Here is a 115,343-nt window from a genome sequence, read left to right as displayed (position 1 = left end):
GGCGGGTAAGAAGAAGATGCGCCAGTTCGGTAAGGTAGAAATCCCTCAGGAAGCGTTCATCCAAGCGCTGAAGATGGATGACTGAGCACCGATTTGCGTAAGCAAAGCAAACGACTGAATGTCGTTTGCAAGGGCGAAGGCACGCGAGGGTAAGGTGCAAAGCACCATCGAGTGAGCCCTCTCTTACCAATCAAAGAATTCAAAGGCGGCCTCTGGTCGCCTTTTTCGTCAAGAATGAGATCTAAAGGCAAATAGCCATGTCACTTGAGAATGACCTGCGCAGCCGCGCAGATAACAAATGCGAGCTTTGCGGTGCGACAGAGGATCTTGCTGCTGTTGCGGTTGGCCCTGAAAGCAATGACAGCGCGGAGAAATCCATTCTGGTCTGCGGCACCTGCGCTGCTCAGATGGAGAACGCGGCTGAGCTGGACGTCAACCATTGGCGCTGCCTGAACGAAAGCGCCTGGAGCACAGAGCCTGCTGTTCAGGTGACTGCATGGCGTCTGTTGAATAAGCTTTCTGGTGAGGCGTGGGCCCGCGACCTGTTAGATACTTTGTATCTGGATGAAGAGACGCTGGAATGGGCACAATCCGGGCAGGAAGCAGCAGATGATGAAGACGCTGTCGTGCACAAGGACACACATGGTGCAGTGCTTTCAGCAGGTGATACAGTCACGCTCATCAAAGACCTTAAGGTGAAAGGGGCAGGCTTTACGGCCAAGCGCGGCACAGCCGTTCGCAACATCACCCTTGTTCCAGATAACGCTGCTCACATTGAAGGCCGCGTCAACGATCAGCGCATTGTTATTCTGACCGAGTTCGTGAAGAAGTCCTGAGGGCTTTGACCGTTACTCATTGCAGGTTTTAAAGGGAGCTTTGGTGCTCCCTTTTTTGTTCGCCAAGCTAAACTCAGAAATTGTAACGCAAGCCAACCTGAGCGATGTGGCTTTGGAAACTGGTTGTAATATCGGGGTTTCCAGCAGGTGCATTTTTTTGACGAAACTCAAAGTCAGCTGACTGCATGAAGTTGTATTCACCGACCACTGACAGATTATCCATTAACTTGTAAGCAGCCCCAGCATTCAGCTTTAAAAACGGAGTTACGCTATCCTGAACATCGAACTTCTCCGTCGGATAACCAAAATGCGCATCATCAAAGGTGACTTTGCCCAAATCAAATGACGCCAAGCCTGCCCCAATCCCAACAAACGGTGTAAAGCTTTCAGAGAGGCTGTAGTCAAAGTAAACTGATGCGGATACATGGACTGCAGAAAAGCTGCCCTTCTTAACTTTCTCACCGCCGATTTTATCAAGGCCAGAACGTAGATAACCGATATCAGCTTGAACTCTGACGTGCTCATGAACGCGTTTGCCTGCATTCAGGCTGGCGTTAAAACCAAGCTTTCTCTTAAAGGATGACTTTAGCCCAGGAGCACTCACGTCTTCCTTTGCATTTGGCACTAAACCACCGGTAAACCCAACATAAGTGCCTTGTAGAAAATCACCTGCTGAGGCTGGCAGTGCCAGCAGTGTCACAACAGAAAAACAGAGGATCGATTTGATTGTCATAATAACCACTCTCAAAAATTGAATAGTGGTTTTGCGTAGCATGCAGCTCAGGTTACTACATTTTTTGACGATAAAATTGCAGCATGAAATTGAGAATTACTAGTCAGTTTATCGTTAAACACTCCCCATTTGGGGTAAGTTGGGCTTCAATCAAGCATAGTTTGGAAGCCTGATATGCTGATTACATGATTATTGCCACTTTTCTTTTGGCGAGCGACCTGATTCTTTATCTTCCATTTCCTGATGCTTCTTTTCCATCTCACGAAGCCATTCTTTGTGCTCCAATACTTGCCGACGTTGATAGTTGCCGTGTCGACGGGAAAGTTCCTCACCATGAACATCTCCCAGATTGTTTGGCTCTTCGCGATGAGGAGAATGGTAGGACAACGGTTTACGAGTTCTTCGTCCACGGCGAACATCGTAAATCACGGCAGCGACGATACCGATTGGAATGAGCCAAAGCAGGTAGTGCAAGGGAGACCTTTCAATTGTGTAGGGTCACGATAACGGGGAGCTCTTACTTACTAAGGTTCTACTCGCCGCCGCCATCACCTCCACCACTGTCGCCACTATCTCCATCAAAGAAACCAGAACCGCCATCTGCACTGGAGCGGTCGCGTCTTCCTGAGTGTTTAAAGGCTTTGAAAGCTATGACGACAATGACCGCAACAATGGCGAAATAAAAAAGATCATTCAGCAAAATTTCGCACTCACATTTGGAACATCCGAAGGTGCTCGGGAGTTTTCTCTAATCAATATCACCAGATTACTGCCGAGCAGAGACTGCGAAAAGTTAGTTCTCTTCATCTTTGCGGTGCAAGCGGATTTGTGAGTGGAGGGTGATCTGCTCTGGTGTGAGGCGCAAGAGGATTTGGTTGTCTGCCCATTGATGCAGGGCTGCGCCGGTGTTTGAGGTTTCAATGCGGTAGTGGCGGCCTCCCTGACGGGCGTACCATTCTATGCGGTCCTTGTTGAACCACTTATTGGTTTTCAGCGGGTGCAACATCGTGAGGTTGCCGGGGTAATCTGCCAGCAGCAGGTCGATAGCGTTTGTGGCGTTAGTTTCCTCTATGATGCGATGCACTTCGCAGATCTGTGGTTTCTTGATGGTGGCGAAGCGTTTGCCGACGTGGGCGTACTCATTGAAGTGCGCCATGCGCTCATCCTGAGGCAGGTAATCGAACACATGGATGACGCCATCGCAGATGGAAGAGAAATAGAACGAGCGGTTGGTGTACTGGAGAGTGACCCGTTGCCGCTGGTTGCCGATTTTACGTTGAACGGTGTTGCCGCTGCCTGTCAGGTACTCGTCTCCCCTCTTCTTTTGAAGGGCAAGGCCGAGACCAATCAGGTAATCGTTGTCCAGAAAGCGAGCAGGAATAGACCCGTGCAGCTTCCGGTTGGAAGCGGCTGGTTGACCTGAAAATACATTCCTCCCGAAGCTGGTATCCATGTCTGCTCCCCGTCAACACAAGTGCTCTGTGTTTCAAACGTGGAACAATTCCTAGGTAAAAGCAGTCCTTCAATTGCCTCAGCTGGATAGTCTCAGGTTACATCTCATAGGGTGAATCTGAGGGGTATTTTAGCGGGTCCTAACCGGCCTCTTCGTCCCTCTGATTTACAAAGATGAGACCAAGGAATGCGATGATGCTGATGTTGTAGGAAGTCTCAATGGCCCCACGGCCTATTGGCGATTGCCAAGCCAGAAACCACTCTCCTGCACCAACAACAAAGACCACGAACCACAGCAGGATCGCGACGCAAAAGCCAAAGGAAACAACGGATTTGGAGCGATTGAATGCGGCGGCTGGCTTATGGATGTTGGCAAGCATGCGCAGGCTGCCGAGGATCAGAAGGAAGGCAACAAAGCCTTCGATTGCCAGAATGATGATCAGGAATGTGGGAGCCGTTTCCAACGGGAAGACGGCGCGGAACTTGGGGCTGGTTGGGAAGGTGTCCACCATGGAAATGACGGTTTCAATATATGCCAGATTTGCAGGGGCATCCTGATAGTTATTGAAACAGACCATGGCGGCAAATGCGCCGAAAGAAAGGGCAATCAAAACTTTGATCAGACGAAGAAGCATGGCGTTACCCGCTTTTTCGCCAGTAGAGCAGATAGGGGCTAAAGGCCGGTTAGGTGTGGCCTTCAGCTCTGGTGTTTTTCATTTGCTCTCTGTTAACGGGCGGAAAGGCCTCAGGAAACCTCCAGAATTTCCGGCCATAGCGCTTCGTTCTGTTTGGTGAAGGCTTTCAGGTGGCCAACTTCCTTCAGCTCAAAATCTGCCGGATTCAGGGTCTGGCGGATGATCTGCGCATCTTTGTAGAGCGGCTCCATGCGGTCGATGGAGGCTTTGGGTGCCGTTTCATCATCCGTGAAGCCGATGATTTTGATCGGGCCCTTGTAAGGGTTTGGGTTCATCTGAGGGAGAACGCCGCCGATATCGCTGGAATAGAATGTGGGCGATGTACACCACTTGCGCCATTGCCAGTAAACACCGGCGGGCACATCCGCCCCAAGGCCGAGAGCTTTGCCCGGCAAATAGCCTTTCAGGCGCGTTGCGATTGGGCCCAACAGGTACCAGAACAGAATGACCATGAAGAAGTACGGCAGGTGGTGATCGCGCCAGTAGACTTGCCCGCAGGCCACAGTGGTGACCTTGTCGACCTTATCCAGATTGGAATGGAAAGGCAGCATGAAACCGCCGAGGGAGTGGCCGATGACATGCTTTTGCGGTGTGTCCGCTAGCTTCAACAGAGCATCAAATGCAGCTTGTTGGTCGAGCAGGCCCCAGTCCGCCATGGTGGCGGAGGAGTTGCGCGGATGAGTTTGCTTGGATGCGCCGAAATCCCGGTAATCGTAAGTGAGGCACAGGTGGCCTTGCTCAGCAACCCACCGGGCGAACCGGGCATAAAACAGCTGCGGCACGCCGGTGGCGCCGTGGATGATGACAGAGGACTTGGGATCCCCTTTGGGCCAATAGGCTTTGCCAGTCAGTGTGGCACCTTCACTTGGAATTTTTACTGTTTCCACGCGCTGCTCACTTTCGGCCATCATGTCTTCCAGTTGCTTCATTGCCATAAACACTCATCGCTAAAACAGTTCATCTGTACGTTCAAACACTTGATCTGCTTTAGCTCTTGTTTTTGCGTATCTTTATCCGAATACCATCAGGCACTTTTCGGAGATACTCCGCAGATAGCCGCATAGGATCATATATTAACGTATAGGTAAAGCTGAAAGGTAAAATATATCCCGCGCTTTTAAGAGAAGGTTTCATGAGTTCATTCGCGGGAAACAGCAGGCTTCTTAGGGCTTTGCATAGGCCCGTGCTCTGAGATCAGCTGCCGGTTTTCGTACCGGCGACCCAGAACTCGTTGCGGCGGGCGGTGATGCGCTCAGCGACAAAGTCTACAAACAAACGGACGCGGGCGGTATTGCGCAGGTCGCGGTGGAGGAGAAGCCAAATGTTGCGGTATGGCATTGGCTTCTGGAATGGGGCGCGGATCAGTGTCGGATGCCTGTCACCCAGATTGCAGGCCAGATAGGCCATACCAAGACCAGCAGCGGCCAGTGAGATGAGCGGCACCAGTTCTGAGACTCTGTGCTTGAGCTTTGCTTTGGGGTAGCAGCCGTTCAGGATCCACGGTGCGGTGGTTTCCCCCTCTGCCTCATGCCAGCCGATGAAGTTCAGGCCTTCACCGCTGTTGTCCTTGATCCGCTCAGCGTACTCACGTGTGCAGTAGGCGGCCTGAGACATCTGCACCAGCTTGCGGCCCACCACATCCTGCGTGACTTCGTCAGCAATACGGAAGCCGACGTCAGCTTCACGCCGTGTCAGATCCGCCACGTTGTTGGTGAAGTTCAGGTTGAGGTCGATGTCCGGATACTTCTCGGCAAACAGCACCAGATCATCCATGATGGACGTCATAGCCAAACCGTGGGGCATGGTCACGTGGATGGTGCCTTGAGGCTTGGCATCGCGCCCGACGATGATGCGGGAGGCGGTGGCCATCTCGTCTTCCACACGCTCGGCGTAGGGCAGCAGGGCCTCGCCCAGTTCCGTCAGCACCAGTCCGGCCTTGGAGCGGTCGAACAGGCGACTGCCGACACGCTCTTCCAACACCTCCAGCCTGCGGGCCAATGTTGTGTGGTTGACGCGGATAAGCGTTGCTCCGCCGCGGATGGTGCCGCTGCGGGCCACGGCAAGAAAATACTTCAGATCATCCCAATTCAATGAATAGTTTTCCTGCATGGCTTCGAGTATTTCCGGCGGTTCAAATTTGGAACATAGCGTCCAGTTTTACCCATCTACACTTCAAAATTCAACCAGACTAGATTTTCTGCATGAACAAATGAACAGCAGGAAACGCAGTGATGTCTCCGATCAAATCCGTTTTAATTACCGGTGCGAATGCAGGGTTGGGCCGTGAGGCGGCTCGGCAGCTCGCAAAGGTCAGCACTATCGAAAAAATCTATCTCGCCTGCCGTAATGAGGCCAAAGCTCAGGCAGCCAAAGCAGCGCTTGAAGCAGAGGCAAAGCGCGAGATCTTTGAGATCATCCTCATGGATGTGATGGACCCCGCCTCCGTGCGTCACGCTATCAGCCAGATGACTGCACCAGTCGATGCGCTGGTTCTGAATGCTGGCGGTGTGGGAGGTCGGTCTCCCAATGGCATGACCGCTCATGGCGTGACCAACATTTATGCCGTGAACATGCTGGGGCATGTGGTGCTGGTGGATGAGATGCTGGAGCGTCAGCTGATCACGTCTACCGTGCTTTATGCAGGCTCAGAAGCTGCACGCGGCATTCCGAAGATGGGTGTTACCCGCCCAGCACTAAAGGAAGCGTCCGTGGACGAGTTCCGCGCCATGGCGGATGGGCGCACGTTTACTGAAAAGAGCGACCCGATGGATGCCTATGCGAGCGTCAAACTCATTGGTGCGCTCTGGATGTCGTCCATGGCACGACAGCACCCACATGTTCGCTTTGTAACCATGAGCCCGGGCGGCACCACGGGCACCAACGGGTTTGACGATATGCCTTTCCTGAAAAGGCTGTTCTTCAAGCATGTGGGCGGTTTTTTGATGCCACTGCTGGGCATGATGCATGGCGTTGAAGATGGCGCTAAGCGCTACGTGGACGGCATTCTGGACCCGAAATTCAAAAGCGGTGTTTTTTACGCCAGTGCTGGCGAAGGTGCTGTTGGCAAGCTCGTCGATCAAAGCACTCTTTTTGCTGATCTTGGCAATCACAGTTTTCAGGACAACGCCAATCAGGCTGTCCACCAACTGGTCTCATGACCTGAAGCAGCTTGCCTGCTTTCCTTCTTACTACGCGTATCTGCGAGACCCCGTTTCCATTCCCCGGAGATACGCCCAATCCTTTTAAATGGAGAGATACAATGGAAATCGCATATCAAATTATGGTTGGCGCCCCGACACTTATGCTGCTTGGCCTGGGCACCGTTTCAATGTTTGCCCCTTCCCGTATGACCAAGAATTTTGCGCTTGAGCCGATTGGCGTGGCAGGGCTGAGCACCATTCGCTCCGTCATTGGCGGGCTGTTTCTGGCAAGCGTGGCGCTGCTGATCACCGGTTTTGTGACGGCACAGCCTCAGGCTTACGTTGCTGTCGCGATTTTGCTGGGTGTTGTGGCGTTGGGCCGTGTGGTTGGCTTGATGGCTGATGGTTTTGTGAAAGAAGTCATCCCACCATTGATCGTGGAACTGGTCCTGATCGCTGCCCTGCTCGGCGCGTTCTTCCGCCCGTTCTGAGTGCGGACATGAAAAAGGCGGCAGAGCTAGAGTCCCCCTATACCCTAGCTCTAGCCGCCTGTCATTGCGGGTTGTTGCAGGCCTCCTTCCGTCCTTAGAAACCTACAACCCACACATCCGGCTGGATGTCACTGTCATTCCTTGCTGATGTCCGCATCCATTCCAGCGATTACGCTATCAGCTGGTTTGTTACGTGAAGCAAACTCAGAGACCACAACCATCCCAAGGATTGCTAAGAATACACAAATGAATAATGCCAAGCCGAAAGTCATAGTCCCTCCACCTCAATGACAATAAAAGCGTAGATAGCAAATTGACCTATGTCAATACGAATTTATAATTTGACTAATGTGAAATTTACTCATGGTCACAATGGATATTCTTTTTGCATTTCATTCTGCGATGCACAATTTAGTATAATTATTTCTTTTATTATTCTTATCTCTGGTTCTTCTGTTGTTTCAGTCACCTTTACTCGACACCATAGTACATATACGTAGATTACCTAAGTTAAATCGATTTAGATAGCCTTCGAAAATTGAAAGCTTTTGCAGCGCGAAAACGTGGGTTAAGCTCATGCATCAGTTGACCACCCATATTTTCGGAGGTCCTTTCATGCCCATGCCTCAGGAATATCAACTCGCATCACAGCAGTACGAAGCCTTCCTTCTGGACGCCATGGAATCGATGGATCTGGTGACGCGCAACCGTACCTACACCTGCGTGCAGGCCACCTTACTGGCGTTTCGGAACCGTTTGACCGCTGAGCAAGTGCTGACCTTTGCCGATACTCTGCCCGTCGTGCTGCGCGCGATCTTCACGTCTGGCTGGAGCCGTGACGACTTTAATCCTGAGTTTGGCACCATGGAAGATTGGGTAGCGGATGCCAAGGCGCTGCGCAGGCTTCACAACTTCTCAGATGACAAGACCCCGGCAGGCGTTGCCAAAGTCCTGCGCCGCCACGTCGACCTGCCTCACTTTGAGCAGGTGCTGCAGCAGATCGGCCCTGATGCCATGCAGTTTTGGGGATTTGAGAGCACTGCTGAAGCAGAGGCCTCCTAACGGGCAATGCTTTCCCGAGCTTTTGCCGCTGTCGTTCCAAAATGCACTTTGAAGTCCCTGCTAAACTGAGAGAGGCTTTCATACCCAACCTGCGTTGCAGCTTCGTTGGCGCGCTTGCCTTCATAAAGGATCAGGCTGCGGGCATGATTCAGGCGCAGTTTCTTGAGGTATTGGACCGGCGTTTCACCCGTTGTGCTGCGAAAGGCACGATAGAAGGCTGAGGAACTCATCCCGATCTCTTTGGCAAGCTGCTCCACGGAGTACTTGCCTGCCAGATTACCGCTCAGTTTTTGAAGAACACGGGCAATGCGCGCGCTTGGATTGCCCTGATTGCTCAGTATTCTCAGGACGCTGCCGTGACGATCATTGAGAGCACGATAATGCAGCTCACGCACCAACCCTGCCCCCAGCACAGAGGTATCAACCGGTGAAAGCAAACAGGCCGTCAGGCGTTCGACAACGTCCTGCATATGATCACTCATGGCCACTGGCTCTGCACCCAGTTTCGTGGTGGAGTTGGAGACAACAGGGTCATCAACCTTATTGATAAGCTCCAGAAGGAGTGAGGTATCCAGATCTACGACCAGACCTGTGAGGGGATTTTCCGGGCTTGCTTCTGTTGAGCATTCAAAGGCCAGCGGCAGACCAACGACTAGATAGTTGTTTTCATCATATTGGAAGCTCAGATCACCCAGATAGAGAGACTTCCTGCCTTGCCCGATGATGATGATACTGCTGCCGTAAACCAATGGCTCCCGTGGCAATGGCACCGTGCTGTGAAACACGCGCACTCCGGGCAAAGAGGTTTCAGCAATCGCGTTATCATCCCCCATATGAAAATGGTCTATGAGGTCATTCATAGGTTGGCGCAGGGTGGTCATTCGGCACGTCCAATTCTCGTAGTTGCCAGTATAGTGCAACAAACTTGCCGGTAGAGACAGCCATCCTCAGCGAGAAGGCAGAATCCAGCAATAAATTGGCTAGATACGGCATTCCCCAAAATCGTTGAAGCCACAATATTTGGCGCAACGCGGTCGCCAGTCATCCCAGGTACATCCGGCGTCTCGCACATGACACGACCTAGGAGATACCAATGAACATCCTCATCCTGAACTGCCACCAACACTACGCCTTTTCCGAGGGCAAGTTGAGCCAGACACTGGTTGAGCGCATGAAGGTGCAGCTTGAAGCTATGGGCCATGCCGTGCGCACTGTAGCGACCTCTGGTGAGTTTGCAGTTGAGACCGAAGTGGCGAACCATCAATGGGCTGATACGGTCATTTTACAAATCCCGGTGAACTGGATGGGTATTCCGTGGAGTGCCAAGCGCTACATGGATGAGGTTTACACTGCAGGTACAGCAGGCGCGTTTTGCAACAATGATGGCCGCACCAGTGAAGCGCCTAAAAAGAACTACGGCAACGGCGGCACGTTGACGGGTAAGACCTATATGCTCTCCCTTACGTTCAACGCTCCAAGTGAGGCATTTAACGACCCTTCAGAGTATCTGTTTCAGGGCAAGTCTGTAGACGATCTGTTTTTCCCTCAGCACATGAACTTCCGCTTCTTTGGCATGACAGGTTTGCCGACATTTGCTTGCTATGACGTTCTCAAAAATCCTGAGATTGAGCAGGATTTTGAGCGGCTGAGCGCTCATCTGAATGCAGTATTTGAGAAAAACTCTGTCACAGATAAAGAACTTGTTTAGTCCGCGAAGGAGGTAATCTCCCTCCCCTACGACGAGCTCACTCGTCGTTGTATGCCGTCGTCAGTCTCCGCGCTGATGGCGGCTTTTTTGACTACCGGGCCTGCGCGACACAGTAAGAACCTCATCGCGGCGGCGTTTCAGTGGAGACCTTGTTTATTTGGCTCATGCCTATAAAAACTTAAGCATGATCCCGTGGTCGATGTGTGCTGAACTTCAGCGCAGAGTTTGAGCTATCGGCTCTTTGTAGATCCGGGTGGAAGGACGGTTCCACCGGTTTTGCGCTTTCGACCACACACCTGCCACGGCTACAGAGGGTATTGACCGTGACCGACTTTCTTATTCTCGCCTTTGTCTTTCTGGTTGCGGGCGTCATCTCTGTGCCGATTGCTTCACGCTTCGGCCTTGGGTCTGTTTTAGGCTATCTGATTGCCGGCGTTGCCATAAGCCCGATCCTGTCGGGGCTGAATGTGGACGTGGTTGGGGTTCAGCACTTTGCCGAGTTCGGCGTGGTGATGATGCTGTTTCTGGTTGGGCTTGAGTTGGAACCAAAGATGCTCTGGTCCATGCGCCAGCGGTTGCTTGGGCTTGGCGGTTTGCAGGTTGGCCTAACCACTGTGCTGGTTATGGGCGCGGCTATGTTGCTGGGCCTTTCCTGGAATGTAGCGTTGGCGAGTGGTGTACTGCTTTCGCTGTCCTCAACCGCTATCGTACTACAAACACTGAGCGAGAAAGGCTTGTTGCGGTCAGACGGTGGGCAGGCCAGCTTTTCCGTGCTGCTGTTTCAGGACATTGCCGTCATTCCAATCCTTGCACTTCTGCCATTGCTCGCTCTGCCAGAGCTTGCTGGTGTTGCGGGAGACATCGCTAGTCATGGTGCGCATTCAGGCGCTGAAGAAGGTGGCAGTTTAAGTCTGGTGGAGGACTTGCAAGGCTGGCAGGCAGCGCTGGTTACGATTGCTGCGATTGCCGTTGTGATTGCGGGCGGTTTTTATCTCACCCGACCTATCTTTCGCTACGTTGCCATGGCGAACCTGCGGGAAGTTTTTGTAGCGACGGCTCTGCTGTTCGTCATTGGCATCGCCTTGCTGATGACGCTGGTTGGGCTGTCTCCGGCGCTGGGAACGTTTCTGGCGGGTGTCGTGCTTGCAAACAGTGAGTATCGGCATGAGCTGGAGAGCGATATCGATCCGTTCCGCGGTTTGTTGCTTGGGCTGTTTTTCATCACGGTTGGCGCTGCCATCAACTTTGAGCTACTGCTGGCTAATCTGGGTATCACCCTACTGCTCACGATCGGTCTCATCGCGATCAAACTCTTCGTGCTTTTGGTGCTGGCACATCTGTTTCGGCTTAAGGGCAGTGCCAAGTGGTTGTTTGGTCTCAGCATGGCGCAAGCAGGTGAGTTTGGCTTTGTGCTGATTTCCTTCACGGTGGCCAATCATGTTCTGCCACAGGCGATTGCTGATCAGTTGTTGCTGGTGGTTGCCATGTCGATGGTTCTGACGCCTGCGCTGTTCATTTTGTACTCGCAGGTGATCCAGCCGCGGCTGGCCTCCAAGGATGAACTACCTATCGATGAGATTGCTGAGAAGAGGCCGATCATCATCGCCGGGCATGGTCGGTTTGGCGGTGTCATCAATAACATGATGCGGACAGCTGGCTATAAGACAACGGTTCTGGATTACTCCTCCGCTCAGCTGGAGATGCTGCGAGCTTATGGCCTTCGTGTGTTCTTTGGGGATGCCACGCGACCAGACTTGCTGCGTGCCGCTGGGATCACTGAGGCTCGCTTGTTTATCGTTGCGATTGATCAGCGGGAGGCTGCCACGGAGTTGGTGCGCCACGTGCGCAAGCATCATCCGCAGGTGAGCATTGTGGCGCGTGCGGTCAATCGCCATCACGTCTACGAGCTTTACGCAGCAGGCGCCCACCACATCATCCGCGATACCTTTGACAGCGCCGTTCGGGCGGGCCGATCTGCTTGGGAGGAGCTGGGCATTCCCAAAGACAAGGCCGAGGAGATGGCGCAGAATTTCGTCAAAGAGGACAAGCAAGTTCTCAGAGAGTTGGCAGAGCATTATGACCCGACCGTGCCAGCCCACGAAAACACCGAGTACATCAACCGCGCCCGCGAGCTGATCTCAAAGCGGGATCAGTAAGTTGACGCCTCAGGAAGGCCTTGTGACGACACAGAGCAATATCGGAAAAGCTGTGCCTTCTATCGCAGGTTCGTTGACTGAGTGTGGTGGCTGAGGCAGGGAGGTGGGGCTTTGCCAGCTTTCCCAAAGGTTTAGGATCTATTGTGGCTGGGTGTTCTTTGATTGAGTGATGTGAGCTGGACGTTTTGAGTATGTTTTTAAAGCACTGCGGGTTGGTCGTTTGCTTGTTGTTGGCGGCCTGCAACGGGGAAGACCAGACGACTGCGGTTTCTGATGTGAGTGCGACCAGTATTGCTGAGAATGTTGTCAGTGCCTCTCAACCGCGTTCTGTTGTTATCGAGAGTATGCAGGTTGCCTGGCAAAAGGCATCGGCATTGGAAGAGCAGCTTGGGTCTGAGAGGAGCCTGATGTCAGTCACTTTCACTGAAGTTGATCCACAGAGCCATACGCCCATCGCCTCCCCGCGGCTTTCCGTGAAAGAAAGACTGTCACTGGCAGAAGCGGCGATCAGGCAAGCACCGGGGTGTTATTATCACGGCTATGACCCTGCTACCAACGCAGTTGAGGGTTTCATGTGGGAGGAGCTCGACAACATCATCATGGTGTTGGCTGAGTGTTAGCTGATTAGGATTTTCTCCGGTGCCTAATGCGCTTATAATGCCCTCCAAAATTACATTATCAGTTTTTAGGGGCGAAGATGGACGCTGTTCGCAAGCTTAACAATGCCAAGGGCCTTTATCTGGATGGCATTCGCGATGGTAAAGTGCGCAAAGCAATCCAAAACTACACGGGTGATCGATATACCCAGCACAGCACCGGAATTGCAGATGGTGCCGACGGCTTCATCGCCTTTTTTGAACCTTTCATTCAAAAGAACCCTGACCGGGATATTCAGGTTATCCGAGCGTTTTCTGATGGTCGCTTTGTCTTCCTGCATGTTTATCAGGATCTGAACAACGGCGCGGCCAAGTGGGTGACAGCCGATATCTTTGATACGGACGATAATGATCGCATCATCGAACATTGGGATGTCATTCAGGCTTTTGCAGAGCGCACGCCTTCAGGCGACAGCATGATTGGCGGCAGCACCGAAACCACTGATCATGACAAGACCGAGGACAACAAGGCTCTTATTCGGGCGTTTTTTGACAAGGTACTGATTGACGGAGACAGCGAGCATATTGCCGCTTACCTTTCAAAGGCCGATTTCACTGATCATACACCCCAGTTCAACGGCGAGCCGGGTGGCCTGCAGAGCTTTGCACAGGCCCCGACCAACCCAGCTGAAAGTTCCTGCTACCGGGAACTGCACCTCCTTATGGGAGAAGGTAATTTCGTCGCCACGCTCAGCTGCCTACAGCATTGTGAGGAAGACTGGGCTCGGATCGATCTCTTCCGCCTCCACCAAGGTGCAATTGTTGAGCACTGGGCTGTTCAGGAAAAGATCCTCCCCAAAGAGCAATGGGGCAACTCGGGTAAGTTTTAACTAGGATAAGTAACGCTTCAGGAATGAGAGCTCGTTTGCGGATGCTATTTCGCAATCGAGCTCTGTTTTGACTGGCAAGCTGCGTTTCTTGCCTTCAACTCCGGTGACTTATTTGAAGACGCAGCGGTTGATGGCTGGCTCTTTGCCATCCAGTTTTTTCGAGAGGATCTTGGCTACTCCCAGTGGCGCGCCAACCATAAGCTCTGTTCCCGTAGAACTGACGGATTTAACCGAGCAGAGCTTGTCGTGGAACGAGCTATCACAGCAGGTGCCGTCACTGTTGCTGTCGCCGGGGGCACATAACCATGGGCCAGCAATCTGAAAACCTGCCTTGGGGCTAGGCACTGCCGGGCAGGAGCAGATGATCTCGTCGTCCTTTACCGGTCCGATCCCCGGAAAATCCTTGCCTTGCGTGCTGTTGAAGCAGAAGCCGCCATCGCACTGCGCTGAATAGCCAGCGGGGGCATCCTCGCTGTTTGGGCAGGTGTACATTGCCATGGGTTCGCCGAGCTTTTCGCTTTTGGGATCATAGTCAGCTTCCATCTGGCGTGGGGTGGCGTAGGTGCTCACTGTGAAGCCGTTATCGATGCCAGCTTTCAGCAGATCGCAGACGTCCTTCTTCTCGCCATTCTCTTCATAATGAAACGGCAGAGAAATGCTCTGTTCATTCAGCGCATCGCACTTGCAATAAGCAACGGTATCGACCGTCCAACACTTGGCGGTGGCACACAGAGCGAAAGCGTTGGGCTCATCCTGCGATACCGGGCACTCCTTGAACAGACTTGGGTCCGTGCTGGCGTCCGCACTGGTATCTGTCTGGGCAATGCTGCTGCTGAGCATGGAGAACGTGATTACGAGCCCCAGCGCAGCTAAACGAGAAAGGGATTTCAGCGGCATGTGTACTCTCCTTTATGGATAGAACCACTGCCGCCTCACGGGCTCATACTCAGAGGTTCCCAGATGCAGGCGAAGGTGCAGTGCTGTCATGTCGCTGAGTGGCAGAATGCGTGCTTCGTCAGGTGTCAATCCGACGCCCCTCACCCACCTTCACGATGCCGCTTATTGCTCTTTGATCATTCTGGGCATCGATAGCTGGCACATCTGCATTCAGGACAGTCGTAGGGATCAGACACAGACGTGACACTGAAGGTCCGCTGAGAAGCGCGTGAGATAGTTGTATGATGGAAACATGAATCCCAACATAAAGACGACCCACGATTTCTGCTTGAAATATAGGGGGTTATATTTGGTGAAGTTATTTAACATTAAGCAAATCAATACAATCACATGCCTTAATAGGTTGCTTACTACAATATGTATATCCCTTGAATTTCATTCAAATTTTAATTAAAGTCATTCCACTCAAATAGATAGATTAATAAATTTAAGCATTTTACTCACCGCACAACAGCAACATTCAGAAAAATTCATCAACCAGGAGCAACGAATACAGTTTAAACACCACATATGCTTCTTACATGATATACAATTAAGTAGAATCAACGACAGAGTAACTTTGAGACATATGGCAGATAAATCTTACTTAAGGGGTACACACAGAGCAGTTCCGCCATCAGTTACGCTGGAACGTGTTTTACCTCATTTGGATAGATACGGGATTACGCGAGTTGCAGATATCACTGGCCTTGACCGCATAGGCATCCCTGTTTTCGCTGCTTATCGGCCTAATGCACGCTCTGTCTCAGTATCCCAAGGTAAGGGATTGAGCAAATCAGCGGCCAAGATCTCCGGAATAATGGAAGGCATTGAGATTTGGCATGCAGAGCATATCAAAAAGCCACTACGCCTCGCGAGCTTTAGTGAAATGTCCGAGGATGTAGCCGTAGTCAATGTTAAACAGCTACCCGCCAAGAGCACTAGTCGCTTTCATGACCACATGCCAACTCTTTGGATAGCTGGTACCGATTTTACAAGCGATGATGAAAAATGGGTGCCTTATGAATCCGTACACTCAAACTTCACATTACCATTGCCTAGTGGAAGCGGCAGTTTTCAAATAAGTACAAATGGCTTAGCGAGCGGTAATACTTGGTTTGAAGCGGTAAACCACGCAATTTCCGAAGTTATTGAGCGAGATTGCATGGCACTTTGGGCATTGCGAGGAGGTCCATCAAACCCCAATGATCGGGTTGATCTTACAACAGTTCAAGATCCAGACTGCCGTAGCGTTATAGATATGTTGGAAGCCGGAGGACAAGCTGTTGGAGTCTGGTCTGTCACAAGCGATATAGGCTTACCTGCATTTGCCTGTGTAATAGCGGATCGTACTCCCAATCACCTAGGAAGACACTATTACAGTGAAGGTAGCGGTTGTCACGTTAAACGCGAAATTGCGTTGCTTCGTGCCCTTACTGAAGCTGCCCAGACTCGTCTAACCTTTATTTCTGGAGCCCGCGATGATGCTCATCGTGACGTCTATCTTTCCATGCGTGAGCCTTCAAGAGTTAATAAGTACCTCACGTGGATTAATGAACCAACAGCAGCCCCATCTGTTCATTTTGGAGCTACGCCTACCTTTGAGACAGCTTCTTTTGAAGCGGATGTTGAAATTCAAATCAATCTATTGCGTGAGGTAGGCCTGAGAGAAGTCGTTACTGTTGATCTAGAGGGGAGAACTCCCGGAATCGAGGTGGCAAAGGTCATCATACCTGGCTTGGAAGGTATTCATGATGCACCTGGTTATGTTGCTGGTCGCAGAGCACAAGCACAGCAACAAACTCTCACTGGAGAAGCGGCATGAAACCAGTTGTCTTTCTCGGCCCAACTCTGCCTCTTTCCGAAGCAAAAAAAATGCTTGATGCGGATTACAGGGCTCCCGCTTCTCAGGGTGATGTATATAAAGCGGTCAAAGATGGTGCACGCCTGATTGGCATTATTGACGGATACTTCGAACGCATCCCAGCAGTCTGGCACAAAGAAATACTATATGCGCTTGATCAAGGTGTGCGAGTATTTGGTGCATCAAGCATGGGGGCGTTGCGTGCTGCAGAGTTGCACCAGTTCGGAATGGTGGGTGTCGGCTCTGTGTTTGAAGCCTATAGAGATAGGCAAGTCGAAGACGACGATGAAGTTGCCATTGTACATGGGCCACCAGAGCTCGGTTACCCCTCCCTTTCAAATGCCATGGTCGATATTCGCGCCACTTTGAGTAAAGCCAAGAATGAAAGGGTAATTAAGGATGACTTTACGCATACATTTCTAAAAGTCGCAAAGTCCCTGCATTTCTCGCAGAGGTCTTATGATCGTGTTTTTCAGGATGCTAAGTTACCCGCAGAAGAGTGCGTTTCTTTTCGTCGTTGGTTAGAAACAGGACGCGTCGAAGCAAAACGTACAGATGCGCTTCAGATGCTTCGAGATATCGCAAAATACACCGAACAAGACCTATTTGAGTATCAAGCACAGTTTGCATTTGCACATACTGACACTTGGGAGCGTATGATACGTCAGATAGAACCGGCAGTAGATGGATTGGCCTATGAGGAACTGCTAGAAGAGCTTAGATTAGATCCTGGTACGTACAAAACAGCTATCGAAATAGCACTAGCACAGGTTTTGGCGGAACGTGAAGCTTCTCGGGCGTGTATTATAGCGAAACCGGATGAGTTTGAGCGAAAGTTTGCCGAGTATCTTGTGAGCCGCAATATTGTTCTACCTCAGGACATTAAGAGTTGGATGTCAGAACAAGCCCTCAACGAAGATACCTTTCAAACATTTATAGAAAAACATCAACGAATTGATGTAGTTAAAGGACTATTGCACGCTGACATAGTTCGGGCACTACCCGATACACTGCGTGACTTAGGTATCTTTGGGAAGCTCAAAAAACGTGCCGAGGACAAGCGCGAATATCTGGCGAGAAAAGGCTTATCAGGGGTCGAAGCTGCAACATCTGAGCTAAGCTCTGACGATCTGCTAGAATGGTATTTCACAAAACATCTTGGCGCTAGTGTACCGTTACATCTAGACGCCTATATTCGTTCACTTGGCATTGACTATAAGCAAGCATTTATTGAAGCCATATTTAGAGAGTTTCAATATCATCAAAAAGAAGAAAGCAAGATCATAGAAAAAGGTTTTGTATTCGATGATTACGACCAAGATATGCTGATCGCTTTAGATGGTGAGTATTATCATATTTCTGAGGAAGATTGGAAATCGCTCCCATCAAGCCCAATCGCAGAAAATGAGAATATTGCGAACCTCGTCACAAATGGTGCAACAATAGCGAAAATTGACCATCCAACTAAAGCAAATGAGCAAGCTATATTACTGAACATCGACTTAGTTAAAGGAATTGAGTGAGCAAGAATTGCAATTTTTTAAGGAAAGGGAGAAAATTTTACATGAGCCGAGATCTTATTATCGCGCATCAAGGCCGTTGCTACGAGCTTTCTGGGAGTAAGATTACTTCCTTACATAAACGCAAGATCAACCACAACAATCGTGTTGCTGATCTTGTTTCAGCAGGTGTACCGCTTGCCAGCATTCCCAACCTACCAGGCGATGATGTGTGCAGCGCAAGAATGGCCACCTGCTTTTTGTTGAATATGGATGCTTTAGACGATTAAGGAAGATAAGGAGATTTCATGTGAGCCAAAATATTATTATAGCACACCGAGGTCATTGCTACGAACTATCTGCGGGTAAAATTAAGTCTCTCCATAAACGCAGCGTTAATCAGAACAGCCGAGTAGCAGATCTCATATCAGCAGGGGTTCCACTTGCCAGCATCCCCAACCTGCCAGGTGACGGCACCTCCAGTTCTTTGATGGGCACCTGCTTTTTATTGAACATGGATGCTTTGGGCGACTAAAAATTTTGGAGAATCTTGTATGAGCCGAGATATTATCATTGCACACCAAGGTCATTACTACGAACTTTCTGCGGGTAAAATTAAGTCTCTCCATAAACGCAGCGTTAATCAGAACAGCCGAGTAGCAGATCTCATTTCGGCAGGTGTACCCCTTGCTAGTATCCCTAACCTACCAGGTGATAGTGCGTGCAGCACAATGATGATGACCTGTTTTTTGGTAAACATGGACGCTCTGGACGACTAAGTAACAGTGAAGGCTTAAGTACCTGCCACTCCCCCGATGTCTGCAATAGCCTGCGATTTGTGACAAGTTTTACAACTACAACAGTTGGCAATATCTCCCTCACTTGGACAGGTTTGATTGCTAGCGTGGCCCTTAATCGACCTTAACCGTATCTTACTTGAAAACACCCCAAACCTGCCTCCCAGCGGGTTTGGGGTGTTTTGTTTGGGTCGGAACGGCAGAAAACTTGCCGCAGCCGGGAAGGGCTGCGGCAAGTCTGCAGCTGGCAGCAAAGGGCCAGCTGAATGATTGCGGGAGCTTTGGCAGAAACCCGCAATCAAAATTTGCCCCGACTAAAAGTCGTGTTTCTTGCGATCTTTTCAGAGCGCCTAAAGCAGTTCGGTTCCCATTAGATCGATTGAACTGCTTTAGTTTTTTTGCTTCTGCGTGTCTTTGTCTGAAAAGCGTTTCGGCTTCTCAGTCAGACGCTTAGCCGAAGATCGGCAGGTTACCGGTCAGCTCGAACGCGGTGATGATGAACACCAGAATACCGAAGCCGAAGACCATTGCCTGACGGGCGTTGCCACCTGGGACCTGGTACATGTTCGGATTCCGCTCACGGCAGATGCGCACCATGACGATTGGAGCCAGCAGTGAGAAGATCACCAGAACCACACCCGCATAACCGATTGCAGCGATGAACCCGTGAGGGAACAGAATTGCAAGGATGATGGTTGGAACGAAGGCGATGCCGACTGTCTTCGCTTTACCGGCAACGGTCGCTGTGTCGAACTTGAACAAGTCAGAGATGTAATCATACAGGCTGAGGGACACGCCTAAGAAGGATGTTGCAACAGCCATGTTGCCAAAGATCTGCAGGATGACAGAGATGTTGGCACTGATTCCAGATTTGCTCAGAGCGCCGATGATGTTACCGATGTTACCGCCTTCTGCGATGATTGCAGGGAAGTCATCACGGGAGATGTTTCCGAATACTGCGAACATCCAGAGGAAGTAGAAGAAACCTGCAAGGAAGATTGCGATCAGCAGCGCCTTGCTGGTGCGCTTCGCATCCAGCCCCAGATAGTTGGTTACGGTTGGTACGGTGATCTGAAGACCAAAACTCGCCACCAGGAAGGAGATGGTGTAGAACGCATAAGGCATGCGATCACCAAGAGAGATCTCCGGGAACAGGTTGGCTGTTGAGGAATTGCCGATCAGTGAGCTCAGGCTGATCATGAAGGTGATGATCATGCCGCCGATGAGAACGGTGTTCACACGGTCAACCGCTTTGGTTCCCATCATCACAATCGACAGAAGCACGACTGCGAAGATCAAACTCGCAACCCCGGATGACATGTTCACGTCACCGAAGATGGACAGCGAGTATGTGATGATTGAGCTGCCGCCTGAGATGTAGGCGTAGGTCAGAACATAGCACAGGAAGGCAACGGAAAGGCCGTTTACGATGCGGCCAAAGTTGCCAATGGTGCCCTTTGCAAGGCTGTCGTAGTTGGAGCCTTCAGGGAAGTGCAGCGTGACTTCCATGATGTACAACGATGCGGTGTGCATGATGTAACCAACGACGATCATCAGAACCAGACAGACGGTGAACCATACACCACTGTTGGCTACTGGCAGCGAGAACATGCCCGCGCCGACGGCGGTGCCAGCAGCGATCACACTGGCGCCCAGGATAGTGCCCTGACTTTTTTTGGTAGTTTGCGGTTCAACTGTCTCTGCAGTCGGAACCTGCTCAGAAGCGATGGTCATAGTGAGCCTCCCAACTCCGGCGTTTTGCCGTGACCAAGAGAGAAACCATCTGCCGAATTGAATATGCCCCGCGGCAGAGCTTTCCCGAAAAGCGCACATAGGCTTACGATGGGTAAATCTTGTGCTTTGATAACAACAGAGGAGAGCACTCAGGCTCTCCTCCAATGCAGTTTACTCTATGACTATTTCTAGTCACTTCAATAGCTTATCGCTTAAACTTCTGCGAAACGGCCGGTGAAGAAGCGCAGTACCTTAGGCTCGAATGTGAATTCCAGACCTTTGATGCTTTCACGGTTTTTGTAGAGCTCGATGATTGCGTCTGCGACGTAGTCCATGTGAGCGTAGGTGTATACGCGGCGTGGGATTGTCAGACGAACGGTTTCGAGTTTTGGACGGTGGTGATCACCGGTCTCGATGTTACGGCCTGCGGAAACGATACCGCGTTCCATGGTGCGTACGCCGGAGGTGCGGTAGATCGCAGCTGCCAGTGCCTGTGCAGGGAACTTGTCCTGTTCCAGATGCGGCAGGAATGCGCGTGCATCGAGGAAGATTGCGTGACCGCCGTAAGGCTTAACCATTGGCACGCCAGCTGCGTCCAGACGCTCACCCAGGTAGCGGATCTGGTTTACGCGGTGTGAGATGTAGTCGAACTCACAGGACTCTTTGATGCCGATTGCCATTGCTTCCATGTCGCGGCCTGCGAGACCACCGTAGGAAGGCATACCTTCGAACTGAACAACCATGCCTTTTGCTTCAGCGAACAGTTCGTCGTCGTTCACACACAGGAAGCCACCGTTATTTGTCAGGCAGTCTTTTTTGCCGGACATGGTGCAGCCGTCGCCGTAAGAGAACATTTCGAAGAGGATTTCCTTGATGGATTTGTCTTCGAAGCCAGCTTCACGCTCTTTGATGAAGTATGCGTTTTCTACACAACGGGTTGCATCGTACATCACTTTGATGCCGTGCTTGTGGCAGAGTTCGGATACTTCTTTGATGTTGCCCATGGAAACAGGCTGGCCACCAGCGAGGTTCACGGTTACTGCAAGACAGATGTAAGGGATCTTGTCGCCGCCGACTTCGTCGATCAGTTTCTGCAGTTTTTCGATGGAAACGTTACCTTTGAACGGTACGTCTGCTAGATCCGGATCGTGAGCTTCGTCGCAGATCACGTCTACGAACTTCGCACCGTTACGCTCCTGGTGGAAACGTGTGGTGGTGAAGTACATGTTGCCAGGTACGTAGTCGCCTTCTTTAATGGTCAGAGAAGACAGGATGTTTTCTGCACCGCGGCCCTGGTGAGTTGGGATCAGGTGTTTGAAGCCGAAGTATTCTTTTACAACTTTTTCGAGGTTGTAGAAGTTTTCGGAGCCAGCGTACGCTTCGTCGCCGACCATCAGGCCTGCCCACTGCTTGTCGGACATTGCGGAGGTGCCGGAGTCGGTCAGCAAGTCGATGTAGCAGTCTTTAGACTTGATGAGGAAGGTGTTGAAGCCAGCTTCCTGAATTGCATTTTCACGACGCTCATCGTCGATGAAGTACATTGGTTCAACAGATTTAATCTTGAACGGCTCTGGCATAAACTTAGTCATAAGAACGTCCTCTTACTTACTTCTTTACCAATTGGGCGGAAAGAACGGATCTTTCCGAATTCTCAGGAAGTGAAGAAAATAGTGATTTCCTGAAGTTTATTTACTTGCGAATGGAAATCTTTCTCTCTTCACCAATCTTCATCAACTATTAGATATCCAAATATTCGATCATCACAATAAGTAACAATATCCATATGTGAATAAATAATCGTTTTTATATACAGATCACAGCGACATATACCTTTATGCAATACACAAGGCGCTGATAGTTACATGCGCATTACTTGACCATACAGAGTATTAATCTGCATAATCTTGGTTGTGCTGTGATCTGTATATTGTCTCCGCAGCAAGTCTCAGGCATGCCGGTGCCGTTCTTCTGCTCCAATGCGCTCAACACTTGGAAGACAGGATTAAGACAAACGCCATTATTCTGAAGCAAACAGGGCACACCTGCAGCGCAAACCGGAGGTGCCGACTGTATTGCTTATATCAAGACACAGTTCTTCGGCCACTTAGGGGGTGTGGTTTCAGAGTGAGTGTCTGATATTTACTTGTTTTGGAGAGTGCTGCATGTTTGGCTGGCTTCTGCTCTCTGCATCTTTGGCGGACTATAGGAGGCAGAAGGCGAGCTGACATGCGGCCGTGCAGCAGGAGCGACTCCACTGCAGGCGAAAGGTCGTTAGACGAGGTGCAGGTTGTTGGCCATGGATACATCTTCGATGTGCCAAGGCAGCTTATCTCTTTTCAAGATATTCAAATACAGCTGATACCAGCGCATTTTCCCAGCCCCAATGTAAATTCATCATTGAACTTATTACACACTCAGGAGTTTGGGCGAATTGGCCTGAAAGTCAAAAAGAAAAACTACTTAGGTACAGGGGCTTGGTGGGGACAGGGCTACCGCGACGCGATGTACTTGCCTTTACAACCTCCCTGAAATACCAAGGGTTTTCTGGATTTTACCGGCGGGCAATGCGCAAGTTGCCGCATCTCAAAACATCATATTTATTCCACAATAAACTTATATATTAGCGATAGCTGCTAATATTTTTATATTGATTGGCATGAATCACTTTCACGTTCAGGCAGAGCACATGCGTGATTTGCACCGGGATTCGCCGCAGCTTTAAGCTTACAAGAGACTGGCCTGCGGGGTGAGCGCAGACCAGCAGGGTGCCCATAAGCTTCATCAGCCCCATGCGAGCTGTTGGAGGCCCTCAGCGGGGCGTGCTGTGATGCGGGGTGGGCGCAAAGCGCCGCGAGCACCGTTACAGCGATTGGGTCATGAAGCTGTTGCTGTGCTTATCGGCTGCGGAAAGGCGACCCGCTCCAATGTTCCGCAGGTCTTTTTCAGTGCTTCAAGGCGGTCACACAAAGCGTAGTGCAAAGTGAACAAAGCATCCCGTTCCGTGCTGTGTTTTAATCGCTCACTCAGCACTAACTGCTGCATGTAAGCGAGGTTCTCCAAATCGGAGACAGCAATGGTTACTTCGTCAATTTCATTCTGAAGAGTGTTTGTGGCGCTGCATGCGCATGCGGAGTCGTCCATATTCAAAGCCTCGTTGTTGGCTGTTGAAGGACCGCGCGACAGGAAGCTTTTGGAACCCACTGGCGAGCGGGAGGCCAAAAACCTGACAACGACAGGCGGGCTTATTCCCCTCCGAAGAGAGTATTGTATTCGCCGCCCTCCCGCTCATAGCAAAGGGTTTGCGCACTTTTGGAAAAAAGGCACAAAAAATCCGCTAGTTAACGGGAGCGGGTACCGCGTTGTGAGAGGTTTTGGGCCTCACCCAAGAGCATGCAACCAGATGCATGCGGTGTCAATGGGCAAGGACTGCGAGCAAGGGTTGTGTAGCTGTGGGGAGACGGTTTAGGTGGGGAGAGGTGAGAGCCCTCAAGCCGTCATCCCGCACTCGATGCGGGACCCAGCTGGGCGCTCACTGCATTCGGTGGAAAGTGATGCTGCACTCCAAAACACAACCTCATTGCTTCACCACCCTGGGTCCCGCATCGCACTACGCTTGTGCGGGATGACGGCGGAGGGGATGACGCCGTAGTTCTGCTCTTGGCGAGGTTGGTTGGGGGTACTTGTGGAGTGGCTGCACTAGAGCACGAGAGAGCAGCAACTCGGGAAGGTGCAAGGTGAGAGCCCCCCAGTCGTCATCCCGCACTTGATGCGGGACCCAGCTGAGCGCGCACTGCATTCAGTGGAAAGTGATGCTGCATTCTCAAACTCAACCTCATTGCCTCATCGCTCTGGGTCCCGCATTGCGCTAAGCTTGTGCGGAATGACGGCGGAGGGGGAAATTGGAGAGAAACAATCTCCCGGAGTGCCTTTTGGGAAAATGAGTAACAGGCGACCAATCTTGAAGTAGTTTTCTATACGCTGATCGGAGTTGAACTTACCTAAGATACCCTCGGGTTCCTAGTGGTTCCAGCGCACACTTTGATGGTCTAGAGGTCCAAACGCATTTCAACCAATGGCCATCAGTTGATCAAAATGCCGCAAGTTTCGAGCACTCACGAATGCAATCGTTTCCTGAGAATGCCTTGCATCATCGATTTAACGTCTGGAAGATGGAATGCATTTTGAACCTTATACTCACCCCAAAGATTCAAAATGAAACCTGTCCTAATCTGCTGGACAGTCCGATTATACCTTATCGCGTTCATCTCACCTCTAACAGGATCTTCGAAGCAATCTCCGTAGCTACGTTTAACACGCTTCAAGTAACTAAGCGCGCCTTGTTTATCTCCCTTAAGCGCCATTAAGAAGGCTCTTGATAATCCAAGTAGCATCCGATCTCTGTCGTCGTGGAAAGTTTGCTCGTGCATATCATGGTACCGTAGGCACTCTTTCAAACTCCCTTGCGTAAAAGGGTCATAGTTAAGCACGTCTTCCGGGATTGGTTTCATCAGCTTGTATATGGCCGAGGACATAGCCTGTCCTTGCCATTCAAAGTATTCAGAAAGGTAGCCCATTGTGACCTTGCACCAAGGCAATCTGTCAAAGTAAAAATCTTGCTGAATAAGCCTTGAAACGCCAGGTATCAGGTGAGGTAAAAACTGCTTATTTACATGTTGGTTCAGTTCAACGGATTTACACACATCAAGGAAGCAGATTTCAATAGGCCCGCCTTGCCATGTCTGTTCCAGTAGATCTCCAACATTCATTTGCACCATATGTTTAAAGGGGGCGATATTCTCTTTTAGAACATGAACAAAAGATGTTCCGAACTCGTAGTTCACGTCACCGAACTGTTTGTGTTTCACTTGCCCGTTGCTAGGTGCAGGCATAACACCCAACTCATACCCATAGATCAGCTTTCGCTGAGATTGTGTTGTTCCGGCACCTGAGCTTTCAACACTCTGGTTATCCATTATGCCTTGGGCCATACCAACACACGAAGCCCCCATAAAGCTGCCAGCGTCTACGACAACCCCGCGACCTGTATAAACGCTTTTGCCTAAGGAATAGAGCAGGCGCCGTTCTTTTCTGGACAACATGCCAGGAGTGTTCATGACATTATCAGGTGCTACAACGTCCTCAAACGGAATTTCATCGTTAACGCAACATGTCTGTTCAACTTGGAATGCCATGATCGCCCCCATACACACAACCTATGCGCGATATTAACTCAGCGTTAGCTATGGGCTCAACAATTAAATTCACAAAAGATAATTCGAAGTGCGCACTGGTTTGATTAACGCGAACCAGTAAGCCCTTGCGGGGATAAGATTGGTTTTGGGCGGCGGGAATGATGGGCTGCCCAAGGCTTTTTCTCAGAGCACTTATTCCCCTTTTTGCGGGGGAGGCGTCGGTTTGGATGGTACCGATCTACCAATTTCCATAGGAACGCAGAAAAACGCAAAATTGCACATAGCAACGCAAAATGCCGCATAGCGCGTTATGCCCGTTTTATGCTCGCGCGTTTGTGATGGGATCTTCCACATGCTGGGTGCAGGTTGTTTTGCCGACATTGGTGCAGCAGTAAAGCGCACCTCCCTCTAATGCGCTGAAATTATTAGATTAATTCACTCTCCAGAATACCCTTGATAGATATGACACGAGTCTTATCTCAGGTTTACAGCGCTCTTATATGAGGCCACGCTCAATTAAGAGAACGAAGGTCTATTCCCATCGGATAAGACCTCGCGGTGCGTTGGCCAACACATACCAACGCAAACCAACGCAAAGGGGCATAAGTTTGCGGATTGTGCATGTTATCCTCACTCTGGGGCTTGGCCTTAGCGTTTCCGGCTGCGCTTCTGTGGGCAATGAAAGTCTTCGCCATTTGACCCGTGAGGGATTGGATGGGCAGCTGGAGACTGGCAAGACCACCAAGGAAGATGTGCGCGTTGCTTTGGGCGATCCGAACACGACGGACTTCACCGATAGCGGCAATGAGATCTGGAAATACAGGCATGTACGGACGCAGGCGAAGGTTGAGAACTTCATTCCTGTGGTTGATCTGCTTGCCAGCGGACAGGATGTGACCACCAAGGAAGTGGCCCTGTTTTTTGACCGTGATGGATTGCTGAAGAACTACACCATGATTGAGGTGGAAGACGAGGTTCGCACCGGACTTATCACCGCGAACATGTAGCATAGATTTTTCATCGGATTTAGGCGTCTGGCGCGTAAGTGTCGGGCGCTTTTGGCGTTTATGCTCGTTGATGTGTGGAGTTATGCCCTTATCGCGGGGTGCAGTGCGGGGTTGATAATGAGCATATGTTCATTTCCTAACTTGTCAGTCTGGGTTTAGAGGCGCACTATAATGAACATATGCTCATAATAAGGAGTGTTTGTTATGCCACGACCAAGAAAACCACGCCGCATTCATGGAGCTTCGGGTGCTCAGTTTTTCAAGCCGCAGGGTGTGCCTTTGCGCCAGCTTCGCGCTGCTGTGCTGAGTGAAGACGGGATGGAGGCGTTGCGTCTGGCGGATGCCGAGGGGCTGGAACATGCTGCGGCGGCCGATCTTATGGGGATTTCACGGCCCACGTTTTCACGGCTGGTTTCTCACGCGCGCACGGTGGTTGCCACGGCGCTGAGCGAAGGGCTGGCGCTGAAGATTGAGGGTGCTGCTGGTGCAACTAAAGGCTCCTGCAAGCCGGAGAGCGAGCTGAGTGACGAGGACTGTCAACGCATGCAACGCCGCCGTCGCCGCGGCTTCTGCGGGCGTGCGAGCGTGATCTCTGAGGCGATTGTGCCGGATGAGGTGGCGGAAGGTTCTGAGGGCGCTGCGGAGGCTTAGGGCGGTTGTTGCTGAGGGTTCTGCGGGCGTGTGATGGCTGGGCTTTGGCGGTGAAGCGTTGTTCCCGTTGGCCCGCGCAGTTATGCCCTCACCTGCTGGCATCATTTTCCCGACTTCTCAATAAAAAACGCGGATTCCAGATTTTTCCGGAATCCGCGTTTTCAAGTTTTATCAGCGTTGTTCAGCGGAAGTTATCCGCGCAGGGTACCGCCGGTAGCCTTTTGAACGGACGCAACAATCTTGTTTGAGACCGCCTCGATATCCTCATCGGTGAGGGTCTTCTTGGTCGGCTGCAGGGTTACATCGATCGCGAGAGAGCGCTGGCCTTCCGGCACGCCCTGCCCTTCGTAGATATCGAAGAGATTCACGTTTGTGATCAATGCCTTATCCGCACCTTTAGCGGCTTTCAGCAGCTTCTCAACCGGGGTAGAGCTGTCTACCAGGAACGCAAAGTCCCGTTTTACCGGCATAAGATCCGCCGCATTCAGCGCACCCTTGGATTTGGTCGCTTTCTTCTTCGGCTGAGGCACAGCGTCGATGAAGACTTCGAACGCCACGAGCGGGCCTTCAATGTCCAATGCTTCCAAAGTCTTAGGGTGGATCTCACCGAAGTACGCCAGGGTGTTTTTCGGGCCCATTTTGAGGGCACCGGAGCGGCCTGGGTGGTAGTAGGATGGGGCGTCGGTGAAGACCATCAGGTTGCCTACCTGTGCACCGATGGACTGCAGTACCGCACCCGCATCTGCCTTCGCGTCGAAAACATCAATGTTTTCAGCGTTTCCAGACCAGTGGCGACCAGAGCCAGTTGGTTTGGCAGTACCGCGGCGGATGCCGGCGATGACCATCTTCTGGCCTTTTTCGCTATCGTTTTCAAAGACTTGGCCGACTTCGAACAGGGCAACATCTGCGTAGCCGCGGTCGGCGTTGCGCTGAGCTGCGGTGAGCAGGCCAGGCAGCAGGGACGGGCGCATGTCGGACATGTCGGATGAAATCGGATTTGCCAATGCTAACACAGGGTTACCACCGCCGAAGTGTTCTGCGTGGGCTTTTGGAATGAAGGACCACAGAACGGCTTCGTCCATACCGCGTGCAGCGAGGGCGCGGCGGGCATTGGAGCGGCGGATCTGGCTAACAGTCAGAACCTTCTGAGAGACAGGCTCCATGCGCGGCAGGGTAGCAGTTGGCACTTTATCGATGCCGACGATGCGCATAACCTCTTCTACCAAATCAGCTTTTCCGTGTACGTCCGGACGCCAGCTTGGAGGAGAAACCTTGACTACATCGCCGTTACCAGCGACCCAGAAGCCCAGCAGGGAGAGGATAGCTTTGATCTCGCCGTGGGATACTTCCAGACCGGAGAGGCGCTTTACTTCGCTGAGTGGGAAGTCGATGATGCGCTCTTCCTGAGGCACTTCTCCTACAACGTGGGTGTCGGATGCTTCGCCGCCGCCACACAGGTCCATGACCATTTTTGTAGCAACTTCAAGGCCTTCCACCATGTACGCCGGGTCTACACCGCGCTCGAAGCGGTAGCGTGCGTCGGTAGATACTCCCAGTTTACGACCGGAGCGGGCGATGTTGAGGGGATCCCACAGAGCGCTTTCGATCACCACATTGGTGGTGTTTTCGTCACAACCTGTTGATTCTCCACCCATAATTCCGCCGAGGGACTCCAGACCGTTGTCGTCAGAGATGACCACGACGGTTTCATCAACACCATAAGTTTTTCCGTCGAGGCCAACAAGTTCCTCGCCGGTTTTACCGTGACGGATGGTCAGGTTGCCGGAAACCTTATCTGCATCAAAGACATGCAGTGGGCGGCCCTGATCGAAGGTCATGTAGTTGGTGATGTCCACGAGGGCATTAATCGGGCGCAGACCGATAGCAACCAGACGCTTCTGCATCCACTTTGGAGACGGGCCGTTTTTGATGCCACGGACCACACGGTAGCCGAATGCAGGGCAGTGTTCCGGGCTATCTCCCAGATCCAAAACAACTTTTAGGTCGTTTGCGTTGCTATGTGCGTTGATTTGCGTTTTTTGCGGGGTTTTTAGCGTTCCTAAGCCGGAAGCAGCCAAATCACGCGCAATACCGAACACGCTTGCACAGTCGGAGCGGTTTGGAGTCAGGCCGATTTCGATGACCGGGTCATCCAGACCAGCATATTCAACATATGGAACGCCAACTGGTGCGTCTTCTGGCAGGTCGATGATGCCGTCGTGTTCGTCGGATAACTCCAGCTCGCGCTCGGAGGCCATCATGCCGTAGCTTTCTACGTCACGGATTTTGCCGACGGACAGGGTTACATCTAGACCAGGGACGTAGTCGCCCGGTTTTGCGAAGACGCCAACCAGGCCTTTGCGGGCGTTTGGTGCGCCGCAAACAACCTGCAGCGGGTCACCTTCGCCGGTGTCCACTTTCAGCACGCGCAGACGGTCTGCGTTTGGATGCTGTTCAGCTTCCAGAACGCGGGCAATCTTGAATGTGCCGAGGCGATCCGCTGGATTGGTGATTTCTTCCACTTCCAGCCCGATCAGCGTCAGGCGCTCAACAATTTCATCAAGGCTTGCATCGGTCTCAAGATGGTCCTTGAGCCAGGAAAGGGTGAATTTCATTTTTCTGCTCTTTACGTTTGGACCAAATTACTTGGAAAGACCGGCCATCAGGGATGGAATGTCCAGCGGGCGGAAGCCGTAGTGCTTAATCCAGCGGACGTCAGCATCGAAGAAGGCGCGCAGGTCGTTCATGCCGTATTTCAGCATGGCCAGGCGGTCGATACCGATGCCCCATGCGAAGCCCTGGTACACATCCGGGTCCAGACCACAGTTGCGCAGAACGTTTGGATGCACCATGCCGCAGCCGAGGATTTCCATCCAGTCGTTGCCGGTGCCGATTTTCACTTCAGCGCCGGAGCGGTCGCACTTCACGTCCACTTCCATGGATGGTTCGGTGAACGGGAAGAAGCTTGGGCGGAAGCGCAGCTCTACGTCGTCCACTTCGAAGAAGGACTTCAGGAACTCTTCCAATGTGCCTTTCAGGTGGCCGATATGCGTGGTCTTGTCGATCACGAGGCCTTCCATCTGGTGGAACATTGGAGTGTGGGTCTGGTCGCTGTCACAACGGTATGTGCGGCCCGGCATAATCACGCGGATTGGCGGCTGCTGGTTGCGCATGGTGCGGATCTGCACTGGTGATGTGTGCGTGCGCAGCAGCATGCGTTCGCCGTCTTCCTTCTCGTTGAAGAAGAAGGTGTCGTGCATTTCGCGGGCTGGGTGGCCTTCCGGAAAGTTCAGCGCGGTGAAGTTCAGCTCATCTGTCTCGATGTCCGGGCCTTCAGCAACGGAGAAGCCCATGTCAGCGAAGATGGCGATCAGCTCGTCTGTGACCTGAGAGATCGGGTGGATGCGGCCTTCTTCTGCCGGTGTGGTGCGCAGAGGCTGGCTCACATCAACGGTTTCAGATGCGAGGCGCGCGTTGAGTGCTTCTTCTTTCAGCACCTCTTTGCGGGCAGCGATTGCCTCACCAACGCGGTTTTTCAGGCCGTTGAGCGCTGGACCCATTTCCTTGCGCTCTTCCGGGCTCATCTTGCCAAGCGTTTTCATTTTTTCAGAAACGCTGCCCTTTTTGCCAAGGGCGGCAACGCGCACGTCTTCCAGTGCGGCTTCGGAGTCAGCACCGGCAATCGCGGTGTTAATCTCGGCTTCGAGTGTTTCGAGGTCGGACATAATCCCTCAAGGGTTTGCATGTGCCAGCAGCTGCACACAGTTCGAGTCACAGCCGGGCAGATAAAATTCGTGGAGGTCTTTTAACGAATGCGGGCAGCGCAATAAAGGGGCTGATTGATAATCAGGCTCTTAGATTTCCTCAATACTCCCGTTTTTCATCGGAAACTGAGGAATTTAGACCGTCTGCATCGTTGAGGCGGCACGTGGGATGCCACGCCCTGCCCCGCTGCCTAAACGCTCATGGCTCAAGTGAAGGCGCACAAACGGGCGAGCACAAGGGCTCTACGGTGCGGTTCACTCATGCATTGGGAGCTTTAAGCCAAGCGCATAAATCGCCCACACGCTGGACCGTCATGGACACGGGCGGTGATCTTTACAGCGATGTGCACGCGCAGCGGCATTGGGAATCCTTTGAGGATTGGTTGTGGTGTTGGTGTTGGTGTTGGTGTGCGGAGGGTAGCGGAAATGGTGGAGGATGGAAAGGGGAGAAGAGAGCCGTGACTATCAAAACTCTACCCTTGATTGATATCTTTCAATAATACAACAATAGCTAAATTTTATAAATTTAGGAATGCTGCTGATGATGCGCCGCGACTACCGTGAATTCTACCTGTACGATCTGCATGTAAGCACGACAAAACGGAATGCCCAACTACCCAACATGATGCAGATTGCTTCAGTTTTTCAAGAGCTTAAGGATGCAGGATGGTCAATGGATGCCCAGAATGGCGATAAATCACTGCTTATCGGAGACGTTTCAGTCGACGCTGATCGTTCAATTTTGACTCTGCTTGTCCGAGTTTCAGATAAAACAGCTCCAGATAGTGTTTACTCCAACCACGCTGAACAAGACTTTACTCTATTAGAGAAGAACGAAGGACAAGGAAACGACTATGGGGCACATGTTCTAATATCCTTAGAACCAAATGCTGATGTCTCCAATGTATATCTTTCGGCAATTGAAAAAGTAATTGGCGTACCAGCCACTTATGTCCAACGCTTGCTATCAAAAGCACTCCACCACCAATACTCTGATCAAAGTAAGCAGTTCTTTGCTTACGAAAATCAGTTGGGGCAACGAGACCAACAAGGCGAACTAAAAATCGAGAAATGCTGCCCTAGAATTGAGCTTCGTGGATGCCCATCTGACACCTTTGAAGAAGATATTGCAAGGGGGCGAATTCACGACATTACTTTGATTCAAGAAAGACCGGTTACTCCAATGGGTGGCCTTGCTTATATGCATGAGAAATCGTTAGAGCTTAAAATCGGAATTGACTATGGTTCCATCGGTGAAAACATTGCTGCGTCTATTGGTCAAGGCTTGCGAAGCAAGTCTAGCGAGTATAGTCGAGCAAAAATTAGGCTTAAGCTCCCTGACACGGACAAGACGACAACAGTTGATGTAACCACAAACGACTTCTCTCCAATAAGTTCTTTATATATAAAGTTCTTTAGCGTTAGTGATATTTTCCCTCTATTAGCACATTCCAGCGCTAATATCGTTGAACACTTAAAGGAAGCGGCGATAGGTCAGTTCATAGCGATGAGAAATTTCAATGCTTAGGAACCTGAGTTATGAACTTTCTCGGGGCTTAGCTTACCGGAAAATTCAACATCCCGAGATGAGCAGGTATAAAACAGTACTGCCACTGGCTTTGTCAACCTTGACAACGTTGGCAATAACTCTCGCACCAATTGCTCCTCTACTCATTGGAAAAGACAGCCTTTCAAAAGAACTCATTCCGCTGATTTCTATCTTACCTGGCTTTTATTTTGCTGGCCTAGCAGCTGTTGCAACCTTCGGCGCAGAGCAAATGGATCGAGTGTTGCCGCATCCAGCCCCCACTTTAAAGATTGGATATATAGATCAAGAGGACATACAACTATCAAAACGTCAGTTCATGTCTTACCTGTTCTCTTATTTGGTATTAATATCACTTTTTTTGTGCTTATCTCTTATTTTCTTCAATGTATTCAATGGATCTATACTTCATATTCTTAAAGCAATAAAAGACATATGCTATGGAAAAGAAATAATTTTCGTAATTAAATTAGTCACGATTTTCACTTATTCATTCCTGTTCAGTTCACTAGCAGTAACTACTCTTCACGGGATATTTTTCTTGACGGAGAAAATACATCAACCTTAATGAAGGAAGATACTCGCACTCTATATGGCTCGACTAAACGCAACTAGAGTACCCCCATAAGTTTACGCTGTTAAAACTCACGATTGACACCTTTTGTAAATAGCCCCATCTTTATTAGCGAAGCGCAATGGTGACATTGCCTTCTTTCCGAGGCCCACGTCTATGACGTGGGTTTTCGTGTTTTAGGAGGCAAATTGTGACTTTTATTGCGTATCTAGATGAGTTCGGTCACATTGGCCCCTACATCTCCAAAGATCACGAGAAATACAAGGAAAGCCCAGTCTTCGGCCTCGCAGGCTATATTATTCCAATAGAAGAAGTGCGAGCCTTCGGGACCTGGTTCTTTCAACGCAAATGCGAGCTGCTACAATGGGAGTTAGAACGCTCTGGCAAACATCCAGCAATTTGGGAGAAAAAGGGCTCTAGCCTATATACCAAACGGAACGTTGCTCAATACCAACAGTTGCGCAGACTTACTAACCGTTTGCTAAGTCGAATTTCTGCATCTGGTGGTTCACTATTTTATGTCGGCCTGCAGAAAATGCCGACGGTAAAAAATCACGATCCGAACCGGCTATATGAGACAGTTCTAAAAGAGTGCATCAAGCGACTAGATGAGTTTTGTGAAAACGACTGCCAACCAGCAGACCAGTTCCTTCTTGCTCTCGATGAGCATGATCAACGTGATAACCTTATAACAGCTTCTTCTATTGCCATGTATGGAGGCGCAGCACCTCGCCGTCGCTTACTTGAGCCTCCATTTCAACTTGAAAGCCACCGCTATCAAACATTGCAGGTAGCTGATTGGATCGCCGGCTTGATTGGACGGCTAGGAGCCTACTGGGCTTCACCTGAAGAATATGCTGAGAATGAAATCTTCAGTAAATATTTTGGTGCACGGGTCACCTCTCACCAGGTCCGAAGTGGAATTAGGACTCGAACCTTACAACCAGTCGATTAAGTCCCCCTCTCCCAGACCGTTGCAGAAATGCATGAGTGGGGGAGGTTTTGGGTTTGGGCGTTGACAGGTTGTGGAGTTGTGTTTCACACTCATATGTGAGGCCCAAAACCTCTAAAGTCAGCGGTACCCGCTCCCGTAGTCTAGCGGTTTTTTTGTGCCTATTTTATAGTGCGCGAACCCTTTGCTATGAGCGGGAGGGCGGTGAATACAACACCTCCTTCGGGAGGGAATAAGCCCGCCTGTCTGACTCAGGTTTTTGGCCTCCCGCTCGCCAAGGGGTCTCCAAAAAACTCTTCGGTGCTGCGGTTCTTCAACACCCTAGTCAGTAAGGGGATTGGAATGGACGATACCGCATGCGCGAATAGCGCCACAAACACTATCGACAATGAACTAGATGAAGTACTCATTGCTGTCTCTGACCTTGAGAATCTTGCTTATTTTCAACAGCTTGTGCTGAGTGAGCGGATGAACCAGAGCAGCGAGCGGGATGCTTTGTTCACTTTGCATTATGCCTTGCGAGACCGCCTGGAAGCGCTGAGAAAGACCTGTGGGGTTTTACAGCGGGTCGTCGACCCACAGCCAATCAACACAACCTTGACGCTTCTTGAGTAACGGGTTGGGCGCGGGGCACTAAGCCCCCTGCCCTGTTCGGCTGCGTTGGTGCGCCTTGCTTAGAGTTTATCTTCCCTGTTGAGGTGTGCCGTTTCACTGTGCCGGTGCTCACGCAGTGCTTTTGAAGCGCTGTGGGCGGTGCCTCGCAACCCTTTGTTCAGCCGCCCCGTGCATGTGGTCTGCCAGCGACCGGTGGCCCACCTGTGCGTGCACCCTGCTGGTCTGCGGAGAGTAACGCACTCCGCAGGCCAGTGTTATGCGCTGAAGAGGCAGAACAGCACGAAGAGGCCAGCCATGATGGAGGCCAGTGCGATGTAGTAAGGCCGTGCGCAGGCGCTGGCGTAGTTGGTGTAGTAATCTTCCAGCTGCTGGCGCGTTGGGTTTTCGGGGTGCTACGCCCCCATTCAAGCGCGTTCATTGATCATAAACGTCAATTAATCAGACTTGGCAACCCGCTCCAGCGCCTGATAAAACTTTCTGTTACCATCTTTCTGAAAGTGCATCATAAATTCATCTTGGTAACCTTCAGAAGCTTGGACTGCTGCAAACTCGGCGCATTTCTCCATTGAGTCCCATTTATCCAGATGGATAATGGAGTCACCTTTTTCTTCTAGATAGGAATCAGGTGCATACAAGTCACTATGCGCGGTAGCCAAAACAATCGAAGGCACACCTATTTTGGCAGCCATCGTCTCGGCGGCAGAAACATCCACTATAGCTGCGGCAAATTGCAAAGTATCCTCTGGGCACCCCAATCGCTTAGAATTTCTTCGGCACACAAAAGGTAGCAATTTCAGATCGTTTTCTGAAAAAACGACCTTCAAGCCTTTCGAACTTAGCTTCGTGACCAAGGATGCAAAAGAGTTCTTATACTGTTTTAGACGGCTACCAATATTAGGATGCGGCTTCAGATAAATATAATCCGCTTGAAATGCATTCTTAGCTTCCACCAAAAACTCAAGTAGTTGTGGCTCACATAAGGTCGATGAATTTTCTGCCTCAGTCCCTCCTTCCCAAGTTGGCATATACATGAGGCCGTTACCTGAAACTGATGCGCTATTGCTGCTAAGAAGCCTTAAGTTGCATGTACTCACGTTAGCTACGCCGGCTCCGCCGATGTCTAGAACATTTTGCTCCGCCGTAGCTTGGTTCAGCAGGCTATACTTCTGCAATCGCTGACTTGCATAAGGGCCCGCAACCAACAAGTAATCATATATTCGATACATCGGATGTAAGGAGGCACGTTTGTTACTCTCACCGTGACCGAAAAAAATATGTTTAACTTCTCTATTTTTTAGAAGCCTTACGTTTTCAACTGAATTGAAAAAATAAAATACACTACTACCTCTGATTGGAGCACACCCTTCTCTAACCTTCAGAACAAATTTTACTTTAAATCTATATTTCAGCCATGCACGCAAGTTACCAAGAAAGCTGCGAAGTCGAAACTTCACAATCACTTCAACATCTTTTGGTGAAAATAGGTCATTCTCAAAAGCAAAAGTGTATTGGTTTGCACTGGACTTACCCTTTGAATCGATGAAAAAATATATTGCCAATGCAACTACCTTCTGAATAAACCAGAAAAGGATACTAACACCCTTTCCTGGTCAAAACTCGAGCAAGCTTCAGTTACGAGCTTTTAAGTGCTACTTTTGTAGTGAGAGTATATCCTTTGCATTCCCTCAGCTAAAGGTACTCTAAAGCCCCACCCAAGCTCGCTAATTTTCTCTGACAAAAGAATTCCTGTATCATGCTTTAAGTATAAAGAAGAATTCACAGGCGCATCTTGCCGAGTTACTTGACAGTCAGGGCAATTCTGAATCGCAGTACTTGCAATGTCGTATACAGAGTATACTTCATTATGATTTGAAATATTATAACAACCACTCTCGCCTCTTGTGAGACTTACTAACAAGCCAGATATTACATCGGCCACGTAAGTTGGAGAGATTTGATGTGTCCCATCAGATTTTAAATGAATACTCTCATCTTCAACCATCGCGCCTATTATATCGCTCAGAACACGACCATCTTTTAACTTAATTCCAGGTCCGTATGTATGAGAAATTCTCGCCACACGATAGGGATTACCGTATTGCATCCCAAATGCAGCAACCATGTTCTCCCCTAATCGCTTACTTTCAGGATAAGCTGATCGTATTTCAAGAGGGTCTACAATCCCATAATCAGATTCACCTACAAACTTTCTCTCAGGGTCAACCTTCTTACCATATATTTCGCGCGTAGAGAAAAATATGAAGTTACCTGTTTCTTTTTTTAAGAGACCCAACAAATCATAAGTGTACTGTACATTCGTTTTAATTACATCCAGAGGACGGGTCGCAAGATCAATTGGGTTTGTTGAGCTTGCAGTATGGAAAATAAAATCGTAGGTACCTAAAGTATTTTCACAGCCAAATTCGACGAACTCAATACCATCACAGTCAACATATTCTGAAATATAGTTATGAGCATTCTTTGTATTTCTACTCGAGCAATAAATTGTGAGCTTTAAATCAAATTTAATACTAAGGTACTTTAGAGTTGACACCAGATAAAACCCTATCAAACCTGTAGAGCCAGTTACAAGTATCTTTGCACCGATGAAATTTGAGAATTCATTCGAAGTGAAATTCTCCGCAATTTCCAAAGCATCTTGCTCTATTATTTTCGCTTTTGGACCAAACATTTTATTCCTACACCTTACAGCTTAGAATCCAAGAAAGTTGCAATTTAGCGACAAATCTGCATATCAAATTGCTTTCATTATTTGCGATTGTCACTATCGAAAGAAGTAACGCCAAGAGGCGGGTTGTCCACTCGCTCTCCTGAGATTTGATTTGAGTATAATTCCCTAGATGTGCGCCTCACAAAATCTGTAAATTGTACTTTAGATAAAGCGCAATCTATCCTTCCGTTGCTTAATATGCGAACACCATTCTTACATAGGTGCTTACCAAACCCTAACTCAGCCAATCGCCTGAAGACAGCGGCAACTTCTTTATCTTTCTGCTTTGCTCTGATAGAAATTACAACCGTCTTCGCCTGCTCTCCCCATGACACATTGTAATATACTCGATTACGATACCTTTTGAGCGGGAAATTTGCTGTATTAGCATCTAATGAATCCCATGGAATGAGAATTGGCAATCTTGCCTTAGAAAGGAACTTCGCCCACAATTTAGTATAAAAGATCTTATCCTGTAGTGATAATCGATTAGATTGCATTTCCTGAACGGAGTTTAGAAATTTCGCCTTAGTAGCGGTGTCCGTTTTCAACTCATATAAATTAAGTAATAATTGAAACTCATGAACATTGTCGAATGCATGATGTGGTGAATTCACACCGCCGTTATTATTGGACCGGCAATAAATATGAAAATTCCCATAATTATTCACCCCATACCGCACTGGTGACAACCCCCAGCGCTGCAATAATGGTATTAATTGCTGCTCATAATCTCTTTTCGATTTTACATTTACTACACTAACAAATCGAGATCGTTTATTTAACTTAAGATGGTCTAAGTTCAACCGGTCTTCGAATGAGTTATTATTGAGATCAATATTAACCTTGGAGAATCTTTTCGAGTCCGGCCAATTTCGCACGTAAAACTGAGGATTGCCTGCAATTCCAATAGCACCCTCGATAGCGTCAGCAAGCCAGAGTGCCGCAAATCCGCCAGATGAACTTCCAATAAAATAAGTGTCTTCGTTAGCTATTCCGAAAAAATTCTGAACTTTATTGACAAGCGATACAACAATCGGAAGTGCATGCTGCTCTTCCGAACCAAAATACCAACCTGCTGTAATTGTTGATGAAACGGTTTTGCGCGTAGGATCCTCGATATTTAGGCAAACTCCGTTGAACCAAGGATGCCAACTGACTCTCTCAAAACGAGTCCCGACTTTGCCTTTCCTACTACGACCAGAACTCAAGAAAACATACAGTTTACGTGTTTTCGACGGTGTACCAAAACACTCTAGTGTTATCTCACCATCTCTGACGTTAATTCTACGCTCTCTGAGATCTCCAAACCAATCGTCTAAGTGGTATTGAACTGGCGGGACGGTCAGGAGACGTCTAGGGTGTTTGATAACCCGAGCCCTTGCTTCTTCATATTGGATCGGGCAAATTTCACCCAATGGCCAACTAGCTTCGTCTCTCTGCCGCCCCAACCTATTACCTCAAAATTCGCCAGAGCAATTATCGATCGTTCTTGGTCTTCTTCAAAAAGGTTTTCTGGAACCAGACCTGAAGCAAATCATTACTACGTCCCCACCATAGAGTTTTCTTCATGACGCGCCGGTCATACTTAAGATTCTGTGTCAGACGCACTAATGCTTCAATATCGTCCATATATCCGTAACAAGGCTTTTTACCATCATATCCCGTAAAAGCTTTAGTTCTCTTAACTAAATCTTCTCGAATAACCTTATATTTATCTGGATTGGCCGGAGGATTGTCTAAATCGTAGTCTGAAAAGATCTTATCTTTTTTACTCTCATGGGTTACATGCAAGCAACCCTCATATCCAGAAAACCGAGATTGAATGTTGTTATTGTCTTTAGCTAAGTCAACCCTAAGAACTGGCGTTTCTAACGCAAGGCAGGGCAGTGCCGCGTGCAACCGAGTAGTTACGACACAGTGAGCTCGCGACAGTAGGTACAATACAGTTCTTGCCAGATCAAATCGCTGATTCTGGGTGAAGGATGGCGTCATAATAGCAGACAACCTAAACACACGCCTTTTAGTGGTCTGACGAATCTTCTTCACAACTGCATCAGGCAAATCAATCGCCAAAATAAAGTCACCACGTGGAATATCTGGATTGCGATTGAGTGTTAATGTCAAACACCCTGAAAAGTACGCATTTATCCCTTTAGACTCCATATAGTTTTGAGTACTGACATCGCGGCAGCCAATCGGCCCGATCTCTTTCAAATAATCAATTGACTTCTCGTTTAACGTATCTCGAAGCTCATCCCGGATATACATTGAAATGGGCAGCGGTGCTATTGACTTACTCGGTGGAAAGCTTTCAGGTTTCCACATCCACCAAGCATTCATAATCAACTTAGTTGCTTTTTTTGATTTAAAGGAAGCGGTTTGCTCTCTATGTACTAGAGTGTCAATTTGAGGCAAAAACCTCAAAGCGGCAATACTCTGGATCTCATCGCCAATATTCATGGATGAGTAGCTCAGTAGCCCAAAGTTCTGTGTGGTGTCTTTGTTAGTTTTCATTCTGCTACCTCAACATGCATCTCAACAGACTGGGTCTCTTTTGGGGACAATCTCTTCTCTCCAGTCATTTCTTTTTGAATTGGCCGAGAAGATGCATAACCTTCAAGGTTTTTAGTTCTCTTATATTGCAGCCTTAACCGTGCAACACTTACACCCTTCGTTAAACCGTGAATTATATCAGAAGCATGCTCTGCCGCACGACCATCCTCAAAGGACCCGGCGTCATCAAGGAATGCATCAACCTCAGCCAAGAAGTGCTTTTCATCAAATTTCTTGATATTATCAACTAGCGCGTCTGAATTAAAAGAAGTGGGGATCGGTGTTTCAAAGAAGTCGAAATACAAAGTCCCCTTCAAATTCTCTCGCATCTGCTCTTCCAGGTGAAAAAAGCAAGGCCGTTTAGTTAGGAGAAAATCGAAAATACCGCTAGAATAATCCGTAATCATAGCATCAGAAGAGACAAGAAGCTCCTGCATATCTGAGTGCCCGGAAAGGTCAATAACGCATTCGCTTGTCAGGTTACTCAGTGAACGCTTACTTCTTTTAATTTTGTTCCTAGTTCTTGGATGCAGACGCATACCAAATACCCAGTTTCCGCCAAATCTAATCTTTAATGCTTCAAGAATCTCTTGTACATTGATTTTCTCGATAAATTCAACATCACCGTCACTATGCGTTGGCGCAAAAAGAAGGAGTTTTTTACCTTCAAAACCGTATTTTTTACAGATTTCCTTCTTCAAAGAATGTTTTAGGAAATCATCAAAAAAGACATCGCTTCGAGCATGACCAATCTCAATTATTTGCTTCGGCTTAAAACGGAACCCACTAGAAAATACTTTTGTTTCAAACTCTGAATTTGAAAGAAAAATATTTGTCCTCTTCGCTTCTCGTAATATTTTCTGCTTTCTCTTATTACCTAAGTCCAAGCCGATCTTCTTTATACCAAACGAGCCATGGCCAGTTTGTATCCAAATTTGCCCTTTCTTCTTGGGCCAACCAGCCATGGAGTTAAGTGTATTAAATACGACTACTTTTGCAGAAGCTAAGGCGAAGCACTTCCCAACAAAGCCTCCACCTCCATAGTTAATCCAGTTACCATTGTGGCCCTCGTGGTTCTTTGAGAGCAACCAAACGCTTTTCAAGTCGGGATGCTGGACAGAAAGTTTTTTTGCTATGTACCCTGGATTACAACCAACATCCAATCCATTAAAATGGTCAAAAACTACCTTTTTTTATTTATTCTGACGCATGCAAAAATTACCTTCCGGATTAAATCAAGAAGGCTCGTAACCAAACGCTGCTGAAACTTTTCAAGTTTTATCTTCAAGGTCTTAATCAATCTCATCCCACCTTAAGGCAATCCAAAAATGGACTCATAATGACTTGCATCCACCAGCGCTTTAAAGATGAAGTAATCTTTTGCTGTCGTTATCTTTATATTATCGTAGCTTGTTTCGACTAAATGGATATTCTTCCCATAATGCGACATTAGAGTACAGCTATCGATTAATGTGTCCTCGGGAAGATCCTTCCCTTCTATATGAGCATTGTAAGCTTCATTAAAATCAAAAGCTTGCGGAGCTTTCACTACAATGTAAGAGCTGCGGTTATGTACGGTCGATATCTTCTGAAAATCCGACGTTTCCGCGGGGGTCTCTGTTAACGAAACATATGACGCAGCAGCGCCATGCTCTGCAGCACCTTTGATGACTTTGGTGATAATATCCTGCGTCACAATCGGACGCACAGCATCATGCAGTACGACTGTTTTAGTCCCAGGAATATTGTCTTTTATGTAGCCTAGAGCATTCAATCTCGATTCATGTGAAGTCGCACCACCGGCGATAATGTGACATCGTTTTCGAATGTTAAAACGCTCAATTAACTCTTTTAGGTATTCGGTCCAACCAGCAACACAAGGTATTACAATTTCTTCAATTTGCGAATTATTGGAAAACTGCTCCAGTGTGTATACAATGATTGGTTTTCCATATAGCTCCACAAACTGCTTAGGAGTTCCACTTTTAGAAAACCTAGCACCAACCCCACCACCGAAAATTATCGCAACGCTCAATTGGGAAAACTCCGAACCACACTATCATAAAAGATTCAAACGCGGCTTTTCTTTGCGCCTTCTTCACGCAGGCGTCAAGGCCAGGCACTCACTTTTATGACGTTATCAAGACGTTGTGTTTTTTTGCTCAAAAATATTAATAATTTACACAACCCCAAAGCTCTACTATCAAGTATATTTAAGTTTAGATCACTCACAAAAGAAAATTACACTTAAGTATCGACAAGTATAACTACCTAACCACGCCACCCAACAAAACAAAAAAACGTACTACCATAAGTTCAATGGTAAAAGTAAATTAATATTTATATGTTACAAATCAACATGTTAACATATTTGCCGACCTTTCCCATCAAATGCACACAACATGATTAAAATTTTATCCAGAGAACAACTTTGAGCATAAAATTACTCAGCTAGCATAGCCAAAGAAATACTACAACTCTAAGTTGGATAACTCATCACGCAACTACATATACTTCTCTAACTAGAATGTACCCCCCCGGCGCCGCCTATACCTGAACGGTGCCTCGCAATCCTTGTTCAGCCGCCCCGTGCATGTGGTCTGCCAGCGACCGGCGGTCTGCCTGCGCGTGCACCCTGCTGGTCTGCGGTGAGTAACGCACTCCGCAGGCCAGTGTTATGCGCTGAAGAGGCAGAAGAGCACGAAGAGGCAGGCCATGATGGAGGCCAGTGCGATGTAGTAGGGCCGTGCGCAGGCGCTGGCGTAGTTGGTGTAGTAATCTTCCAGCTGCTGGCGCGTTGGGTTTTTGGGGTGCTTATCTGGTTCGGGGAGTGGAAAAATTAACATTCTGGCTTCTTTTCATTGAGGAGAACTGCGTGGAGCAACCGCCTCTTTGAGGCCTGGCGTCGCTCCATTGTTTCTTTCTGCGTACCCTTGTCCGAGAACCGGCTTCCACTTCTCGGGAGTACGCACTATCTTTCCTCGTGTTCTTCCTGCCGGATAGCGGCCAAATTTCAAAAGCAGTTTTCAAAAATGAAGGTTCGATTGCTGGATAATCTCAATGCATTCCTCGTGCTTGCGGCTTGCGGTACGCTGAGTGAAGCGGCGCAAAGGCTGTCGTGCAGTCCGGCCACGCTCAGCCGCCGTATGCAGCAGCTGGAAGAGGATGTGGGGCTGAAGCTGTTTGACCGGGTGCAGGCCGGGTATGTGTTGACCGAGGACGGGCATGATGTTCTGGAGCAGCTGGAGCCGTTTCAGTGTGCTTATGCCGGGTTTGAGCAGTGGCTGAGCGCGAAATCTCGCAGGCCGCGGGTTCGGGTTTCAGCCGGTAGCTGGACGATGAAGTTTCTCAGCATGCATATTGGTGCGCTGTGCAAGCCGGAGGATGGGTTCGAGGTGGTGTTCATTACCAGCGAGGACCGACTGAACATCAAGAAGCGCGAGATTGATATCGGGCTGCGCAGTTCCCCTCCAGCAGAGATCGGGCTGGCGAGCAAGCGTCTGCCGCCTGTGGAGTTCGCGCCTTATGTGGCGGTTGGGGCTGATGAGGCGGTGATGGAGCAGTGGCTCGGCATCGCACCGGAGTTCGCGACCACAAAATCCTCCCGCTGGCTGCTGGAGCACCATGGCAGTGAGATGGTGATGCACGTGAGCTCTCAACACACCCTGCTGGACATGCTGTGCGCGGGAGCCGGCGTTTCCATTCTACCGTGCTTCCTAGGGGACACCGCGCCTCAACTGCGGCGGTGCGGGCCGGTGATTGAGGAGCTAACCAAGTTCCAATGGGTAACAATGCATGATGACCGGAGACATCTGCCCGAGGTGCGGATGATGACAGACCGGATCGTACAGGTGATCGAACAACATCGTGGGCGGTGATGGGGGAGATTTTGAGAGGAAAACAAACGCAGAAAATCCGCGCCGGTTGGCGTTGATTTAGTTTGCTTTTCGGGGGAAGTAATGGCGGAGAGACAGGGATTCGAACCCTGGAGACGGTTACCCGCCTACACGCGTTCCAGGCGTGCGCCTTCGACCACTCGGCCACCTCTCCGCAATCTGCTCACCGGGTGTACCCGGCGGCGTGAGAGGGGGTATATGCAAAACTCTTGGGGGGCGCAAGAGGTCTTTTCGATTTTTTTGTGATGTTTCCCCACTCTGTGGAACTAGAATGAAAACAAAGGCATTTTTCTGAGGCTGTGCGGGCGTCCACTCACAATCTATTACGCAGTTTTGACTGGATTTTAAGAGCCGTCTCTATCCCTGTTCTGATAGGTTGCACCTTAGATTGCATGCGGTACTGTGGATACACGCAGGCTCTAATGAGATTTGGAGCGCGTGATGTTCATTTGCAGTTGCGTATCATGCTCTAGTTTTTTGCCAGAGTGGCTCTTTGAGACCTGGTCTTAATTGGATCTGGGGGAGCGTGCTCTGAACGCTGACAGGAAAAGGAAGCAAACACGTGGTTGGATTTTTACTGCGTTTTATAGGTGTATGGTTTGTGGCCATTGCGCTGGTCTCATTTGTCGTGGATGCCACCAAGAGCATCGCGACCTCCAGCTGGACCTCTACACCGCTGGGGCTGATCTGGTTTGATCTGTCACCTGAAACGCTCAATGCATCACAGGCGGCCATCCAACGGTACGTGAGCCCTATCCTCTGGGATCCGATCATTCAAAGCATTTTGTTGATGCCGCCGTGGGTTATATTCGGACCAATCGGCCTAATTATGCTATGGTATGGCGACAAGCGGCGTCGCATCAGCACAACCCTGCTGTGATGCAGAGTCTTTACAGGTAAGTGAATATGTCGTTTCTCAGAATGCTCTCAAACAAGTTTAAAATGCCAGATGCAAGCAATGCGCTGCCTGGCCGAGACACTCCTATCATGACGCCAGGCAAACACTTCGTGAATGGCCATGATTTGGACGGGCCTTATCCTGATGGGATGAAAGAGATTTATGTGGGCATGGGCTGTTACTGGGGTGCGGAACGCGCCTTCTGGGAACTGCCAGGTGTGTATGTAACAGCCGTTGGCTTTGCAGGTGGCACAACCAAGAATCCGACCTACCATGAAACGTGTACTGGTCAGACCGGTCACACTGAAATTGTAAAAGTGGTCTACAATCCAGAAGAGATTTCACTGGAACAACTTCTGAAGGTGTTTTGGGAACGTCACGACCCAACGCAAGGAATGCGGCAGGGCAATGATGTTGGAACACAGTATAGATCTGCGCTTTATTTGACGAGCGATGCAGATATTGAGACGGCTAAAGAAACAGCAAAGACCTATCAGCAGGCCCTCAAGGAAATCGGCAAAGACACGCCGATAACCACGGAAATCGGTAGGCTGAACGTGTTCTATTATGCTGAGGAATATCACCAGCAATATTTGGCAAAGAATCCAGATGGATACTGTGGCCTTGGGGGCACAGGTGCGACTTGCCCATTGCCGTTTTCGTCGCAATCCCCTCAGCAATAGGTGATCAAAAATAATTTATGGATAATTGCAACCTGCTAATAATCAGGGACCGAATTGGCGGTTTTTATTGATTTTGCAGGTTGCACCAATGCGAAATACTTATTATTTTCAATTTTATTAAACTTGCATTTGTTAAATTGCAGTTTTAGGATTAACTCTAATGACGCTAAGTCAGAATCGTCAGGACAGTATTTTAGAGATTTAATTTATGATGAGAACAAATCATATTGCAGACCAACTTTCCGCAGTAAGTACAGCACTGGAAGATGCGAGTGTTGATGCTTACGGAGATCTTTCAACAAGCGCTGTTGCGGCTCTTCTTATTATGAGACGCTCCCCAGCCATCTCCATCGGTACGGTCGCTAAAGAAGTTCGTTTGAGCCATTCCGCTACCGTTCGCCTGATCGACCGCCTTGAAAAGGATTGGTTGGTCCGACGTCTGCGCCGCAGAGGTCGTGAAGTGATGGTAGAACTGACCGTTCGCGGTAAACGTAAAGCCGTAGAAGTGGCTGAAGCCCGTCGCAAAGCAGCTCACGCGCTGCTCGGTGACATTGATGAGAGCCAATTGGACAACCTCTCTTCCGTTCTCAAGTTCATCCTGAACGACGTGGAAAGCTCTGCTTGCACTCGCTTCTGCTATGATGACCCGATGGAAGATGAAAAGGTTGAAGAGAACGAACCAGCCTAAGACAACTATTTCACGTACTTAGCGATTTATATTTTTCATTTTATTTTCAACGCGGCAACACCGAAGCGTATGCTTTGGTGTTGTTTGCTTTTTTGCCCCTCACCGACGCCCTATTAAGCTTCTCTTAAGCATAAATCTAATACAAATTACAACTAAGATTTGAATGGAATGATTTACGCAATTCATTCTGGAGAGCGTTTTCGTTTTTGAGGTGATTACTGGGCGATTTCGCTCTTTCCTGCGTGTTTCTCTTTTCATTCAGTCAAGCAGCTTCCAGGCGGATTAATCTTGGCTTGCTGCTTGCGGTTGTGCGTGTTCCTTTGTGATTTCAAAAGCTTACAAAGTCAGAGCGCGTGATAATAATTGGGTAGATGTATTTGGATGCGCTTTGCATCAATACTATTAAGGGAAGACCTGAAATGAGTGCTGCAGTCGGATTTGAAGAAGAGGTAGGCCAATCTGACATGGGTTCAACCAGTTGGCCAATTACTCTGGGCTGGGTTCTTGCTCTCCTGAGCTTTGGGATGAGCTGGGCTGGTGACACTGGCACCATGAGCATTCTTTCAGGAGTTGCTTTCCTGCTTGCGGCTGTTCCAACCGCGCTATGGCTAAAAGACAAATCCTCCGGCACTTCAGAACTTGCTTCGGGCGTTTGCCTTGCTGTTCTGGCTGGCCTTGCGAGTTCCGCTGCTGCGCTTGGCGGATATGCTGAAGGCTGGCAAGTGGACTTCAACATTCTGTTCTTTGCACCGCTCGTCGTTCTGGGCTCTTCCCGCAATGGTGGCGCACTTGGTGGTTTCCTTGCAGTTTCCGCGATTTATCTACTCGGCAGCCTGTTCGTGATGCCAGAATTTCTGGTGAGTGAACAGAGCACTTTTTCCGGCAACATGATCATTCTGGTCCTGCTTGCTGGCGTGACCATGGCGTTTCTTAGCACGCAGGGTGAAGCACCTGCTGAAAGCACGGGCGTGAGTGAAGCTGCTGCGACCGTGAGCACACCAGCTGCCAAAATCGCAGAAAATGAGCAGAAGATTGCAGAGCAGTCCGAGCGTATTGCTTTCTTTGAGAAGCATGTTTCCGATCTGCGTGATGCAGTTGACGGGCAGCTGAAGAGCCTTTCTCAGAACACACACAGCATTGTTTCCGCTTCCAAAGGCCTGGAAAACGCGACGCATAAATGCTCCAGCTATACAACTGAGGTGGTGACTTCCTCGGATGCGGCTTCCGGTAATGTGCAGACAGTTTCTGCTGCGTCTGAAGAACTGTCCTCCTCCATTTCCGAGATCGCGCGTCAGATTGCGCAGGCCAATGAGATGGTAGAAGCCGCAACACGCGGTGCGCAGGAGACCAACGACACCATTGGCAGCCTTGCAGAAGCTGCAAGCCGCATTGGTGAAGTTGTGACACTCATTCAGGCAATTGCAGAGCAGACCAACCTGCTGGCACTGAACGCAACCATTGAAGCGGCACGTGCCGGTGAAGCTGGAAAAGGCTTTGCGGTTGTGGCGGCTGAAGTTAAAGAGCTGGCGAACCAGACCTCCAAAGCGACGGAAGAGATTGCCTCTCAGGTTTCCGCTATTCAGGGCAGAACCCGTGAAGCGGTGGAAGCGATTGGCTCCATCTCTCACACCATGGATGAGGTTAACTCTCACACTGGTGCGATTGCAGAAGCGATCACTCAGCAGGGTGATGCGACCAACGAGATTTCAGCTAACATTCTGGCAGCCTCTGATGGCACCATGGCTGTTTCCCAAGGCATCGCGAGCCTTAGCGAAGCCATGAACGAGGCAACCGGTTCTGTTTTCGAAGTGACCGAGAAAGCAAGCAAGGTGGATGGTGACCTTAATGAGGTTCACGATACGCTGGAGCGCTTCTTCCACGACGTTGCTTAAACTGAACCTCGATTAATGAGTTTGACGGGTCGCCAGTGGTGGCCCGTTTTGCATTTTAGGTGCTTATCTTGCTTCAGCTATTTTGCCCCTTCCAGCTTCATTTTGCGGAATTTGAGAGAAAATCGATCACAATTTACGCAAAACTACTCAACAAACGGACTTGGAGACAATTTTATGATTGCCTTGGTCTGGCGGGCTGGTATTGAGCATTCTTAATAAGGGTAACCCAAATAAGAATGGACAGGCATGGCGCAGTTTGCGTTTGGAACGGTACTTCTTGTCGACAGGCTAAGTCATGAGCCTGCGCGTCTCTTCCAAGCCCCTCAGCGCGTGTTAACCTGCCAAACTCTTTCCGAGGTCCCTCAGTTTCTTCAGCAGTTGGAGCAAGAGCGCAAAGCAGGCCATCATCTGGCAGGCTTCTTCTCTTATGAGTTCGGTTTTGCCTTTGAAGAGAAGCTGAAGCAGCGTTTTTCCGGCTCTGGCAACATGCCACTTGCTTGGTTTGGCGTTTATGATGCACCGGAGCTTTTGTCTCGGGCGCAAGAAGCGCAGTGGCTCAAGGAAGCTGCAGGCAACGAGGCCTCCCCTTCTATTCACATCAACCAGTTTGACATGAGCAAGAGCGACTATGATGCCGCTTTTGCAAAAACGCAGCAGCATCTGGCGCAGGGCGATATCTACCAGATCAACCTGACGATGCGCGCGATGCTTGAACAGACTGGCAGTGCAGCGGCGCTCTTTGATAATTTGCTGTTTCAGCAACCTGTCGAATATGCGGCGCTTCTGCATTTGGGTGATCAGAAAGTTCTCTCTATCTCTCCGGAGTTGTTCCTGGAGCGCAAAGGCAAGCAGCTGACTACGCGGCCCATGAAAGGCACTGCTCAGCGCGGACGGACGACAGATGAAGACGCACGCGTTCAGGAATGGCTGCAAAGCGATGAGAAATCGCGCGCCGAGAACACGATGATCCTCGATCTGATGCGCAATGACCTGTCCCGCATCACAAAAGCAGGCAGTGTTTGTGTTCCTTCGCACTGCGAGGTTGAGCAATACCGCAGCCTGTTCCAGATGACATCCACCACAACAGGCGAGCTGGTGGATGGGGCTGAACTACCTGAAATCATTGAGGAGTTGTTTCCGTGTGGGTCCATAACCGGAGCGCCGAAGCTGTGGGCCATGGAGATCATTGACGATCTGGAGAAGAGCCCGCGCGGGATCTATACGGGTTCCATCGGCATGATTGAGCCGAACGGTGATTTCACCTTCAACGTGGCGATCCGCACCCTTGTGATTGATGAGGATGGTGCTGCAGAGATGGGAACGGGCTCCGGTGTGGTGTTCGATTCCGGCGCCTCTCCTGAGTATGACGAATGCTTGTTGAAGCTGAACTTCCTGAAGGCCTCAGACGAACGGTTCACCCTGTTTGAAACCATGGGCTGGACGCCGGAGGATGGCTATACGCTGCTGGAACGGCATATGCAGCGGATGGCGGATAGCGCATCTTACTTCGGCTTCAACTGGAATCCGGAGCAAGCTTTGCGCGTGCTTTCGGACCATGCTGCAGGTTTTGAGCGCTCCATGCGGGTGCGGCTTGATCTGGCGGAAGATGGCGAGCTATCAGTCACTGCGCAGGAGATGCCTGCTTCGAGCGGTGATGATTGGCGTGTTTGCATTGCAGAAGAACGCGTGCATTCGCAGGACCGCTTCCTGTTTCACAAGACCAGCCGTCGTGGATTTTATGATCAGACACGGGCCAATTATGCCTCCCAATATGGATGCTCTGAGGTCATCTTCCTCAATGAAGCCGGATATCTGACGGAAGGCAGTTTCACCAATCTGTTTATCCGCAGGGATGGTAAGTTGCTGACGCCAGCGTTGAAGCACGGCTTGCTTCCCGGTGTGTTCCGCGCTGGTTTACTGGAGCATGGATATGCAGAAGAAGCAGATCTGACGCTCTCAGATCTGCAGGAGGCTGATGCGGTTTACATCGGCAACTCTCTGCGCGGATTGATGAGAGCCAGCCTTGTTTCCCTTGATGCTGACGTAAGTTAGATCATTTTTTCAATGTCCACCAACGGGCATTCTCCTTTTATCTTCAAGCTCCTCAACGCAACTGGCCAATGCTATAGCAGAATCTGGCCCTAAGGCTCTTCTCCACCTCACGCTAGGTTTGATTGCATATCAGAATGTGCAGATCACAGCCGAGCCTGTGACGTGATGGGGAGGATTCGTGCGATGAAGATGACTACCGAAGAGGCCTTTGTAAAAGTGCTGCAAATGCACGGGATTGATAACGCCTTTGGCATTATCGGTTCAGCCATGATGCCGGTTTCGGATCTCTTTCCCGCCGCAGGTATCAAGTTCTGGGATTGTGCCCATGAATGTAACGCGGGCATGAGTGCGGACGGGTACTCCCGCGCCACCGGCAAGATGAGCATGGCGATTGCTCAGAACGGTCCTGGCATCACCAACTTCGTGACGCCTATTAAAACAGCTTACTGGAACCATACGCCTTTGCTGCTTGTTACCCCGCAGGCAGCCAACAAGACCATCGGACAAGGTGGCTTTCAGGAGATTGAGCAGATGGCTCTCTTCGAGGATATGGTTTGCTATCAGGAAGAAGTTCGTGATCCTTCCCGTATTGCCGAAGTGCTGAACCGCGTGATCGAGAAAGCCTGGCGCGGATGTGCTCCGGCGCAGATCAACGTGCCGCGCGATTTCTGGACACAGGTGATTGATATCGAGCTGCCGCAGATCGTGCGTATGGAAAAGCCGCGTGGTGGTGTGCAATCCATTAAGAAGGCGGCTGAGTTACTTTCGGATGCCAAGTTCCCCGTGATCCTGAACGGTGCGGGTGTGGTGTTGAGCGGCGCTATTCAGGCCTCTGCCTCTCTGGCGGAGAAGTTGAGCGCACCGGTGTGCTGTGGCTATCAGCATAATGATGCGTTCCCCGGCAATCATCCGCTCTCCGTTGGTCCGCTTGGGTACAATGGCTCGAAAGCGGCGATGGAGATGATTTCCAAGGCGGATGTGGTGCTGGCCCTTGGCACACGCCTCAATCCATTCTCCACCCTGCCCTGCTATGACATGGATTACTGGCCGAAGGAGGCCAAGGTCATTCAGGTGGACATCAACTCAGACCGGATCGGCCTGACCAAGAAAGTCACCGTCGGCATTCAAGGGGATGCCCGTGCTGTGGCAGAGCAAATTATGGAAGAGCTGGCTGATCATGCTGGCAATGATGGCCGTGAGGAGCGTGAGGCTCTCGTGCATCATGCTAAGTCTGCATGGTTGCAGGAACTGTCCTCCATGGATCACGAGGATGATGATCCGGGCACCACTTGGAACGAGCGCGCTCGTACCCGTGAGCCTGAGAAAATGTCTCCTCGTATGGCATGGCGCGCTATTCAGGCAGCTCTGCCGAAAGAAGCGATCATCTCTTCTGACATCGGCAACAACTGTGCGATTGGTAATGCCTATCCGAGTTTTGACGAAGGGCGTAAGTACCTTGCCCCAGGTCTGTTCGGCCCATGCGGGTATGGCCTTCCGGCTATTCTGGGTGCGAAGATTGGGTGTCCTGACACGCCCGTCGTCGGTTTTGCTGGTGATGGTGCGTTTGGTATCTCCATGAACGAGATGACGGCGTGTGGTCGTGATGACTGGCCGCCGATTACCATGGTGATCTTCCGTAACTATCAGTGGGGTGCGGAGAAGCGCAACACCACGCTGTGGTACGACGATAACTTCGTTGGCACTGAGCTTAATCTGGAAGTGCAGTATGCCAAGATTGCGGAGGCTTGTGGTCTCAAGGGCATTCAGGTGTTCAGTATGGATGAGCTGAGCAAGACTCTGGATGAGGCCATTGAAGGCCAGATGGAGCGCAACGAGACCACGTTCATTGAGGTGATCCTCAATCAGGAACTTGGAGAGCCTTTCCGCAGAGACGCCATGAAAGCACCGGTTGCTGTCGCAGGCATCAATGCGGAAGATATGCGCGAGCAAGAACTCGCGTAAGTCCCCCAGCAGTGCCCTTCTCGCCTCCTCTGAGAAGGGCATCAATCTTAAAGCCCGCGCAGTGTAAAGCTGCCGGGCTTTTCTTTTTGCGCATCAGTTGAACAGCGGCACGAACATCCGGTTAGAAGAGCACCTCAGGTTTGATCCGAGATGCTCTCATGTTTTATGCGTCTTCCAGTTCTTTCAGGCCGCGCATGCGTAGGCTTTTGGGGTCGTAGATGGGCTTAAAAGAGGCTTCGGCATCGCAAAGAGTGCCCTCCACGTCGATTTGGTAGGTGGAAGCGAGCATGTCTTTGATTGTTTCGCCTTTGCACGGCACGTAGCCGAGGCCGACTGCACCGCCGAGCGTGTGACCGTAGTTTCCGGAAGTGAGGTAGCCGACGATTTCTCCATCTCGCAGAACAGGTTCGTTGTGATGCAGGAGCGGCTCTGCGTCTTTCAGTTTGAACTGCAACATGCGGGATGAGAGACCCTCCTCCTTCTTGCGTAGAACAGCATCTCTGCCGATGAAGGATGGCTTCTTCGTGCTGACCGCAAAACCAAGGCCGGCTTCCAGAACGTGGTCTTCCTCGGTAATGTCATGACCGAAATGTCGGAAACCCTTTTCGATGCGCAGGGAATCCATTGCATGAAGGCCGCAGAGTTTCAGGTCTAAATCGGTGCCTGCTTCTATCAGCGTTTCATAGGCATGGGCGGCCATGTCCGTTGAGACATAGAGCTCCCACCCCAGTTCACCCACATAGGAGACGCGGTGCGCACGAGCGAGGCCCATGCCGAGTTCGATCTCCTGCATGGTGCCGAAGGGGTGGTTCTCATTGGACCAGTCATGACTGGAGACTTTGGAGAGTAGTTCTCTGGAGTTTGGCCCCATCACCACCAGCGTTGCTTCGCCTGCAGTTATGTCGGTGATGACCACATTGGCGCCCGCTTTGTGCTTGTTGAGCCAGCTGAGTTCTCTGATAACAGTAGCCGCTGGAGTGACAAGCAGGTAGGCCGTTTCGGACAAGCGCGTGACGGTGAGATCAGCTTCAATGCCTCCACGCTCATTGAGGAACTGCGTGTAGACAATCTTGCCGACTGGTACCGACATGTCCCCACCGCACATATGATTGAGCAGGCTTTCTGCATCCGGGCCTTCAACACGGATTTTGCCGAAGGAGGACATGTCATAGAGGCCGACATTGTTGCGGATGGCGAGATGTTCTCGTTTAGAGTTCTCGAACCAGTTCTGGCGTTTCCAAGAATACTCGTAGGTAGGCTCCTGTCCTTGGTCAGCAAACCAGTTGGCTCGCTCCCATCCAGCCGTCTCACCAAATGCTGCACCTGCTTGTTTCAGATGCTCATGCAAGGGTGAGCGGCGGACACCGCGGGCGGTTGCCTTTTGGCGGAATGGGAAGTGGTCTGCGTAGAGCAGGCCAAGCGTTTCCTTGGAGCGCTCATAGAGGAATGTCTTGTTGCCCATGAACGGCTGCATGCGGCGGATATCAACGTCGGAGAGATCAAATGGCGGATAACCGTGCTCCATCCAATGAGCCAGTGCCATGCCTGCGCCACCGGCGGACTGGATGCCGATGGAGTTGAAGCCTGCACAGACGAAGAAGTTCTTGAGCTCAGGTGCTTCTCCCAGATGATAAGCATCATCAGGTGTGAAGCTTTCCGGGCCGTTGAAGAAGGTATGGATTCCGGTTACGGCCAGTTCAGGGAAGCGATTGATGGCTTGTTCCAGAATCGGCTCGAAGTGCTCAATATCTTCTGGCAACTGATCGAAGCAGAAGTCCTCTGAGATGCCTTGCATTCCCCAAGGCTTGGCGATTGGTTCAAAAGCTCCCAAGAGAATTTTGCCAGCATCTTCTTTGTAGTATGCGCACTCGTCCGGCACGCGCAGGGTTGGGAGTTGAGGCAGGCCTGCGATGTTATCGGTGACCATGTAGAAGTGCTCACAAGCATGGAGCGGCACGTTGACTCCGGCCATGCGGCCCAACTCGTGTGCCCACATGCCAGCGCAGTTGACCACATAGTCAGCAGCGATATGGCCTTGCTCTTCGCTGCCATCACGCTGCCATGAGACACCAGCGACGGCGCCATTGCGCTTTTCAATGCTGGTGACTTTGACACCTTCAAAGACCTGGGCTCCCCGTTGGCGTGCGCCTTTGGCAAGAGCAAGGGCGATGTTGCCCGGATCTCCCTGCCCGTCCTTTGGCAGATAGACAGCCGCAGTGACATCCTCAGCATTCACATAGGGGTAGCGGTCCAGCAGTTCTGACGTGGAGATTTCTTCAACTTCCACGCCAAAGGCGCGGGCCATGGCGGCGGAGCGCAGGATCTCGCTGCGGCGCTCTTCGGTCAGAGCCACCGTGATTGAGCCGTTGTGGCGGAAGCCAGTCGCAATTTCTGTTTCGGCTTCCAGGTCGCCGTAAAGCTCCTGCGAGTATTTCGCCAGGCGCGTCATGTTTTTGGATGCGCGCAGCTGCGCGATCAAGCCCGCAGCATGCCATGTGGTGCCGCATGTGAGCTGTTTGCGCTCCAACAGCACGATGTCTTTCCAGCCAAGTTTGGCCAGATGATATGCAACAGAACATCCGGCGATACCGCCACCGATGATAACCACACGAGCATTTTGTGGAATAGACTTCGTCATTGATTGCCTCCCCTCAACCAACTTGGAAAACAAAAGAAGAGCACAAATGTGCTCTTCTCAAAACAATACTTTCTTCGATCTATTCGGCCATGAGCGTTTTTCTCATTGCATCCACAATCTCATCGACATGACTTCGCTCTGCAATGAACGCCGGGGCCAGAATTGCTGTGTCCCCCGTCCACTTGGCGTGGCACCCGTTCCAGAACAGCTTTTTCTGTATCTCATTGCCGCGGATGCCGGGCTTACCGGGAAGTGGGTGAACCTCCACACCGCCCATGAGGCCGTACCCTCGGATATCCTTCACAATCGGAATATCCTGTAGGGACCAGATCGCGTCGAGGAAGTAATCGCTCAGCTCTGCTGCACGTTCAAACAGGTCTTCGTCCTCGTAAATCTTCAGCGTTGCCAGACCTGCTGCACAGGCTGCCGGATGGGCTGAATAAGTGTAGCCGTGGAAGAACTCGATGGCGTTTTCCGGAGCTGCTTCAGTGATGGTCTCATAGACCTGATCAGACGCTGCAACAGCCCCCATTGGAATCGCGCCGTTGGTGAGTGCCTTTGCCAGGGTAATAATGTCTGGCATCACGTTGAACGCATCAACAGCGAATGGTTTGCCAAGGCGACCAAAGCCGGTGATCACTTCATCAAACACCAGCAAAATGCCGTGTTCATCACAGATCTGACGGACACGCTCCAGATAGCCCTTTGGCGGGACAAGCGTTCCGGTAGAACCCGCGACAGGTTCAATAAACACAGCTGCGATTGTTGAGCCGCCGTAAGTTTCACAGAAACGCTGCAGGTCATTTGCCAGCTCCACACCGGTTTCCGGTTGGCCTTTTGTGAAGGCGTTTTCCTCGTTCCAGGTGTGACGCATCATGACAATGTTTGGCATGACAACCGGGAAGGTTTCGCGGTTTTTCACCATGCCAGCAAGAGAGACACCGCCCATATTCACACCGTGGTAAGCGCGCTCACGGGAGACAAATCGGGTGCGCTGCGCATCACCATTGGCACGGTGGTAGGCCATGACCATTTTCAATGCAGTATCGATGGCCTCAGAGCCAGAGTTTACAAAGAACACGTGGTTGAAAGGCTCTGGCAAAATTTTGGTGAGTTTGGCTGCAAACTCAAAGGATGTCGGCTGACCCAGCTGGAACGGCGCTGTGTACCCGTTCTGCATCATTTGAGCATGAACGGCATCTGCAATTGATTGGCGCGCATGGCCTGCCGGAACATTGAATAGACCAGAGGACCCGTCCACAAGCCTGTCACCATGCTGATTCCAAAGGTACATTCCCTCTGAACGAGTGATGAGACGCGGCGCGCTCTTAAAATCTTTGTTTGCCGAAAACGGCATCCAGTGTTGCTCAAGAGAATTGGTTTTCGCTTGTTCAATCGGCTCTGCAAGGACACTCATCTCGATCTTTCTCCTAGAACACTGAGTTATTCACCAACAGTTCCCCAGAGGTACTGTGAGAAATATCTTGTCGTCGAAATATTAGGTCAGATAGGTCCAGTTGTTCTTGACCATAGAGCCAGATGAACTCATGCTGATACTTCGCTCGTGATTTGGAGGGAGGGGCCAGCCATGAGATACAGCTTGTTTTCCGTTGATCGGGATGACAGTACAACGCTGCAAAGCCAGATTCGGGAGATGCTCGTCTCTGCTATTCTTTCCGGCCAACTTGCTGAAAACACACCGGTTCCTTCAACGCGCGCATTGGCGAAACGGCTGAGTGTTTCGCGCAATACGGTGATGTTGGCGTATCAGGCACTGGCTGCAGATGGCTATTTGATCACTCGTGAGCGATCCGGTTTTTACGTCTCACCGGAGGTTATTGAGAATCTCGGACAGCTGCCAGATCCGGTCAGGCCCAAAGAGCAGGTGCCTGGTGATCGGGTGGATTGGTCCTCAAAATTGCGGCTTACGCCCTCTACTCAGTTCAACATTCTGAAGACTGAGAACTGGCACAGCTACCCCTACCCGTTCATTTATGGCCAGGTGGATCCGACACTGTTTCCAATCAGCGCCTGGCGGGATTGTGTACGCCAGACCATGAGCATCAAATGGCTGGATGCCTGGACCGATGATCGCTTTACCGCTGACGATCCCATGCTGATTGAGCAGATTCAGCGGCGTATTCTGATCCGCCGTGGGGTTATTGCCGAATCTGACGAGATACTGGTGACGATGGGGGCTCAGAACGCGCTGTTTCTCATCGCACACCTGTTCGTAAGACCGGACACGCCTGTTGCGTTGGAAGACCCAGGTTATCCCGATGTGCGCAACATCATGCAGTTGCGAAGCTCGGACATTCGGGCGATTCCCGTTGATGAGGAAGGCATTCGCGCGGATATGCTGGGGGATGCAAAGCTGGTCTATGTGACGCCCAGCCACCAGTTCCCCACCAACACCACGATGACCATGAAGCGCCGGCGCGAAGTGCTGGAATGGGCGGCGCAATCTGATGCGCTGATCATTGAAGATGATTATGAGTATGAGACCAACTATCGGGGGCAGCCGACTGCCGCGCTTCGGTCCGTCGATGCATCAGGGCGTGTTCTTTATGTGGGTAGTCTTTCCAAGTCGATCATGCCGGGGTTGCGGATTGGGTTTATCGTGGCGCCGAAGCCGGTGATCAAAGAAATCCGCGCCATGCGTCGCCTAATGTTGCGCCACCCACCCGGCAACAATCAGCGCAGCGTTGCGCTGTTTCTGGCGCAAGGTTCGCAGGATGCTCTGATCAGCAAACTGCATCATGCCTATTCCAACCGCTGGAATGCGCTGAGTGAAGCCATGGAGACGCACTTCCCCGGTTGGGCACAGGTCTCTGCGTTTGGAGGATCTTCTTTCTGGGTGAGCGGGCCGCCTGAACTGGATGCGACTGTGCTTGCGCAGGAGGCTTTGAAGAAAGGCGTTCTGATTGAACCGGGCAATGTGTTCTTTGCGGATCCGAGCCAAGGTAAAAACTATTTCCGCCTTGGTTTTTCTTCAATCCATGCTGACAAAATACCGAAGGGAATAGAAATACTCTCAGAGACAGCAGATAAATTGCTGCATCGCAGCACAAATAAACGAGAGAGCTCCCTCATAAGCGCATGAACACTGATCTCTTCGTTTATTTATACAATTCTAAAATAGAAGAACGTGAGATACAGGAGCGTCTTCCGCAGAGATTAAGGAATTAATATTGCAATAGCGGACGTTTATATCTGCATCTCTCTTTGGAAATACTCTCTGGTTCTATCGGGATTCACAAACTGGCACTACCGAGTGATACGGTTTCATAGTGTCCTGAATCCTGAACATAATTCAAATTAACAAGTTTCCAGCGACAAGGAACGGCAAAAAATAAAGAAGGAATAAGCACTTAGCAACGCACTGGAGGGGGAATTGACATGGCATTGAAGAAGCTTGCAGGTAAACTGGCTCTTGCAGCAGGTCTGGTGGCGAGCCTTGGGATGAGCACAGCTCATGCGCTTGATAAAATCACCGTCGCCTACTTTCTGGAATGGCCTACCGCAAACCAAGCAGCACAGATCGACAAGACCTATGACGAAGCGCTTGGTTTGGAAGTTGAATGGCGTGCCTTCGGTAACGGGAACGAGATGGTTCAGGCCATGGTTTCCGGCGATGTGCAGATTGCTTACAGTAACGGCTTTGTTCCCTTCGTTGTTGGTGTTTCCTCTGGTGCTCCGATTAAACTTGTAGGTGTGGCAGTCACTTACGCTGAAAATGACCTCTGCATTGTGCGCAATGATTCCGGCATTACCAAAGCAAATGCGAAGGAGCTGGAAGGGAAGAAAGTTGCGACACCGATCGGCAACGTAACCCACTACAAGCTCATTCGTACGCTGGATCACCTCGGCGTAGACATCAACAAAGTGAACCTTGTGCAGATGAACCCTGCCGATGCGGCGGTTGCTGTTGTGCGCGGTGATGTTGTGATGGGCTGTGCTTTTGGCGGTGCGTTGGACCGTATGAAAACCGTTGGTACACCGTTGATGACTGGTGCTGAACAGGAAGCTGTTGGCATCAACACGTTTGATGTGGTGAATGTAACCAACGACTTTGCAGCTGAGCATCCTGATCTGGTGAAGAAGTTCATGGAAGTCACCAATCAGGCCAACACCACTTACAACAGTAATCCGGATGCGGTTTACGACAAGATCGCCCTTGCTGCGGGTATGGATCTTGAGCCTGCCAAGAAGATGATCGCGAACTTCGGTTTCCCAACCAGCGAAGAGCAGCTCCAGGAAAACTGGCTTGGTGGTGGTATTCAAGCAGCCGCTAAAGGCGTGGCTGATGTGATGGTTTCAGCTGGCGGTCTGGATGAAGCGCTGGACGACTACTCCCAGTTCGTCGACGCAAGCTACCTCAAATAAAAAGATCAGAAAATGGCGGGCTTTGTCCCGCCATTCTTCCAAGAACAAGACCGGGCGAACCAGGCATTTTCCAAAGAACCGGGAGAAGCGCTTTGAGTGGAATAGTTGCCGACAATATCTCTATGGTTTTCACCCTTCCCAATGGTGATCAAGTCCATGCTCTCAACAACGTCAATCTGAATGTAAAGGATGGTGAGATCATCTCCGTTCTTGGTCCATCCGGATGCGGTAAAACAACTCTTCTCAACATCATTGCAGGCTTTCTTCGTCCGACCTCCGGAAAAATTGTCCGCGAGAATGTGGATGTGACCGGCCCCGGCCCGGACCGCGGAATGGTGTTTCAGCAAGGCGCGTTGTTTGAATGGATGACCGTTGAGAAGAATATTGCATTTGGCCCAAAGATGGCTGGGCGTCCCGCTGCTGAAACCAAGCGCAAAGTGGATGAGCTGCTGCAGATTGTAGGCCTGCAAGACTTTGGCAAAAAGCCGGTTTATCAGCTTTCCGGCGGCATGCAGCAACGTGTGGCTCTGGCTCGCTGCCTTGCCAACGATCCGGAAGTGATCCTGATGGATGAACCACTTGGCGCACTGGATGCTCTGACCCGCGAAAAGATGCAGAGCCTTGTGCTGAAGCTTTGGAAAGAGACGCGCAAAACCATTATTCTTATCACGCATTCCGTTGAGGAAGCACTCTTCCTTGGGGAACGGCTGATTGTGATGGCACCACGTCCTGGCCGAATCCTGCGTGAATACGAGCTTCCGTTTGCAGATCTCGGATTGGTGGAGAGTCCTCGTCAGATCAAAGCTTCACCGGAGTTTGTGAAAACGCGCGAAGAAATCCTGTCTCTCATCTGGGGCATGGAAGAAGAAATTATGGGTAATGACCAAGAGCTGGAACCAGCATAGGAGGCCAATATGAGCAAGCATCACACGCCGCCCTCCGGCCTATCTGTTTGGCTTGGGCTTAAAGACAATGTTTTCACGCAGCAAAAGACCGTTCGCTTTGGCGATGCCAGTGCCGTTAACTCCGGTCGGTTCTACTCCATCCTGACCGTTGTTGTGTTGCTGGCCGCATGGGGCATCGCAAGCGCCATGGGCATGCTGGAGAGCTTCTATTGGCCATCGGTGGATGCCACGATCACGAGAATGAGCAAGTTGCTTTCTGCTGGTTTCAGAAACGTGGCGTTCTGGGACCATATTGGTATTTCGGTGTTCCGTGTTCTTGCTGGCGTTTTGCTGGGTGCCCTCGTCGGTATCCCACTTGGCTTGGCCATGGGGCTTTCTTCCGTTGCTCGCGGTTTGTTTGATCCCATCGTGGAGTTTATGCGCCCGATCCCTCCACTGGCTTTGATCCCGTTGATCATTCTGTGGTTTGGCATTGATGAGACTGCCAAGATCTTCCTGCTGTTCCTTGCGTCTCTGTTCATCATGACGATTGCAGCACGCTCTGGCGTAAACAGCGTCAAGATCACCAAGGTACACGCAGCTTACTCACTGGGTGCCTCGCGTACACAGATCCTGTTTCATGTAATCCTGCCAAATGCGCTGCCAGAGATTTTCACTGGTCTGCGTACGGCGATGGGTGTTTGCTGGGGCACTGTTGTGGCGGCGGAACTGGTGGCAGCTGATAAGGGTGTCGGCTCCATGATCATGATTGCAAAGAACTTTTTGCAGACGGATACGGTGGTAATCGGCATATTTGTGATCGGACTTATCGGCTACACGATTGAGCTGGGCATGCGGTATCTGGAACGCTGGCTTATTCCGTGGCAAGGCAAAGGCTAAGAGCCAACAAAGGGCCACTCATTTACGAGAGGGGAGAGCTGAAAGGCTCTTCCCTCTTTTCGTTAAGGCCTACGCAATCACTTTCGTCTATGCACAATTACCGGTTGATTTTAGTTGCCAAAGCTCCCATTTTTTGAGAGTGAGATTGAGGGCATTAGAGGTGTATTTCTGCCTGATCTCATCCTTGCATAAAAAGCAAACCTTGCTTCAATCAAGCGTATGCCGTCCGGCCTCTGCTCCTTGGTTGAGTAAGCACCCAAAAGGTAATTGGCGCCTTTTCATTTTCCCCGGCTGCCGACCTTTTGCGGCACCTAATATTTGAGGGAATTGTCATGAAGAGTGTCGTTATTGCAGGCGCAACTGGCTATCTGGGCTCCTATCTTGTTTCCTACTACAGAAAACAGGGCTGGCACGTTCGCGCTCTTGTCCGCGATGAGCAGTCAGCTCGTGCAAAGGGCCTCGAAGCCAGTAAGTTTTTTGAGGGAGAAGCAACTAAACCCAACAGCCTGCATGGATTGATGGATAATGCTGATCTGGTCATTTCAGCTCTCGGCATCACACGCCAGAAAGACGGCCTGAGTTACAACGATGTTGATTATCAAGCCAACAAGAACCTGTTGGATCTGGCGGTTGAGAACAGTGTCCCTCAGTTTGCTTACATTCATGTTCTGAACGCGACCAAGTTACTGGATGTTCAGCTGGTGCGTGCAAAGCAGCATTTTGTGGAGGTTCTTCAGGCTGCACCAATCAAAAGCACCGTGATTTCACCAAGTGGTTACTTCTCTGATCTGGAGGAGTTTTTTGGCATGGCAAAGTCCGGGCGGGTCTACATGTTTGGTTCGGGGGATTATCGGATCAACCCTATCCATGGCGCTGATCTGGCTGCAGCATGCTTTGAGATTATCAAGGATGGCCAAGCTTATGCCGAAGTGGGTGGTCCCGTGAAGTACACCCATAACGAGTTGGCGGAGATTGCCTTCAAAAGCCTGCAGAAAAAAGCCAAGATCACGCATCTGCCCAACTGGATCAGCGTTGCTTTGCAGCGGCTTCTGGAGACTTTCACCACAGCGAAGACGTACGGCCCGATCCAGTTTTTCCTGAGTGCAATGCGGATGGATATGATCGGCAAATGCTATGGCAAAATCCGGCTGGAAGATCACTTCGCTCAGTTGGTGCAAAAAGAGAAGCAGAAGACTAGCTGAAGATCGGCTCATCCGAGCTACGCGTTGCCATGTGGTAACGGCTGCCGGGGTGTACTAGCCGCACGTAAGTGATGCCCTGCCCTGAAATCCATGTACGGCGCTCTATAGTGAACACAGGCTCACAGTCTTCCAGCTGGAGCAGTCGTTGCTCTTCGGCTGTGGCTTTGTCCGCACGGAAGACGTGTTCAATGCTTGGATGCGGGACACGCTGCAGCAGCCACTCATTAGGGCCGATGTCTGCAAAGCTTTCCTCGGCAGCTTCGGGCAATGCAGAGAGGTTGATCCAGCGGACATCCAATTGCTGCGGGATGCCATCTCCATAATGCAGGCTCTTCAGGAAGAGAGCTTTTTCATTCTGGTTCAGTCCAAGCTGGATGCGGGCATCTTCCGGTGGCAAGGCTTCCAGACGCTCCAGAAGCAGATACTTATAGGCTTGGCCTTTGTTCTCGATTTCCTGCCGGATCACCGGAATGGTGATGGTTGCAGGGTGAGACTTAGGCTGGACGACTCGGGTTCCGGCCTTCCGGCGTCGTTCCACCAGCCCTGCATCAGCGAGCTCCCGCATGGCGCGGTTGACGGTTGCACGGGTGCAGCCAAACTCCTCCGAGAGCGCTTGCTCGCTTGGCAGAAGATCGCCCGGTTGCCATTGCAAACTGGTGATCCTCTCCTGCAAAATGCCTCTGATTTCCTTATAGGATCGCAAGCGCTCTTCCTGTCGTTTTCAAGAAAATGAATTTGGGCGTTGTTAGGCTGCTTCCAGCAAAACTGCAAGCTGTTCTCTGTATTTAGCAGTGATAGCTGCGCGGTGGATGTGTTGCCCATCCTTCACCATGTGCCGTCCGGCGGACCAGACATCAGTTACGACACGGTCATCACCAGCGAAAATCCAATAATCCAGATATTGGTCTAGCCTCAGGCCTGTGAACTCTACCCGTGCTGTATCAATCGCGACGACATCTGCGAGGCTGCCTTCTTTGAGCTCCCCAGTGTTACGACCCAGAGCCTGGGCTCCACCTTTGGCTGCGGCCTGATACATGGCGGTGCCGACAGATCCTTCACCGTTCAACATGACGTTTCGGGACTGATCACGCAGGCGCTGGCTGTATTCCAGCACGCGCAGTTCCTCAGAAAGCGAGATGCGCAGATTACTGTCAGAACCAACACCGTAGACGCCACCTGATTCAATGAATGTCGGTCCGTTGAATATGCCATCGCCAAGGTTTGCTTCTGTGATTGGGCACAGGCCTGCTACAGCACCAGCTTTTGCCATAGCCACTGTTTCTTCCGTGGTCATATGGGTGGCGTGTACGAAACACCAGTTGTTGCGGACATCGACGTTGTTCAGCAGCCATTCGATTGGCCGAGCCCCAAGCCATTCTTGAACAGCTTCCACTTCCTTCATCTGCTCAGAGATGTGGATGTGCACGGGCTTGCCAGCAAAGACGGATGCAATCTCACGTAACTGATCGGGATTGGTCGCGCGCAGAGAATGCGGTGCGATGCCGATCTGGCAATCTGCCGGCAGAGATGTCGTCAGAGACTTCGACGCTTCTTCAATGAGTTGCAGGTGACGTTCCAGATCATTGCCGAACCGCAGTTGTCCGCCGCTTAAGGGCTGTTCACCTGCGCCGCCGTAGGAGTAATGAACCGGCAAATGAGTGAGGCCAATGCCTGTTTGATTTGCAGCTGCAAAGATGCGGAGGCTCATTTCTGCGAGGTTGTCGTAGGGCGTTCCATCTGATTGATGATGAAGGTAGTGGAACTCGCCAACGCTGGCATACCCAGCCTCTAACATCTCCATGTAAACCAGCGCGGCGATTGCCTCGAATTGCTCAGGTCGTAGTTGCCCCAGAAACCGATACATCAGCTCACGCCATGTCCAGAAACTGTCTTTCCCCTTCTGGCGCACCTCAGTCATGCCTGCCATTGCCCGTTGGAAGGCGTGGGAGTGCAAATTGGCGGGGGCCGGACAAATCATTCTGCTTTTGCCAGAAACCTCTTCACCTTCAGGCATCACGCCGATCTCAACGGTTTTAATAGTGCCGTTAGCGTTCAGGTGCAAACGCACGTTCTCGGTCAGACCAGTGGGGAGTAAAGCCTGCCCTGCGAAGATGGTTTTCATTGCTCACTCAATAGTTTGATGTGAAACGTCGATCAATTCAGATCATTTTTGCAACATTAAGCATATACATAAATGCAACTCACACAACCATCCTCTTTTTCTAAGATATCACCAGGCAAAGGTTAAAATGGCTGAATTTAGCTATTTATTTAATTGATACTGTTGGGTTAGCCCGAAAATTACTCACACTGCATATTTTTTATGTATAGACATTAAGCGATTTCCATGTAGATTTTTACTGAAGTGAATTCACGTGGAATCTCGGGAGGGTCCATGACAAGCGGGAGAACCGTACTCACCAACCTGACGGCTGCAACTCTGTCTGCACAGGCAGATGGCTATGGCCTGATCCACGATGCAGCCATTGCGATTGAGGCAGATGACATCTGCTGGATTGGCCCTGCAAAGGAGCTGCCGGAGGAGTGGAAAGACGCGCCCCAGACAGATTTGAACGGACGCCTTGCCACTCCTTCTCTCATCGATTGCCACACGCATATCGTCTACGGCGGTTCCCGCGCTCGTGAGTTTGAGATGCGATTGAATGGTGCGACCTATGAAGAGATCGCCCGCGCAGGTGGGGGGATCCGCTCTACAGTGTCCGCAACACGTGCTGCTAGTGAAGAAGAGCTTCTGGCAGATGCGTTGCCACGGGTTGATGCGTTACTGGCAGAAGGTGTAACGCTGTTGGAAATCAAGTCCGGTTACGGGTTGGATCTTGATACAGAGCTGAAAATGCTGCGTGTTGCACGGAAGATTGGCGAGCTCCGTCCTGTTAAGGTGCTAACTACCTTCCTCGGCGCACATGCATTACCGCCAGAGTATGAAGGTCGTAGTGACGACTACATCAGCTTTGTTTGCGATGAGGTGCTTCCGGCTGTCAAAGCGGAAAATCTGACTGATGCGGTTGATGCATTTTGTGAGGGCATTGCCTTTTCTCCTGAGCAAGTGAGCCGTGTGTTTGACCGTGCGCAGGAGCTTGGCCTTCCGGTCAAGATCCACTCTGAGCAGCTTTCCAACCTTGGCGGCACTGCAATGGCTGCCAGCCACAAAGCACTTTCTGCAGACCATCTGGAGTATCTGGACACTGCTGGCATTGAGGCCATGAAGGAAGCGGGCACTGTTGCTGTTCTGTTGCCGGGTGCGTTCTACTTTCTGCGCGAAACTCAGCATCCTCCGCTACAGGAGCTGCGAGATGCTGGCGTTCCCATCGCATTGGCGACAGATGCTAATCCGGGCTCATCTCCCCTCACCTCACTTCTGCTTTGCATGAACATGGCATGCACCTTGTTCCGCATGACACCGCAGGAAGCTTTGGCAGGTATCACACGCAATGCGGCGCAAGCTCTGGGACAATCTGAGGTTTGCGGAACGCTGGAAGCTGGCAAGCAGGCCAACATTGCTATCTGGGATGTGAAAGAGCCAGCCGAACTGGCTTATCGCATCGGGTTCAACCCACTGAACCGCCTGTATTTCCTCGGCGAAGACATCACAAAAACACAAGCAAATTAAGCACTGAGGCATTCATGACAACTTCCCCCTCAACTTCTTCCAGACCTAAGCTGGTTTTAAAGCCGGGAGAACTTACTCTCACTCAACTTCGCCAGATCTACCGTGAAGAGACGAATGTCGAGCTGGACCGCTCCTGCAAAGACGGTGTTGAGCGCGCCGCTGCAATTGTGCAGAGCGCGGCACAGGGTGATACGCCGGTGTATGGGGTAAACACGGGTTTCGGTAAGCTTGCTTCGGTTAAAATTCCGGCTGAAGATACCGCTACCTTGCAGAGAAACCTCATTCTTTCTCACTGTTGCGGTGTTGGTGAGGTTCTGCCGCAAAACATCGTGCGTTTGGTGATTGTGCTCAAACTTGCCTCATTGGGGCGTGGCGCATCTGGTGTTCGTTGGGAGCTGATTGAGTGCCTTGAGCGGATGCTGGAGCATAACGTTGTGCCTGTTGTTCCGGGTCAGGGCAGTGTTGGTGCTTCCGGTGATCTGGCACCTCTTTCTCACGTGGCTGCTGTGATGCTGGGCGAAGGCGAAGCGTTCTTTGGTGGCGTGCGCGTTTCCGGCAAGGAAGCGATGCAGCTGGCTGGCATTCCGACGATTCAGCTGGCAGCGAAAGAAGGCCTTGCGCTGATCAATGGGACGCAGGTGTCGACCGCACTGGCTTTGGCGGGTTTGTTCCAGGCACATCGTCTCGCAAAGACTGCGTTGATTACAGGTGCTATGTCAGTTGATGCACTGATGGGTTCTGGTGCTCCATTCCGCCCAGAGATCCATGAGCTGCGTGGCTACAAAGGGCAGATTTCTGCTGCGGCTACCATTCGCGAGCTGATGTCTGGTTCTGCAATTCGTGAAAGCCATCGTGAGGATGATGAGCGTGTTCAGGATCCATACTGCCTGCGCTGTCAGCCACAGGTGATGGGAGCAGTGTTAGGGCTGCTTGCTCAAGTGGGATATACGCTGGAGATTGAAGCGAACGCGGTGACAGATAACCCGCTGGTGTTCAAAGACGGTTCTGTCGTTTCCGGCGGCAATTTCCATGCTGAGCCTGTTGCGTTTGCAGCGGATCAGACTGCGCTTGCAATTGCTGAAATCGGGGCGATTGCACAGCGCCGAATTGCAACGCTGGTTGACCCCGCACTCAACTACGGTCTACCGCCCTTCCTGACACCTAATCCGGGCCTCAACTCTGGTTTCATGATCGCGGATGTGACATCTGCAGCGCTTTACAGTGAGAATAAGCAGCGGGCTGCGCCATGTTCTGTTGATTCCACGCCGACCAGTGCCAACCAAGAAGACCATGTGTCAATGGCAACCCATGCTGCACGGCGCTTGATCGACATGAATTCCAACCTTTCCAAGATCATCGGCATTGAGTTGCTGATGGCTGCACAGGGCATTGAGTTCCGTATTCCGCTCAAAACCAGCCCGATCCTGCAGGATGTTGTGGCTGCGGTGCGCGAAGAGATCGAAGAGCTGGAAGATGATCGCTACATGGCGCCGGATCTCGAGAAGGCTGCAGAGCTTGTCGCTTCTGGCCGGATTTTTGATGCAGCCAGCAAAGCTCAGTTCTTTAAGTTAGAGGAGGCCTGATTGACCTACTCCTTCTCACCACTGATCAAAAAAGGTGACAGCCCGATTGTACTGGCTCAGCCGCATGGTGGTACCGATGTGCCGCTGTCGATTTGGAACAGGTTCAATTCTGTCGGGCAAGCACTGGCTGATACGGATTGGCACATTAACCGCCTGTATGATGGTTTGCTTGAGAATGCCAGTGTGATCCAGACGCCTGTGCATCGCTATGTGATTGATGCCAATCGCGATCCCGCGGGTGTTTCGCTCTATCCTGGTCAGAACACCACTACACTCTGCCCGCTGACAGACTTTGATGGTCGCCCAATCTATCGCGATGGGCAGGAACCTTCAGAAGATGAAGTTGAAGAGCGCCGCGCTAAATTCCACGCGCCTTATCATGAAGCGATTGCGGAGGAGTTGGAGCGTGTGCGGCAGAAGTTTGGTGTGGCCGTTCTCTATGACTGCCATTCCATCCGCTCCAACATCCCGTTTCTGTTTGAAGGTGAGTTGCCTGTGTTCAACATTGGCACCAATGTTGGGCAGACCTGCGCTCCGATGATTGAGCAGATCACCGTTGATGCCTGCCGTGCAGATGTCAGCGTAGAAACGGTGGTGAATGCTCGCTTTAAAGGTGGCTGGACCACTCGCCACTACGGCAAGCCTGAGACTGGCATCCATGCCATTCAGATGGAGACTGCGCAGCGGGCTTACATGTTTGAGCAGAGCCCATGGGCTTACGCTCCAGAGCGCGCTGACAAAACACGTGCCACTCTCAAATCCATTCTTTCTCAGCTAGAAGCGCAGGCCCTTGCAGGGGCATTTTCAAGCGCCAGTACAAGTCGCTAACGGAGCCGACCATGACCGATACGCTCACTCAAGATCCTCGCAAGAACACCCGCGATATCTTTCCACCAACCGGACCAGAGCTGAACGCAAAGAGCTGGCTGACAGAAGCGCCAATGCGCATGCTCATGAACAACCTGCATCCTGATGTGGCTGAGAACCCGCATGAACTGGTGGTTTATGGTGGCATTGGCCGCGCTGCGCGGACATGGAAAGACTTTGACACCATTGTCGACACGCTGAAGAAACTGGAAGCCGATGAAACTCTGTTGGTTCAATCCGGCAAGCCAGTTGGCGTGTTCCGGACGCATGAGAATGCACCGCGTGTGCTGATTGCTAACTCCAACCTCGTACCGCATTGGGCGAACTGGGATCACTTCAACGAGCTGGATAAAAAAGGTCTGGCGATGTACGGCCAGATGACTGCTGGCTCGTGGATTTATATCGGCTCGCAAGGCATTGTTCAGGGTACCTACGAGACCTTCGTGGAGGCTGGTCGCCAACACTACGGCGGAGACCTGAAAGGTAAGTGGATCCTGACCGGTGGCCTTGGCGGTATGGGTGGTGCTCAGCCACTTGCTGCTGTGATGGCTGGTGCTTGCTGTCTGGCTGTTGAGTGTAACGAAGACAGCATCGATTTCCGCCTGCGCACTAAATACGTCGATGAAAAAGCCAAGACACTTGATGAAGCGTTGGAGATGATTGAGCGCTGGACCGCAGCTGGTGAAGCTAAGTCCGTTGGCTTGCTCGGCAATGCAGCAGACATCTTCGCTGAGCTTGTTGAGCGCGGTGTTCGCCCAGACATCGTGACTGACCAAACCTCCGCTCATGACCCAATCAATGGCTATCTGCCACAAGGCTGGACCATGGCTGAGTGGAAGGAAAAGCGCGAGAGTGATCCTAAAGCCGTTGAGAAAGCTGCCCGCGCTTCCATGAAGGTGCATGTGAAGGCGATGCTGGACTTCCATGAGCGGGGTGTTCCAACTGTCGATTACGGCAACAACATCCGCCAGATGGCGTTTGAGGAAGGTCTGGAGAATGCTTTCGACTTCCCGGGTTTTGTGCCTGCTTACATTCGCCCATTGTTCTGCAAAGGTGTTGGCCCATTCCGTTGGGCGGCGCTTTCCGGTGATCCTGAGGACATCTACAAAACAGACCAGAAGGTGAAGGAACTCATCCCAGATGATCCGCACCTGCACAACTGGCTGGATATGGCGCGCGAGCGTATCTCCTTCCAGGGTCTACCTGCCCGTATTTGCTGGGTCGGTCTAGGTCAACGTCACCGTCTGGGTCTTGCATTTAACGAAATGGTTCGCAACGGCGAGCTAAAGGCACCGGTGGTGATTGGTCGTGACCATCTCGATTCTGGATCTGTTGCTTCTCCAAACCGTGAAACTGAGTCTATGATGGATGGCTCTGATGCTGTTTCTGACTGGCCTCTGCTCAACGCTCTGCTGAACACGGCATCCGGCGCAACCTGGGTATCGTTGCACCACGGTGGCGGCGTTGGAATGGGCTTTTCCCAGCATTCCGGCATGGTGATTTGCTGTGACGGAACTTCGGGTGCAGACGAGCGCATTGGCCGCGTTCTTTGGAATGACCCTGCGACAGGTGTTATGCGCCATGCGGACGCAGGCTACCAATTGGCAATTGATTGCGCCAAGGAGAATGGTTTGAACTTACCTTCACTAGGTAAGTAACTGATTCAGTACGATAAACTCGCCCTAGGTAAGTTTTAATTTCCGTTTCCGGGCAAACTGGTTCAGCCGCGTATTTTTGGCATTCCAGACTTTACACAAAACCGATGAGGGACTGTGCTCTGCGGCCCCTTGTTATTCTAATTTTTGAGGGGAAAAATTATGAAGAGACGTGATTTTCTTAAGGGTGCAGGTGTTGCAGCAACTGGCGTCGCCGCTGCTTCTGCTCTGGCAGCTCCGGCTGTTGCTTCCGACAAGATCAAGTGGAAGATGGTCACTTCGTGGCCTAAGAACCTTCCGGGTCCTGGCGTTGCAGCGCAGATGCTTGCAGACCGTATCACCATGCTTTCCGGTGGTCGCATTGAGGTGAAACTCTATGCCGCTGGTGAACTGGTTCCGGGCCGTGGTGTGTTTGATGCAGTATCGGAGGGGACTGCAGAACTTTACCACTCAGTGCCCGCGTATTGGGGCTCCAAGTCCAAAGGCTTCCTGTTGTTTGGCTCTCAGCCTTTCGGTTTGACCGCAGATGAGCAGTACGGTTGGATGGCACATGGTGGTGGTCAGGCGCTGTATGACGAAATGTATGCGCGCTTTAACCTGAAGCCGTTCCTGTGTGGCAACTCTGGTCCTCAGGCTGCTGGCTGGTTCCGCACAGAGATCAACTCTGCGGAAGACCTGAAAGGTCTGCGTTTCCGTACAACTGGTCTTGCATCTGAGATGTGCACCAAGATGGGTATGGCAGTTCAGGCAATGGGTGGCCGTGACATGTTCCAGGCCCTGCAGACTGGCACACTGGATGCAGGTGAGTTTATCGGTCCTTGGACAGACTCTGCTCTGGGCTTCTATCAGGTTGCCAAGAACTACTACTTCCCGGGCGTAGGCGAGCCAAGCTCCGCAGAAGAATGCGCCGTCAACTCCGAGGCTTACAATGCGCTGCCAGATGACCTGAAGCAGGTTGTCGCGTTCGCATGCTCGTCGCTCTACAACGATGTTTGGACAGAGTATACCACCAACCACGCGAAGGCCTTGAAGAAGCTGGTTGCTGAAAAAGGTGTGATGGTAAAGAACTTGCCAGAAGACGTTCTGCTGGCGATGGGCAATGCTGCTGGTGAAGTCATAGGTGAACTGCGTGAGAATGACGACGAGCTGGTGAAGCGCATCACAGAGAGCTTCCTCACCTACCGTGAATCCATGAAGGAATACAAACCTCTGGCAGATAACGGCCAGATGAACATGCGCCTTCTGGACATCAACTACGGATAAGCAGCTGTCACCTTGCAAACACCAGTTTGCTGACATTTTCTACACGACACAAAGTCGGGGCTTCTGGCCCCGGCTGTTCTCCTGCTTTCTTCAGTTCAGCCGCGTCTCATCCGCCGATAACCGGTTCCCATAGCTTTGAGATGCGCTCTGGAAAGCCAAGAAAATACTCTGGCCTGATCGGATTTTACCGATGACCTCTGTTGTTTCGAAACTCGACGCAATCAACCGGTTGGTTGGTCATACCATCCGCTGGTTTGCGTTATTCATGCTGCTGTTGCAGTTTGGGATCGTTTTGCTGCGCTATCTGTTTGGCGTCAGCTACATCTTCCTCGGCGAAGGCGTGCTTTACATGCATGCATCTGTTTTCATGCTTGGCGCTGGCTATACGCTTTTGGCTGACAAGCATGTACGCGTCGATATCTTTTACGGGCAGGCTTCTCCCAAGGCCAAAGCCATCATCAATCTGATCGGTGCTCTGTTCTTTTTGCTGCCCACTGTTGGCCTGCTGCTCTGGATCAGCTGGCCCTTTGTTTACAACAGCTGGAAGATCCTTGAAGGACCGATTTCGGTTGGTGGTATTCCTGCAAGCTTTCTACTTAAGAGCCTTATTCCTGCGTTTTGTGGTCTTCTGATCATTCAGGGCATCTCCGGCATTTTGCGGGATGGGCTGTTTTTGTGCGGCGTTGATGTTGAGGAGCCAAAGCTGTGACCGAGTTTCTCGACATCTTCATGTTCGCGGGCCTGTGCTTTGCGATCCTGCTGGGCTATCCGGTGGCCTTCACTATTGCCGGTGTGGCCGTGCTCTTTGCTATTCTTGGAGCGATGACCGGTGCGTTTGATACCGGGCTGCTGGGTGCACTTTCACAGCGCATTTTCGGTACGATGACCAACAACGTGCTGATTGCGATCCCGCTCTTTGTGTTCATGGGGCTGGTGCTTGAGCGCAGCCGCATTGCAGAGGATTTGCTGGAAGAGATGGGCAAGCTGTTCGGCTCGCTGCGCGGTGGTCTGGGGATCTCTGTTGTGCTCGTTGGTGGGCTGCTGGCGGCTTCAACCGGTATCGTGGGTGCCACTGTCGTGACAATGGCATTGATCGCTCTACCAACCATGCTGCGTAATGGATATGACCCAAAGTTGGCGGCAGGTACTGTGTGTACCGCAGGCACGCTGGGGCAGATCATTCCGCCATCCACGCTGCTGATCATCCTTTCAGAGGTGATGTCCAACGCCTATCAGCAGGCACAGTTTGCGGAAGGCAAGTTCACCGTTGAGACCATCAGCGTAGGCCAAACCTTTGCGGCAGCGCTGGTTCCGGGTCTGATGTTGGTGGGCGTCTATATTGTCTATCTGTTGATCCGCGCTTATCTGCAGCCGAGCTCTGCGCCTGCCATGGACAAGCGTGTACTGGGCGAGACATCAGCGCGCCGGATTGCTTCCGTTCTGATCCCACCAGTGGCGCTGATAATCGCGGTTCTGGGTTCTATTCTGGGTGGTGTCGCAACGCCGACAGAAGCGGCTGCGGTTGGCGCAGTGGGCGCTTTACTTTTGGCGGCTTTCCGGCTGAGTAACGGCAAATCCAACTTGTTGCTTGGGGCAAGTGTTGTGGCTCTGCTGGCGGTGATCGCGCTTGCTGGGATGACCACTATCCGCTTGCAACGCAGCGAGTTAACTGTCTCTGATTATGGCCTTGCTGGTGTCGCGATTGTGCTGCTGATCATTGGCATCAGCGGTCTGCTTCAAAGTGTGATGCGTATGTGGCGATCTCAGCTGCTTGCGCCGGTGATGACCAACACACTCTCCATCTCAGCGATGATCTTTGCGACGATCATTGGGGCAAGTGTGTTCTCTCTGATTTTCCGCGGTCTTGGTGGTGACGCTCGCATTGAGGAGCTGATCTCTGCAATGCCAGGCGGTGAGATGGGTGCCCTGCTGTTTGTGATGGCGCTGATTTTTGCCCTCGGCTTCTTCATGGATTTCGTAGAGATCTCCGTAATCCTACTGCCGATTGTTGGCCCTACCCTGCTGATGATGGGTTTTGATCCTATCTGGCTTTCTGTGATGATCGCTATCAACCTGCAGACCAGCTTCCTGACACCACCATTCGGGTTCTCGCTGTTTTATCTGCGTGGTGCGGCCCCGCCCGAGATCACAACAGGTATGATCTACAAGGGGGTGCTGCCTTATATCCTGCTGCAGATTGTCGGGATGGGGCTGGTCTGGTTCTTCCCTCAGATCGCAACCTGGTTGCCGTCAGTTCTGTTCTGACGAGAAGGGGCAACGGAGTTTGAGAAAGGCTGGATGTCACGTCCAGCCTTTTTCTATACGCGCTTCTGCATGAAGCTTTCTGGTGGGATCCACGTTTCAGGCATGTGCTTGTTGGCCCATCGGCACATTTCCTGAAGAACAGGCAAGATATCCTTGCCGCGATCTGACAGCAGATATTGATAGCGTTTGGGATTCGATTGGTAGAGCTCTTTGGTGACCATGCCAGCCGCTTCCAGCTGATTCAGGCGAACGGTCAGAACGCTTGTCGTGATCTTTTCCGGTGAGCTCAGGAACTCTGAGAAGATCTTTTTTCCGTTGAACATATCCCGCAGGATCAAAAGGCTCCAGCGGTCTCCGACGATATCTAGCGTATTCGCGATGGGGCAGCCGGAACGGTTTTCGGTTGACATACCGCCATTCTCTCCTATTGTGAATAGTAACTTGCAATTTACAAGTCACTAAAACATCTCTCAACTCAGACTAAGGATAGTATCATGGAAAGCGCATTTACAGGGTCTTGCCTTTGCGGGAATGTACAGCTGAAATCAAGAATGAAGCCGCAGATGGCCGCGCATTGCCACTGTGATGACTGTCGTAAGTCATCGGGAACAGGGCATTGCACCCATGCGGCCCTGCCTAAAGAAGCGGTGGAAGTGACTGGGGAGCTCACCTTTTTCGACAAACCTGCTGATAGCGGGAATGTGGTCACACGGGGCTTTTGCCCAACCTGCGGCAGTGCGATGTACTCTCTGAACTCATCTATGACGGATCTGATTTTCGTGCGTGCATCTGCTGTTGATCAGCCGGAGGTTATTGAGCCTCAGGTGAATGTGTATGCCAGCCGAGCACCATCCTGGGATGAGATTGATCCAAAGCTTCCAGCTTTCCCGGAAATGCCTCCGCAAGGATCCCGAGAAGTTATCGAAGAAGGCGTTCACGAGTAACGCTTCTTTCCTGTGAAGCAGAGACGCGTCCACCCCCAACGTAGCGCAGTCTGTTTTTCTGACACAAATAGAAACGGGGAGAGCAAAGCTCCCCCCGTCACAGGCAATTCAGAGATTAAGGAAGAAAACTCTCTTACATTGCCAATGAGATAAAGATACCCGCGATTGCTGCGCTCATGAGGTTTGAGCAGGTTGCAGCCAGCAGTGTGCGAGGACCATACTTCGCGATGAAGTTCATGCGGTTTGGAGCCAGAACACCCAGACCACCGATGAGAATACCCATGGAAGAGATGTTCGCGAAGCCGCAGAGTGCGAAGGAAACGATTGCTTTGGTCTTTTCCTGAATGACCGGCAGACCCATTTCCACTGCGGTGGCGTCTACGAGGTAGTTCTTCAGGTCGAGGTAAGCTACGAACTCGTTCACAACCAGCTTTTTACCGATCAGGGAACCTGCAACACCAATGTCAGCCATTGGAACACCCAGAAGGTAAGCGATTGGAGCGAAGATCCAGCCGAGGATCATTTCCAGAGACAGATCGAAGCCAGCGAAATCACCAACACCACCGAGGATCAGGTTCACCAGAGTGATCAGACCGATCATTGCAACCAGGTTTGCACCGATCGCGCCAGCAAGCTGCAGACCGTTCATTGCGCCCTGACCAGCAGCAGCGAGCACGTTCTCTGGCTTTTCGTCGCCAAAGCTCATGTCTTTTTCAACGGTGTAGTTGGTTTCTTCAGTTTCTGGCAGGATCAGTTTTGCGAAGAGAAGACCACCTGGAGCAGCCATGAAGGACGCTGCGAGGAGGAATTCGATCTTAACGCCCATCAGCGCATAACCGCCGAGAACAGTACCTGCAACAGAAGCCATACCACCACACATGATGGCGAAGAACTCACTGTCGGACATCTTTGGCATGTAAGGCTTCACAACGAGTGGAGCTTCAGTCTGGCCCACGAACACGTTGGAAACTGCAGACATGGATTCTGCCTGGGAGGTACCCAGCAGTTTTGCCATGCCACCACCGATGACGCGAATAACGATCTGCATAACACCGAGGTGGTACAAAACAGCAATCAGTGCAGAGAAGAAGATAACGAGGCAAAGCACGTTGAAGGCAAACACGAAGCCAACGGTGTCGGAAAGTGAACCGTTGGTGAGGTTGCCGAAGAGGAAGTTAACACCGGAACGACCACTGTCGATCACACCGGCAATGCCCGTTGACATTGCGTGAAGAATGGCACGGCCAGCTGGAACGTAAAGAACGAAAGCGCCGATACCGATCTGGAGAGCCAGCGCACCACCTACGGTGCGGAGGTTGATCGCCTTGCGATTGGTTGAAACCAATACAGCAATAACGATCAGTGTAGCGATGCCAAGAAAACCTGTTGCGAACATTATGAGCTCCTCCCAGAGGCTCTGAGGTAAGTTGTTGATTATGGTTGGGGAGAATTTTGAGGTGCCGAAAGGCGACTAACCGTACCCACCTTCACGTGGACAGTTGAGATGGCCACCCGCATCCAACAAACGCTTTCTCATTGAAAAACAATGTAAAACGCCTGCGGTTGTAGAACCTTCCAATACCTCAAAGGGAATTACCGCTGCTGACAGAGTACGTACGGTGGGAGTTCGTGCGTAAGAGCCGTCGGTCTCCATGGAAGCGAGGCATACGACAGGCGCAGCACACTCACCTTGCGTAGGTGCGAATGTGGACTGACCCAATTGCATAATTTGCCTCACCTTTTAACTAATTCCCTTCGGTGAGGGCAAACTAGTTGCCTGAGAGGCAATTATTAAGTTTTTTAAATATATCAATCGTTTCGAACTTCGAAACAAACTATAAAATATTACGTAGAAAACCACGCCAGATAAGGATTATTTCGTAGATTATAGTTCTTGCAGAACATATAGAATAAAAATAGTAGAACTTTAAGAGCTACAACCTAGACAAAAATAAAAACAACAAAACAAGTTCATGCACGATCTCATTACATCCGGGCGCATTACTTTGCGTATGCTGCGTTACTTTCATCAAGTTGCAGTAAGTGGGCACTTTGGCCGCGCAGCGGAAGAGCTGCATATTTCTAAGTCACCGATGTCCATACAAATCAAAGAGTTGGAAGTTGCCCTTGGACTATCACTCTTTCATCGAGACTCCCGAAATGTTTCTCTCACAGCAGCAGGGCGCGTGCTGAAGCGTGAGTGTGAACAGATTTTCAAGGTGTTGGATTACGCCATAACCAACACGCAGCGGCAGGGTCGTGCCGAAAACTCGACCCTGAGCATTGGCATGGTGAGCAGTGCCTTCCTTGATGGATTTGCGAACTTACTTTCAGATTTCAAGGGCAAGCATCCAGATTGCTCTCTAAATTTTACAGAGCTGGCCCCTAATCAGCAGAAGGAAGCGCTCGACGGGGGCACTATCGATCTGGGCATTTGTCGCTATGGCGATACACTTAATGAACCAGCTTTGAACTCCAAAGTATTGGTGCGAGAAAATCTTATTCTGGCAGTTCCCAACACCCACCCATTGAAGGACCGTAGGGTGGTCGCACTGGAAGAGCTAAAAGATGAGGAAATGGCAGTCTTGGATCGCAGTATGTCCAATTCAACGCCATTTTTGATCGCCCGGTGCAAAGATCAGGGGTTTTATCCTAAGGCTGCTTTTGAGGTTCAGGAGCCAAGTACACTATTGGCTCTGGTCGCTTCGGGACAGGCGATCGCGCTGGTCAGTGATTGCTTCCGCAGTCAGAAATCCAAGAACGTCCGCTTCATTCGACTAAAGGAAGACATTCCAGCAGACCTTTGTGCCATCTACAAAAAGAACTATGAGACTGAAATTCTGCGTAAGTTTCTGCAGTTCATCGAGTTCGACTACAAACCGCAGATTGACGAAAACTGAGGGACTAAGACTGCCCCTCAGTTCAGCGGTTAGGCTGTTTCCCGCTCAACGACGCTCACTTCCATTCGTTTGCCTGTGTCTGCGTTAAACAGGTGAACGCCTGAAATGCTCAGTTCCACATAGACTTCCTCACCAGTCTGACGCTGAATCTCCGGGTTCTCCCGAACTACCATTTGCTCACCGGTTTCCAGCTCAACATGCACATAGGTGGTGTCGCCCAAGTACTCTTCGATCAAAACTTCAGCTTTCAGATAGCCCTCCCCTGCTTTGTCATGCAAAGCGCAGTGAGATGGGCGGATGCCGAGTGTCACGTTTGATGGAATGACAGAAGCCTTGTTGGACACAGGAAGCTGTGTGCCGTCCCTCAGCTGAGCACTCTTCTCCGTCAGCTTGTCCAGTTGCAGGAAGTTCATGGTGGGGGAGCCGATAAAGCTGGCGACGAATAGGTTCGCTGGCCGCTCATACAGATCCCGAGGTGTTCCGACTTGCTGAATCTCACCATCATTCATCACCACAATCCGATCTGCCAGTGTCATGGCCTCCACCTGATCGTGGGTTACGTAGACCATTGTGGCCGATAAGCGTTGGTGAAGGCGGGCAATTTCCAAACGCACCTGACCGCGTAAAGCAGCATCCAGATTGGAAAGAGGCTCATCAAAGAGAAAGACCTTAGGATCTCGGACAATTGCGCGACCAATTGCAACACGTTGGCGCTGCCCCCCTGAGAGCTGAGATGGTTTTCTGTCCATCAATGCATCCAGCTCTAATGCCCTTGCACTTTCAGCCACCCGCTCCTTGATCTCAGCCTTCGAGTAACCGGCCTGTTTGAGCACCAGCTCCATGTTTCCACGCACACTGAGATGCGGATAGAGAGCGTAGGTTTGGAAGACCATTGCGATTTCACGCTTTGAGGGTGGCAGGTGAGCGATGGACTTGTCGTCAATTGCGATATCACCTGCGCTTTCATCTTCCAACCCCGCCATAATGCGCAGAAGCGTGGATTTTCCGCAGCCGGATGGGCCTAGCAAGACAAGGAACTCGCCAGACTTGATGTTCAGATCAATTCCATCCAGCACGTTTTCGGCACCAAAGGACTTGTAGAGAGATGAGATTTTTAGATTAGCCATATTACAAGTCCAGTTTCTGCGCTTTACCAGTTCGCACTGCCTGATCTGCAGCCAGAACAACAGCCAGCGAGTTCACCGCTGCATTCATGTGGTCTTCCAGATCCAGATCTTCGCGGATCGCTTTGAGTACAAAGACTTGCTCCCGGTCGCATAGCGCCTGATGCCCCGGTTCACCTTCCATGCTGAGCACATCGTCCTGTCGCGTGAACTCGCCATTGGCATCTGTGTCGCCGTAATGGACACGAATGGTGGAGGTTTTGGTATGCATATCGATATCGTCAGAACGCGCTTCGCCTTCCATGACGATGGAGACGCTTCCGTTCTTTGACACGACATCTTTCACGAAAAATGCTGTTTCTGACATCATCGGGCCCCACCCTGCTTCGTACCAGCCGACGGAGCCATCCTCGAACAGCACCTGAAGGTGGCCGTAGTTGTACATGTCGTCCGGCAGTTCATCACTTAACCTCACGCCCATGCCTCGCACCTCAACAGGCTTGGCATCGGTGATCTGGCACATGACGTCGATGTAGTGAACACCGCAATCCACGATAGGTGATGTGGTTTGCATTAGCTGCTTATGCGTTTGCCAGGTGGCTCCGCTGGACTGCTGGTTCAGGTTCATGCGGAACACATAAGGTCCGCCCAGCTTCCGCGATTGCTCAATGAGTGTTGTCCAGGATGGATGGTGACGCAGGATGTAACCGACAACAAGCTTACGCCCCAGCTTGCGGGCCGTTTCAACAACGCTTTGGGCATCTTCTAACGTGGTTGCCAATGGCTTTTCGACAAAGATGTCTGCTCCTGCTTCCATAGCCATGACGGCATACTCAGCATGACTGTCAGAGTAGGTACAGATGGAGACGAGGTCTGGCTTAGCCTCCACCAGCGCCTGCGCGAAGTCATGCTGGATTGTGTGGTGAGTCAGCTCTTTTGGTAATTCGACAGGAGAGCGATTGATCAGGCCAACAATCTCAAACCCTGGATTGGCTTCATACGCCAGAGCGTGAGACTTACCCATGTTTCCAAGACCTGCCACGAGGACGCGAATAGGTTTGTCACTCATTTGACTGCTCCTGAGGTTAGGCCCCGGATGAGCTGGCGCGAGAAGATCGTGTAAAGCACAAGCACCGGGATGATCGCCAATGCCATGGCCGCCAGAATTGCATTCCAGTTGTTGGTGAACTGCCCCACAAACACCTGCGCACCGAGTGTGAGTGTTTTGGTATGCTCAGCCGGTGCAAGAATGAGTGGGAACCACAGGTCGTTCCAGACTGGGATCATTGAGAACACAGCTACCGTCGCCATTGCGGGTCTCACAAGTGGCAAAACGAGCCGGAAGAAGATGGAATATTCCGAAAGACCATCAATACGACCTGCAGATTTGAGATCTGATGAGACCGTGGACATGAACTCTGAGAGGATGAAGATCGCCAGCGGCAGGCCTTGGGCGGTGTAGACCAGAATGAGCGCCCAATGGGTGTTCACCAGATCCGTCGTGACCATAAGGCGAAGAATACCGACGGTACCCAGCCGGATTGGGATCATGATGCCCAGTGCCATGTAGAGCCCCAGCAAGCGGTTGCCGCGGAACTTGTACTCACTGAGCGCGAAGGCCGCCATTGCCCCAAACAGCAGGATGAAAAACAAGCTGGCGCCGGTCACAAACAATGAGTTCCAGAAATACAGCGGAAAATTGCCCTGCTGCAGCACTGTTGAGTAACCGATCAGATCCAGAGTTTCAGAAGTTGGGAACTCCAGAGGTTGGCGGAAGATCGCCTTTTTGGTTTTGAGCGAGTTGATGAGAATGAGGAGTACTGGGAACAGCGCGATCACTGCAAATGCAAGCAGGATTACGTGCGCGCCCAGTTCTGCCATTCGGTTTCGTCTAGCACGAGAAATAGCCATTTGCGCCTCACATCTCGTAGCGTGTCAGCTTACGCTGAATGAAGAAGAGATAGATGGCAACACCCGTCAGGATGATGAAGAACATCACCGTTGCGATGGCAGCCCCCATGTTGGGATCACCCGGCTGGAGTTGTTGCCCATAGAACGTTCGGTAGAGGATCGTACCCAACAGATCGGTCGAGAAGTTTGGCCCTGCCAGTGGACCTTGCGTGGTGTAGATCAGGTCGAACGCATTGAAGTTGCCCACGAATGTGAGGATCGAGATGATACCGATGGTTGGCAGAATGAGGACCAGTTTGATCTTGAAGAACTGAGAAATGCCGGTCACGCCATCACATTCAGCCGCTTCTATCACCTCATCCGGAATAGAGAGCAATGCGGCATAGATCAGCATCATTGGAATGCCGATGAACTGCCAAACGGAAATGAGAGAGAGTGTGGTGAGCGCGGTTTCTTCCTTGCCAAGGAACGGTAGATACCAGTTGCCTAGCCCGACGGACTTCATCAGGCCTTTCGACACCCCCCAGAGCGGAGACAGCATCAGCTTCCAGACGAAACCGACCACCACAAAGGACAGCAGCGTCGGCATGAAGATGGCAGTGCGGTAGAGCTTTTTGCCCGGCAAGTGGACCATGGAGAGCAAAGCTGCAATCAGAATGCCAATCGGGTTCTGCACCAGCATATGGATCAGGAAGAAATAGCAGTTGTTCCAGAGCGAGTTCAGGAATGGTTCAACCCAATATGGATCGAAGAACAGCTTGATGTAGTTCTCAAAACCAACAAATGAGACCACCTGTGTGGTTGTGTCTCTTTGGAAGAACGAAAAGCGCAGCGTTTCAGCCAACGGCAGGATCATGATCATCGTATAGACGATGACTGCCGGTGCCAGAAAGACGAGTACGTGCCAGCGAAACGGCTTCTTTTTCCGCTCACTGACCATAAGGTCTTGTTCCACTTCTATCATCTCTCATTGCAAGGCAGATGCGCAGGCGAGCTGCACATCTGCTGTTTTGTGTTCAGGTAGGAGAGATGCCTTAGTCCATCTGAGGCTCGTACCAGGAGCTTAGCCCCTTCTGCAGCTGGTTGGCTGCGTCCTGAGGTGACTGCTTGCCATTGATGACATTTGCAGAAACCACCCACATTTCGTTCCAGAGGTTTGGCGTACCGCGAGAAACGATCTGTGCAGCTGAGCGGTTGGTGGACTGGCAGTCCTTACGCCATGAGATGAACTCATCAGCGAGTGGATCAGACAGGGAGATCTCATGCTTGGATAAGGAGAAGAAGCCTGGAACAGCGTTGGAATAGAGTTCCGCAAACTCTTTGGTACCCATCCACTCCAGGAACTTCATCGCAGCTTCTGCATTCGGAGAGGCTGCATTCAGGCCGATGCCGATATCGGTGTGGTCTGAGATGTAGCAGCTGTCGCCTTCCGCTGGCAGAGGTGGGCGGAATGCGCCCAGCTTGAAGTCCGCATCACGGTTGAAGCCTGCGATTTCCCATGAACCTGATGGATAGATAGCAGCACGGCCCAGCGTGAAGAGTGTCTGACTGTCCGGATAAGATTGAGCCTCATAACCGTCACCAAGGTATGGTCCCCAGCTGGCCAGAACTTCAAACGGCTTCACCCAGCCTTCGTCTGTCAGTTTGCCTGTACCGGCGACGATGGCTTTGCGGCCCTCTTCACCCTTCCAGTACATAGGACCGATGTTCTGGTAACCCATGGCAGCGGATTCCCACTGATCCAGTGTGCCCATGGCCATTGGAATGTAGTTGCCGTCTTCCTTGATTTTGTCGAGCACTGCCATGAACTCAGCCTGAGTTTTTGGTGGCTCGACACCGATCTCAGCGAAGGCATCCTTGTTGTAGATGAAGCCGTGGATCACTGCTGCCATTGGCACGCAGAAAGTTGCGCTGCCATCATCCGTGCTCCACGCACCTTTGGCTGAATCCGGGAAGTTGTCGAGCGTTGCCATGCCCTGAAGGTTCTTCAGGTAGCCTTTGCTGTAAAGGTCCAGCGAACCGTCGAACGGGCGACAGGTGATCAGATCACCAGCGGTGCCACCTTCCAGTTTTGCGTTGAGCGCTGCGTTGTACTGCACCGGAGCGGTTGGTGTGAACTTGATTTTGATATCGGGATGCGCCTTCATAAACGCAGGCAGAATGGTTTCCTGCCAGATGCTCAAATCATCATTACGCCAGCTTTCAATTGTCAGTTCTGAAGCCGCAAATGCGAAAGATGCGGAGCCCAGTAGCAAAGACGCAGCAATGCCCGATGACAAATAGTGTTTCATAAATTCCTCCCATAACAAATGATCGAATACCGCCTTGAAAAACTGCCGGTATCACAATTCGCCTGCCCCCCAGCGGGCGAATATTCTTTTGAGCGTCAGATGATTGAAATGTCTCACCTGATGCAAAAGCTATTCGGGTTGATGCAATCCAAGAACCTGAAGAGATTCTCCCAAATCTCCCTGAGTTTCTGCCAGTACATTGGTGGCTTGTTGTTTGGTTGCACCAAGCACCAACAGTACAGCCAGCTTAATCTGACTATCGCTTTCATGCAGGGATGCTGCAGCTTTTTCCTGCGAGCAGCCCGTGAGTGAGACCACCATGTCTTTTGCGCGCTGATCCAGTTTATCGTTGGTCAGCTGCATATCGACCATGTAACCGCGATATACCTTGTTCAGCCTCACCATCAGTGCGGTGGAGAACAGGTTGAGAGCTGCCTTTTGGCTGGTCCCTGCTGATAGTCGCGTAGAGCCAGCCAGCACTTCCGCGCCGGTTCTTAAAAGGATTTCGTGCTCCGCATCTGCCAGCAATGGGCTCTGCGGATTGTTGGCTAATGATATGGTCAGTGCGCCTGAGGCACGAGCTGTCTGGATTGCAGCACGGGTGAATGGCGTGGTGCCACTGGCAGCCAGCCCCAATACAACATCCTGAACGCCAACCTTGTTCTCTATGATAAAGTTTCGGCCTGCTTCTACGCTGTCTTCTGCTCCTTCCTGAGGACGCAGAAGACCTGCTTCGCCGCCTGCCAAACCGTAGATCAAACGCTCTTCTGGCCAGCCGAATGTGGGAATGAGTTCAATGCCGTCCAGTACGCCAAGGCGGCCTGAAGTTCCTGCACCAACATAGACAAGTCGTCCCTCACCTGCCTGTAGTCGCTGAGCTGCCGCATCTACAGCAGTCTCCAGTTCTCCCAGAGCGGCCCAGACTGCATTGAGGGCCTGCATCTGGCCGCCCAGCAATGCTTTGAGAACCTCATCGGTCCCCCATGTTTCCAAGCCTGCATAACGTGAAGATCTTTGCTCGGTTTCTCGCCATTCTCGTGGATTGGAATGTTCTGGAAACCCGACTTTTCTGGACATGCTGGACACGAGACTCTCCCTGATACCAATAGCATACCAACAACTCGCGATATGGCAATGATATATTAGGCAGAGCCCTTAATTTGGGTAATTCTAATAAATTTCCAGCATTTACCTGAGACAGTTGCAGACCACAGGTATTATTTTGGCTCTAGATTTTTTGCTGTTAATCCCAGCGAGCTTCTTCTTCCCGGCGTACGAACACAACCTGACGACCATCTGGCAGCAGCTGGCTGATTTGATCAGGCCCGCCATGTTCGTCAAACTCAACTAATCCAATGCCACTTGCATTCAGCAGGCGACGACCATGCTGAGTACCGACCGGTTTGCGCGGGATCACTTTCATTCCACGCCGTCTCGTGAGCCAGTTTAGCGGTGAGCGAGGCGCATAGAGCCAGCGGTTTAGATGATCGAGTTTGTCCAGCAGCTTTGCTGGGAACTCGTTCTTGATGCCACTGCTACAGATTTGCCAGATATCCGGCCCTCTGGAATGACCGCGCAGTTCTACGTCATACACAAACGAGTAATGCACATCTCCGGAGAGGATCGTGAAACGGTCTGGTGTTTTGCGGTGACGGAACACATTCAAAATGCCATCCGCAGTTCCCGGATGCGCCATCCAATACTCAGCATCCACCATGAGTGGCTTGCCCATGAAGGTGAGCAGCTTCTGAAGGGTCTCGATCAACTTAACGCCGAAGATTGGCGCAGCAGATACAAGCAGGACAGCGTCCTTGCCGCGAAGGGATCGCTGAAGGTCAGTGACTGCTTCCCAGTCCAACAAGCCTGAAGGCAAATACCCTGCCCGTTCTGATCTCCATCTGCGTGTGCGGGTATCCAGCACCAACAGTGGCGGGTCCAGCTCCCAGTGGTAGTCCCAGTTCTCAAAGCCAAAGAGGTGATCCAGAAACTCATCGTAGGCGCTTGTGCCGGGTGACTTGAAGACCTCAGTCATCTCATCCAGCAGACCACCCGCGAAAGCTTCCGGTTTGTTGCCCCAGCCCTGATTGAGCATGTAGGCGCACAGGGCATTACCGATGATGCGGCGGGAGAATGGGTGACCGTAGGCGGTCTCTTCCCAATCACGATTGAGGTTCCAGTCGTCCGTGACATCGTGATCATCAAAGATCATCGCGACAGGCAAATGCGCAAAGAGCCTTCGGACCTGACTGAGGCCTGAGACAAAGTCCTTCAGGATTTCCTGCTCAGTCTCATAAAGCTCTGTTTCTTCAGGTGTTAGACCCTCAGGTTTATCTGTCTCAACCAAATCCCAAGCTGCGGGGGACCAGACAAGCAGATACATTGCCAGAAATTCAGCAAGTGTAATCAGGTGGTTGTGAGCATGGTCAGCCGTAAAAATTGGTTTTTCGACACCACCGAACAAGACGACCCAGAGCTTCCGGTTCTTCTCCAGATTGGGCAGAAACTTCTCACGTCGGTAGTAGGTATCACCATGGCTATACAGATCTGATGCAGCGTCAGGGATCTTGCTTTCCAAGCCACTCAACTGCTCTTCTGTAATGCCAAGCTTTTCGATAAGTGAATGGATTGCTCGCAGCATTGGGCCAGCAACGTCATCAGAGTAAATCTGGTCACCGCTCATCACCAAAGCAGCGGGCCATTTCTCCTGATCAATCTTGGTCCCGCCATTCGATGCAATATGCTTTGCCAAAAACTGGTCCGCAGCGACCAAGCCATCACCAGAATCGTGATGTGGTTTGCGGCAAGAGCCGTGCAGAAGCGAAGACACCTTGGAGCTGAGAAGGAAGCCGGGAAGCGATTGACCTTCATAACAGAGATCAGGTGCCCAAGCCGTGTGATCTTGCCAGCCTGCTGCCTCATTATCTGCCATGCGCAAAGATAGGCGATAGTTTACCCAGACATCCTGTGGCAGCGGCTGATGGAGCGGAAGGTCGATCAACAGGTAATGGAGGTGCGTGCCTGCCGAAATCAGGTTCACCTCTGCCTGCTTTTTGGAAAGCTCATAGGTTTGCGGATCACCGTCTTGGGGCAGTAGCTCCAGCTTTACATCTGCCGGTGCGCGGACAGCGAGCCAGAAGGTGAGACGGGTGGTTTCTAATCGCCGCAGAATAGGGCCGGCAAGAACAGACGGGAGAGAAGAGGTTTCAGGCATTCGTTGATATTATTAGTTGCGATATCCAGAAGTGAAATTCTTAGATGAGAGATAGGTGCGCAAACCTCAAAATCCAATAAGGGCCAACAACTCCCCTCTCACCCAAGCCAAATTACAGAAGATTTCTGAACCTCACCTGAACCGAACCTGCCTTGACAGGCCCTTCTAATAGGTCTAGCAAAAACACGTATGCAGGGGAGTCTCACCTAGGAGACTGAGAGGCTGACAGAGCGCAAGCTCGGCGACGCGACCCTTTGAACCTGACCCAGTTGATACTGGCGTAGGAAGCACGGGTCGCGCGGCCTGTTATCAGGGGTATTGTATCCACCGCGATCCACTCAGCAGGAAATCTTCCTGCGGTTTCCCAGCCAAAACTCATCTGGTGTCTTTCGAGTTATGAACTTGAGGAGCACCATTATGACTAGCCCAAAGCCATCCATCACCACAGGCTCCTTGCCTGCGTCACGCAAGATCTACGTGAGCGGTCATTTGCATAAAGACGTGCGAGTACCGATGCGCGAAATCAGCGTCCATCCAACTGCAGGCGAACCACCGTTGCCAGTCTATGACAGCTCCGGCCCCTACACTGATCCTGCTGTCACAACCAGTATTTCCGAAGGTCTGCCAACAGTACGGCGCAAGTGGATCAAGGCTCGCGGAGATGTGGAAGTTTATGAAGGTCGTGAGATCAAACCAGAAGACAACGGTTTCGCGCAGGGTGAGCGGTTGGTTGCCGAATTTCCGGTGAAGCCGCAGCCGCTGCGTGGCAAGGACGGCAAGGCTGTGACACAGCTGGCTTATGCCCGCGCAGGCATTATCACGCCGGAGATGGAGTTTGTTGCTATCCGCGAGAACCAGATGCGTGAGGCCGTTGCCGAGGAACGTTCCGGCAATGACTGGGGCGCAAGCATTCCTGATTATGTGACGCCGGAGTTTGTTCGAGATGAGGTCGCCGCAGGTCGTGCAATTATCCCCTCCAACATCAATCACCCAGAGAGCGAGCCGATGATTATTGGCCGGAACTTTTTGGTGAAGATCAACGCCAATATGGGCACGTCCGCTGTCACCTCCTCCATGGAGGAGGAAGTGGACAAGATGGTTTGGGCAATCCGATGGGGCGCAGATACCGTGATGGATCTTTCGACAGGTCGCAACATTCACAATACGCGCGAGTGGATCATCCGCAACAGTCCAGTGCCGATTGGGACGGTTCCGCTTTATCAGGCACTTGAGAAAGTAAATGGTATTGCTGAGGATCTGACTTGGGAGATTTTTCGCGACACACTGATTGAGCAGGCTGAGCAAGGGGTTGATTACTTCACCATCCACGCTGGTGTGCGCCTGCATATGGTGCCGATGACCGTTAATCGCGTGACAGGCATTGTTTCTCGTGGCGGCTCCATCATGGCCAAGTGGTGTCTGCATCATCACAAGGAAAGCTTCCTTTATGAGCACTTTGCGGAGATCTGCGATATCTGCCGCCAGTATGATGTGGCCTTCTCCCTTGGTGATGGTTTGCGTCCAGGTTCCATTGCGGATGCGAATGATGAGGCTCAGTTTGCTGAGCTGGAAACGCTTGGTGAGCTGACCAAGATTGCTTGGGCCAAGGATTGTCAGGTGATGATCGAAGGTCCGGGCCATGTAGCCATGCATAAGATCAAGGAGAACATGGATAAGCAGCTGGAATGCTGCCATGAGGCTCCATTCTACACACTTGGCCCTCTCACCACAGATATCGCTCCCGGTTACGATCACATCACCTCTGGCATTGGCGCGGCGATGATTGGGTGGTTTGGCTGTGCCATGCTTTGTTATGTGACGCCGAAGGAGCATCTGGGGCTGCCCGACCGAGATGACGTGAAGACTGGCGTGATCACCTACAAGATTGCCGCTCATGCTGCTGATCTTGCCAAGGGATTGCCGGGTGCTCAGCGACGAGATGATGCACTATCCCGTGCGCGCTTTGAGTTCCGTTGGGAGGATCAGTTCAACCTGTCCCTCGATCCAGAAACAGCCCGCAACTTCCATGATGAGACCTTGCCGAAGGATGCGCACAAAGTGGCGCATTTCTGCTCTATGTGTGGGCCAAAGTTCTGCTCTATGCGGATTTCTCATGACATTCGGGCTGAAGCTCAGAAAGAAGGCATGGAAGCGATGGCGGCCAAGTTCCGTGAAGGTGGTGAGCTTTACCTTCCATTAGCGGAGGCGGAGCAGTGATTACGATTGCAGGAGCTGGCCTTGCAGGGCTGGCTTCCGCCTATGAACTGGCAAAGCGTGGTGCATCTGTCACCATCTTCGAGAGGGCAGAAAAGCCCGGAGAAAACAGCGTTGCCCGGTTCGCAGGCGGTATGCTGACCCCTTATTGCGAGCGGGAAAGTGCGGAAGAGAATGTCATCACGCTCGGATGCACTGCGGCAGATTGGTGGGCTCAAGTCACACCCGTTACGCGGCATGGAACACTTGTGGTGGCACCGCCGCGAGATCATGCAGAACTGACACGGTTTGCACGGCGGACGTCTCATTTTGATGAAGTTGATGGTCAGGTAATCACTCAGCTTGAACCCGCTTTGGAAGGACGGTTTGAGCGAGGGCTTTTCTTCAAAGAAGAGGCGCATCTTGATCCTAGGCAGGCACTTGCTGATCTGACGAAAGCGGTTGAGGAGCTAGGTGTGGAGATCCGCTATGGCACTGACGCACCCTCGCAGGTTGACCTCAACTGCACGGCGATGGCGGCTGCTCTACCTGACTTGCGGGCTGTGCGTGGTGAGATGGCGGTTTTGCATTGCCCGGAGGTTGAGCTGTCTCGTGTTATTCGCTTCCTACATCCGCGCATGCCGCTTTATCTGGTGCCGCGTGCCGATGGGCTCTTCATGATTGGGGGGACAATGGTGGAGAGCAACTCAGACCGTCCTCCATCACTCAGGTCTCTCACCGAGATGATGAGCGCAGCCTTTGCTATTCATCCGGCCTTTGCTGAGGCGAGTGTGGTGGAAATCGGCGCAGGCTTGCGACCTGCGTTCCCTGACAACCTTCCTCGTCTTGTTGAATACAATGGCGTGCTTCACCTCAACGGGCTTTATCGCCACGGCTTTTTGCTGGCTCCGACAATGGCGCAGCAAGCAGCAGAGCAGCTTTTATCGGAGACTTGCAAATGAAGATCATCGTGAATGCAGAACCGCGTGAGGTTGCTGGCAAAACTTTGGCTGATGCCCTTGCCGAGCTGGAATTTATCAGCCCAGCAATCGCAGCAGCCCTGAATGGCAGCTTCGTGCCTCGTGAGGACTATCCAGAAACACAACTTTCAGACGGTGACAAGCTGGAAGTTCTGGCTCCAATGCAGGGAGGTTGAAATGCAGGTTTACGGTACAAAAATCAGCTCCCACCTGCTTCTTGGTACAGCCCAGTATCCTTCACCTCTCGTGTTGAAGAAGGCAATTGAGGCCAGTCAGGCAGAGATCATTACGGTCTCCTTACGGCGAGAAACCGCGGATGGATCTGGTGCAGGGTTCTGGGAGCTACTGAAGGATTGCGGTTGCAAAATCCTACCGAACACCGCCGGATGCCATAGCGTGCGAGAGGCTGTAACGACTGCGCAGATGGCCCGGGAGTTGTTTGGCACTGACTGGATAAAGCTGGAGGTCATCGGCAACACAGACAGTTTGCAGCCGGATGTGTTTGGTCTTGTCGAAGCTGCAAGAATCCTGAGCGCAGACGGTTTCAAAGTGTTCCCGTACACCACGGATGATCTGGTGGTTGGAGAGAAACTGCTGGAGGCTGGTTGCGAGCTGTTGATGCCATGGGGAGCACCCATTGGTTCAGGTCAGGGACTACGGAACCCAGATGCGTTGCGGGCGATGCGAGCGCACTTCCCGGATACTCCACTGATCATCGACGCCGGGATTGGTCGCCCTTCTGATGCAACTCGTGCGATGGAGTTGGGTATGGATGCTGTCTTACTCAACACGGCTGTCGCAAAGGCGGGAGATCCAGCATTGATGGCGAAAGCGATGGCACAAGCGGTTGAAGCGGGCCGACTTGGGTATACCGCCGATCCAATGGAACCTCGGGATATGGCGGTTCCTTCAACCCCGATCCTTGGCATGGCGGAGTTGATCTGATGGAACGGTTTTACCTGATTACCGGGGATTTGGACTGGATCGAAAAACTCGTGCCTCATGGCGTGAGGCTCGTGCAACTGAGGATCAAAGATCAACCAGAAACTGAGGTCCGTCGACAAGTCATCAAGGCCCGAGATTTCTGCAAAGCCCATGGTACCCAGTTGATCATTAATGATTACTGGGAGCTGGCATTGGAACTGGGCTGTGACTTCATTCACCTCGGCCAGGAAGACATGGATACCGCAGACTTTGCCGCTCTTCGAAGGGCAAGCGTTCGCTTTGGTCTTTCTACCCATGATGAAGCAGAACTAGATCGAGCTCTCTCTCATGAACCTGAGTATGTGGCACTGGGGCCTGTCTATCCAACCAAGCTGAAGAAGATGAAATGGGCGCCACAAGGATTGGATCGCGTCCGTCGTTGGAAGCAGATGGTTGGCGGGACACCTCTTGTGGCCATCGGGGGCCTGACACCGGAGCGGCTTGCCGGCGTGTTTGAAGCTGGGGCAGATAGTGCTGCCGTGGTGACTGATATTCTGCAAGCCCCAGATCCGGTTGCCAGAACACAGGAGTGGGCGGAGGCCTGTAGGCTATGACCCGCTATGATCGTCAGATGATTTTGCCGGAGGTCGGTACAGAAGGCCAAGGCCGGCTACGCGCTTCGCATGTGCTGGTGGTTGGAGCTGGAGGGTTGGGGTGTCCAGTTCTGCAGTATCTTGCTGGTGCCGGAGTTGGCATCATCACGATTGTTGATCCCGATGTGGTTGAAGAGAGCAACCTTCACCGCCAGCCGCTGTATTCTCTTGCCAATGTCGGTGAAAGCAAAGCGTATGCGGCAGCCGCTCGTTTGCATGGTTATAATCCGGAGATTGAGCTGCGGGCGCGCAACATTGCACTGGAGCCAGCAAACGTTTCTGAGTTGGTTGGTCAGGCAGATATCATCGTAGATGCGGCTGACACATTTGCAGCATCTTACACGCTCTCTGACGAATGCTACCAGCAACGCAAACCGCTTATCTCGGCGTCGGCATTGGGAATGACCGGGTACCTTGGCGGATTTTGTGGCGGAGTGCCTTCGCTAAGAGCGGTCTTTCCTGCTCCGCCGACAAACGCTGCAAACTGTTCAAGTGCAGGTGTGCTTGGGCCAGCAGTTGGAAGCATTGGTGCCATGCAGGCGCAGATGGTTCTATCTGTGTTGCTTGGCTTCTCACCGAGCCCAATGGGTCGCCTTATTACGATCGATCTTAAGAGCTTTAAGTTCGGTGGCTTCTCTTTCCTCAACGCGAAGGAACCAGAGTGGCATGCACCGTTTATCTCAACAGAAGGCTTATGCTCTGATGAGCTGGTGATTGAGCTGAGAGACAGCATAGAAGCACCCGAGCCCGTTTGTCCAAGTGCCCAGCGTGTTCTTCCAGAAGAGCTCACCAATTTCGACTTCAACAGCGCCCAACGCATCGTGCTTTGTTGCCGGACTGGTTTACGGGCATGGCGAGGGGCTCAAGCGCTTTCAAAGCGAGGGTTTAAGAACATCGCTCTGATCGCTGATAGCAGGAGCTAACTTTGTGCCTACTGCTTCTCCAGATTGCACGTGTCAGCGCCACGCTCGATCAAGTCAGGCACAAACAGCTTCTGGAGATTTTTAGGATCCTCACCGCCAATTAAGTCCAGCATGAACTGGCCCAGCGTTTCGCTTGGCTTCGATATCGGGAGATAACAAGTTGTAATTGGCGGTGAGAAATACTGTGACACGTTCAGGTCGTCCGTCGCAATCACGACCGCATCGCGGCCATGTTCCATACCACGCACCTGGAATCCTGAAAGAACGCCCATTGCCGTTGCCTCGTTGGCGCAAATGTAGGCGGTTGGAGGCTCTTCAAACATAGACATCTCAAAGAGTTGCTCGCGGCCAAACGCTGGCGTCAGACGGCCATAGGCAATCAGAGATGGATCGAAACTCAGTCCTGCACGAGACAAGGATGCAATGTAGGCTTCCACCCGGTTTTGCGTGTAGTTCAGCTCTTCTCTGGCGTTGATCATTGCGATCCTGCGGTGGCCTTTGGAGAGCAAGCGATCCACGCAGATCGTGACGATGCGGCGGTTGTCCGTGTCCACATAGGCATGAGGTGCACTGGCATCACTGGTACCATACGTGACAAACGGGAACTCCTTCTCCTGCATGAAGCTGATGCGGGGGTCGTTTACGCGTGTTCCGGAGATGATAATGCCATCAGCCTTCTTATTCTGGACGATACGCTTGATGACTTCGAAGCTCTCATCAAAACTGGCTACCTGATACTGCACCACACGATAGGGCGTATGAGCGATTGCTCGGGAGATGCCGCTGATCAATTGCGTGTAGCCCACCCCTGCCCATTCATCATCATCCGGTGATGCAATGACGGTTACCATAGCGATCTGATAGGTCTTGCCAGTGCGCAATTGAACGCCGCTTATGTTCAGCTCGTAACCCAGCTCTTTTGCAGCCTGCAAAACCTTGTCGCGGGTACGCGGGCGCACCTGGGGGGAAGCATTGAGCGCTTTTGAAACAGTGGCCGTTGAGAGCCCTGTTTCTTTCGCAATTGTTTTGATCGTTGGTCTTTGCGCCATTGGATACTCAAGCTGGAGTCAGTTGTGCCTTTGACAGCACATCCTGAAAACGAAGATAGACAGCGGATGTCCAAGCGAATGCTTTGTCGCGTAGACCGACTCCAGTCAAGGCATCAAAGTTTTCTGCCATTCCTGAAGCCTCGCAAGTTCTCATAAATCGCTTTGCCAGTTCATGCGCCAGTCGGATCTCACCTTGCTGACATAAACCATCAAAGATCAGCAGTGTGGTTGGCGCCCATATGGGGCCACGCCAATATCCATCTGCTTCATAGTAAGTGCTCTGTGGGTGTTCTGTAGCAGGTCCCCATTCTGTGAGGAAGCCTAGGGAATTGAACCTTTCGAGCAGTTTCTCTGCAATCTCTCTTGGCAGATCACTGCCAAGCAACAGCGGCATAAACTGGGCAAGGCTGGTATCCGGAAGGGTCAGTTCTGGTTGCGCTGATTTGCGGAACTCAAAGGTTTTGCCATTCCAGAGCTGTTTGATCATCAGATCCCTGAGGTCCGTGCTTATCTGATCGAACTTACTGGCAACCTCTGGTGCTTCCGCCTTTCGATAGAGCTGCGCAATGCACTTTGCAGTCAGGCAGAGGAATGTGGGCAGGTCTGGCCCAATCACAGGCCCACCATGATCGAAGAAGCTGGCATTGTCCCAGCCGCTGTCATTACCATGAAAATAGCTGGGAAGCTCCTGTGGGTTTGCGCGTGTGTGCTTGAGCCAGTAACTGAGCTGACGCTCCATTTTCTCGCGCAGATAGACGAGTTGATCAGGCGTGAAACTGCCTCGATATGTTTCAAGGATGTGGGCGATGGCCCAGCCATGAACAGGGGGTTTTGTGAAAGCGAATGAGGCTCCAGCATCATGCACAAAGTCTGGTAGTAAACCGCTGTCATCTTGCCACTCATAAATGGCAGCGAACTGGCTAAACGCCAGCTCAGGATTGATGCCAGCGAGACCTATGGCAGAAAACGCATTGTCCCAGCTCCAAATGTTGATCATGTGGTTCTTGGACATGTACGTGGCCGGATGTGTCAGGGCCCCCTCCGCCGGGACTGTGTTTGCCCATAGAAGGTACGTGGCTAACTTCTCCGCTTCACTCTGATGTTGCTTTCCATGCCACTTGGCGAAGGCTTTCTGAGACGCTGCCTGAACATCCTCAAAAGAGGTTTTCACAACATCCGGGCAAAGGCGACGGTGAAGAATTATACCGCCTTCAAACTGTTCTTCCGAGAAGGTCAAGGCAACGTTGTCTGCGTGGTCGCATCGCCAGTTGCCTTCAACGGTGGCGTTGCCCTTTGAGGCGAAGGGCGTCAGGCGCAGATTTTCTCCTGCAGCCACAATGCATTGTTCACCACCTGGGTGCTGGAAAGCGTAGTCGTATCGAGAACCTTCAAGAGCAAACCGGACCAATACTCCCTTCCCTTTTAGGTGGAGCACTTCTCCATCCCCGATACAGAAGCTGATGTCTCCTCTTTTCTGCTCATCAGCAAACAGTTCAACATCCAGCCTGTGTGGAGATAGAGAGAACCGAGGTGTCAGTTCTAAACCATCCTCGCTTAAGAACTCCAGCTTGCACAAACGACCCAGGCTTAGTCGCTCATCGCCGCCTGCCACGTAGCGCAGATAGCATTGTTGTTCACCATCCTGCCCTCGTACCATAGAGAGCGTGGTGAAGCGTTGGTGGCGGGAGAAGGGTACCCGGGTAAAGTCAAATAGCGTCATGCATTATCCCTTCACCGAGGAGCCAATTGAACCATCCATGATGTAGCGCTGTGCAAAGAAGAACAGGATCAACGGCGGAATGCAGAGGACGACCGTAATAGCCGCAATTGAGGTGATGTCTGTTTCATGTAGGCCCTTGAACATGGAAAGGCCCAGCGTCAGCGTGTATTTGGACTGATCGTTTAGATAGATCAGCGGCCCCAGATAGTCGTTCCATGCGTTCATGAAATGGAAGGTGCCGACAAGCACGAGTGCTGGCATCATCAATGGCAGATGGATACGCCAGTAGATCTGCCAGGAGTTTGCGCCATCCATGCGCGCTGCTTCATCAATCTCAATGGGTACAGTCATGATGTACTGGCGCAGCAAGAACACGAAGAATGCATCTGCAAAGTAGGCTGGCACGATCAGTGGTTTGAGCGTGTTGATCCAGCCAAGCATGTTGAACTCCATGTAAAGCGGGATCATTTTCACATCCCACGGGATCATCATGGTTGAGAGCAACAGGACGAAAATGGCATCGCGGCCCTTGAACTGAAAACGTGCAAAGCCGAAAGCAACCAGTGAGCAAGAAAACAGCTGCCCGATGGTCGAGAGAACCACCACGATCACTGAGTTTTTGAGATAAACATCAAAAGGTTGTTTGAACCATGCAGTAACGAAGTTCTCCCACATAACCTCGTTTGGCCAGAAGACAGGCGGAAACTGGTAGAGTTCTCCGATGCTTTTTACTGCGGTGATGAAGGTCCAATAAAATGGGATGATGAACATCGCAGAGAGGAAAAGCAGCGCGCCATATGTGAGAGCTCTAGTCATCGTTGGCCTCCGTCTTTTTCATCTCGCCTTCGTAATAGACCCATGCAGATGATGACTTCAGAACCATCATGGACAGAGCGAGGATGATCAGGAACATGACCCAGGAGTTGGCGGCAGCAAATCCCATCTCGAAGTATTTGAATGCGTTGTCATAAATGTACATGGCGAAGAAGTAGGTGCTTTCCAGTGGCCCACCACCAGTTAGCAGCAATGCAATTGTCAGCTGCTGGAAGGCTGAGATGATCGATGTAATCACCGTAAAGAGCAGCATGGGTGAGAGCATGGGGATGGTGATGTAAACCAGCCTCGCCCACGCAGGCACGCCGGAAATCTTTGCAGCTTCATACAGCTCTTTCGGGATAGATTGCAGACCCGTCAGCAAAATGAGCATGGTTCCGCCAAGCCCCCAGAGGGACGCAATCACGATTGCCAGCAAAGACCAGTTTGGATCACCCAGCCAGTTAGGTCCTTCAATGCCCGCAAGGCCAAGCAGGAAATTCAAAATGCCGTATTCGTGGCTGTAGATCCACGCCCAGATGGTGACGAGCGCGACACCGGAAATTACTGAAGGCAGGTAGAAGATTGTTCTGAAAAAGCCTGTCCCGATGACTTTCTGATTAAGCAAAACAGCAAGGAGTAAGCCGAGGATCACATTGAATGGCACAAAGAACAGGCCAAACTTCACCGTGATCCAGAGACTGTCCCAGAACAGTGGATCTTCAGTCAGCATGACCTGGTAGTTTTGCAACCCAACGAATGTCCGCTCCCCCACCACAGGCCAGTCATAAAAGCTCATGATGAATGAGAAGATGAGCGGGCCAAGGGTGAAGAACAGGAAACCCAGAATCCAGGGAGAGATGAATAGATATGGCGTTAGCTTTTCGATGAAGCGATGCCTCTCCTCAGCAACTTCATCTTGCACGACCAGTGTAGTCATCTCTCCCTCCCCCAACATTCTTATTTCAGGTGACGCTTGGAACGGGCAACCGCACTATCCAAATGCTTCTTAGCGTTGCCTTTTTCGATCATTGTCGCTTCAATCGCACGCTCAAGATTGGTCTGGATCTTGCCCCAGTTCTTATGCTTGAGGAACGCGTTGGACTCGCGATCTGAAAGCGCCAGCATTTCGAAGAATGGCTGGAAGATTGGGTCAGATGTGAGTTCCATCTCTTCAGCAACACTTGTGCGGATCGGCAGATCGTTCTCACGCAGTTTGACGGCCTCTGGAGAAGCAAAGAACTTCACGAACTTCCAAGCGAGTTCCGGGTTCTTGGTCGCTTTTGCAATCGACATAGCGGATGCGCCGATGGACGAATGAACTGGCTTGTCTCCGAATGCTGGCAGCATCGCCACGCCGTAGTTGATGCCTGCTTTGTCGATACCGCCTTTGGACCACATCGCGCTCTGGAACATTGCTAGCTTGCTGCCTTTGAACAGCGCTGAGCCGGAGGTGTTGTCGCCAATACCGAGAATTGTGGCTTCCTCGTTCTTCGCCATCTCTGCAAACATGGTCAGTACTTCAACAGCCTCAGGACTGTTCATGTATCCGTCCACAGTGCTTCCATCTTCGGCGATGAACCGTGTGCCGTTGGACCAGAAGAACTGCTCGTAGTCATAAGGATCCGGCTTGGCTTCCACTGCGAAACCATAGGTTTTGCTGGCTTTATCGCGGAACTTGGCAGCTTTTGCGCGCAGGTCCATCCAAGTCCAGCCTGCTTCCGGCTCAGCAACACCGGCTGCTGCAAACATATCTTTGTTGTAGTAAACCACATGAGTGGTGAAGCCTGCCGGAATGCCGTAGGCCTTGCCTTCCACACGGGTGATGTTGATCAGGCCTGCCGGGATGTCTTCAAGATCCATCTCCTCAGCATCGCGCGCCATCAGCTCATCCAGAGGCATCAGTGACGAGTAGTATTTGGGGTAGTTCCACATGTACATGACATCAGGCGGGTTTCCGGCACCGAATGCAGCGATCAGCTTTTTATCATAGCCGTCGCCATAGGATTCCACCTGCACTTTTACACCAGGGTTCGCTGCCTCAAACCGCTTGGAGATTTCCTGCAGAATGCCAAGGTTCTCGCTGCTGTTCCACGTCGCAAACCGGAGCACCTCTTCTGCCGATACAGCACTGGCTCCTCCCAAAGCCATCGAGGCAACTGCCGTCACCATCGCCAGTTGTTTCAGATGCTTTTTCATTCCTCTCCTCCTTCTATGCAATGCAAAGTGCTGCGGTTTCCTGACGCTCAATCAATGAACGTGTTTCCCCATCCAACTGACGTGGATAGGCCTCCCCCTCAGGATTGAAAAGATGGCAGTGCTCTGCTGGAAATTTGAGATGGACTCTGTCGCCCATGTTGACCGGATGCGTTCCCCTTGTGACAACAGTAAGCCCCTGCCCGGTATCCAACCGAACGTGAACCTGGCTTTCTGTTCCCAATCGCTCAACCAGTTCCACATTGCCGCTCATATGGGCTTCTGCTTCCTCAACCAGCTCCACATTTTCCGGACGAATGCCGAATGTGTGGAGCTGGCCGGGAATGTGTTGCACGGGAGCACTTAGCTGAAACGGAATAGATCCAGACATGCTTTCAGAGGTGAGCGCAATGCTCATCTCATTGATCGCACTGGCGTTTACTTTCATCATGTTCATCTTGGGCGAACCGATGAAACCGGCAACAAACAGGTTTTGTGGGGCATAAAACAGCTCAAGCGGAGTGCCAAACTGTGCGACAACGCCTTTGTTCAGAACAACGACACGACTGGAGAGCGTCATGGCCTCGACTTGGTCATGCGTGACGTAGATCATCGTCGCGCCAAGTCGGCGGTGCAGGTTGGCAAGCTCCACACGCATGCTGACACGCAGGCCAGCATCGAGATTGGAGAGTGGCTCATCCAGCAAGAACAGCTTGGGATCACGTACGATTGCACGGCCAATAGCAACACGCTGGCGCTGGCCGCCTGAGAGCTGCTTGGGACGGCGCTTCAGTAAGTCTGAGATTTGCAAGATGCGAGCTGCGGTTTGAACGCGTTCTTCAATCTCCGCTTTGAGCACGCCGTTTAAAGACAGGCCAAAAGAAAGATTTTTGTAGACGTTCATATGCGGATAGAGCGCATAGTTTTGAAAAACCATCGCAATATCCCGCTTGGCAGGAGGCAGCTGCGTGATGTTTCGCTCTCCCAACCACACTGATCCGCCGGACACGTCCTCCAGACCTGCGATGGACCGCAGCAGTGTGGTCTTTCCGCAGCCAGATGGACCGAGGAAACTCACGAACTCGCCATCACGGATGTCCAGATCAATCCCGGTCAACACCTGCGTTGTGCCGAAGCTCTTATAAAGCTGTTTGATATTCACCCCTGCCATGGATCTCCCCCCGAAGCTGAGCAAGGCCACTCAAAATATAAACGTTTAATTTTATATGTAAAGCTACTTATATTTTAATCGCCTTACTCACCCATCTGGTTCATCCGACCAGATTACGACGCCAAACGGTGGTATCTGCTCTCCCCCCACAAACGTCTTAACTGAGCTTCCAAGCTCGATTTTTCTGACTTCACTGGTGAAATTGAACGCAAACTTCAGATGCCCACGCTGTGTGATGCGTAAGCCCTCCTGCGCCCCGGCGTGAGGCTCCACATCAACCCAATTCACTAGGTACTCAGCGAGCTTTTTCTGAAACTCACCATCAAAATGCGCGGCGGCATAGATGCACTTCGCGTTACCAACTAAAGCCGGTTGGCCGTCACGATAGTCAGACTGGAAGCTAGCCAGAACAGTCTCTGAACTCTTCAGGCTTTCACGCCAGTTGGTGACTTCACCCAAATGGCCATCAAAGAAGATCTGATCTTGATTGTAAGGTGGAAGAGACTCCACACGAACCACATTCAGATCAATGAGAGCTTTGAAACTGCCCGGCGGCAGAGGTTCAGCCACGTGCATATGTTTTGTTTTACTGCCCGTTCTTGGTCCCAGAAAAACTTTGACTTCAGCATCCTTCAGGCGTGACGCAAACTCGGGATCATCAATGATCATGTCAGGCAGGATGATCAGTTTATATCCTGTAAGGTCAGAGTGTGGACCAATGATATCAATATCAACGCCGAACTGAGAAAACGTTGCGTACCAGTCCATTGCCACTTTCGCGCTAGAGTAATCAGCTCCTTGAGGCAAAGTATGAGCTGCCCAACGAGACGGATAATCCAGCACGAGTGCTACCTGCGCCTTTTGTCTGGCTCCTGTTTCAGGCAGTGATGCGCATTCTTTCGCAACCTGAGCGACTTCCCAAAACGCTTGATCAGGTTCATTGTTGGGCAACAACAGGCCTGTATGGAACTGCTCCTGCGCAAATTTGGATTGGCGCCAGCGGAAGTAACAGACAACATCAATGCCATGAGCATAGGCCAACCATGTCCAGAGGCGGATCATGCCATCCTGCGGCGATTGATTGTGTATTGCCCAGTTCACCGGCCCTGGCTGCTGCTCCATCACCCAGGCTTTTCCTTTGCCCACATGGCAATAAAGATCATGGTTGAAAGTCGGTTGATCTGGTAGTCCTACCCTCAAAAGACGTGCTTTTTCAGCGTCATCCTTAGGAGCATTGACCAGTGCGCCCATGGGGTAGCTATCCCAGGAGGCAAAGTCGATATCATTGCCAACAGCGTAGTGATCGTAGTCCGTGTTGTGCCCCATGAAGTTATGGGTAATCGGCGTATTCCCGACATGCTTTCGTAGCACATCCACCTGAGTGCGATTGAACAGCACCACCTGATCAGACGAGAAGCGATAGAAGTCCAGCAGATGGGTTGGGCTCGGCTCTTCAACGAGATTATTGGGTAACTCCACCTGCTCAAATGAGGTGTAATGCATACCCCAGAAGCACGTTCCCCACGCTTCGTTCAGGGCTTCGATCGAGCCATACTGCTGCTGGAGCCAGTGACTGAAAGCCTGTTTTGCTGCGGGTGAGTAGCTGTAGATCGTGTCGTGGTCGCCGTACTCGTTATCAATCTGCCAGGCTTTGACGTGTTGGTTCTTGCCATATCTCTTTGCAAAGGCTTCTGCAATTTTTGCTGCGTACTCAAGATAGATTGGGCTGGAAAAGCAGTAATGACGTCGCGCACCAAACTTGCGTGTCACTCCGTTCTCATCAACCGGCAGAATTTCAGGATGCTTATCAATCAGCCATCTGGGAGGCGCTGCTGTTGGTGTGCACATAACAATCTGCAAACCCGCTTCGCCGAGGATGCTGACGGCTTTATCCAACCACGCCCAGTCAAACACGCCCTCTTCCCGCTCGACAAGAGCCCATGAGAACTCCGCAACACGTACCCATGTGAGCCCCAACTCAACCATCCTACGCGCATCATCCGCCCATAGCTCCTCTGGCCATTGCTCCGGATAATAGCAAGTCCCCAACTCCAACATCCAACACGCCCCAACTCATTCACCTGGCACTCTCTGAGTGATTTTGCGAGAATCACTCAATGCCTGAGATATATCAGAGAGTCAGATAAAATATAAACGTTTAATTTTTGAGCTGGGGAAATTACAAACACAAGGTGCAGGAAACAACAAACCGAGCTCACATTATAGGTAGGCACACATTGATGCCTGTCCTTCGGGCATTATAAAATGAAATCTTTGTCACTATTGCTTTTCTTGCACGCCCTTGAATGAAGCCTCACATGGATCAACCGACCTCACGTCTGTCAGGAGCATTCATTAAGCCCATTGCTCGTAGGGAACCTCTCTATTTCGCATGCACGTAAAACTGGAGTGCTGGGTGTAAGAATCACACTAGTGTGAAACACGGCTTTTCTTATGATTACTGAGTCTCACGGCAACACACTCCATTAATATCAATATTTTCAATATGTTATTTGTCTTTATCTTCATGTGCAGGTGATGTACCAGTGTTTTTGGTTTCGTGGCATGGTTGTTGTCCACCGCATGGAAAAGAGGGTTGAGACGTTCTGTCGCAAGTTTGCTGGAATGGGGAGTTTTCTGCGGTTTTGGGAGGTGTGATGTTTCAGAAAGGGGCTCTAAGTTTTCTTGCTTAACATTAGTCAAGGAGCATGACGGCTGATCAATTCACTGTGACATGGTCTCACCAGCATTGGAGTTTGAGAATGTTACAAAAAAAGAGACGTGGGTCAGGTTACGCGTTAGCGGCCGGCTTTGCGATGCTGCTCGGTAGTGCAGCTGCGCCCGCCTTTGCAGAAGGTCCGACACTGAGCGAAGAAGCTTTTGAGCGCTCTAAGCAGCTCTATTTTGAGCAGTGCGCAGGTTGTCACGGCGTTCTCCGTAAGGGTGCAACAGGTAAAAACCTGGAGCCTCATTGGAAGAAAACGGGCAAAGACGGCACCGTGACTGAAGGTGGTACCCTTCAGCTGGGTCAGGAACGCCTTGAGAAGATCATTGCCTGGGGCACCGAAGGGGGCATGAACAACTTCTCGGAAATTCTGACCGAGCAAGAAATCAAGGACATGGCGACTTACATCATGTTGGATCCGCCAAAGCCGCCTGAAATGTCGCTCACCCAGATGAAGCAGACCCGCAAGGTTTATGTAGAGGAAAAAGACTACCCTACAAAGCCTATGCATGGCCGCAACTGGGAAAACTTCTTCGTCGTCATCGAGCGTGACGCTGGTAAAGTGGCTGTCATCGACGGCGACACCAAAGAAGTTCTGGTCCACATTCCAACCGGTTATGCGGTGCACGTGATCAAAGCATCTGAGCACCATAAACTGGAAGAACCAGAGCAGCCAGGTCGCTTCTGGTACACCATGGGCCGTGACGGTAAGATGACCAAGATCGACCTCTGGCAGACCCCAGACAAGATGCTTGTTTCTGAAGTTACTGTTGCGTACGACGCTCGCGACGTTGCGATTTCCGGCGACGGCAAATACGTAATCGGTGGTGCTTACTGGCCTCCACACTTCGCTATTGTTGACGCTGTAACCATGGAACCTCTGAAAGTGGTTTCCACCCGCGGTTACAACACTGACGGTGACTACGTAGAAGAAAGCCGCGTTGCTGCTATCTACACCACACCTAATGAGCCAACATGGCTGGTTGCGGTTAAAGAACTTGGCCAGATGTGGCAGGTTGATTACACCGATATCGATAACCTTCGTATCGAAAAAATCGACTCCGCTAAGTTCCTGCACGATGGCTTCTTCGATCCAACAGGTCGTTACTTCCAGATCGCTGCAAACGCATCGAACAAAATGGTTGTAGTGGACACCAAAGATCGCAAGCTCGAAGCTATGATCGACGTTGCTGCTCTTCCACACCCAGGTCCAGGTGCTAACTGGAACGATCCTAAGTGTGGTCCTGTTGCAGGTACAACCCACCTCGGCGTAGGTACTGTATCTGTATGGGGTAACGATCCAGCAGGCCGTCCTGACGAAGCTTGGAAGAAGTGTTACGAAGTTGAAACAGATGGCCCAGGCCTCTTCATCCGTACACACCCTAACTCCAAGTACGTATGGGCTGACCAGACCAAACACCCAGATCCTGAAATTCAGCAGGCTGTTCAGGTGATCTCGAAAGAAACCGGTGAGATTGTGAAAACAATCACCATCACCGAAACAGAAGGCAATGCCGCTGTTCACTTCGAGTTCAACGCAGATGGTACTGAAGTTTGGGTATCCAACTGGAACATGGGCGACTCTCTGGAGCCAAACGGTGAAATCGTTGTCTTCGATGCTGAAACACTCGAAGAGAAAACCCGGATTAAGGGCCTTTACGCTCCAACCGGTAAGTTCAACGTTTACATCCGTTCGAACCACGTCACCTAATGTGATCTGACGATCTTTTGGAGGGGCGGGCGCCACGCCCGCCCTTCTTTTTTATCAGCGGTATCGCGACTGAACGGCTGCGCACCAGCCGGAGATGACGGATTTGCTCCCCGTATCTTGAAAGCCGACCGCATACGACCCGGCAAGGATGGGTCGACAGAAAATCCAAAATGGAGCCTGGAAATGACCCAGTCCAACGATACGGAAAAGAAAAAGCCGATCTGGCGCAGGTATTTCCTATGGGGAATGCCGGTAGGTGGCCTTCTGGCGGCCTTTGTCGTCGGCATTATCTTCTGGGGTGGTTTCAACACCGCCATGGAAGCGACAAACACAAAAGAATTTTGCGTCTCGTGCCATGAGATGAATGACTTCGTCTATCAGGAATATCAGGGCACAATTCACGACGTAAACCGGTCCGGCGTCGGTGCAGTTTGTTCTGACTGTCACGTGCCTAAAGACTGGACACATAAGATCATCCGCAAGATCAAAGCCTCGAAAGAAGTTTGGGGCAAGCTCGTGGGAACGATCAACACGCGTGAGAAGTTCGAGAACAAACGTCTGCACCTTGCCAAGAACGAATGGGAGCGGATGAAAGCGACGGATTCCCGTGAATGCCGTAACTGTCATGACTTTGAGTCCATGATGCCGGAATTCCAGAAGCCGCGCGCTCGTCAGCAGCACCTGAATGCAATGAAGACAGGCCAGACCTGTATCGATTGCCACAAGGGTATTGCGCACTCTAACGTTCGTGATCGTGCATCTGACGAATATCTCGAAATGATCGAGGCACCAAACCACAACTTCGTTCGCGAGATTCCTAAAGAATACATGGAAAGCCTCGCTCGTATCGAAGCGAAAGAAGCTGCTGAAGCAGAAGCTGCAAGTGCTGCGAAGAAAGCACAGCAGGAAGCTATGCAGGCGCAGATCGCTGCTGCAGTCGACGCGGCTGTTGCTGAAGAACGCGCAAAAGCTTCCGGTGAAGCAAGTGCGGCTGATGCTGGCGATACAGTTGGTGCAAACATCGACTGGAGCGGCGTGAACAGCGTGGATATGACCCTGTTCTATCCTGGTCAGGCTTCCTTCGAGTTCGTTCAGAACGGTAAGCAGCACGGTGGTGCTCGTCCGCTGACAAAGGGTGGTGACCAGTGCACAACCTGTCACGCGAAAGAGCTGGAAAACATCGGCAACAAGATCGTCAAGGGCACTGAAAACACTGAGCCTACGCCAATTCCTGGCAAGCGCGGTGTGATCAACGCGACGATGCAGGCTGCTCATGATGGCGAAAACGTCTACTTCCGTCTGCAATGGCCAGATGCACCTCACGCACCTGCACCATTCGTTGACGGTGGCAAGATGGATCCGGATAACCAAATCAAGGTTGCCATGATGATCACCGGTACTGGCATCAAGATGGGTGAACAGGTTGGTTGCTGGGCAACATGCCACGCAGACAACACCTACATGCCATTTGATCCGGGCCCAGAAGCAATCGCTGCTTCCGGTGATGTTGCTGAGTTGCTGAAGGCGAAAGAATCCATCCAGAAATACCTGAGCGAAACCCGTACGAAGATCGAAATCAAAGGTCGCCGCGGTAAAGCACAGGGTGGTTGGAACAAGCTGAAGTCTGCTGAAGAAATCGACCAGCTGCTGGCTGACGGTACCTTCATGGATCTGATGCGCGTCTATGCTGACGGTTCCGCGACCAATGGCTACCTGCTTGAGCGTCGTGTTCAGAACGACGGTGATATTGCGGCGTCTGCCAAGCTTTCCGCTGGCATGTGGACTGTGGTCTTCTCCCGTCCGCTGACAAGCGACAAGCCTGGCGATGTGCCATTAGAAGCAGGCAAGACCTACACAGTCGGCTTCGCGATCCACGATGACTTCTCATCCGCACGTTTCCACCACGTGACGCTGAACACCAGTTTGGCGCTGGATGACGAAACTGCCCAAATCAATGTGGTAGGACGCTAAAACATACAAAGGGTGGCCGAGCAACTGGCCACCTTTTTTCTTGGAGGCTCGCGCCTCCGTCAGGATTTCGTTTTTACGTATCTTTATCCGAAAACCGTCTTCCACTTTCGGAGATACGCTAAGCTGCAGAGCTTGCTCAAAGTTATTCCAAGTGTATCCTTGTCGATAATACCTAGATTATTTTGGATATGCATTTGAGAGGGGCGTCTCATGTACTCAAGACTTCTTCAAGGTTCCGCTGTCGCATTGGGTTTGCTGATGATGACACCAGCGATGGCCAAGGACGACAAGGCTGCTGAGCTCTGCGCAAAAGCAGAAGCGCGCTATGTCGATATGTTCGGGCATCCATCTGCTGAAGCTGAGGGCGTGACTGTCGTGACCATGTACAAGTACCGCTTCTGCCCTGAAAAGCTGACAGTGCCTGTTGGAACGACTGTGCGCTGGGTGAACGTGGACAAGCGCACAAGCCATACTGTTCATTTGAACGAGGCAGGCGAGAAAGAGTCTGACCGGCTGTTCCCGGAAGAAAACTTTGAGTTCACATTTCTGAGTGCCGGCTCTCAGCAATATCTGTGTGGCCCGCACTGGGAAACACAGAAGATGATCGGCATGGTGACCGTTACTCCCTAGTGTAGATTGCACTCCAAATTTCTGAGTTAATTCAATGATCAGGCTCCTTGTTTCACTTGGGTCGGCTGTTCTTACAGCATCTGCTTGCCTTGCTGACCCTGCTGCTCTTTATCAAACGCATTGCGTTGAATGCCACGGTGAGAACCGTTTGGGCCTGATTGGTCCGGCTCTGCTTCCTGAAACTCTGGGCAGTCTGCGCGGCACAGCACTTCAGGATACGATCAGGAGCGGGCGGGAAGCGACTGAGATGCCATCTTTTCGCGATGTATTGAATGACCAGCAGATTGACGAGCTCAGCGCCTATTTGAAAACTCCGCTGGACCCGGCACCGGTCTGGGGGATGGAGCAGATTTCAGCGAGCCTGATTAAGAACGACGACTATGAGCTGGTCAAAAAGCCGCTCTGGTCAGCAGATCCCCTGAATGTGACACTGGTGGTTGAGACTTCAGACCACTCTGTCAGCGTTCTGGATGGTGACAGCTTTGAGGTTCTGACACGCTTCAAGACGCCGTTTGGTACGCGCGGACAGCCCAAGTTCTCACCGGATGGGCACTACGTCTACATCATGTCCCGCGATGGCTGGATTCAGAAGTTTGATCTCTACGCGTTGCAGGAGGTCAGCCGTGTTCGTGCTGGCCTGAATAGCCGAAACATTATGCTGAGCCATGACGGCAAGTGGATTGCAGTGGCCAACTACCTGCCCAACACGTTTGCAATCCTCTCCGCTGACGACCTGAGCCCACAAAAGGTGGAGCACGTGAAGGGCAAGGATGGTTCGCCGAGCCGTGTCTCTGCCGTTTACCTCGCTACCAAGCGCAAGAGCTTTGTGTTAGCCCTGAAAGACGCGCCCTCCATCTGGGAAGTGTTTTATGGTCTCAATCCGCCGCATTATGGCTTTGCCCATGACTGGCGCGTGGAGGGGCCAGCTCCCAACAAGGATCCATTTCCGCTCCGCACCATCACAGTCAAAAGCCTCGTTGAAGATTTCTATCTCGACCCGACTGATGAATATGTGATGGGGGCTTCACCGACCGGTAAAGGTGGACAGGTGGTTGATCTGGTGATCGGCCATAAGATTGCGGATCTGGATCTGACAGGCATGCCGCATCTGGGTTCTGGCTCCACATGGAAGATGGGCGAGCGCACAGTTATGGCGACGCCTCATCTGAGAGAGCCTCTGGTTTCCATCGTTGATATGAAAACGTGGGAGACCCTCACGCAAATCGAGATGCTCGGGTCAGGCTTCTTTACCCGAACCCACGAGAACTCCCCTTATCTCTGGGTGGATGTTTTCTTTGGCCCACACAAAGATGCCATTCAGATCATCGACAAACAGACCCTTGAGATCGTGAAGACCTTGCGCCCTCAAAAAGGCGCCCGCGCTGCCCATGTTGAGTTCACACAGGATGGCAAGCACGCGCTGGTTTCCATCTGGGAAGAGGATGGCGCTGTTGTCATCTATGATGCTAAGACACTGGAAGAAATTGACCGCCTGCCAATGAAAAAACCACGTGGGAAATACAACGTCGGCAACAGGATTGAGAAGTAGGGGGAAGCGGGGAAGTTATAGGTTGTGGCTGATGACCTTTAGCTGGCATCGACCCTGATATGGTTTTCGAGCCTTCTTAGCTTGTTCTCAACTGCAGGTCGATTTCACATCTGAAACCTTTGTGGGGCTCCTCGTTAGCCGTGCTATAGAAACAATGAGTCTCCATGCGGACAAAGCTGCCGTTCACTACGACGCAGAAAACTTCGATCAGTAACGGCTAACGTCGCGGACCTACACCGGACATTCGAGTATTTCCATCTAGGGTTGATGCTATGTTCAAAACGATTTTCGAGTACCCGAGCGGGCAGTATTTCGCCGTGTAATGTGATCACTCGTGCAGGACACAATGCAATCGCGAGATAGCTCAACGAAATGAGTTCGGACTTTAAATCTCTCAGTTAGGTTCAATCCATGCCTCGTGAAAAGGTGCCCCCACTTACTTATAACAAGCTGTTTTATTGGAGGAAATAAGCCTAGTTGCTCGACACTTTCTCATGCCATTTGGTATACTGAAGTTACATGGAGTAAACCGCGTAAGAAATCTTTGAGAACTAGGTCGGGGCTTACAACTTCTTAAGGTCACAAGTTGATGCTGTTTCGGGCACCGCATGAGATGTTGTCTCATGATGACAGCTTTTTATCCGAAACGTTAACCGACTTCAGCAGCTACTTTTTTGACGCGTGCAGCCGAGTAACCTAGTTCTTTGGTCACAGGTTCTCCGCTTTCAGCTCATTAAACTCTTCAGCTACTTGCTGGTAGTTGCCGCGTAGAGCGCTGCAAAGCTTAACGAGGTTTACTTAAGACACTTGGCTGTTCAACAACTCGCTGCTTGACAAAGATGAAGAACCTTACCTAGCGTTGTGCCATAGACGTTGCAAACTAGGAGGTTGCGGTGCCGCTCCAAGTAATCCCTGCTCGAGAAGCGATAGAGGTAAGGAAAAGTAACCCTGCTGCCGGTTGGCCCAACAGAGGGAGTGCGAACAGGTTTGAACCTATCGCAAGACCCCGTATCGAGGCTGGTTTCAAGTTGGAACCACGATCCAGGATTTTCACAGTAGGGTCTTGTTTCGCGCGGAACGTGGAGCGCAATTTAGAACAGGAAGGTTTTCACCTGCCTGCCAAAGAGCTTTTGAAACAGCCAGAGTTTGCAGGTGTTCAAGTTAGGGTTTTGAACAGTTACGGCACACCTTCAATATTTAATGAGTTTTCATGGGCTTTGGACCCATTGAATCCTTATGATTACGGCAAGAATATCTGCAAAGTTGGAGAAGGTAGATACGTAGATTTGCACATCGCGAGCGGCACCCGACCGTGTGCAAGAAGTACTGTTGAGGCGAGGAGGCGAGCTGTCACTGAAATGTACCGCACGGTAACAACGTCTCACACCGTAATTATCACGCTCGGACTGTCAGAAGTTTGGTACGACACAGTGTCAAGCAATTACTTGAATGTCACGCCACTCCCTGTCTTACTGCGTACGGAGCCAGAAAGGTTTCAATTGCATGTCTTAAGCCACAACGAGTTACTCTCTTATCTTGTACGCACTATCGAACTCCTAAACCTTCATTGCGAAGCGACACCCAACATCTTAATCTCGGTGTCTCCTGTGCCGCTAGGTCAAACACACAGGCAATTAGACGTCGCTGTGGCCAACACTTACTCCAAAAGTGTGCTGCGGGCGGTTGCAGAAGAGGCAGTTTGCTCTTTTGACAACGTGTTTTATTTTCCAAGTTTTGAAGCTGTCACTTTAACTGATCGTAAATTGGCTTGGCATGACGACCAAATTCACGTGACCGATAGGTTGGTTGAGGAGCAAGTTTCTCGCATGATTGACACCTTCATGCGGAGAGAAACGGACAGTTTAACGCGAAACCAACTGCTTGAAATACTAATTGGCAAGCCCAAAATTAAAGAGCTCAATCGACTTTTTGATGCACACGGTTCTGTTATCAAATCTGACCTTGAATTACTGAAAGAATATACACGCGGACTCGTCCGCCACAAACAGTACAGCAGCGCATTGGAGTTTTTTGAACTCATTCCAGAAGATTCAGACTCAATAGTAATTCACATTCGCACACTAAGAATGCTTCAACAGTATAAACATGCCTTCGATTTGGTGCATAAGCACTACCCAGAGGGGTCGCGAAACATCCATTTGTGGCAAGAACTAGTTGCCCTTTACGTCGATCAAGGAGAGATATCTGAGGCATATGCTCATATTGAAAAGTGGGTGCGCGTATTTCCAGCAAGAAGTGACATAGTTTACAGGCGCTCCGCGAGGCTTTTTGCACCGCAATACCCCGAACACGCACGCGAGCTTTACCTGAAAGCTATAGAATTCAATCCTGAGGATTCAATTGCGCCAGCCGAACTGAAAAAGCTGGACAAGTCAAAGCGACCTAATTTTTCGGGTACCGCTTACCGCGCTACCCGTCAGCAGCAAGCGCCAAACCTGCCGCCCAATCCAGCGGCGGGTAGATCAGCCTTTCGAACTCTAACAGGCTTTTTTACCAGCGTAGCACCTCGGTTAATATTTCCTCGTGGAAATGGTCGATAACTAGGAAATCAGCTGCCTCAGCAAGCTTGATACTGTGTGCCAGTATATCGCGTGCTATGGCTTGCACGATGTTCTCAAACGTAAAACCGCCATAGAGCGCAAAACGCCGCAAGCTGTTATCGAGGCTTGCGCTGCACTTTCTATGCTAGCTTCACCTTTGCCGACCAGAGTCCCATTTGTATTTTTTGATCTTTCAGTCATACCCGCACCTTGTATTTCAAGTGTGGATTTGCACAAGCCAAACAGCGGTCAAAGGGCAGCCTGCACCATAAAAGCCAATTCTTGACGAGGTAAATACATTTTCCGGCCTGCATTTGCGTTCCCGCTACCCCACTTTGACAATCTCAGCTGCCAGAAACGTTTGCTTTCTTTTTGCACTCTTCGCTCGTAATGTTCATTCAGCAGCATGCTGCACTTGCGAGCTAACTCGCAATTAATCGATACTCAATCGAGTATTCTCCGAAAAAATCCCTACAAAATAAGACCGAGATCTCTTCAGGACAAGCAGCTGCAATCAATGATTGAGTTGGTCGAATGTCCGCATTTGGCCCTTAGTTGCCCTTTGAGTTTAAACACTGCAGTGAGCAAGAAAGCGCTTGGAAAAACTTATCCCCCTTGCTGGAAAGTGCCTGCATACTAGTCCCATGCCCACGTACGGGCTGCTGGCGGGCCGTCCGTCGGTGTGTCGTGGGCTGGGTGGGGCTTTTGTGAGGGGTAACGCATCTTGCAGAGGTCCGGTGGCACCGATTTTCAGGCGTGACTGCATGGCCTGAGAGGAAGGGCCCAAGCCTGAAGGGCATCACGCAGTGGCATTTGCTGGTCAGAGCAGTTGATGCCGAAGGTAGAGGAACTGTTTAAGCCGGGAAGCTTGCTTGAGCAAAGCCGCTATCTTTCCAGGAAACTGGCTATCGTGTCTTTCAGGATAAGAGGCGATGTTGGCCATACCAAAATGCCCGGGCAAGGCGCGTAGCCAATGCCGAAGACTCATATCTAACAAGTAGCGCAGGTGTTGCCTGCCGCCTTGCTCCTCCCGATCTTCGGGAAACTTAAGTTCCAACACTGCATGGGAGGCCATGTGGTGCTTTTGGTGCATCTAAATTTCTTGCCATAAAAATCGCAGAGCTCTGGGGCGTGTGACGTACCGAAACCTTCATCCCCCGCAAATGCAGAGTGCACTTAATAATAGTCAAGGACATGCTAGTTTGGATTGGTGAAGCTGATGGCAACGCTAACGCGTAGATCACTGAATGTGCATAAAGCACATCACCAAAAGCCAAAAGAGCGCCTCATGTCGACTACAATGGAACAAGTCAGATCCTGGCAGGGCCCTGCGCTTTTCAGTTACGGGTTCAGACCATTTTTCCTCGCCAGTGCCATTTGGGCAGTTGTGATTATGCTGCTCTGGATTCCACTGATATCGGGGCATATTGAACTCCCGGTCGCGTTTGGTCCGGTCTCATGGCATGCCCATGAGTTCCTGTTTGGCTATCTGAACGCCGTGGTGGCCGGGTTCTTGCTAACCGCAATTCCCAACTGGACCGGGCGGATGCCGATTGTCGGCAAGCCTTTGATTTTGCTCTTTAGCTTATGGGTGATTGGTCGTGTGGCGATCCTGTTTGGAGCCTATCTGCCAGCGGGCCTGATCGTCGTGCTGGATATCTCCATGCCCTTGATGCTCGCAGCAGCTTGTTTACGCGAGATTATGGCAGGTAAAAACTGGCGAAATCTGATCGTTCTTGCTTTGATGGCGCTGCTCATCATCGCCAACCTGCTGTTCCACTGGGAAGCCTGGAGCGATGGGTACGCTGCAAACGGCTATGGTATGCGCCTCGGCATTTCCACCATGGTGCTGATGGTTGGCCTGATCGGCGGCCGTATCATCCCGTCCTTCACCCGCAACTGGCTCGTGAAGCAAGGCAGTAAGAATCTCCCTGTTGGCCCTATGCAGAAGTTCGACAAGCTCTCCCTACTGTTCCTCTTGGCAGGGCTTCTGATCTGGACAGCACTGGAAGATCATTGGCTTGCAGGTGTGGCGCTTGTGATTGCAGGCAGCCTCCACTTTGCCCGTCTGGCTCGCTGGAAAGGGCAGTACACCTTCAAAGAGCCTCTGGTTCTGGTGCTTCATGTGGCGTATCTGTTCGTCCCCACAGGCCTGTTGCTTCTGGGCTTTGCAATCCTCCTCCCAGACCTGCTTGACATCACAGGCTCCCAACACCTGCTCATGGCTGGTGTCATGGGTATGATGACCCTTGCTGTCATGACCCGCGCCACCCTCGGACATACCGGGCAGGACCTCAAAGCAGGCAAAGGCGCCACCTTCCTCTACTGCGCCATGACCCTCTCCATCCTCCTTCGCTTCACAGCAGGGCAGACGCCAGAGATGTCTGCAAGGCTCTATGATGTTTCGGCCCTGGCATGGATACTGGCGTTTGTGGTGTACTTGGTGACGTTCGGGCCGTTGTTGGTAAGGAGGCGGTGAGTGATAATGAAGTCGCTCTTAGCCTCCTTGTCATCTCTTATGGCTTGCTTGGTGACAATGCCCCGCATTCGCTCACGCGAGCTAGTTTGGCTGAGCATCCTCAGATCGTGGTGAAGTCCTCTGATGCCCAATCTCCGGACACCGGCCTGCTTGCGGACGCACCAAAGTGGTTTGTGACGGATCTGCAGGCCAAAAAGGACCTGATCACATCAGGACTGGGCTGGGGCCGTCTTCCCCGTCATATGATTGCTCAGGAGGTCACTGAGGGCGTTCTGAAGCCACTCCCAACCCTGGGCGAGATCAGCTTGTCAATCTGCCTTGCCAGGCGCGGCAACCACCATTTGGGTCCGGTGGCCTCACATATCTGGAATTACTTTGATGGAGAGCACAGCTTCCCGGCCTAGGCGGGTTAGTTGCCGGTTTCTGTTTTAAAATTTAAACAACAAAAAACCCGCCATCTTTGCGATAGCGGGTTTGATATTTTGGTTGCGGGGGCAGGATTTGAACCTGCGACCTTCAGGTTATGAGCCTGACGAGCTACCGGGCTGCTCCACCCCGCGGTAATAAGGTATGTTCTGTTTTATTTTGAGAGATTGTGTGTGTCTTATTCATGCCCGGCGGCGCCCTACTCTCCCGCGTCTTAAGACGAAGTACCATTGGCGCAGGGGCGTTTCACTTCCGAGTTCGGGATGGGATCGGGTGGGGGCGCCCCGCCATAGCCACCGGGCAGGAATAAGTCACATATGAACTGGTCTGTTTTGTTTTTTTCAAGCTCTGCGTTTTAGCAGTTTTTATGATTATAGCTTAATGGGAGTGATCAAGATCGATCGAGCTATTAGTAAGGCTCAGCTTCGGATGTTACCACCCTTCCACATGCCTCCTATCGACGTGGTGGTCTTCCACGGCTCTCAAGGGATATCTAGTTTTGAGGTTGGTTTCCCGCTTAGATGCCTTCAGCGGTTATCCATTCCGTACATAGCTACCCTGCAATGCGGCTGGCGCCACAACAGGTCCACCAGAGGTACGTCCATCCCGGTCCTCTCGTACTAGGGACAGATCCTCTCAAATTTCCTACACCCACGGCAGATAGGGACCGAACTGTCTCGCGACGTTCTGAACCCAGCTCACGTACCGCTTTAATTGGCGAACAGCCAAACCCTTGGGACCTGCTCCAGCCCCAGGATGCGATGAGCCGACATCGAGGTGCCAAACAATGCCGTCGATATGGACTCTTGGGCATCATCAGCCTGTTATCCCCGGCGTACCTTTTATCCGTTGAGCGATGGCCCTTCCACGAGGGACCACCGGATCACTATGACCGACTTTCGTCTCTGCTCGACTTGTCAGTCTCGCAGTCAGGCAGGCTTATGCCATTGCACTCAACGAGCGATTTCCGACCGCTCTGAGCCTACCTTCGCGCGCCTCCGTTACCATTTGGGAGGCGACCGCCCCAGTCAAACTACCCGCCACACACGGTCCCGGATATTGTAGTACCGCGGTTAGATATCCATGAGGACAAGGGTGGTATTTCAAGGATGGCTCCACCCGAGCTGGCGCCCGGGGTTCAACGCCTACCACCTATCCTACACATGTCATCACGAATACCAGTGTGAAGCTGTAGTAAAGGTGCACGGGGTCTTTCCGTCTGACCGCAGGAACCCCGCATCTTCACGGGGAATTCAATTTCACTGAGTCTGTGCTGGAGACAGCGGGGAAGTCGTTACGCCATTCGTGCAGGTCGGAACTTACCCGACAAGGAATTTCGCTACCTTAGGACCGTTATAGTTACGGCCGCCGTTTACTGGGGCTTCAATTCGGTGCTTGCACACCTCCTCTTAACCTTCCAGCACCGGGCAGGCGTCAGACCCTATACGTCGCCTTGCGGCTTCGCAGAGCCCTGTGTTTTTGATAAACAGTCGCAACCCCCTATTCTGTGCCCCCGATACAAAGTTGCCTTCGTACCGGGCTCCCTTCTCGCGAACTTACGGGAGCAATTTGCCGAGTTCCTTCAGCACAGTTCTCTCAAGCGCCTTGGTATACTCTACCTGTCCACCTGTGTCGGTTTCGGGTACGGTCTTAGCGTGCGAGCTATTTCCAGGAACACCTTCACCGCATCTCCAATCCAATAAGGAGATACGATACACGGCATCCGTCACTACCCACTGGCCGGGGAATATTAACCCCGTTCCCATCGACTACGCCTTTCGGCCTCGCCTTAGGGGCCGGCTAACCCTGCGCCGATTAGCGTTGCGCAGGAACCCTTGGACTTTCGGCGAGAGGGTCTCTCACCCTCTTTATCGTTACTCATGTCAGCATTCGCACTTCTGATACCTCCAGCAGCCCTCACGGGTCCACCTTCATCAGCTTACAGAACGCTCCGCTACCGCGCGTCATAAGACGCACCCGCAGTTTCGGTGTATGGCTTTAGCCCCGGTACATTTTCGGCGCGGAGACCCTTATTTAGACCAGTGAGCTGTTACGCTTTCTTTAAATGATGGCTGCTTCTAAGCCAACATCCTGGTTGTTTTGGGATCTCTACATCCTTTCCCACTTAGCCATAACTTAGGGACCTTAACTGGCGGTCAGGGTTGTTTCCCTCTCCACAATGGACGTTAGCACCCACTGTGTGTCTGCCCTGCAGTACTTCCTGGTATTCGGAGTTTGGTTAGGATCAGTAAGGCGGTGAGCCCCCATAGCCCATCCAGTGCTCTACCCCCAGGAGTATTCACAGGACGCTCTACCTAAATAGATTTCGCGGAGAACCAGCTATTTCCGAGTTTGATTGGCCTTTCACCCCTAGCCACAAGTCATCCCCGAATTTTTCAACATTCGTGGGTTCGGTCCTCCAGTGCGTGTTACCGCACCTTCAACCTGCTCATGGCTAGATCACTCGGTTTCGGGTCTAATCCAACGAACTAAAACGCCCTATTAAGACTCGCTTTCGCTACGCCTACACCTATCGGCTTAAGCTTGCTCGTTAAATTAAGTCGCTGACCCATTATACAAAAGGTACGCTGTCACCCTTACGGGCTCCAACTGTTTGTAAGCATTCGGTTTCAGGTACTATTTCACTCCCCTCGTCGGGGTACTTTTCACCTTTCCCTCACGGTACTGGTGCGCTATCGGTCGACTAGGAGTACTTAGGCTTGGAGGGTGGTCCCCCCATGTTCAGACAGGATTTCACGTGTCCCG

Annotated in this window: 95 protein-coding genes, 2 tRNA genes, 2 rRNA genes, 2 pseudogenes and 1 riboswitch (2 of these 102 running past the window's edge); of the genes and pseudogenes, 53 read left to right on the top strand and 48 right to left on the bottom strand. The window is 51.3% G+C overall.

What is annotated here, in order from left to right; genetic code table 11:
- Nucleotides 1–85, top strand: the end of a protein-coding gene (lepA, locus tag PSE_RS04815) for a translation elongation factor 4 (RefSeq protein ID WP_014283828.1). 1,721 nt of this gene lie to the left of the window's left edge; only the last 85 of its 1,806 coding nucleotides appear in the window; its start codon lies off the left edge, out of view; the stop codon is at nt 83–85.
- Nucleotides 86–257: 172 nt separating this feature from the next.
- Nucleotides 258–836, top strand: coding sequence for an alkylphosphonate utilization protein (locus tag PSE_RS04810; protein ID WP_014283827.1), 579 nt, complete (start codon nt 258–260; stop codon nt 834–836).
- 73 nt (nt 837–909) lie between these two features.
- Here the strand turns inward: PSE_RS04810 and PSE_RS04805 are convergent, their stop codons facing one another.
- The 7 genes from PSE_RS04805 to PSE_RS04780 all read right to left on the bottom strand — a co-directional run bounded on the left by PSE_RS04805 (nt 910) and on the right by PSE_RS04780 (nt 5,825).
- On the bottom strand, nt 910–1,569 hold the full coding sequence (locus PSE_RS04805) for an outer membrane protein (RefSeq protein WP_041767990.1): 660 nt from the start codon (nt 1,567–1,569) through the stop codon (nt 910–912).
- A 189-nt stretch (nt 1,570–1,758) separates the two neighbouring features.
- Nucleotides 1,759–2,043 (bottom strand): hypothetical protein, encoded by a 285-nt coding sequence (locus PSE_RS04800; RefSeq protein ID WP_014283825.1) that lies wholly within the window; start codon nt 2,041–2,043, stop codon nt 1,759–1,761.
- Nucleotides 2,044–2,101: 58 nt separating this feature from the next.
- Nucleotides 2,102–2,269: a hypothetical protein gene (locus tag PSE_RS27285; RefSeq protein WP_014283824.1), complete on the bottom strand. Its 168-nt coding sequence runs from the start codon at nt 2,267–2,269 to the stop codon at nt 2,102–2,104.
- Between the two features lie 93 nt (nt 2,270–2,362).
- Nucleotides 2,363–3,022, bottom strand: a complete 660-nt coding sequence (locus tag PSE_RS04795) for a hypothetical protein (protein ID WP_014283823.1) — start codon at nt 3,020–3,022, stop codon at nt 2,363–2,365.
- A 139-nt stretch (nt 3,023–3,161) separates the two neighbouring features.
- The gene (locus PSE_RS04790) at nt 3,162–3,656 is read right to left on the bottom strand and encodes a DUF2165 domain-containing protein (RefSeq protein ID WP_014283822.1); all 495 of its coding nucleotides are present in this window, start codon (nt 3,654–3,656) and stop codon (nt 3,162–3,164) included.
- Between the two features lie 110 nt (nt 3,657–3,766).
- A complete protein-coding gene (locus tag PSE_RS04785; protein WP_008553061.1) occupies nt 3,767–4,651 on the bottom strand; it encodes an alpha/beta fold hydrolase in 885 nt (294 codons plus the stop codon).
- A 259-nt stretch (nt 4,652–4,910) separates the two neighbouring features.
- Nucleotides 4,911–5,825 carry a LysR family transcriptional regulator gene (locus PSE_RS04780; RefSeq protein WP_014283821.1) on the bottom strand — a complete coding sequence of 305 codons (915 nt, stop codon included), beginning with the start codon at nt 5,823–5,825 and terminating at the stop codon, nt 4,911–4,913.
- Between the two features lie 122 nt (nt 5,826–5,947).
- Between PSE_RS04780 and PSE_RS04775 the strand changes: the two genes are divergently transcribed.
- From PSE_RS04775 to PSE_RS04765, 3 genes are all read left to right on the top strand, one after another.
- On the top strand, nt 5,948–6,874 hold the full coding sequence (locus PSE_RS04775; protein WP_008553073.1) for an SDR family NAD(P)-dependent oxidoreductase: 927 nt from the start codon (nt 5,948–5,950) through the stop codon (nt 6,872–6,874).
- Between the two features lie 101 nt (nt 6,875–6,975).
- Nucleotides 6,976–7,347, top strand: a complete 372-nt coding sequence (locus PSE_RS04770; RefSeq protein WP_041767987.1) for a DUF4345 family protein — start codon at nt 6,976–6,978, stop codon at nt 7,345–7,347.
- 615 nt (nt 7,348–7,962) lie between these two features.
- Nucleotides 7,963–8,409, top strand: a complete 447-nt coding sequence (locus PSE_RS04765) for a DUF2267 domain-containing protein (RefSeq protein WP_041768880.1) — start codon at nt 7,963–7,965, stop codon at nt 8,407–8,409.
- Here PSE_RS04765 and PSE_RS04760 read toward each other — a convergent pair.
- On the bottom strand, nt 8,406–9,290 hold the full coding sequence (locus tag PSE_RS04760) for an AraC family transcriptional regulator (protein ID WP_014283818.1): 885 nt from the start codon (nt 9,288–9,290) through the stop codon (nt 8,406–8,408). The two genes, PSE_RS04765 and PSE_RS04760, sit on opposite strands and share 4 nt — an antisense overlap.
- Before the next feature lie 212 nt (nt 9,291–9,502).
- On the opposite strand from PSE_RS04760, the gene PSE_RS04755 reads away from it, so the two are divergent.
- The 4 genes from PSE_RS04755 (at nt 9,503) to PSE_RS04740 (ending at nt 13,759) form a co-directional block, all read left to right on the top strand.
- Nucleotides 9,503–10,117 (top strand): NAD(P)H-dependent oxidoreductase, encoded by a 615-nt coding sequence (locus tag PSE_RS04755; RefSeq protein ID WP_014283817.1) that lies wholly within the window; start codon nt 9,503–9,505, stop codon nt 10,115–10,117.
- 323 nt (nt 10,118–10,440) lie between these two features.
- Entirely contained in the window at nt 10,441–12,273 is a 1,833-nt protein-coding gene (locus PSE_RS04750; RefSeq protein ID WP_014283816.1) for a cation:proton antiporter, read from the top strand.
- A 191-nt stretch (nt 12,274–12,464) separates the two neighbouring features.
- On the top strand, nt 12,465–12,893 hold the full coding sequence (locus PSE_RS04745) for a hypothetical protein (protein ID WP_051125878.1): 429 nt from the start codon (nt 12,465–12,467) through the stop codon (nt 12,891–12,893).
- Nucleotides 12,894–12,970: 77 nt separating this feature from the next.
- Nucleotides 12,971–13,759: a nuclear transport factor 2 family protein gene (locus PSE_RS04740; RefSeq protein WP_014283814.1), complete on the top strand. Its 789-nt coding sequence runs from the start codon at nt 12,971–12,973 to the stop codon at nt 13,757–13,759.
- Nucleotides 13,760–13,867: 108 nt separating this feature from the next.
- Here the strand turns inward: PSE_RS04740 and PSE_RS04735 are convergent, their stop codons facing one another.
- A complete protein-coding gene (locus PSE_RS04735) occupies nt 13,868–14,656 on the bottom strand; it encodes a hypothetical protein (RefSeq protein WP_014283813.1) in 789 nt (262 codons plus the stop codon).
- Nucleotides 14,657–15,284: 628 nt separating this feature from the next.
- Here PSE_RS04735 and PSE_RS04730 point away from each other — a divergent pair.
- Genes PSE_RS04730 through PSE_RS04720 form a run of 3 tightly spaced genes read left to right on the top strand, consistent with a single transcriptional unit; the run spans nt 15,285 to nt 18,348 of the window.
- Nucleotides 15,285–16,520 carry a YcaO-like family protein gene (locus PSE_RS04730; RefSeq protein WP_014283811.1) on the top strand — a complete coding sequence of 412 codons (1,236 nt, stop codon included), beginning with the start codon at nt 15,285–15,287 and terminating at the stop codon, nt 16,518–16,520.
- Complete coding sequence (locus PSE_RS26895) at nt 16,517–18,082, top strand: TfuA-like protein (RefSeq protein WP_014283810.1); 1,566 nt, start codon at nt 16,517–16,519, stop codon at nt 18,080–18,082. Before PSE_RS04730 ends, PSE_RS26895 begins: the two co-directional genes overlap by 4 nt.
- A 41-nt stretch (nt 18,083–18,123) precedes the next feature.
- Nucleotides 18,124–18,348, top strand: a complete 225-nt coding sequence (locus PSE_RS04720) for a hypothetical protein (protein WP_014283809.1) — start codon at nt 18,124–18,126, stop codon at nt 18,346–18,348.
- A gap of 957 nt (nt 18,349–19,305) precedes the next feature.
- Here PSE_RS04720 and PSE_RS04710 read toward each other — a convergent pair.
- The 5 genes from PSE_RS04710 to PSE_RS04690 form a co-directional block, all read right to left on the bottom strand.
- Nucleotides 19,306–20,589 (bottom strand): amino acid permease, encoded by a 1,284-nt coding sequence (locus PSE_RS04710; RefSeq protein ID WP_014283807.1) that lies wholly within the window; start codon nt 20,587–20,589, stop codon nt 19,306–19,308.
- Between the two features lie 212 nt (nt 20,590–20,801).
- The gene (locus PSE_RS04705) at nt 20,802–22,178 is read right to left on the bottom strand and encodes a tyrosine phenol-lyase (protein ID WP_041767983.1); all 1,377 of its coding nucleotides are present in this window, start codon (nt 22,176–22,178) and stop codon (nt 20,802–20,804) included.
- A 1,031-nt stretch (nt 22,179–23,209) separates the two neighbouring features.
- Nucleotides 23,210–23,380, bottom strand: coding sequence for a hypothetical protein (locus PSE_RS27420; RefSeq protein WP_208998087.1), 171 nt, complete (start codon nt 23,378–23,380; stop codon nt 23,210–23,212).
- 83 nt (nt 23,381–23,463) lie between these two features.
- Nucleotides 23,464–23,730 carry a hypothetical protein gene (locus tag PSE_RS04695; RefSeq protein WP_037038275.1) on the bottom strand — a complete coding sequence of 89 codons (267 nt, stop codon included), beginning with the start codon at nt 23,728–23,730 and terminating at the stop codon, nt 23,464–23,466.
- A 971-nt stretch (nt 23,731–24,701) separates the two neighbouring features.
- Complete coding sequence (locus PSE_RS04690) at nt 24,702–25,781, bottom strand: hypothetical protein (RefSeq protein ID WP_041767980.1); 1,080 nt, start codon at nt 25,779–25,781, stop codon at nt 24,702–24,704.
- Between the two features lie 617 nt (nt 25,782–26,398).
- Between PSE_RS04690 and bamE the strand changes: the two genes are divergently transcribed.
- Nucleotides 26,399–26,788, top strand: coding sequence for an outer membrane protein assembly factor BamE (gene bamE / locus PSE_RS04685; protein WP_014283804.1), 390 nt, complete (start codon nt 26,399–26,401; stop codon nt 26,786–26,788).
- Between the two features lie 204 nt (nt 26,789–26,992).
- Complete coding sequence (locus PSE_RS04680; RefSeq protein ID WP_041767976.1) at nt 26,993–27,439, top strand: DUF134 domain-containing protein; 447 nt, start codon at nt 26,993–26,995, stop codon at nt 27,437–27,439.
- 191 nt (nt 27,440–27,630) lie between these two features.
- Here the strand turns inward: PSE_RS04680 and pheT are convergent, their stop codons facing one another.
- Both pheT and pheS read right to left on the bottom strand, forming a co-directional pair.
- Nucleotides 27,631–30,054 carry a phenylalanine--tRNA ligase subunit beta gene (pheT, locus tag PSE_RS04675; protein WP_014283802.1) on the bottom strand — a complete coding sequence of 808 codons (2,424 nt, stop codon included), beginning with the start codon at nt 30,052–30,054 and terminating at the stop codon, nt 27,631–27,633.
- Between the two features lie 27 nt (nt 30,055–30,081).
- On the bottom strand, nt 30,082–31,164 hold the full coding sequence (pheS, locus tag PSE_RS04670; protein WP_014283801.1) for a phenylalanine--tRNA ligase subunit alpha: 1,083 nt from the start codon (nt 31,162–31,164) through the stop codon (nt 30,082–30,084).
- 580 nt (nt 31,165–31,744) lie between these two features.
- On the opposite strand from pheS, the gene PSE_RS04665 reads away from it, so the two are divergent.
- The 4 genes from PSE_RS04665 to PSE_RS04650 all read left to right on the top strand — a co-directional run bounded on the left by PSE_RS04665 (nt 31,745) and on the right by PSE_RS04650 (nt 34,890).
- Entirely contained in the window at nt 31,745–32,731 is a 987-nt protein-coding gene (locus tag PSE_RS04665; RefSeq protein ID WP_148266087.1) for a hypothetical protein, read from the top strand.
- Complete coding sequence (locus PSE_RS26620) at nt 32,724–33,317, top strand: hypothetical protein (protein WP_051125877.1); 594 nt, start codon at nt 32,724–32,726, stop codon at nt 33,315–33,317. Before PSE_RS04665 ends, PSE_RS26620 begins: the two co-directional genes overlap by 8 nt.
- 196 nt (nt 33,318–33,513) lie before the next feature.
- Nucleotides 33,514–34,278, top strand: coding sequence for a DUF3800 domain-containing protein (locus PSE_RS04655; RefSeq protein WP_014283799.1), 765 nt, complete (start codon nt 33,514–33,516; stop codon nt 34,276–34,278).
- A 339-nt stretch (nt 34,279–34,617) separates the two neighbouring features.
- On the top strand, nt 34,618–34,890 hold the full coding sequence (locus tag PSE_RS04650; RefSeq protein ID WP_014283798.1) for a hypothetical protein: 273 nt from the start codon (nt 34,618–34,620) through the stop codon (nt 34,888–34,890).
- Between the two features lie 434 nt (nt 34,891–35,324).
- Here the strand turns inward: PSE_RS04650 and PSE_RS04645 are convergent, their stop codons facing one another.
- The 7 genes and pseudogenes from PSE_RS04645 to PSE_RS27365 all read right to left on the bottom strand — a co-directional run bounded on the left by PSE_RS04645 (nt 35,325) and on the right by PSE_RS27365 (nt 43,023).
- Nucleotides 35,325–36,449, bottom strand: coding sequence for a hypothetical protein (locus PSE_RS04645; RefSeq protein WP_014283797.1), 1,125 nt, complete (start codon nt 36,447–36,449; stop codon nt 35,325–35,327).
- An 83-nt stretch (nt 36,450–36,532) separates the two neighbouring features.
- Nucleotides 36,533–37,582: an NAD-dependent epimerase/dehydratase family protein gene (locus PSE_RS04640; protein ID WP_014283796.1), complete on the bottom strand. Its 1,050-nt coding sequence runs from the start codon at nt 37,580–37,582 to the stop codon at nt 36,533–36,535.
- 77 nt (nt 37,583–37,659) lie between these two features.
- Nucleotides 37,660–38,832, bottom strand: a complete 1,173-nt coding sequence (locus PSE_RS04635; protein WP_148266086.1) for a hypothetical protein — start codon at nt 38,830–38,832, stop codon at nt 37,660–37,662.
- A 268-nt stretch (nt 38,833–39,100) separates the two neighbouring features.
- The gene (locus PSE_RS04630; protein ID WP_014283794.1) at nt 39,101–40,138 is read right to left on the bottom strand and encodes a polysaccharide pyruvyl transferase family protein; all 1,038 of its coding nucleotides are present in this window, start codon (nt 40,136–40,138) and stop codon (nt 39,101–39,103) included.
- A pseudogene (locus PSE_RS04625) lies at nt 40,135–41,358 on the bottom strand (CDP-glycerol glycerophosphotransferase family protein); the annotation flags it as partial. The pseudogene PSE_RS04625 and the gene PSE_RS04630, both read right to left, overlap by 4 nt.
- 131 nt (nt 41,359–41,489) lie before the next feature.
- Nucleotides 41,490–42,212, bottom strand: a complete 723-nt coding sequence (locus PSE_RS04620; RefSeq protein ID WP_041767971.1) for an IspD/TarI family cytidylyltransferase — start codon at nt 42,210–42,212, stop codon at nt 41,490–41,492.
- 640 nt (nt 42,213–42,852) lie between these two features.
- Nucleotides 42,853–43,023 (bottom strand): hypothetical protein, encoded by a 171-nt coding sequence (locus PSE_RS27365; RefSeq protein ID WP_014283791.1) that lies wholly within the window; start codon nt 43,021–43,023, stop codon nt 42,853–42,855.
- 186 nt (nt 43,024–43,209) lie between these two features.
- Here PSE_RS27365 and PSE_RS04615 point away from each other — a divergent pair, with 186 nt between their 5' ends.
- Complete coding sequence (locus PSE_RS04615) at nt 43,210–44,055, top strand: LysR family transcriptional regulator (RefSeq protein ID WP_014283790.1); 846 nt, start codon at nt 43,210–43,212, stop codon at nt 44,053–44,055.
- A gap of 82 nt (nt 44,056–44,137) precedes the next feature.
- Here PSE_RS04615 and PSE_RS04610 read toward each other — a convergent pair.
- A tRNA-Ser gene (locus tag PSE_RS04610) sits at nt 44,138–44,227 on the bottom strand.
- 408 nt (nt 44,228–44,635) lie between these two features.
- Here PSE_RS04610 and PSE_RS04605 point away from each other — a divergent pair.
- The 6 genes from PSE_RS04605 to xsc all read left to right on the top strand — a co-directional run bounded on the left by PSE_RS04605 (nt 44,636) and on the right by xsc (nt 52,248).
- Nucleotides 44,636–44,953 carry a hypothetical protein gene (locus PSE_RS04605; protein WP_208998086.1) on the top strand — a complete coding sequence of 106 codons (318 nt, stop codon included), beginning with the start codon at nt 44,636–44,638 and terminating at the stop codon, nt 44,951–44,953.
- A gap of 26 nt (nt 44,954–44,979) precedes the next feature.
- On the top strand, nt 44,980–45,654 hold the full coding sequence (gene msrA / locus PSE_RS04600; protein ID WP_041767969.1) for a peptide-methionine (S)-S-oxide reductase MsrA: 675 nt from the start codon (nt 44,980–44,982) through the stop codon (nt 45,652–45,654).
- Between the two features lie 208 nt (nt 45,655–45,862).
- Complete coding sequence (locus PSE_RS26615; RefSeq protein ID WP_014283787.1) at nt 45,863–46,342, top strand: MarR family winged helix-turn-helix transcriptional regulator; 480 nt, start codon at nt 45,863–45,865, stop codon at nt 46,340–46,342.
- 419 nt (nt 46,343–46,761) lie between these two features.
- On the top strand, nt 46,762–48,234 hold the full coding sequence (locus PSE_RS26610) for a methyl-accepting chemotaxis protein (RefSeq protein ID WP_051125876.1): 1,473 nt from the start codon (nt 46,762–46,764) through the stop codon (nt 48,232–48,234).
- Nucleotides 48,235–48,480: 246 nt separating this feature from the next.
- Nucleotides 48,481–50,286, top strand: a complete 1,806-nt coding sequence (gene pabB / locus PSE_RS04585; protein ID WP_014283785.1) for an aminodeoxychorismate synthase component I — start codon at nt 48,481–48,483, stop codon at nt 50,284–50,286.
- A gap of 183 nt (nt 50,287–50,469) precedes the next feature.
- Entirely contained in the window at nt 50,470–52,248 is a 1,779-nt protein-coding gene (xsc, locus tag PSE_RS04580; protein WP_014283784.1) for a sulfoacetaldehyde acetyltransferase, read from the top strand.
- Nucleotides 52,249–52,411: 163 nt separating this feature from the next.
- Here xsc and PSE_RS04575 read toward each other — a convergent pair whose 3' ends face one another.
- On the bottom strand, nt 52,412–54,886 hold the full coding sequence (locus PSE_RS04575; RefSeq protein ID WP_041767967.1) for an FAD-dependent oxidoreductase: 2,475 nt from the start codon (nt 54,884–54,886) through the stop codon (nt 52,412–52,414).
- A gap of 79 nt (nt 54,887–54,965) precedes the next feature.
- Complete coding sequence (locus PSE_RS04570; protein WP_014283782.1) at nt 54,966–56,303, bottom strand: aminotransferase class III-fold pyridoxal phosphate-dependent enzyme; 1,338 nt, start codon at nt 56,301–56,303, stop codon at nt 54,966–54,968.
- Between the two features lie 171 nt (nt 56,304–56,474).
- Here PSE_RS04570 and PSE_RS04565 point away from each other — a divergent pair, with 171 nt between their 5' ends.
- From PSE_RS04565 to PSE_RS04545, 5 genes are all read left to right on the top strand, one after another.
- Nucleotides 56,475–57,989 carry a PLP-dependent aminotransferase family protein gene (locus PSE_RS04565; RefSeq protein ID WP_014283781.1) on the top strand — a complete coding sequence of 505 codons (1,515 nt, stop codon included), beginning with the start codon at nt 56,475–56,477 and terminating at the stop codon, nt 57,987–57,989.
- Nucleotides 57,990–58,285: 296 nt separating this feature from the next.
- Nucleotides 58,286–59,272, top strand: a complete 987-nt coding sequence (locus PSE_RS04560; protein ID WP_008548410.1) for an ABC transporter substrate-binding protein — start codon at nt 58,286–58,288, stop codon at nt 59,270–59,272.
- A 122-nt stretch (nt 59,273–59,394) separates the two neighbouring features.
- Nucleotides 59,395–60,177, top strand: a complete 783-nt coding sequence (locus PSE_RS04555) for an ABC transporter ATP-binding protein (RefSeq protein ID WP_008548668.1) — start codon at nt 59,395–59,397, stop codon at nt 60,175–60,177.
- A gap of 9 nt (nt 60,178–60,186) precedes the next feature.
- Nucleotides 60,187–61,056, top strand: a complete 870-nt coding sequence (locus PSE_RS04550; protein ID WP_014283780.1) for an ABC transporter permease — start codon at nt 60,187–60,189, stop codon at nt 61,054–61,056.
- Nucleotides 61,057–61,388: 332 nt separating this feature from the next.
- The gene (locus tag PSE_RS04545; RefSeq protein ID WP_014283779.1) at nt 61,389–62,258 is read left to right on the top strand and encodes an SDR family oxidoreductase; all 870 of its coding nucleotides are present in this window, start codon (nt 61,389–61,391) and stop codon (nt 62,256–62,258) included.
- Here PSE_RS04545 and PSE_RS04540 read toward each other — a convergent pair.
- Together PSE_RS04540 and PSE_RS04535 are read right to left on the bottom strand one after the other, a co-directional pair.
- Entirely contained in the window at nt 62,251–62,961 is a 711-nt protein-coding gene (locus tag PSE_RS04540) for a UTRA domain-containing protein (RefSeq protein ID WP_014283778.1), read from the bottom strand. The genes PSE_RS04545 and PSE_RS04540 overlap by 8 nt on opposite strands.
- Before the next feature lie 42 nt (nt 62,962–63,003).
- A complete protein-coding gene (locus tag PSE_RS04535) occupies nt 63,004–64,380 on the bottom strand; it encodes a formimidoylglutamate deiminase (RefSeq protein WP_014283777.1) in 1,377 nt (458 codons plus the stop codon).
- A gap of 273 nt (nt 64,381–64,653) precedes the next feature.
- Here PSE_RS04535 and hutI point away from each other — a divergent pair, with 273 nt between their 5' ends.
- The 7 genes from hutI (at nt 64,654) to PSE_RS04500 (ending at nt 73,522) form a co-directional block, all read left to right on the top strand.
- Nucleotides 64,654–65,889, top strand: a complete 1,236-nt coding sequence (gene hutI / locus PSE_RS04530) for an imidazolonepropionase (RefSeq protein ID WP_014283776.1) — start codon at nt 64,654–64,656, stop codon at nt 65,887–65,889.
- Nucleotides 65,890–65,903: 14 nt separating this feature from the next.
- Nucleotides 65,904–67,472, top strand: coding sequence for a histidine ammonia-lyase (gene hutH / locus PSE_RS04525; protein WP_014283775.1), 1,569 nt, complete (start codon nt 65,904–65,906; stop codon nt 67,470–67,472).
- A complete protein-coding gene (hutG, locus tag PSE_RS04520) occupies nt 67,473–68,300 on the top strand; it encodes an N-formylglutamate deformylase (protein ID WP_014283774.1) in 828 nt (275 codons plus the stop codon).
- An 11-nt stretch (nt 68,301–68,311) separates the two neighbouring features.
- A complete protein-coding gene (gene hutU, locus PSE_RS04515; protein ID WP_014283773.1) occupies nt 68,312–69,997 on the top strand; it encodes a urocanate hydratase in 1,686 nt (561 codons plus the stop codon).
- A 159-nt stretch (nt 69,998–70,156) separates the two neighbouring features.
- Nucleotides 70,157–71,257: a TRAP transporter substrate-binding protein gene (locus PSE_RS04510; RefSeq protein ID WP_014283772.1), complete on the top strand. Its 1,101-nt coding sequence runs from the start codon at nt 70,157–70,159 to the stop codon at nt 71,255–71,257.
- A gap of 190 nt (nt 71,258–71,447) precedes the next feature.
- Nucleotides 71,448–71,966, top strand: a complete 519-nt coding sequence (locus PSE_RS04505; protein ID WP_014283771.1) for a TRAP transporter small permease subunit — start codon at nt 71,448–71,450, stop codon at nt 71,964–71,966.
- Nucleotides 71,963–73,522: a TRAP transporter large permease subunit gene (locus PSE_RS04500; protein WP_014283770.1), complete on the top strand. Its 1,560-nt coding sequence runs from the start codon at nt 71,963–71,965 to the stop codon at nt 73,520–73,522. The genes PSE_RS04505 and PSE_RS04500 overlap by 4 nt, the downstream gene beginning before the upstream one ends.
- 53 nt (nt 73,523–73,575) lie before the next feature.
- On the opposite strand, the gene PSE_RS04495 is transcribed toward PSE_RS04500, so the two are convergent.
- Nucleotides 73,576–73,932, bottom strand: a complete 357-nt coding sequence (locus PSE_RS04495; protein WP_014283769.1) for a helix-turn-helix domain-containing protein — start codon at nt 73,930–73,932, stop codon at nt 73,576–73,578.
- A gap of 84 nt (nt 73,933–74,016) precedes the next feature.
- Here PSE_RS04495 and PSE_RS04490 point away from each other — a divergent pair, with 84 nt between their 5' ends.
- Nucleotides 74,017–74,466: a GFA family protein gene (locus PSE_RS04490; RefSeq protein ID WP_014283768.1), complete on the top strand. Its 450-nt coding sequence runs from the start codon at nt 74,017–74,019 to the stop codon at nt 74,464–74,466.
- Nucleotides 74,467–74,599: 133 nt separating this feature from the next.
- On the opposite strand, the gene PSE_RS04485 is transcribed toward PSE_RS04490, so the two are convergent.
- Nucleotides 74,600–75,862: a NupC/NupG family nucleoside CNT transporter gene (locus PSE_RS04485; RefSeq protein WP_014283767.1), complete on the bottom strand. Its 1,263-nt coding sequence runs from the start codon at nt 75,860–75,862 to the stop codon at nt 74,600–74,602.
- Nucleotides 75,863–76,439: 577 nt separating this feature from the next.
- On the opposite strand from PSE_RS04485, the gene PSE_RS04480 reads away from it, so the two are divergent.
- On the top strand, nt 76,440–77,366 hold the full coding sequence (locus PSE_RS04480; protein WP_014283766.1) for a LysR substrate-binding domain-containing protein: 927 nt from the start codon (nt 76,440–76,442) through the stop codon (nt 77,364–77,366).
- Between the two features lie 29 nt (nt 77,367–77,395).
- Here the strand turns inward: PSE_RS04480 and PSE_RS04475 are convergent, their stop codons facing one another.
- The 7 genes from PSE_RS04475 to PSE_RS04445 form a co-directional block, all read right to left on the bottom strand.
- Nucleotides 77,396–78,493, bottom strand: a complete 1,098-nt coding sequence (locus PSE_RS04475; protein ID WP_014283765.1) for an ABC transporter ATP-binding protein — start codon at nt 78,491–78,493, stop codon at nt 77,396–77,398.
- A 1-nt stretch (nt 78,494) separates the two neighbouring features.
- On the bottom strand, nt 78,495–79,559 hold the full coding sequence (locus PSE_RS04470; protein ID WP_041767965.1) for a Gfo/Idh/MocA family protein: 1,065 nt from the start codon (nt 79,557–79,559) through the stop codon (nt 78,495–78,497).
- The gene (locus tag PSE_RS04465) at nt 79,556–80,401 is read right to left on the bottom strand and encodes a carbohydrate ABC transporter permease (RefSeq protein ID WP_244421347.1); all 846 of its coding nucleotides are present in this window, start codon (nt 80,399–80,401) and stop codon (nt 79,556–79,558) included. Before PSE_RS04465 ends, PSE_RS04470 begins: the two co-directional genes overlap by 4 nt.
- Nucleotides 80,402–80,408: 7 nt before the next feature.
- On the bottom strand, nt 80,409–81,365 hold the full coding sequence (locus PSE_RS04460) for a carbohydrate ABC transporter permease (RefSeq protein WP_371260840.1): 957 nt from the start codon (nt 81,363–81,365) through the stop codon (nt 80,409–80,411).
- 70 nt (nt 81,366–81,435) lie between these two features.
- Entirely contained in the window at nt 81,436–82,692 is a 1,257-nt protein-coding gene (locus PSE_RS04455; RefSeq protein WP_014283761.1) for an ABC transporter substrate-binding protein, read from the bottom strand.
- Nucleotides 82,693–82,821: 129 nt separating this feature from the next.
- Nucleotides 82,822–83,769: an N-acetylmuramic acid 6-phosphate etherase gene (locus PSE_RS04450; RefSeq protein WP_041767962.1), complete on the bottom strand. Its 948-nt coding sequence runs from the start codon at nt 83,767–83,769 to the stop codon at nt 82,822–82,824.
- A gap of 166 nt (nt 83,770–83,935) precedes the next feature.
- Nucleotides 83,936–85,903 (bottom strand): hypothetical protein, encoded by a 1,968-nt coding sequence (locus PSE_RS04445; RefSeq protein ID WP_014283759.1) that lies wholly within the window; start codon nt 85,901–85,903, stop codon nt 83,936–83,938.
- Nucleotides 85,904–86,086: 183 nt separating this feature from the next.
- A riboswitch (TPP riboswitch) is annotated at nt 86,087–86,207 on the top strand.
- A 113-nt stretch (nt 86,208–86,320) separates the two neighbouring features.
- Here PSE_RS04445 and thiC point away from each other — a divergent pair.
- The 6 genes from thiC to PSE_RS04415 are packed head-to-tail and all read left to right on the top strand — an operon-like array spanning nt 86,321 to nt 91,576.
- Nucleotides 86,321–88,120: a phosphomethylpyrimidine synthase ThiC gene (thiC, locus tag PSE_RS04440; RefSeq protein WP_014283758.1), complete on the top strand. Its 1,800-nt coding sequence runs from the start codon at nt 86,321–86,323 to the stop codon at nt 88,118–88,120.
- On the top strand, nt 88,117–89,058 hold the full coding sequence (locus PSE_RS04435) for an FAD-dependent oxidoreductase (protein WP_014283757.1): 942 nt from the start codon (nt 88,117–88,119) through the stop codon (nt 89,056–89,058). The genes thiC and PSE_RS04435 overlap by 4 nt, the downstream gene beginning before the upstream one ends.
- Nucleotides 89,055–89,252: a sulfur carrier protein ThiS gene (gene thiS / locus PSE_RS04430; RefSeq protein WP_014283756.1), complete on the top strand. Its 198-nt coding sequence runs from the start codon at nt 89,055–89,057 to the stop codon at nt 89,250–89,252. The genes PSE_RS04435 and thiS overlap by 4 nt, the downstream gene beginning before the upstream one ends.
- A 1-nt stretch (nt 89,253) precedes the next feature.
- Nucleotides 89,254–90,021, top strand: coding sequence for a thiazole synthase (locus PSE_RS04425; RefSeq protein WP_041767960.1), 768 nt, complete (start codon nt 89,254–89,256; stop codon nt 90,019–90,021).
- On the top strand, nt 90,021–90,614 hold the full coding sequence (locus PSE_RS04420; RefSeq protein WP_014283754.1) for a thiamine phosphate synthase: 594 nt from the start codon (nt 90,021–90,023) through the stop codon (nt 90,612–90,614). The genes PSE_RS04425 and PSE_RS04420 overlap by 1 nt, the downstream gene beginning before the upstream one ends.
- The gene (locus tag PSE_RS04415; RefSeq protein ID WP_014283753.1) at nt 90,611–91,576 is read left to right on the top strand and encodes a HesA/MoeB/ThiF family protein; all 966 of its coding nucleotides are present in this window, start codon (nt 90,611–90,613) and stop codon (nt 91,574–91,576) included. The genes PSE_RS04420 and PSE_RS04415 overlap by 4 nt, the downstream gene beginning before the upstream one ends.
- An 8-nt stretch (nt 91,577–91,584) precedes the next feature.
- Here PSE_RS04415 and PSE_RS04410 read toward each other — a convergent pair whose 3' ends face one another.
- From PSE_RS04410 to PSE_RS04380, 7 genes are all read right to left on the bottom strand, one after another.
- Nucleotides 91,585–92,625, bottom strand: coding sequence for a LacI family DNA-binding transcriptional regulator (locus PSE_RS04410; protein ID WP_014283752.1), 1,041 nt, complete (start codon nt 92,623–92,625; stop codon nt 91,585–91,587).
- Nucleotides 92,626–92,632: 7 nt separating this feature from the next.
- Nucleotides 92,633–94,345 (bottom strand): amylo-alpha-1,6-glucosidase, encoded by a 1,713-nt coding sequence (locus PSE_RS04405; protein ID WP_041767958.1) that lies wholly within the window; start codon nt 94,343–94,345, stop codon nt 92,633–92,635.
- Nucleotides 94,346–94,348: 3 nt separating this feature from the next.
- The gene (locus PSE_RS04400; protein WP_008548439.1) at nt 94,349–95,161 is read right to left on the bottom strand and encodes a carbohydrate ABC transporter permease; all 813 of its coding nucleotides are present in this window, start codon (nt 95,159–95,161) and stop codon (nt 94,349–94,351) included.
- Nucleotides 95,154–96,098 carry a carbohydrate ABC transporter permease gene (locus PSE_RS04395; RefSeq protein ID WP_041767956.1) on the bottom strand — a complete coding sequence of 315 codons (945 nt, stop codon included), beginning with the start codon at nt 96,096–96,098 and terminating at the stop codon, nt 95,154–95,156. Before PSE_RS04395 ends, PSE_RS04400 begins: the two co-directional genes overlap by 8 nt.
- Nucleotides 96,099–96,118: 20 nt before the next feature.
- Complete coding sequence (locus tag PSE_RS04390) at nt 96,119–97,357, bottom strand: sugar ABC transporter substrate-binding protein (RefSeq protein WP_014283749.1); 1,239 nt, start codon at nt 97,355–97,357, stop codon at nt 96,119–96,121.
- A 13-nt stretch (nt 97,358–97,370) separates the two neighbouring features.
- Nucleotides 97,371–98,525 (bottom strand): ABC transporter ATP-binding protein, encoded by a 1,155-nt coding sequence (locus PSE_RS04385; protein WP_014283748.1) that lies wholly within the window; start codon nt 98,523–98,525, stop codon nt 97,371–97,373.
- Between the two features lie 87 nt (nt 98,526–98,612).
- Complete coding sequence (locus tag PSE_RS04380) at nt 98,613–100,583, bottom strand: beta-galactosidase (protein ID WP_014283747.1); 1,971 nt, start codon at nt 100,581–100,583, stop codon at nt 98,613–98,615.
- A 704-nt stretch (nt 100,584–101,287) separates the two neighbouring features.
- Between PSE_RS04380 and PSE_RS04375 the strand changes: the two genes are divergently transcribed.
- From PSE_RS04375 to PSE_RS04355, 6 genes and pseudogenes are all read left to right on the top strand, one after another.
- Nucleotides 101,288–102,961: a cytochrome D1 domain-containing protein gene (locus PSE_RS04375; protein ID WP_037036452.1), complete on the top strand. Its 1,674-nt coding sequence runs from the start codon at nt 101,288–101,290 to the stop codon at nt 102,959–102,961.
- Between the two features lie 246 nt (nt 102,962–103,207).
- Nucleotides 103,208–103,699 (top strand): annotated as a pseudogene (locus PSE_RS27610) (NapC/NirT family cytochrome c); the annotation flags it as partial.
- Nucleotides 103,700–103,738: 39 nt separating this feature from the next.
- Nucleotides 103,739–104,932 carry an ethylbenzene dehydrogenase-related protein gene (locus PSE_RS27605; RefSeq protein ID WP_371260871.1) on the top strand — a complete coding sequence of 398 codons (1,194 nt, stop codon included), beginning with the start codon at nt 103,739–103,741 and terminating at the stop codon, nt 104,930–104,932.
- A gap of 210 nt (nt 104,933–105,142) precedes the next feature.
- Nucleotides 105,143–105,562, top strand: coding sequence for a plastocyanin/azurin family copper-binding protein (locus PSE_RS04365; RefSeq protein WP_008548712.1), 420 nt, complete (start codon nt 105,143–105,145; stop codon nt 105,560–105,562).
- Nucleotides 105,563–105,596: 34 nt separating this feature from the next.
- Entirely contained in the window at nt 105,597–107,111 is a 1,515-nt protein-coding gene (locus PSE_RS04360; RefSeq protein ID WP_014283744.1) for a nitrite reductase, read from the top strand.
- 893 nt (nt 107,112–108,004) lie between these two features.
- Nucleotides 108,005–109,672, top strand: coding sequence for a GSCFA domain-containing protein (locus tag PSE_RS04355; protein WP_014283743.1), 1,668 nt, complete (start codon nt 108,005–108,007; stop codon nt 109,670–109,672).
- A gap of 820 nt (nt 109,673–110,492) precedes the next feature.
- On the opposite strand, the gene PSE_RS04350 is transcribed toward PSE_RS04355, so the two are convergent.
- Nucleotides 110,493–110,765, bottom strand: a complete 273-nt coding sequence (locus PSE_RS04350) for a hypothetical protein (protein WP_041767953.1) — start codon at nt 110,763–110,765, stop codon at nt 110,493–110,495.
- A 195-nt stretch (nt 110,766–110,960) separates the two neighbouring features.
- On the opposite strand from PSE_RS04350, the gene PSE_RS04345 reads away from it, so the two are divergent.
- A complete protein-coding gene (locus PSE_RS04345; protein WP_041768869.1) occupies nt 110,961–112,151 on the top strand; it encodes an NnrS family protein in 1,191 nt (396 codons plus the stop codon).
- Nucleotides 112,148–112,555, top strand: coding sequence for a LysR substrate-binding domain-containing protein (locus tag PSE_RS04340; RefSeq protein ID WP_014283741.1), 408 nt, complete (start codon nt 112,148–112,150; stop codon nt 112,553–112,555). The genes PSE_RS04345 and PSE_RS04340 overlap by 4 nt, the downstream gene beginning before the upstream one ends.
- A 79-nt stretch (nt 112,556–112,634) precedes the next feature.
- Here the strand turns inward: PSE_RS04340 and PSE_RS04335 are convergent.
- The 3 genes from PSE_RS04335 to PSE_RS04325 form a co-directional block, all read right to left on the bottom strand.
- A tRNA-Met gene (locus PSE_RS04335) sits at nt 112,635–112,711 on the bottom strand.
- A 52-nt stretch (nt 112,712–112,763) separates the two neighbouring features.
- A 5S ribosomal RNA gene (gene rrf, locus PSE_RS04330) occupies nt 112,764–112,878 on the bottom strand.
- 86 nt (nt 112,879–112,964) lie between these two features.
- A 23S ribosomal RNA gene (locus PSE_RS04325) occupies nt 112,965–115,343 on the bottom strand; it runs 346 nt beyond the window's last position.

The sequence above is a fragment of the Pseudovibrio sp. FO-BEG1 genome, assembly GCF_000236645.1.
Lineage (GTDB): Bacteria > Pseudomonadota > Alphaproteobacteria > Rhizobiales > Stappiaceae > Pseudovibrio.
Note: the sequence above shows the minus strand (reverse complement) of the source record. Positions and strands in the feature narration are given on the sequence as shown.

Coding starts and splice junctions, on each gene's coding strand:
- PSE_RS27605 (WP_371260871.1), top strand. CDS start 103,739: ATGATCGAGGCACCAAACCACAACTTCGTTCGCGAGATTCCTAAAGAA.
- PSE_RS04345 (WP_041768869.1), top strand. CDS start 110,961: ATGTCGACTACAATGGAACAAGTCAGATCCTGGCAGGGCCCTGCGCTT.
- PSE_RS04630 (WP_014283794.1), bottom strand. CDS start 40,138: ATGAAAACTAACAAAGACACCACACAGAACTTTGGGCTACTGAGCTAC.
- PSE_RS04395 (WP_041767956.1), bottom strand. CDS start 96,098: ATGACTACACTGGTCGTGCAAGATGAAGTTGCTGAGGAGAGGCATCGC.
- PSE_RS04495 (WP_014283769.1), bottom strand. CDS start 73,932: ATGTCAACCGAAAACCGTTCCGGCTGCCCCATCGCGAATACGCTAGAT.
- PSE_RS04455 (WP_014283761.1), bottom strand. CDS start 82,692: ATGAAACACTATTTGTCATCGGGCATTGCTGCGTCTTTGCTACTGGGC.
- thiS (WP_014283756.1), top strand. CDS start 89,055: ATGAAGATCATCGTGAATGCAGAACCGCGTGAGGTTGCTGGCAAAACT.
- PSE_RS04550 (WP_014283780.1), top strand. CDS start 60,187: ATGAGCAAGCATCACACGCCGCCCTCCGGCCTATCTGTTTGGCTTGGG.
- PSE_RS04425 (WP_041767960.1), top strand. CDS start 89,254: ATGCAGGTTTACGGTACAAAAATCAGCTCCCACCTGCTTCTTGGTACA.
- PSE_RS04360 (WP_014283744.1), top strand. CDS start 105,597: ATGATCAGGCTCCTTGTTTCACTTGGGTCGGCTGTTCTTACAGCATCT.
- PSE_RS04570 (WP_014283782.1), bottom strand. CDS start 56,303: ATGAGTGTCCTTGCAGAGCCGATTGAACAAGCGAAAACCAATTCTCTT.
- PSE_RS04545 (WP_014283779.1), top strand. CDS start 61,389: ATGAAGAGTGTCGTTATTGCAGGCGCAACTGGCTATCTGGGCTCCTAT.
- PSE_RS04480 (WP_014283766.1), top strand. CDS start 76,440: ATGCACGATCTCATTACATCCGGGCGCATTACTTTGCGTATGCTGCGT.
- PSE_RS04765 (WP_041768880.1), top strand. CDS start 7,963: ATGCCCATGCCTCAGGAATATCAACTCGCATCACAGCAGTACGAAGCC.
- PSE_RS26610 (WP_051125876.1), top strand. CDS start 46,762: ATGAGTGCTGCAGTCGGATTTGAAGAAGAGGTAGGCCAATCTGACATG.
- PSE_RS04575 (WP_041767967.1), bottom strand. CDS start 54,886: ATGACGAAGTCTATTCCACAAAATGCTCGTGTGGTTATCATCGGTGGC.
- PSE_RS04760 (WP_014283818.1), bottom strand. CDS start 9,290: ATGACCACCCTGCGCCAACCTATGAATGACCTCATAGACCATTTTCAT.
- PSE_RS04795 (WP_014283823.1), bottom strand. CDS start 3,022: ATGGATACCAGCTTCGGGAGGAATGTATTTTCAGGTCAACCAGCCGCT.
- PSE_RS04690 (WP_041767980.1), bottom strand. CDS start 25,781: ATGGCATTCCAAGTTGAACAGACATGTTGCGTTAACGATGAAATTCCG.
- PSE_RS04705 (WP_041767983.1), bottom strand. CDS start 22,178: ATGACTAAGTTTATGCCAGAGCCGTTCAAGATTAAATCTGTTGAACCA.
- msrA (WP_041767969.1), top strand. CDS start 44,980: ATGTCGTTTCTCAGAATGCTCTCAAACAAGTTTAAAATGCCAGATGCA.
- PSE_RS04560 (WP_008548410.1), top strand. CDS start 58,286: ATGGCATTGAAGAAGCTTGCAGGTAAACTGGCTCTTGCAGCAGGTCTG.
- PSE_RS04510 (WP_014283772.1), top strand. CDS start 70,157: ATGAAGAGACGTGATTTTCTTAAGGGTGCAGGTGTTGCAGCAACTGGC.
- PSE_RS04475 (WP_014283765.1), bottom strand. CDS start 78,493: ATGGCTAATCTAAAAATCTCATCTCTCTACAAGTCCTTTGGTGCCGAA.
- PSE_RS26615 (WP_014283787.1), top strand. CDS start 45,863: ATGATGAGAACAAATCATATTGCAGACCAACTTTCCGCAGTAAGTACA.
- PSE_RS04350 (WP_041767953.1), bottom strand. CDS start 110,765: ATGCACCAAAAGCACCACATGGCCTCCCATGCAGTGTTGGAACTTAAG.
- PSE_RS04755 (WP_014283817.1), top strand. CDS start 9,503: ATGAACATCCTCATCCTGAACTGCCACCAACACTACGCCTTTTCCGAG.
- hutU (WP_014283773.1), top strand. CDS start 68,312: ATGACCGATACGCTCACTCAAGATCCTCGCAAGAACACCCGCGATATC.
- PSE_RS04565 (WP_014283781.1), top strand. CDS start 56,475: ATGAGATACAGCTTGTTTTCCGTTGATCGGGATGACAGTACAACGCTG.
- PSE_RS04485 (WP_014283767.1), bottom strand. CDS start 75,862: ATGTTCGCAACAGGTTTTCTTGGCATCGCTACACTGATCGTTATTGCT.
- PSE_RS27365 (WP_014283791.1), bottom strand. CDS start 43,023: ATGTTAATTTTTCCACTCCCCGAACCAGATAAGCACCCCAAAAACCCA.
- PSE_RS04710 (WP_014283807.1), bottom strand. CDS start 20,589: ATGACCATCGCTTCTGAGCAGGTTCCGACTGCAGAGACAGTTGAACCG.
- PSE_RS04720 (WP_014283809.1), top strand. CDS start 18,124: ATGAGCCGAGATCTTATTATCGCGCATCAAGGCCGTTGCTACGAGCTT.
- PSE_RS04790 (WP_014283822.1), bottom strand. CDS start 3,656: ATGCTTCTTCGTCTGATCAAAGTTTTGATTGCCCTTTCTTTCGGCGCA.
- PSE_RS04740 (WP_014283814.1), top strand. CDS start 12,971: ATGGACGCTGTTCGCAAGCTTAACAATGCCAAGGGCCTTTATCTGGAT.
- PSE_RS04745 (WP_051125878.1), top strand. CDS start 12,465: ATGTTTTTAAAGCACTGCGGGTTGGTCGTTTGCTTGTTGTTGGCGGCC.
- PSE_RS04730 (WP_014283811.1), top strand. CDS start 15,285: ATGGCAGATAAATCTTACTTAAGGGGTACACACAGAGCAGTTCCGCCA.
- PSE_RS27420 (WP_208998087.1), bottom strand. CDS start 23,380: ATGGGGCTGATGAAGCTTATGGGCACCCTGCTGGTCTGCGCTCACCCC.
- PSE_RS04785 (WP_008553061.1), bottom strand. CDS start 4,651: ATGGCAATGAAGCAACTGGAAGACATGATGGCCGAAAGTGAGCAGCGC.
- PSE_RS04680 (WP_041767976.1), top strand. CDS start 26,993: ATGCCACGACCAAGAAAACCACGCCGCATTCATGGAGCTTCGGGTGCT.
- PSE_RS04665 (WP_148266087.1), top strand. CDS start 31,745: ATGATGCGCCGCGACTACCGTGAATTCTACCTGTACGATCTGCATGTA.
- PSE_RS04535 (WP_014283777.1), bottom strand. CDS start 64,380: ATGAAAACCATCTTCGCAGGGCAGGCTTTACTCCCCACTGGTCTGACC.
- PSE_RS04410 (WP_014283752.1), bottom strand. CDS start 92,625: ATGGCGCAAAGACCAACGATCAAAACAATTGCGAAAGAAACAGGGCTC.
- thiC (WP_014283758.1), top strand. CDS start 86,321: ATGACTAGCCCAAAGCCATCCATCACCACAGGCTCCTTGCCTGCGTCA.
- PSE_RS04735 (WP_014283813.1), bottom strand. CDS start 14,656: ATGCCGCTGAAATCCCTTTCTCGTTTAGCTGCGCTGGGGCTCGTAATC.
- PSE_RS04450 (WP_041767962.1), bottom strand. CDS start 83,769: ATGTCCAGAAAAGTCGGGTTTCCAGAACATTCCAATCCACGAGAATGG.
- pabB (WP_014283785.1), top strand. CDS start 48,481: ATGGCGCAGTTTGCGTTTGGAACGGTACTTCTTGTCGACAGGCTAAGT.
- PSE_RS04640 (WP_014283796.1), bottom strand. CDS start 37,582: ATGTTTGGTCCAAAAGCGAAAATAATAGAGCAAGATGCTTTGGAAATT.
- pheS (WP_014283801.1), bottom strand. CDS start 31,164: ATGTCCGACCTCGAAACACTCGAAGCCGAGATTAACACCGCGATTGCC.
- PSE_RS26895 (WP_014283810.1), top strand. CDS start 16,517: ATGAAACCAGTTGTCTTTCTCGGCCCAACTCTGCCTCTTTCCGAAGCA.
- PSE_RS04490 (WP_014283768.1), top strand. CDS start 74,017: ATGGAAAGCGCATTTACAGGGTCTTGCCTTTGCGGGAATGTACAGCTG.
- PSE_RS04385 (WP_014283748.1), bottom strand. CDS start 98,525: ATGGCAGGGGTGAATATCAAACAGCTTTATAAGAGCTTCGGCACAACG.
- PSE_RS04810 (WP_014283827.1), top strand. CDS start 258: ATGTCACTTGAGAATGACCTGCGCAGCCGCGCAGATAACAAATGCGAG.
- hutI (WP_014283776.1), top strand. CDS start 64,654: ATGACAAGCGGGAGAACCGTACTCACCAACCTGACGGCTGCAACTCTG.
- PSE_RS04375 (WP_037036452.1), top strand. CDS start 101,288: ATGTTACAAAAAAAGAGACGTGGGTCAGGTTACGCGTTAGCGGCCGGC.
- hutH (WP_014283775.1), top strand. CDS start 65,904: ATGACAACTTCCCCCTCAACTTCTTCCAGACCTAAGCTGGTTTTAAAG.
- PSE_RS04365 (WP_008548712.1), top strand. CDS start 105,143: ATGTACTCAAGACTTCTTCAAGGTTCCGCTGTCGCATTGGGTTTGCTG.
- PSE_RS04555 (WP_008548668.1), top strand. CDS start 59,395: ATGGTTTTCACCCTTCCCAATGGTGATCAAGTCCATGCTCTCAACAAC.
- pheT (WP_014283802.1), bottom strand. CDS start 30,054: ATGAAATTCACCCTTTCCTGGCTCAAGGACCATCTTGAGACCGATGCA.
- PSE_RS04470 (WP_041767965.1), bottom strand. CDS start 79,559: ATGAGTGACAAACCTATTCGCGTCCTCGTGGCAGGTCTTGGAAACATG.
- PSE_RS04780 (WP_014283821.1), bottom strand. CDS start 5,825: ATGCAGGAAAACTATTCATTGAATTGGGATGATCTGAAGTATTTTCTT.
- PSE_RS04445 (WP_014283759.1), bottom strand. CDS start 85,903: ATGCCTGAAACCTCTTCTCTCCCGTCTGTTCTTGCCGGCCCTATTCTG.
- PSE_RS04770 (WP_041767987.1), top strand. CDS start 6,976: ATGGAAATCGCATATCAAATTATGGTTGGCGCCCCGACACTTATGCTG.
- PSE_RS26620 (WP_051125877.1), top strand. CDS start 32,724: ATGCTTAGGAACCTGAGTTATGAACTTTCTCGGGGCTTAGCTTACCGG.
- PSE_RS04775 (WP_008553073.1), top strand. CDS start 5,948: ATGTCTCCGATCAAATCCGTTTTAATTACCGGTGCGAATGCAGGGTTG.
- PSE_RS04650 (WP_014283798.1), top strand. CDS start 34,618: ATGGACGATACCGCATGCGCGAATAGCGCCACAAACACTATCGACAAT.
- PSE_RS04405 (WP_041767958.1), bottom strand. CDS start 94,345: ATGACGCTATTTGACTTTACCCGGGTACCCTTCTCCCGCCACCAACGC.
- PSE_RS04505 (WP_014283771.1), top strand. CDS start 71,448: ATGACCTCTGTTGTTTCGAAACTCGACGCAATCAACCGGTTGGTTGGT.
- PSE_RS04460 (WP_371260840.1), bottom strand. CDS start 81,365: ATGATAGAAGTGGAACAAGACCTTATGGTCAGTGAGCGGAAAAAGAAG.
- PSE_RS04380 (WP_014283747.1), bottom strand. CDS start 100,583: ATGTTGGAGTTGGGGACTTGCTATTATCCGGAGCAATGGCCAGAGGAG.
- PSE_RS04415 (WP_014283753.1), top strand. CDS start 90,611: ATGACCCGCTATGATCGTCAGATGATTTTGCCGGAGGTCGGTACAGAA.
- PSE_RS04420 (WP_014283754.1), top strand. CDS start 90,021: ATGGAACGGTTTTACCTGATTACCGGGGATTTGGACTGGATCGAAAAA.
- PSE_RS04390 (WP_014283749.1), bottom strand. CDS start 97,357: ATGAAAAAGCATCTGAAACAACTGGCGATGGTGACGGCAGTTGCCTCG.
- PSE_RS04805 (WP_041767990.1), bottom strand. CDS start 1,569: ATGACAATCAAATCGATCCTCTGTTTTTCTGTTGTGACACTGCTGGCA.
- PSE_RS04695 (WP_037038275.1), bottom strand. CDS start 23,730: ATGGACGACTCCGCATGCGCATGCAGCGCCACAAACACTCTTCAGAAT.
- PSE_RS04400 (WP_008548439.1), bottom strand. CDS start 95,161: ATGACTAGAGCTCTCACATATGGCGCGCTGCTTTTCCTCTCTGCGATG.
- xsc (WP_014283784.1), top strand. CDS start 50,470: ATGAAGATGACTACCGAAGAGGCCTTTGTAAAAGTGCTGCAAATGCAC.
- PSE_RS04465 (WP_244421347.1), bottom strand. CDS start 80,401: ATGGCTATTTCTCGTGCTAGACGAAACCGAATGGCAGAACTGGGCGCG.
- PSE_RS04615 (WP_014283790.1), top strand. CDS start 43,210: ATGAAGGTTCGATTGCTGGATAATCTCAATGCATTCCTCGTGCTTGCG.